125 protein-coding genes, 7 tRNA genes, 1 other RNA gene, 1 pseudogene, 2 riboswitches and 1 other annotated feature (2 of these 137 running past the window's edge) are annotated in these 113,684 nt (G+C 43.1%); of the genes and pseudogenes, 19 read left to right on the forward strand and 115 right to left on the reverse strand.

Annotated elements, in window-relative coordinates; genetic code table 11:
• The 4 genes from HMPREF0623_RS04145 to HMPREF0623_RS04160 all read right to left on the reverse strand — a co-directional run.
• A protein-coding gene (locus HMPREF0623_RS04145) for an ATP-grasp domain-containing protein (protein ID WP_002832220.1) crosses the window boundary here: on the reverse strand, positions 1-19 show its beginning. The gene continues 1,121 nt to the left of window position 1, outside the view; only the first 19 of its 1,140 coding nucleotides appear in the window; it begins with the start codon at positions 17-19; its stop codon lies beyond the left edge, outside the window.
• A 33-nt stretch (positions 20-52) separates the two neighbouring features.
• Positions 53-625 carry a xanthine phosphoribosyltransferase gene (locus HMPREF0623_RS04150; protein WP_002832221.1) on the reverse strand — a complete coding sequence of 191 codons (573 nt, stop codon included), beginning with the start codon at positions 623-625 and terminating at the stop codon, positions 53-55.
• 21 nt (positions 626-646) lie between these two features.
• Positions 647-1,288: a glycoside hydrolase family 73 protein gene (locus HMPREF0623_RS04155; protein WP_002832222.1), complete on the reverse strand. Its 642-nt coding sequence runs from the start codon at positions 1,286-1,288 to the stop codon at positions 647-649.
• A 100-nt stretch (positions 1,289-1,388) separates the two neighbouring features.
• Positions 1,389-1,997, reverse strand: coding sequence for an ECF transporter S component (locus HMPREF0623_RS04160; protein ID WP_004165497.1), 609 nt, complete (start codon positions 1,995-1,997; stop codon positions 1,389-1,391).
• A gap of 417 nt (positions 1,998-2,414) precedes the next feature.
• Between HMPREF0623_RS04160 and HMPREF0623_RS04165 the strand changes: the two genes are divergently transcribed.
• Positions 2,415-5,261, forward strand: coding sequence for a DEAD/DEAH box helicase (locus HMPREF0623_RS04165; RefSeq protein ID WP_004166079.1), 2,847 nt, complete (start codon positions 2,415-2,417; stop codon positions 5,259-5,261).
• Between the two features lie 46 nt (positions 5,262-5,307).
• Positions 5,308-6,426, forward strand: coding sequence for a DUF4767 domain-containing protein (locus HMPREF0623_RS04170; RefSeq protein WP_004166080.1), 1,119 nt, complete (start codon positions 5,308-5,310; stop codon positions 6,424-6,426).
• Positions 6,427-6,691: 265 nt separating this feature from the next.
• Here HMPREF0623_RS04170 and HMPREF0623_RS04180 read toward each other — a convergent pair whose 3' ends face one another.
• Entirely contained in the window at positions 6,692-6,889 is a 198-nt protein-coding gene (locus tag HMPREF0623_RS04180; protein ID WP_229785784.1) for an XRE family transcriptional regulator, read from the reverse strand.
• 203 nt (positions 6,890-7,092) lie between these two features.
• Here HMPREF0623_RS04180 and HMPREF0623_RS04185 point away from each other — a divergent pair, with 203 nt between their 5' ends.
• On the forward strand, positions 7,093-7,314 hold the full coding sequence (locus HMPREF0623_RS04185) for a helix-turn-helix domain-containing protein (protein ID WP_002832230.1): 222 nt from the start codon (positions 7,093-7,095) through the stop codon (positions 7,312-7,314).
• A gap of 561 nt (positions 7,315-7,875) precedes the next feature.
• Here the strand turns inward: HMPREF0623_RS04185 and HMPREF0623_RS04190 are convergent.
• The 43 genes from HMPREF0623_RS04190 to rpsL all read right to left on the reverse strand — a co-directional run bounded on the left by HMPREF0623_RS04190 (position 7,876) and on the right by rpsL (position 34,583).
• Positions 7,876-8,079 (reverse strand): hypothetical protein, encoded by a 204-nt coding sequence (locus tag HMPREF0623_RS04190; RefSeq protein WP_002832231.1) that lies wholly within the window; start codon positions 8,077-8,079, stop codon positions 7,876-7,878.
• A gap of 31 nt (positions 8,080-8,110) precedes the next feature.
• The gene (locus HMPREF0623_RS04195; RefSeq protein ID WP_004165500.1) at positions 8,111-9,412 is read right to left on the reverse strand and encodes a Y-family DNA polymerase; all 1,302 of its coding nucleotides are present in this window, start codon (positions 9,410-9,412) and stop codon (positions 8,111-8,113) included.
• 145 nt (positions 9,413-9,557) lie between these two features.
• Positions 9,558-10,934 (reverse strand): APC family permease, encoded by a 1,377-nt coding sequence (locus tag HMPREF0623_RS04200; RefSeq protein ID WP_004165501.1) that lies wholly within the window; start codon positions 10,932-10,934, stop codon positions 9,558-9,560.
• Between the two features lie 11 nt (positions 10,935-10,945).
• A complete protein-coding gene (gene ald, locus HMPREF0623_RS04205; protein WP_004166082.1) occupies positions 10,946-12,046 on the reverse strand; it encodes an alanine dehydrogenase in 1,101 nt (366 codons plus the stop codon).
• Positions 12,047-12,366: 320 nt separating this feature from the next.
• A complete protein-coding gene (locus HMPREF0623_RS04210; RefSeq protein WP_002832235.1) occupies positions 12,367-12,585 on the reverse strand; it encodes a PspC domain-containing protein in 219 nt (72 codons plus the stop codon).
• A 326-nt stretch (positions 12,586-12,911) separates the two neighbouring features.
• A complete protein-coding gene (gene rpsI / locus HMPREF0623_RS04215; protein ID WP_002832236.1) occupies positions 12,912-13,304 on the reverse strand; it encodes a 30S ribosomal protein S9 in 393 nt (130 codons plus the stop codon).
• Positions 13,305-13,318: 14 nt separating this feature from the next.
• Positions 13,319-13,762: a 50S ribosomal protein L13 gene (gene rplM / locus HMPREF0623_RS04220; protein WP_002832237.1), complete on the reverse strand. Its 444-nt coding sequence runs from the start codon at positions 13,760-13,762 to the stop codon at positions 13,319-13,321.
• Between the two features lie 125 nt (positions 13,763-13,887).
• Positions 13,888-14,634 (reverse strand): tRNA pseudouridine(38-40) synthase TruA, encoded by a 747-nt coding sequence (gene truA, locus HMPREF0623_RS04225; protein ID WP_002832238.1) that lies wholly within the window; start codon positions 14,632-14,634, stop codon positions 13,888-13,890.
• A 7-nt stretch (positions 14,635-14,641) separates the two neighbouring features.
• A complete protein-coding gene (locus HMPREF0623_RS04230) occupies positions 14,642-15,436 on the reverse strand; it encodes an energy-coupling factor transporter transmembrane component T family protein (protein ID WP_005918860.1) in 795 nt (264 codons plus the stop codon).
• On the reverse strand, positions 15,429-16,292 hold the full coding sequence (locus HMPREF0623_RS04235) for an energy-coupling factor ABC transporter ATP-binding protein (protein ID WP_004165505.1): 864 nt from the start codon (positions 16,290-16,292) through the stop codon (positions 15,429-15,431). The genes HMPREF0623_RS04230 and HMPREF0623_RS04235 overlap by 8 nt, the downstream gene beginning before the upstream one ends.
• Complete coding sequence (locus HMPREF0623_RS04240; protein ID WP_036671276.1) at positions 16,268-17,110, reverse strand: energy-coupling factor transporter ATPase; 843 nt, start codon at positions 17,108-17,110, stop codon at positions 16,268-16,270. Before HMPREF0623_RS04240 ends, HMPREF0623_RS04235 begins: the two co-directional genes overlap by 25 nt.
• A 179-nt stretch (positions 17,111-17,289) precedes the next feature.
• Positions 17,290-17,673: a 50S ribosomal protein L17 gene (gene rplQ, locus HMPREF0623_RS04245; RefSeq protein WP_002832244.1), complete on the reverse strand. Its 384-nt coding sequence runs from the start codon at positions 17,671-17,673 to the stop codon at positions 17,290-17,292.
• A gap of 21 nt (positions 17,674-17,694) precedes the next feature.
• A complete protein-coding gene (locus HMPREF0623_RS04250) occupies positions 17,695-18,639 on the reverse strand; it encodes a DNA-directed RNA polymerase subunit alpha (protein ID WP_002832245.1) in 945 nt (314 codons plus the stop codon).
• Between the two features lie 83 nt (positions 18,640-18,722).
• The gene (gene rpsK / locus HMPREF0623_RS04255) at positions 18,723-19,112 is read right to left on the reverse strand and encodes a 30S ribosomal protein S11 (protein ID WP_002832246.1); all 390 of its coding nucleotides are present in this window, start codon (positions 19,110-19,112) and stop codon (positions 18,723-18,725) included.
• 20 nt (positions 19,113-19,132) lie between these two features.
• The gene (rpsM, locus tag HMPREF0623_RS04260) at positions 19,133-19,498 is read right to left on the reverse strand and encodes a 30S ribosomal protein S13 (RefSeq protein WP_002832247.1); all 366 of its coding nucleotides are present in this window, start codon (positions 19,496-19,498) and stop codon (positions 19,133-19,135) included.
• Positions 19,499-19,523: 25 nt separating this feature from the next.
• The gene (rpmJ, locus tag HMPREF0623_RS04265) at positions 19,524-19,643 is read right to left on the reverse strand and encodes a 50S ribosomal protein L36 (RefSeq protein WP_002832248.1); all 120 of its coding nucleotides are present in this window, start codon (positions 19,641-19,643) and stop codon (positions 19,524-19,526) included.
• 27 nt (positions 19,644-19,670) lie between these two features.
• The gene (gene infA, locus HMPREF0623_RS04270) at positions 19,671-19,889 is read right to left on the reverse strand and encodes a translation initiation factor IF-1 (RefSeq protein ID WP_002832250.1); all 219 of its coding nucleotides are present in this window, start codon (positions 19,887-19,889) and stop codon (positions 19,671-19,673) included.
• 152 nt (positions 19,890-20,041) lie between these two features.
• Positions 20,042-20,701 (reverse strand): adenylate kinase, encoded by a 660-nt coding sequence (locus HMPREF0623_RS04275; protein WP_002832251.1) that lies wholly within the window; start codon positions 20,699-20,701, stop codon positions 20,042-20,044.
• A gap of 31 nt (positions 20,702-20,732) precedes the next feature.
• Positions 20,733-22,031 (reverse strand): preprotein translocase subunit SecY, encoded by a 1,299-nt coding sequence (gene secY, locus HMPREF0623_RS04280; protein ID WP_002832252.1) that lies wholly within the window; start codon positions 22,029-22,031, stop codon positions 20,733-20,735.
• A complete protein-coding gene (gene rplO, locus HMPREF0623_RS04285; protein ID WP_002832253.1) occupies positions 22,031-22,465 on the reverse strand; it encodes a 50S ribosomal protein L15 in 435 nt (144 codons plus the stop codon). Before rplO ends, secY begins: the two co-directional genes overlap by 1 nt.
• Before the next feature lie 26 nt (positions 22,466-22,491).
• Positions 22,492-22,674 (reverse strand): 50S ribosomal protein L30, encoded by a 183-nt coding sequence (rpmD, locus tag HMPREF0623_RS04290; protein ID WP_002832254.1) that lies wholly within the window; start codon positions 22,672-22,674, stop codon positions 22,492-22,494.
• Between the two features lie 13 nt (positions 22,675-22,687).
• Positions 22,688-23,191, reverse strand: a complete 504-nt coding sequence (gene rpsE, locus HMPREF0623_RS04295) for a 30S ribosomal protein S5 (RefSeq protein ID WP_002832255.1) — start codon at positions 23,189-23,191, stop codon at positions 22,688-22,690.
• A 21-nt stretch (positions 23,192-23,212) separates the two neighbouring features.
• Entirely contained in the window at positions 23,213-23,578 is a 366-nt protein-coding gene (rplR, locus tag HMPREF0623_RS04300) for a 50S ribosomal protein L18 (protein WP_004166087.1), read from the reverse strand.
• Positions 23,579-23,621: 43 nt separating this feature from the next.
• Positions 23,622-24,158, reverse strand: a complete 537-nt coding sequence (gene rplF / locus HMPREF0623_RS04305) for a 50S ribosomal protein L6 (RefSeq protein WP_002832257.1) — start codon at positions 24,156-24,158, stop codon at positions 23,622-23,624.
• 26 nt (positions 24,159-24,184) lie between these two features.
• On the reverse strand, positions 24,185-24,583 hold the full coding sequence (gene rpsH, locus HMPREF0623_RS04310) for a 30S ribosomal protein S8 (protein ID WP_002832258.1): 399 nt from the start codon (positions 24,581-24,583) through the stop codon (positions 24,185-24,187).
• Between the two features lie 33 nt (positions 24,584-24,616).
• The gene (locus tag HMPREF0623_RS09405; protein ID WP_002832260.1) at positions 24,617-24,802 is read right to left on the reverse strand and encodes a type Z 30S ribosomal protein S14; all 186 of its coding nucleotides are present in this window, start codon (positions 24,800-24,802) and stop codon (positions 24,617-24,619) included.
• An 18-nt stretch (positions 24,803-24,820) separates the two neighbouring features.
• Positions 24,821-25,363 carry a 50S ribosomal protein L5 gene (gene rplE / locus HMPREF0623_RS04315; RefSeq protein WP_002832261.1) on the reverse strand — a complete coding sequence of 181 codons (543 nt, stop codon included), beginning with the start codon at positions 25,361-25,363 and terminating at the stop codon, positions 24,821-24,823.
• 27 nt (positions 25,364-25,390) lie between these two features.
• A complete protein-coding gene (gene rplX / locus HMPREF0623_RS04320) occupies positions 25,391-25,702 on the reverse strand; it encodes a 50S ribosomal protein L24 (protein ID WP_002832262.1) in 312 nt (103 codons plus the stop codon).
• Positions 25,703-25,735: 33 nt separating this feature from the next.
• Complete coding sequence (gene rplN / locus HMPREF0623_RS04325) at positions 25,736-26,104, reverse strand: 50S ribosomal protein L14 (RefSeq protein ID WP_002832263.1); 369 nt, start codon at positions 26,102-26,104, stop codon at positions 25,736-25,738.
• A 46-nt stretch (positions 26,105-26,150) separates the two neighbouring features.
• Positions 26,151-26,417, reverse strand: a complete 267-nt coding sequence (gene rpsQ / locus HMPREF0623_RS04330; RefSeq protein ID WP_002832265.1) for a 30S ribosomal protein S17 — start codon at positions 26,415-26,417, stop codon at positions 26,151-26,153.
• 26 nt (positions 26,418-26,443) lie between these two features.
• Positions 26,444-26,638: a 50S ribosomal protein L29 gene (gene rpmC / locus HMPREF0623_RS04335; protein WP_002832266.1), complete on the reverse strand. Its 195-nt coding sequence runs from the start codon at positions 26,636-26,638 to the stop codon at positions 26,444-26,446.
• On the reverse strand, positions 26,628-27,062 hold the full coding sequence (gene rplP / locus HMPREF0623_RS04340) for a 50S ribosomal protein L16 (protein WP_002832268.1): 435 nt from the start codon (positions 27,060-27,062) through the stop codon (positions 26,628-26,630). Before rplP ends, rpmC begins: the two co-directional genes overlap by 11 nt.
• A gap of 2 nt (positions 27,063-27,064) precedes the next feature.
• Positions 27,065-27,736 (reverse strand): 30S ribosomal protein S3, encoded by a 672-nt coding sequence (rpsC, locus tag HMPREF0623_RS04345; protein ID WP_004165509.1) that lies wholly within the window; start codon positions 27,734-27,736, stop codon positions 27,065-27,067.
• A gap of 12 nt (positions 27,737-27,748) precedes the next feature.
• Positions 27,749-28,096 carry a 50S ribosomal protein L22 gene (gene rplV / locus HMPREF0623_RS04350; RefSeq protein ID WP_002832270.1) on the reverse strand — a complete coding sequence of 116 codons (348 nt, stop codon included), beginning with the start codon at positions 28,094-28,096 and terminating at the stop codon, positions 27,749-27,751.
• A 12-nt stretch (positions 28,097-28,108) separates the two neighbouring features.
• A complete protein-coding gene (gene rpsS, locus HMPREF0623_RS04355) occupies positions 28,109-28,390 on the reverse strand; it encodes a 30S ribosomal protein S19 (protein WP_002832271.1) in 282 nt (93 codons plus the stop codon).
• A 26-nt stretch (positions 28,391-28,416) separates the two neighbouring features.
• Complete coding sequence (gene rplB / locus HMPREF0623_RS04360; protein WP_002832272.1) at positions 28,417-29,265, reverse strand: 50S ribosomal protein L2; 849 nt, start codon at positions 29,263-29,265, stop codon at positions 28,417-28,419.
• A gap of 19 nt (positions 29,266-29,284) precedes the next feature.
• Positions 29,285-29,572: a 50S ribosomal protein L23 gene (rplW, locus tag HMPREF0623_RS04365; protein WP_002832273.1), complete on the reverse strand. Its 288-nt coding sequence runs from the start codon at positions 29,570-29,572 to the stop codon at positions 29,285-29,287.
• A complete protein-coding gene (gene rplD / locus HMPREF0623_RS04370) occupies positions 29,572-30,195 on the reverse strand; it encodes a 50S ribosomal protein L4 (protein WP_002832274.1) in 624 nt (207 codons plus the stop codon). The genes rplW and rplD overlap by 1 nt, the downstream gene beginning before the upstream one ends.
• A gap of 17 nt (positions 30,196-30,212) precedes the next feature.
• The gene (gene rplC, locus HMPREF0623_RS04375) at positions 30,213-30,851 is read right to left on the reverse strand and encodes a 50S ribosomal protein L3 (protein WP_002832275.1); all 639 of its coding nucleotides are present in this window, start codon (positions 30,849-30,851) and stop codon (positions 30,213-30,215) included.
• Positions 30,852-30,878: 27 nt separating this feature from the next.
• Positions 30,879-31,187, reverse strand: a complete 309-nt coding sequence (gene rpsJ, locus HMPREF0623_RS04380; RefSeq protein ID WP_002832277.1) for a 30S ribosomal protein S10 — start codon at positions 31,185-31,187, stop codon at positions 30,879-30,881.
• 284 nt (positions 31,188-31,471) lie between these two features.
• A complete protein-coding gene (gene fusA / locus HMPREF0623_RS04385) occupies positions 31,472-33,565 on the reverse strand; it encodes an elongation factor G (protein ID WP_002832278.1) in 2,094 nt (697 codons plus the stop codon).
• Between the two features lie 118 nt (positions 33,566-33,683).
• Positions 33,684-34,154, reverse strand: coding sequence for a 30S ribosomal protein S7 (gene rpsG, locus HMPREF0623_RS04390; RefSeq protein ID WP_002832280.1), 471 nt, complete (start codon positions 34,152-34,154; stop codon positions 33,684-33,686).
• A 15-nt stretch (positions 34,155-34,169) separates the two neighbouring features.
• Entirely contained in the window at positions 34,170-34,583 is a 414-nt protein-coding gene (gene rpsL / locus HMPREF0623_RS04395) for a 30S ribosomal protein S12 (protein WP_002832281.1), read from the reverse strand.
• Between the two features lie 280 nt (positions 34,584-34,863).
• Here rpsL and HMPREF0623_RS04400 point away from each other — a divergent pair, with 280 nt between their 5' ends.
• Together HMPREF0623_RS04400 and HMPREF0623_RS04405 are read left to right on the forward strand one after the other, a co-directional pair.
• Positions 34,864-35,415, forward strand: a complete 552-nt coding sequence (locus HMPREF0623_RS04400; RefSeq protein WP_004166091.1) for a prepilin peptidase — start codon at positions 34,864-34,866, stop codon at positions 35,413-35,415.
• A 186-nt stretch (positions 35,416-35,601) separates the two neighbouring features.
• Positions 35,602-36,556, forward strand: a pseudogene (locus HMPREF0623_RS04405) (nucleoside hydrolase).
• 69 nt (positions 36,557-36,625) lie between these two features.
• Here HMPREF0623_RS04405 and rpoC read toward each other — a convergent pair.
• From rpoC to HMPREF0623_RS04485, 16 genes are all read right to left on the reverse strand, one after another.
• Entirely contained in the window at positions 36,626-40,267 is a 3,642-nt protein-coding gene (rpoC, locus tag HMPREF0623_RS04410; protein ID WP_002832285.1) for a DNA-directed RNA polymerase subunit beta', read from the reverse strand.
• Positions 40,268-40,297: 30 nt separating this feature from the next.
• On the reverse strand, positions 40,298-43,897 hold the full coding sequence (gene rpoB, locus HMPREF0623_RS04415) for a DNA-directed RNA polymerase subunit beta (protein ID WP_002832286.1): 3,600 nt from the start codon (positions 43,895-43,897) through the stop codon (positions 40,298-40,300).
• A gap of 228 nt (positions 43,898-44,125) precedes the next feature.
• Positions 44,126-46,597 (reverse strand): ATP-dependent Clp protease ATP-binding subunit, encoded by a 2,472-nt coding sequence (locus HMPREF0623_RS04420; RefSeq protein WP_004166095.1) that lies wholly within the window; start codon positions 46,595-46,597, stop codon positions 44,126-44,128.
• A 26-nt stretch (positions 46,598-46,623) separates the two neighbouring features.
• Complete coding sequence (locus tag HMPREF0623_RS04425; RefSeq protein WP_002832288.1) at positions 46,624-47,088, reverse strand: CtsR family transcriptional regulator; 465 nt, start codon at positions 47,086-47,088, stop codon at positions 46,624-46,626.
• Between the two features lie 237 nt (positions 47,089-47,325).
• Complete coding sequence (gene spxB / locus HMPREF0623_RS04430; protein WP_002832289.1) at positions 47,326-49,131, reverse strand: pyruvate oxidase; 1,806 nt, start codon at positions 49,129-49,131, stop codon at positions 47,326-47,328.
• 334 nt (positions 49,132-49,465) lie between these two features.
• Positions 49,466-49,539: transfer RNA gene (locus HMPREF0623_RS04435), tRNA-Pro, on the reverse strand.
• A 69-nt stretch (positions 49,540-49,608) separates the two neighbouring features.
• A tRNA-Arg gene (locus tag HMPREF0623_RS04440) sits at positions 49,609-49,682 on the reverse strand.
• Positions 49,683-49,878: 196 nt separating this feature from the next.
• A tRNA-Arg gene (locus HMPREF0623_RS04445) sits at positions 49,879-49,952 on the reverse strand.
• 16 nt (positions 49,953-49,968) lie between these two features.
• Positions 49,969-50,040 (reverse strand) — tRNA-Gly (locus HMPREF0623_RS04450).
• A 4-nt stretch (positions 50,041-50,044) separates the two neighbouring features.
• Positions 50,045-50,117 (reverse strand) — tRNA-Thr (locus HMPREF0623_RS04455).
• Between the two features lie 10 nt (positions 50,118-50,127).
• Positions 50,128-50,209: transfer RNA gene (locus tag HMPREF0623_RS04460), tRNA-Leu, on the reverse strand.
• A 34-nt stretch (positions 50,210-50,243) separates the two neighbouring features.
• Positions 50,244-50,316 (reverse strand) — tRNA-Val (locus HMPREF0623_RS04465).
• A 239-nt stretch (positions 50,317-50,555) separates the two neighbouring features.
• On the reverse strand, positions 50,556-51,836 hold the full coding sequence (gene serS, locus HMPREF0623_RS04470) for a serine--tRNA ligase (protein WP_004166096.1): 1,281 nt from the start codon (positions 51,834-51,836) through the stop codon (positions 50,556-50,558).
• A gap of 282 nt (positions 51,837-52,118) precedes the next feature.
• Positions 52,119-52,751: a deoxynucleoside kinase gene (locus HMPREF0623_RS04475; RefSeq protein ID WP_002832291.1), complete on the reverse strand. Its 633-nt coding sequence runs from the start codon at positions 52,749-52,751 to the stop codon at positions 52,119-52,121.
• Between the two features lie 76 nt (positions 52,752-52,827).
• Positions 52,828-54,291, reverse strand: a complete 1,464-nt coding sequence (locus tag HMPREF0623_RS04480) for an amino acid permease (RefSeq protein ID WP_004166097.1) — start codon at positions 54,289-54,291, stop codon at positions 52,828-52,830.
• A gap of 110 nt (positions 54,292-54,401) precedes the next feature.
• Positions 54,402-54,579, reverse strand: a riboswitch (Lysine riboswitch).
• A gap of 29 nt (positions 54,580-54,608) precedes the next feature.
• Complete coding sequence (locus tag HMPREF0623_RS04485; RefSeq protein WP_004166098.1) at positions 54,609-55,115, reverse strand: GNAT family N-acetyltransferase; 507 nt, start codon at positions 55,113-55,115, stop codon at positions 54,609-54,611.
• A 101-nt stretch (positions 55,116-55,216) separates the two neighbouring features.
• Between HMPREF0623_RS04485 and HMPREF0623_RS04490 the strand changes: the two genes are divergently transcribed.
• Both HMPREF0623_RS04490 and HMPREF0623_RS04495 read left to right on the forward strand, forming a co-directional pair.
• Positions 55,217-56,011: a lp_1002 family arylesterase gene (locus HMPREF0623_RS04490; protein WP_002832296.1), complete on the forward strand. Its 795-nt coding sequence runs from the start codon at positions 55,217-55,219 to the stop codon at positions 56,009-56,011.
• A 166-nt stretch (positions 56,012-56,177) separates the two neighbouring features.
• Positions 56,178-57,428, forward strand: a complete 1,251-nt coding sequence (locus tag HMPREF0623_RS04495) for an LCP family protein (RefSeq protein ID WP_004166101.1) — start codon at positions 56,178-56,180, stop codon at positions 57,426-57,428.
• A 180-nt stretch (positions 57,429-57,608) separates the two neighbouring features.
• Here HMPREF0623_RS04495 and HMPREF0623_RS04500 read toward each other — a convergent pair whose 3' ends face one another.
• From HMPREF0623_RS04500 to HMPREF0623_RS04540, 9 genes are all read right to left on the reverse strand, one after another.
• The gene (locus HMPREF0623_RS04500; RefSeq protein ID WP_002832298.1) at positions 57,609-58,067 is read right to left on the reverse strand and encodes a threonine/serine exporter family protein; all 459 of its coding nucleotides are present in this window, start codon (positions 58,065-58,067) and stop codon (positions 57,609-57,611) included.
• Between the two features lie 18 nt (positions 58,068-58,085).
• Entirely contained in the window at positions 58,086-58,829 is a 744-nt protein-coding gene (locus tag HMPREF0623_RS04505; RefSeq protein ID WP_004166103.1) for a threonine/serine exporter family protein, read from the reverse strand.
• Between the two features lie 148 nt (positions 58,830-58,977).
• Entirely contained in the window at positions 58,978-59,178 is a 201-nt protein-coding gene (locus HMPREF0623_RS04510) for a cold-shock protein (protein WP_002832300.1), read from the reverse strand.
• 209 nt (positions 59,179-59,387) lie between these two features.
• Entirely contained in the window at positions 59,388-60,290 is a 903-nt protein-coding gene (locus HMPREF0623_RS04515) for a cation diffusion facilitator family transporter (protein ID WP_004166105.1), read from the reverse strand.
• A 228-nt stretch (positions 60,291-60,518) separates the two neighbouring features.
• The gene (locus HMPREF0623_RS04520; RefSeq protein ID WP_004166106.1) at positions 60,519-61,199 is read right to left on the reverse strand and encodes a phosphatase PAP2 family protein; all 681 of its coding nucleotides are present in this window, start codon (positions 61,197-61,199) and stop codon (positions 60,519-60,521) included.
• 12 nt (positions 61,200-61,211) lie between these two features.
• Positions 61,212-61,871, reverse strand: a complete 660-nt coding sequence (locus tag HMPREF0623_RS04525) for an HD domain-containing protein (RefSeq protein WP_002832303.1) — start codon at positions 61,869-61,871, stop codon at positions 61,212-61,214.
• Complete coding sequence (gene rny / locus HMPREF0623_RS04530; RefSeq protein WP_002832304.1) at positions 61,868-63,430, reverse strand: ribonuclease Y; 1,563 nt, start codon at positions 63,428-63,430, stop codon at positions 61,868-61,870. The genes HMPREF0623_RS04525 and rny overlap by 4 nt, the downstream gene beginning before the upstream one ends.
• A 147-nt stretch (positions 63,431-63,577) precedes the next feature.
• On the reverse strand, positions 63,578-63,991 hold the full coding sequence (locus HMPREF0623_RS04535) for a hypothetical protein (protein ID WP_004165533.1): 414 nt from the start codon (positions 63,989-63,991) through the stop codon (positions 63,578-63,580).
• Between the two features lie 53 nt (positions 63,992-64,044).
• Complete coding sequence (locus tag HMPREF0623_RS04540) at positions 64,045-64,923, reverse strand: RluA family pseudouridine synthase (RefSeq protein WP_004166108.1); 879 nt, start codon at positions 64,921-64,923, stop codon at positions 64,045-64,047.
• A 127-nt stretch (positions 64,924-65,050) separates the two neighbouring features.
• Positions 65,051-65,146, forward strand: a riboswitch (THF riboswitch).
• 66 nt (positions 65,147-65,212) lie between these two features.
• Here HMPREF0623_RS04540 and HMPREF0623_RS04545 point away from each other — a divergent pair.
• Positions 65,213-65,767, forward strand: a complete 555-nt coding sequence (locus HMPREF0623_RS04545) for a folate family ECF transporter S component (RefSeq protein ID WP_002832309.1) — start codon at positions 65,213-65,215, stop codon at positions 65,765-65,767.
• Between the two features lie 72 nt (positions 65,768-65,839).
• Positions 65,840-65,986 (forward strand): hypothetical protein, encoded by a 147-nt coding sequence (locus HMPREF0623_RS09640; protein WP_002832310.1) that lies wholly within the window; start codon positions 65,840-65,842, stop codon positions 65,984-65,986.
• 104 nt (positions 65,987-66,090) lie between these two features.
• On the opposite strand, the gene HMPREF0623_RS04550 is transcribed toward HMPREF0623_RS09640, so the two are convergent.
• Entirely contained in the window at positions 66,091-67,419 is a 1,329-nt protein-coding gene (locus HMPREF0623_RS04550) for a nucleobase:cation symporter-2 family protein (RefSeq protein ID WP_036671278.1), read from the reverse strand.
• Between the two features lie 199 nt (positions 67,420-67,618).
• Here HMPREF0623_RS04550 and HMPREF0623_RS04555 point away from each other — a divergent pair, with 199 nt between their 5' ends.
• A complete protein-coding gene (locus tag HMPREF0623_RS04555; RefSeq protein ID WP_004166110.1) occupies positions 67,619-69,025 on the forward strand; it encodes a C69 family dipeptidase in 1,407 nt (468 codons plus the stop codon).
• 162 nt (positions 69,026-69,187) lie between these two features.
• On the opposite strand, the gene HMPREF0623_RS04560 is transcribed toward HMPREF0623_RS04555, so the two are convergent.
• The 4 genes from HMPREF0623_RS04560 to HMPREF0623_RS04575 all read right to left on the reverse strand — a co-directional run bounded on the left by HMPREF0623_RS04560 (position 69,188) and on the right by HMPREF0623_RS04575 (position 74,635).
• Positions 69,188-70,426 (reverse strand): ABC transporter permease, encoded by a 1,239-nt coding sequence (locus HMPREF0623_RS04560; RefSeq protein ID WP_036671280.1) that lies wholly within the window; start codon positions 70,424-70,426, stop codon positions 69,188-69,190.
• A gap of 1 nt (position 70,427) precedes the next feature.
• Positions 70,428-71,318, reverse strand: coding sequence for an ABC transporter ATP-binding protein (locus tag HMPREF0623_RS04565; RefSeq protein ID WP_036671282.1), 891 nt, complete (start codon positions 71,316-71,318; stop codon positions 70,428-70,430).
• A 202-nt stretch (positions 71,319-71,520) separates the two neighbouring features.
• On the reverse strand, positions 71,521-71,865 hold the full coding sequence (locus tag HMPREF0623_RS04570; RefSeq protein WP_004166113.1) for a helix-turn-helix domain-containing protein: 345 nt from the start codon (positions 71,863-71,865) through the stop codon (positions 71,521-71,523).
• Between the two features lie 844 nt (positions 71,866-72,709).
• Entirely contained in the window at positions 72,710-74,635 is a 1,926-nt protein-coding gene (locus HMPREF0623_RS04575) for a BspA family leucine-rich repeat surface protein (RefSeq protein WP_004166114.1), read from the reverse strand.
• 644 nt (positions 74,636-75,279) lie between these two features.
• Between HMPREF0623_RS04575 and HMPREF0623_RS04580 the strand changes: the two genes are divergently transcribed.
• The 3 genes from HMPREF0623_RS04580 to HMPREF0623_RS04590 all read left to right on the forward strand — a co-directional run bounded on the left by HMPREF0623_RS04580 (position 75,280) and on the right by HMPREF0623_RS04590 (position 77,755).
• Positions 75,280-75,732, forward strand: a complete 453-nt coding sequence (locus tag HMPREF0623_RS04580; protein ID WP_002832318.1) for a hypothetical protein — start codon at positions 75,280-75,282, stop codon at positions 75,730-75,732.
• Positions 75,733-75,747: 15 nt separating this feature from the next.
• Positions 75,748-76,941, forward strand: a complete 1,194-nt coding sequence (locus HMPREF0623_RS04585) for a hypothetical protein (protein WP_004166115.1) — start codon at positions 75,748-75,750, stop codon at positions 76,939-76,941.
• Between the two features lie 166 nt (positions 76,942-77,107).
• Positions 77,108-77,755 carry a zinc ribbon domain-containing protein gene (locus tag HMPREF0623_RS04590; RefSeq protein ID WP_036671284.1) on the forward strand — a complete coding sequence of 216 codons (648 nt, stop codon included), beginning with the start codon at positions 77,108-77,110 and terminating at the stop codon, positions 77,753-77,755.
• Between the two features lie 295 nt (positions 77,756-78,050).
• Here HMPREF0623_RS04590 and HMPREF0623_RS04595 read toward each other — a convergent pair whose 3' ends face one another.
• From HMPREF0623_RS04595 to HMPREF0623_RS04675, 18 genes are all read right to left on the reverse strand, one after another.
• The gene (locus HMPREF0623_RS04595; protein WP_002832321.1) at positions 78,051-78,695 is read right to left on the reverse strand and encodes a redox-sensing transcriptional repressor Rex; all 645 of its coding nucleotides are present in this window, start codon (positions 78,693-78,695) and stop codon (positions 78,051-78,053) included.
• 14 nt (positions 78,696-78,709) lie between these two features.
• A complete protein-coding gene (locus HMPREF0623_RS04600; protein WP_004166117.1) occupies positions 78,710-79,687 on the reverse strand; it encodes a serine hydrolase domain-containing protein in 978 nt (325 codons plus the stop codon).
• Positions 79,688-79,702: 15 nt separating this feature from the next.
• On the reverse strand, positions 79,703-80,740 hold the full coding sequence (gene tsaD / locus HMPREF0623_RS04605) for a tRNA (adenosine(37)-N6)-threonylcarbamoyltransferase complex transferase subunit TsaD (protein WP_004166118.1): 1,038 nt from the start codon (positions 80,738-80,740) through the stop codon (positions 79,703-79,705).
• Complete coding sequence (rimI, locus tag HMPREF0623_RS04610; RefSeq protein WP_002832324.1) at positions 80,727-81,323, reverse strand: ribosomal protein S18-alanine N-acetyltransferase; 597 nt, start codon at positions 81,321-81,323, stop codon at positions 80,727-80,729. Before rimI ends, tsaD begins: the two co-directional genes overlap by 14 nt.
• On the reverse strand, positions 81,304-82,032 hold the full coding sequence (gene tsaB, locus HMPREF0623_RS04615) for a tRNA (adenosine(37)-N6)-threonylcarbamoyltransferase complex dimerization subunit type 1 TsaB (protein ID WP_004165545.1): 729 nt from the start codon (positions 82,030-82,032) through the stop codon (positions 81,304-81,306). Before tsaB ends, rimI begins: the two co-directional genes overlap by 20 nt.
• Positions 82,033-82,194: 162 nt before the next feature.
• A complete protein-coding gene (galE, locus tag HMPREF0623_RS04620) occupies positions 82,195-83,187 on the reverse strand; it encodes a UDP-glucose 4-epimerase GalE (protein WP_036671286.1) in 993 nt (330 codons plus the stop codon).
• 44 nt (positions 83,188-83,231) lie between these two features.
• Entirely contained in the window at positions 83,232-83,969 is a 738-nt protein-coding gene (locus HMPREF0623_RS04625; RefSeq protein WP_004166121.1) for an acyl-[acyl-carrier-protein] thioesterase, read from the reverse strand.
• A gap of 33 nt (positions 83,970-84,002) precedes the next feature.
• A complete protein-coding gene (gene rsmI, locus HMPREF0623_RS04630; protein WP_002832329.1) occupies positions 84,003-84,875 on the reverse strand; it encodes a 16S rRNA (cytidine(1402)-2'-O)-methyltransferase in 873 nt (290 codons plus the stop codon).
• A gap of 1 nt (position 84,876) precedes the next feature.
• Entirely contained in the window at positions 84,877-85,224 is a 348-nt protein-coding gene (locus HMPREF0623_RS04635; protein ID WP_002832330.1) for a DNA replication initiation control protein YabA, read from the reverse strand.
• Positions 85,225-85,228: 4 nt separating this feature from the next.
• Entirely contained in the window at positions 85,229-86,239 is a 1,011-nt protein-coding gene (gene holB, locus HMPREF0623_RS04640; protein ID WP_002832331.1) for a DNA polymerase III subunit delta', read from the reverse strand.
• A gap of 6 nt (positions 86,240-86,245) precedes the next feature.
• A complete protein-coding gene (locus tag HMPREF0623_RS04645; RefSeq protein WP_002832332.1) occupies positions 86,246-86,581 on the reverse strand; it encodes a cyclic-di-AMP receptor in 336 nt (111 codons plus the stop codon).
• A gap of 15 nt (positions 86,582-86,596) precedes the next feature.
• Positions 86,597-87,226 carry a dTMP kinase gene (tmk, locus tag HMPREF0623_RS04650; protein ID WP_004166122.1) on the reverse strand — a complete coding sequence of 210 codons (630 nt, stop codon included), beginning with the start codon at positions 87,224-87,226 and terminating at the stop codon, positions 86,597-86,599.
• Between the two features lie 424 nt (positions 87,227-87,650).
• Positions 87,651-88,250, reverse strand: coding sequence for a recombination mediator RecR (recR, locus tag HMPREF0623_RS04655; protein ID WP_002832336.1), 600 nt, complete (start codon positions 88,248-88,250; stop codon positions 87,651-87,653).
• Positions 88,251-88,273: 23 nt separating this feature from the next.
• Positions 88,274-88,588, reverse strand: a complete 315-nt coding sequence (locus tag HMPREF0623_RS04660) for a YbaB/EbfC family nucleoid-associated protein (protein ID WP_002832337.1) — start codon at positions 88,586-88,588, stop codon at positions 88,274-88,276.
• 15 nt (positions 88,589-88,603) lie between these two features.
• On the reverse strand, positions 88,604-90,340 hold the full coding sequence (gene dnaX, locus HMPREF0623_RS04665) for a DNA polymerase III subunit gamma/tau (protein WP_004166125.1): 1,737 nt from the start codon (positions 90,338-90,340) through the stop codon (positions 88,604-88,606).
• Positions 90,341-90,418: 78 nt separating this feature from the next.
• An RNA gene (ffs, locus tag HMPREF0623_RS09225) (signal recognition particle sRNA small type) lies at positions 90,419-90,505 on the reverse strand.
• 49 nt (positions 90,506-90,554) lie between these two features.
• Positions 90,555-91,040: a tRNA adenosine(34) deaminase TadA gene (gene tadA, locus HMPREF0623_RS04670; protein WP_002832339.1), complete on the reverse strand. Its 486-nt coding sequence runs from the start codon at positions 91,038-91,040 to the stop codon at positions 90,555-90,557.
• Positions 91,033-91,638, reverse strand: coding sequence for a class I SAM-dependent methyltransferase (locus tag HMPREF0623_RS04675; RefSeq protein WP_002832340.1), 606 nt, complete (start codon positions 91,636-91,638; stop codon positions 91,033-91,035). The genes tadA and HMPREF0623_RS04675 overlap by 8 nt, the downstream gene beginning before the upstream one ends.
• 221 nt (positions 91,639-91,859) lie before the next feature.
• Between HMPREF0623_RS04675 and nrdH the strand changes: the two genes are divergently transcribed.
• The 3 genes from nrdH (at position 91,860) to nrdF (ending at position 95,320) form a co-directional block, all read left to right on the forward strand.
• Positions 91,860-92,090, forward strand: coding sequence for a glutaredoxin-like protein NrdH (gene nrdH / locus HMPREF0623_RS04680; RefSeq protein WP_002832341.1), 231 nt, complete (start codon positions 91,860-91,862; stop codon positions 92,088-92,090).
• Positions 92,091-92,182: 92 nt separating this feature from the next.
• Entirely contained in the window at positions 92,183-94,348 is a 2,166-nt protein-coding gene (gene nrdE, locus HMPREF0623_RS04685; protein WP_002832343.1) for a class 1b ribonucleoside-diphosphate reductase subunit alpha, read from the forward strand.
• An 18-nt stretch (positions 94,349-94,366) separates the two neighbouring features.
• Positions 94,367-95,320: a class 1b ribonucleoside-diphosphate reductase subunit beta gene (gene nrdF, locus HMPREF0623_RS04690; RefSeq protein WP_002832344.1), complete on the forward strand. Its 954-nt coding sequence runs from the start codon at positions 94,367-94,369 to the stop codon at positions 95,318-95,320.
• Between the two features lie 351 nt (positions 95,321-95,671).
• Here nrdF and rplL read toward each other — a convergent pair whose 3' ends face one another.
• From rplL to HMPREF0623_RS04760, 15 genes are all read right to left on the reverse strand, one after another.
• Positions 95,672-96,037 (reverse strand): 50S ribosomal protein L7/L12, encoded by a 366-nt coding sequence (gene rplL / locus HMPREF0623_RS04695; protein WP_002832345.1) that lies wholly within the window; start codon positions 96,035-96,037, stop codon positions 95,672-95,674.
• A gap of 45 nt (positions 96,038-96,082) precedes the next feature.
• Entirely contained in the window at positions 96,083-96,589 is a 507-nt protein-coding gene (gene rplJ, locus HMPREF0623_RS04700; RefSeq protein ID WP_002832346.1) for a 50S ribosomal protein L10, read from the reverse strand.
• Between the two features lie 26 nt (positions 96,590-96,615).
• Positions 96,616-96,741, reverse strand: a sequence feature (ribosomal protein L10 leader region).
• A gap of 47 nt (positions 96,742-96,788) precedes the next feature.
• Entirely contained in the window at positions 96,789-97,478 is a 690-nt protein-coding gene (gene rplA, locus HMPREF0623_RS04705; protein WP_002832347.1) for a 50S ribosomal protein L1, read from the reverse strand.
• A 91-nt stretch (positions 97,479-97,569) separates the two neighbouring features.
• Entirely contained in the window at positions 97,570-97,995 is a 426-nt protein-coding gene (rplK, locus tag HMPREF0623_RS04710; RefSeq protein WP_002832348.1) for a 50S ribosomal protein L11, read from the reverse strand.
• Positions 97,996-98,123: 128 nt separating this feature from the next.
• The gene (gene nusG, locus HMPREF0623_RS04715; protein WP_024862957.1) at positions 98,124-98,672 is read right to left on the reverse strand and encodes a transcription termination/antitermination protein NusG; all 549 of its coding nucleotides are present in this window, start codon (positions 98,670-98,672) and stop codon (positions 98,124-98,126) included.
• A gap of 90 nt (positions 98,673-98,762) precedes the next feature.
• Entirely contained in the window at positions 98,763-98,933 is a 171-nt protein-coding gene (secE, locus tag HMPREF0623_RS04720) for a preprotein translocase subunit SecE (RefSeq protein WP_002832350.1), read from the reverse strand.
• Positions 98,934-98,945: 12 nt separating this feature from the next.
• Complete coding sequence (gene rpmG, locus HMPREF0623_RS09410; protein WP_002832352.1) at positions 98,946-99,095, reverse strand: 50S ribosomal protein L33; 150 nt, start codon at positions 99,093-99,095, stop codon at positions 98,946-98,948.
• Between the two features lie 53 nt (positions 99,096-99,148).
• Positions 99,149-99,730 carry an RNA polymerase sigma factor gene (locus HMPREF0623_RS04725; RefSeq protein WP_002832354.1) on the reverse strand — a complete coding sequence of 194 codons (582 nt, stop codon included), beginning with the start codon at positions 99,728-99,730 and terminating at the stop codon, positions 99,149-99,151.
• Between the two features lie 136 nt (positions 99,731-99,866).
• Positions 99,867-100,622, reverse strand: a complete 756-nt coding sequence (gene rlmB / locus HMPREF0623_RS04730; RefSeq protein ID WP_002832356.1) for a 23S rRNA (guanosine(2251)-2'-O)-methyltransferase RlmB — start codon at positions 100,620-100,622, stop codon at positions 99,867-99,869.
• Entirely contained in the window at positions 100,615-101,028 is a 414-nt protein-coding gene (locus HMPREF0623_RS04735; RefSeq protein ID WP_002832357.1) for a Mini-ribonuclease 3, read from the reverse strand. Before HMPREF0623_RS04735 ends, rlmB begins: the two co-directional genes overlap by 8 nt.
• Positions 101,021-102,439: a cysteine--tRNA ligase gene (cysS, locus tag HMPREF0623_RS04740; RefSeq protein WP_004166127.1), complete on the reverse strand. Its 1,419-nt coding sequence runs from the start codon at positions 102,437-102,439 to the stop codon at positions 101,021-101,023. The genes HMPREF0623_RS04735 and cysS overlap by 8 nt, the downstream gene beginning before the upstream one ends.
• Before the next feature lie 156 nt (positions 102,440-102,595).
• Positions 102,596-104,083: a glutamate--tRNA ligase gene (gltX, locus tag HMPREF0623_RS04745; protein ID WP_036671288.1), complete on the reverse strand. Its 1,488-nt coding sequence runs from the start codon at positions 104,081-104,083 to the stop codon at positions 102,596-102,598.
• Positions 104,084-104,207: 124 nt separating this feature from the next.
• Positions 104,208-105,356: a PIN/TRAM domain-containing protein gene (locus tag HMPREF0623_RS04750; protein ID WP_002832360.1), complete on the reverse strand. Its 1,149-nt coding sequence runs from the start codon at positions 105,354-105,356 to the stop codon at positions 104,208-104,210.
• Positions 105,357-105,471: 115 nt separating this feature from the next.
• Positions 105,472-106,842, reverse strand: coding sequence for a DNA repair protein RadA (gene radA / locus HMPREF0623_RS04755; protein WP_002832361.1), 1,371 nt, complete (start codon positions 106,840-106,842; stop codon positions 105,472-105,474).
• Between the two features lie 93 nt (positions 106,843-106,935).
• Positions 106,936-107,472: a dCTP deaminase/dUTPase family protein gene (locus tag HMPREF0623_RS04760; RefSeq protein ID WP_036671297.1), complete on the reverse strand. Its 537-nt coding sequence runs from the start codon at positions 107,470-107,472 to the stop codon at positions 106,936-106,938.
• A 128-nt stretch (positions 107,473-107,600) separates the two neighbouring features.
• Between HMPREF0623_RS04760 and HMPREF0623_RS04765 the strand changes: the two genes are divergently transcribed.
• From HMPREF0623_RS04765 to HMPREF0623_RS04775, 3 genes are read left to right on the forward strand one after another with little or no spacing between them, the layout of a single operon-like run.
• Positions 107,601-107,924, forward strand: a complete 324-nt coding sequence (locus tag HMPREF0623_RS04765; RefSeq protein WP_002832363.1) for a GNAT family N-acetyltransferase — start codon at positions 107,601-107,603, stop codon at positions 107,922-107,924.
• Positions 107,925-107,934: 10 nt separating this feature from the next.
• Positions 107,935-108,621, forward strand: a complete 687-nt coding sequence (gene rpiA / locus HMPREF0623_RS04770; RefSeq protein WP_002832365.1) for a ribose-5-phosphate isomerase RpiA — start codon at positions 107,935-107,937, stop codon at positions 108,619-108,621.
• Between the two features lie 48 nt (positions 108,622-108,669).
• Positions 108,670-110,016 carry a C1 family peptidase gene (locus HMPREF0623_RS04775; protein ID WP_002832366.1) on the forward strand — a complete coding sequence of 449 codons (1,347 nt, stop codon included), beginning with the start codon at positions 108,670-108,672 and terminating at the stop codon, positions 110,014-110,016.
• A gap of 393 nt (positions 110,017-110,409) precedes the next feature.
• On the opposite strand, the gene HMPREF0623_RS04780 is transcribed toward HMPREF0623_RS04775, so the two are convergent.
• The 4 genes in view from HMPREF0623_RS04780 to HMPREF0623_RS04795 are tightly spaced (at most 23 nt apart) and all read right to left on the reverse strand, a layout consistent with a single transcriptional unit that may run on beyond the window.
• Positions 110,410-111,081, reverse strand: coding sequence for a 2,3-bisphosphoglycerate-dependent phosphoglycerate mutase (locus tag HMPREF0623_RS04780; RefSeq protein ID WP_002832370.1), 672 nt, complete (start codon positions 111,079-111,081; stop codon positions 110,410-110,412).
• Positions 111,082-111,104: 23 nt separating this feature from the next.
• Positions 111,105-111,872: a carboxyltransferase subunit alpha gene (gene accA / locus HMPREF0623_RS04785; protein WP_004166136.1), complete on the reverse strand. Its 768-nt coding sequence runs from the start codon at positions 111,870-111,872 to the stop codon at positions 111,105-111,107.
• 1 nt (position 111,873) lies between these two features.
• On the reverse strand, positions 111,874-112,656 hold the full coding sequence (locus HMPREF0623_RS04790; protein ID WP_004166137.1) for an acetyl-CoA carboxylase carboxyltransferase subunit beta: 783 nt from the start codon (positions 112,654-112,656) through the stop codon (positions 111,874-111,876).
• Between the two features lie 2 nt (positions 112,657-112,658).
• On the reverse strand, positions 112,659-113,684 hold the 3' portion of the coding sequence (locus tag HMPREF0623_RS04795) for an acetyl-CoA carboxylase biotin carboxylase subunit (protein ID WP_004166138.1). The gene runs 270 nt beyond the window's last position; 1,026 of the gene's 1,296 nt are visible here — the last part of the coding sequence; the start codon falls outside the window, past its right edge; it ends in the stop codon at positions 112,659-112,661.

Raw genomic sequence — 113,684 nt, forward strand, 5'->3', positions numbered from 1 at the left:
TAATTACCTCATTTTCCACTTTTGATCATCCTGCCTGTTCCTCAATCTATAATTACTCAAATTCAACTTGACCATCGTCAGTTAACGCCTTAATTTTAGCTAAGGACTCTAGTTGCACGTTGCGATCCTTGATGATTTGACTTCCCTTTTGGAAGGTCTTTTCAATCACGATTCCGACGCCCACCACGTCGATTTTAGCAGCGTCCGCAATGTCAAATAAACCGGACACGGCTTGTCCATTAGCTAAGAAGTCGTCAATAATTAGTACCCGATCGTTAGAATCAATGAACCGTTTGGAAATCGAAATTTGATTGCTGGTTTGTTTGGTATATGAATAAACTGACGCCGTATATAAGTCATCTTTCAACGTTAAACTTTTGTGCTTCCGCGCAAAAATTACCGGAACATCCATTGCCAATCCGGTCATTACTGCGGGAGCAATCCCTGAAGATTCTACAGTTAAGATTTTAGTTACCTTTTGGTCCTTAAACAACCGCGCGAATTCTTTTCCAATTTCAAACATTAATTGTGGATCAACTTGATGATTTAAGAAGCCATCAACCTTTAAGACATTGTGTGGTAAAACAATTCCTTCTGATCTAATCTTGTCTTCAAGTAACTTCATCCCGTAACTCCCCCTGAATTATTATTTATCATATTGATTTAAATTATATTTTTGAATCAAGTTAATTAACTTGGCTGGATAATCCGGATCCGTGGCGTATTGAGCGTCGTAAAGCGCTTGGGCAGCTTGCTTATAATCACTTGCCGTAATTACCGCTTGATATTGCCGTGGGTTCCAATTGGTCCCGTTCACCAGTAGTAGCGAATGGTCACGCATTGACTCTTGCCACGAAGAATAGACTTTAAAACGGGCCGCCACCGTGACCCATTTGCCATTTACAAATTCCTGCGTTTTAAAATAACGACTGTTCTGATCAGAGTCACCTTTAATTCCGTAGTAATTATTAAACTTTTTGGACAGCGTACTTTGTCCCCAGTCTGATTCTAGAATTGCCTGAGCCATCGTAATGCTCGGCAAAATACCATATTGCCGCTGCATCTGCTGAGCATATGGCGCAATTGTTTTTATAAACTGTTGGTGACGCTGTGCGGTGGCACTGGTGGTGGTCAAGTTATCCGTAACCTGGGTAGCTTCCGTTCGGAGCTTCATTCCCAGTTCAACTACCAAGCATACCACTAAAAGCAGCCCAATAATTGACGAAACTTTTAACTGTCCCTGTTGATAAAAAAAGTTATTCTTTCGCCTACGTTTTTTCTTCGCCACTGGTGGTCAAGACCCTCCATTTTAGTGTACATACTTAGTTTAACCGAAGCACCTTAAAAATAATAGTCCGGTTCTCCGAGATTAAACAAAAAATAACTTTTTACTGCTTAAACCGTTGCTGCCCGACTTTAGAATACTTTAATAGCGGTACAGCTAATAACGGAGCAATAATTCCAGCAGCAATGGCTTCGGGAATTCCGTGTACACCGGCAACCGTTAATAAGTATGGCATTAACTCCTTTAAATTAAGGGCTGCGTAGACTTGTGAGCCGTTATGATAGAAAACGTAAATCAAACTCAGCACTAATACCGTGTTAACTAATGAGCCAAGCACGGAACTGATTATAAATGTGACCTGTTGAGGCAGTTTGGTTTTAATTAACCAGTTGACTAACCACCCGGTGATTACCCCAATTAAGATGCGGGGGACGATTGAAATCAACGGATTAACCATTACGACGTTGCCTAGTGCACTAGAAGTGACGGTAATGGCTCGTAACCAATCAACTAATCCCCAGATTCCACCAACGATACCTCCATCTACGGGTCCTAAAAGAATTGCCGCTACGATGACCGTGATGTGGATTGTCGTAATTTCTAGCATCCCCACTGGAATGTAACCGACTAAAGGAACGTAATTTTGAATAATAATGATTGCTGCAAATAAAGCTAAAATACTAATTTTACGTGCATGATTTTGCTTTTGCATAATTAAACTCCTCGTTGGAAAAAGATTGGATATATTATAGCACGAGCTGACGACCAATCCGGGGAAGTTCTTAACGATCAATTAAATTTAATAGCGTACTTCCTGTAGAATTTTTGTCCCTCTAATAGCGCAGGTGGTTTCTCGCAACTATTTACCCTTTAATAACTTTCTTCGTGGACGAGGATCGGGTAAATTAGTTACATCGTCCAGTTAATTACCGTCTACATAAATACATTCCCCATTTTAATTACTAATTTGGCTATTAACTAACTCAAAATTTGGCTTAAGTTACAAAACCTGCCCGTCAGTCGCAACCACTTTAAATAACGATTATTTAAATTAAATTTAACGGTACTTTTCCCAAAAGCGCGGTAAAATACGTGTAACATTGATAAACTACGTTTTTAAGGAGCACTTATGAATCTTGAACCTAACTTTAATAATTCAATTTTAGCCGCACTTAGTAATTATCAGCTGCCTGCTGAAAATGAGTACCTCCCCCAATTAATTACTAACCAAACTGCCGTCAACCTTAAGCTCCATTTAGAACAAGAGTTGCAAAATTGTACGGGGTTTACCTTAGCCGTTGCTTTCATTACAAACGGTGTCCTCACCGATTTAAAGGTCCAGTTTGCTGATTTAGCTATTCAAAATATTTCTGGTCGCATTTTAACTTCAACCTATTTATATTTTAACCATCCCCATGTGTTCGAGGAACTTTTGAAGATTCCTAATGTGGAAGTTCGCATTATTGATCAACAACAAAATTTTCACGCCAAAGCCTACCTTTTTGACAAACCGGAGGGCTACCAAACCTTTATCCTCGGGAGCGCTAATCTAACTGAAGCAGCGTTAATACAAAATTACGAGTGGAACATTAAACTAACTGCGTATCGACACGGACAACTAGCTCGCACAATTAATCACGAAGTAGACCAGCTTTGGCAAAATGCGCGTCCGCTTGATGAAATTTGGCTTAGCCAATATCGCAAAGCTTATCAGCAAGCCATCCCTCGGTTAACATCGACACCGTCATCGTCACCAACTACTTCGATTACCCCTAACGCCATGCAAAAGGATGCCCTCGCCTCACTAACCGAATTACGGCAATCCGGCGCCAAGCGTGGCCTTATCGTTTCCGCTACCGGAACTGGTAAAACTTACTTAGGCGCTTTTGACGTACGGAATTTTAATCCTCGTAAATTCTTGTTCGTCGTTCACCGCGAACAGATTTTACGCAAGGCATTACGTAGTTTTCGAAAAGTACTTGGCGGTCCGGCAAGTGATTATGGAATTCTTTCCGGAAATCAGCACGATACCAACTGTAAATATCTTTTTGCTACCATTCAAACCTTGTCACGCGAATCAATTTTACAATCCTTGCCCGCAGATATGTTTGACTACGTTTTGATCGACGAAGCACATAAAGCTGGCGCGCCCACCTACCAACAGGTGATCGACCATTTCCAGCCCGAGTTTCTTTTAGGGATGACCGCCACTCCGGAACGAACGGACGATTTTAACATTTACGAGCTTTTTGATTACCACATTGCCTATGAAATTCGCTTGCAAGCTGCCATTGAATCCGATATGCTCAGCCAATTTCATTACGTAGGAATTACCGATTACGAATACCAGGGTCAGTTAATTGACGAAAAAACTCCGTTACGCCATTTACTCGCTCAAGAACGAATGGACTACGTGGCTGAACAAATTGATTACTATGGTCACGATGGAGAAAGAGTCTATGGCTTAATTTTTTGTAGTCGTCAGGCTGAAGCCGTGGAGGTCGCTCAAATCATGACGGCAAAGGGGCATCCCACCCGCGCTTTGACCGGAAACACCTCGGTAAGCGAGCGTGAAAAAATCATTCGGCGATTTGAAAAGGGTGAATTAGAATATTTAGTTACCGTCGACATTTTTAATGAAGGGGTCGACATTCCGAAGGTTAACCAAGTGATTATGCTACGCAATACCGAATCCAGCATCATCTTCATTCAACAACTCGGGCGTGGCTTAAGAAAAGCTCCGGAAAAATCTTTCGTAACGATTATTGACTTTATTGGTAATTACAAAAACAACTACTTAATTCCAATTGCGTTGACTGGTGACCAATCCCTGAATAAAAATCGGCTTCGGCAGCAAATTGCCACCAATCAAACCATCGGGTTGTCTTCCATTAACTTTAGTCGAATTGCTAAGGAACGGATCTATCAGTCGATCAACCATAGTAATCTCACCCTGTTGGCAACCTTACGTGAGGCCTATCAAGCATTGAAAAATAAATTGGGCCGCGTGCCCCGATTAGCCGATTTTCAAAAATTCGGCTCGGTAGATGGTCAAGTTTTAGTCGATAAGTACGAAAACTATCAGCAGTTTTTGATTAAAATGCATGACGAACAGCCACTTACTAAGTCAGCAGACGCCTTTTTACGCCTAATTTCGCGGGAATTTTTAAACGGCATGCGCATTCATGAACTAGTTTTACTACAACAGTTGTTTAAGCAGCCCCGGTACGCTAAGCAAGCGTTGGTCAGCCGACTTCACGAACTGGGAACTTATACTGATCCAGCAACTTTGCAGTCGGTAAACAACCATCTCGATTTAAGTTATTTTCAGCCTCGTGATCAAGTTAAATACGGGAAAATAGCTTGGGTTACTCTGCAAGATGGTTACTATCAGCTTAACGATGAGCTCTGGACACAATATCAGCAAAATCCGTACTTTAAAAACTTGGTTGACGATGTCTTACAAGTTGGCATGTGGAATAGTAAACGATACGACCAACAAACGAAGTTCACCCGCAACCAACGTTACACCCGCCGACACGTCAACCGCTTATTGGGCTGGCCTAAAGACCAATCTTCCGCGATTTACGGCTACAAAGCTAATCAAGGAAGTTGTCCGCTTTTTGTCATTTACCAAAAGCGTCCCCAGTCTCCGGTTGCTGCTCGCCACCAAAACGTTTTCTACGATACCCAGACGTTAAGCTGGTTCACCAAAACGCCTCGTAAGTTAGATTCTAAAGAAGTGGTCCACCTTCTTAAGGGAAATCGGCAACAAACCATTGCTTTTCCCCTCTTTGTAAAGAAAAGTGAGGACGAAGGTGCGGATTTCTACTATCTCGGCCTAGTAGATTTTGATTTTCAGTCTTTAGAACAACAGACCCGGATAATCAATGGACACGAAAAGCCAATTGTTAAAGCTAACTTACAATTGCGGACGCCGGTAGACTATCAACTGTATCTAAACCTCATTAATTAAGGTACACTATAAACTGTAAACAATTATTCAGTTTGGAGGAGTAATTTTGCAGAATTTAAAACAAACTTTCGGCTGGTTAGCTAGTATTGGAATGGGAGCCTTATTACTAACCGCCTGCGGAAATTCTAATTCTTCATCATCGTCCGTGCACCAAAATACCGCAACGGACCTCACTAAATCGAGTCAAGCACGCTCAACCACCCACAAAGCAACCCCAAGCGCGCTGTGGGATCCACGGAAAGCTGAACAACTTAGCAGCTTTATGGAATCCTTCGGTCAAACGATGGATCAAAGTTATACTGCTTGTACTCCCGGGCATAACACCACTTACGCCGGATTGCATTACCCTGACGATCTCAAACAGCGACGCACTGCTTTTGACGATCAAAAGCTTTCTGCCGGATGGGCACCCACTGGGAAGGGACATTATCGCGTTAATGTCGTAGCAGTATATGAAGATCCCGGACAAGGTACCTTAGGCGGTCACGTTTACCTGTTTGCCATTAAAGATGGCAAACCCGTCGTGTACCACACTTCCCAAAATCAAGGAATGCCAGACAACCTTACCCACTTCACCACTACTGAGAATCAGACGCTTAGGCAAGGATTCGCTAAGATTGTTGCGGGCCAGCAAGTAGCGTTGCCAAATAAGTCCTCATCTTCTAAAAAAGCGGTAGCTCCTACGCACCATTACGTTAAGTTTGTTTTTCCACAATGGATGCAGGGAACTTGGTATTCTGCTGATGACGATGGCAAAATCGAAAAATTAGTCGTTACTGGTAACCTCCTTAATACGGACGGCGTGAAAACCCCGACCTACGACGGAGCTTCCCGTACCGCAGCCGACATGAAAGTATTGAATGGCGACGGAAAACCCGATCCTGCTAAAACCGATTGGGGTGCTGGAGGGTTAAACATCCCTTCTGAAAGTTTATTTGACGACCCTAGCAAAGTTTCGCAAGTAGTCAACGTCCGCGGCTGGTATCAAGGTGCTGGAGACGGCACGTACTTTTATACTAGTACCGAAAAAGATGGCGGACAGCCGTTCACCGTCCTTACTCAAGCTGGCGGGGCCGGCATGTGGCTGACTGCGCACTATTACCGTAGCGTGGACCTCGCTAAACAACACCAAGACGAGCATTACTCAACTGATCGCGATAATTAAGCCCCTACGCCTTCCTAACAAAAATAGACTAAAAAATGCTTTTCAAGAATTTTTAAGTTCTTGAAAAGCATTTTAGTTTTGTTGATTTTAAAAATAAGTTCAAAAGGTACGTTAAAAACCAGTTTACCCTGCTTACTTGGAATGGTAATTATGTCAAGTTTAGCCATAATTATTAATTTTCAGTTAGCACTCGTAAACTACCCGATATACCATTATTCTCTATACTAATTCACCATTAACAAATCAGGAGGTTGTCCTAGCTTTGTTAATGGTGTTTTTTACTGCTGATTTGTTTAATTTCTTCACGTGCTAATTCATTTAAATCCAAGTCTAAATAAACTGCCAATGCAAATAGCGCTTCAATTGACATTCGTCGCGGTACTGGAGTTAATTCATCTTCATAACGAGAAAGCATACTAGTTGATATGTCAATTCCATACTCATCATGAATACTACGAATCAACTCGATTTGTGACAGATTTCGTTGCTTTCGTGCATTTTTCAGTATAGTTCCAAAAATCAAAGGTAAATCCTCCTTACTACTAGATGTATTAATTCTAGTACATTTATACCGAATAGAGTACAAAGCATTGCTAAGGAGACCCTTTTAGGGTTATAATCCCACAAGAGGAATCTTTAAAAGGAACAAAAAATCGAACTAATTGGATGGTGATTTTTTTGTGTGATAACTACCGGGATTTTCGCGGCGTCTTAGCTTATCTAAAAGAAAATCAAATTAAACAGGAAACGGTCGCAAATTTTTTAGGCATTGGTCGGACCACCCTGAACCGTAAGTTAAACGGCGCAAGTGAATTTAAGCTCTCTGAAGTCAAATTGATTCATGAGCATTTTAACGTACCTTTAGAAATCTTTTTTAAAGATGTCTGAGTTAATCGATTAAATATCAGTTCACTATCAATTAGTTGCATTATCCTTATTGATAACTAACTATAAATTTAGCAATTATATTTTAAACATCATTGCAGTAGTCTTGTCCGAAGTTAGGTATTCCCCATATGCCGTGATTCATGTCAGCCAACGTGAAGATAAACTTCTACTACTGCTGCAATGTTTTCATCCGCAATGTAGTCGTGCAGACTCATTGCGGTTTTACTTTTGCCAAAATAAAGTTTAAATTTTTGATAACGTTGTTACACATTTAATTTATTACGCCTTACAAATATTCGTTTCAGAATCCCATTTATCTCCAGGCGAAAATGATATACCTTAAATAAAAGTTATCCCTTATATCATTATCATCTTTTTTGTAATTTTAGCTCAAAAACTAAAAAAATTGAGACGCACCTAATCTCAATTTGTCTTATTATAATGTTGCAACATAAAGTTGCGAATTCGCTTGTATTTTTTAATGCTTCTCCGCACTCAAAAAATATATCGAGTTATCTTTTCTTTCTAACCGCTGAACGTCCTCCTCGGGACGTTCTTTTTTTACGACCCCTTCCCTGGTTCTTCTCCGATCCCATAGTGTTTTTCATCCCATTGTAGTTTTGCCGTTCGCTGTTCAGCATCCCTTTTCAACGCATTTAAATGGTCAGATAAATAGTATCCCTGCCATTTAATGATGCCCCGGTCAACGTAATAATAATCAAAAAATTCTTGTACATCCGCTTCCGTAAATCGATCGTATCGCATTATAATTTTCTCCTAAAGAACCGTAATTAAACTATTCGTACGCGTTTCCGCCATTATGGCCTCCTACCAAGCCGGCACGGTTAATCGCCGTAGCCCCCGGAGTTTTACTTCGTGCGTATACTAGCGCTTTAAAACCATACTGCTGGCGAATTTTGTCCACGGCTTTTTCGATATCGTAATGCTTAATCTGCTGGGTAGCTGAGTGAAATAAATCTAGTTGCTGGCCAGTTGCGGGAGCTAATTTACTTGCATAAACGGCAATATTTCGCACCGCTTCTCCTTGCCAATTTTCTCGAAAAAGCTGAATCAGGACATGCGTAAGCGCAAAATTTTCGTTAGTAGGCGTAATTTTTTGGGCCACGTGAAAACCGCCCCGTCCATCCTCAACGCTGGCCGCGTAGGAAAAACCAATCCCTAATGAAATGCACCGGGTCTGCTTTTGGCGATGGCGTAACCGGGCTGCTACCTGTTCTCCAATTTCCTTGATTACCGTCTCAATTTCTAACTGTTGACAATAATCGCGGGGTAAAACCTGCGAATTCCCCACACTACTATCCTTAGGCTGGATCGGCTGTTGTAATTTACTACGGTCAATCCCCCACGCGGTTGCGTAAAGTTGCCAGCCAATAATTCCTAACGCTTCTTTTAGCTTAAAGGGATTGGCGTGAGCAAGGTCTGCCATTGTATTGATCCCTAACCGATTCAACCGCCGTTCAGTGCGTTTACCGATTCCCCAAACTTCCGTTAAGTTAGTAATTGGCCAAATTTTTTGAGCCACGCTTTCATAATGAATCTCGCCAATTAGCGCGGGACTTTTTTTCGCGTAAAGATCAAGCGCTAACTTTGCTTGCACCGGGTTATCCCCAATTCCAATCGTGGTGTAGAGCCCCAGTTGTTCACAAACGGTGCGTTGGATTTTTTGGGCAACTTCCCGCGGAGTTCGGCCAAATAATTGCCACGAACGGGTAACGTCTAAAATTGATTCATCAATTGAATATGGCAACAAATCTTCATCAGCGACAAACTGCCGAAAAATATTGTTAATTTGCAGATTCTTTTGAATATAGAGGTTCATCCGCGGCGGAACTACTAACAACTGCTTCGTATTAGGCAAATCCCGTTGGCGAGAGACGTTTGCGTGCAAATTAAACAGTTTTTTAGCCATCGGGGAAGTTGCCAACACTAATCCTCCGTTAGTATTAGCTTGTTCCGACATTACCACCATCACCGCCCTTAGTGGGTTAAGCCCCCGCTGAACCGCCTCCACGCTGGCGTAAAAGGATTTATTATCAATCAGAAAAAACACGCCCCGGGGTTCCTTTCGATAATCCATCTGCTAATTGCCACCTTTAAATTAACTTATTCATCACCATTATCGAACAAGTGTTCGTGTTGGTCAAGTAAAAAAGCTAGGAACTTAATTAGTTCCTAGCCCTCGCATCCGTATGCTTAAGCAAAGTTGCCACTTGTTTGACCGTTCAAGGATCGGTCCGTTCAATAATGTGATTTTTAGAATATAGTTCGTACAGTGCAAATCCTACCACGAGCCATCCTAAATAAAACTCCCATGCCGAAAAAGTAATATTAGCCAATAAAAGCGCACAAATTAACATCGCAGCGATTGGGATTACGTTCCCAAACGGGATTCTAAAGGGTCGTGGCAAATCCGGATACTGCCGACGTAATAAAATCACGATTAAGGAAATTAAGAAAAATACCGATAACGAGCCCACGTTAGCAATCAACGCTAGATTTCGTAAATCGAAAAAGCCGGCTAGCAACGCCGCAAAACATCCACTAATCCACAATGCTAAGTTAGGACTTTGCGTTTTGGGGTTTAGTTTTGCCCAGTTTTGGGGTAAGAATCCGCCCCGGCTCATCGCCTTCATGACGTTGGAGTTAGCGTAAATAAACGCGTAAACTACCGCCATAATCCCCAAAATAGCTCCTGCGGAAACCACTTGCGCCGCTAAATCATGCCCCTTGCTCAATAAAACATACGCCATTGCTTCCGAAACGTTTAGGTGTGGATAAGCCACCACTCCGGTCATTACCATGCTGACCACAATGTAAAGCGAGGTGGTTACCACTAACGAGATGATAATCGCGCGCGGGAGGTTATGACGCACATTTTTAGCGTCTTCAGCTGAAGTTGCTAGCGCGTCAAATCCAAGAAACGTGAAGAAAACGGTCGAAGCTCCCGTGACAATCCCCTTAATTCCATACGGATTAAAGGAACTCCAATTACCCGTCTTGACATTGGGGACGCTCACCACGATAAATAGCAAAATGATCGTCAACTTCACTAAAACCAGCGCGTTATTGATCCACTTACTTTCTCCCGTCCCCTTCGTTAAAACGAAGGTGATTAAAAGGATCATCAAAAAGGCTGGTAAATTCATCCAACCTCCCATGGACGGCGCCACTAACAGTTGGTGGGGCAAGTTAACTCCCACTTCATGCAAAAATGAATGAACATAGCCGGTCCAACCATTTGCAACTGTAGCTGCCGTAGTCACGTACACACCTAATAAGGTCCAACCTGCTAAAAAACCTACGAGTTGACCAATGCTAACCCAAGCATAAACGTAAGCGCTTCCCGAATTAGGGATCGTTGTTGCCAATTCGGAATAGCATAGCCCAATTAGTCCACTAGCCAACGCTGCAATTAAAAAGGAGAAAACCACCGCTGGCCCGGCGGTAATGGCTGCAACAATTCCGGTTAACACCAAAATTCCAGTCCCAATAATCGCGCCAATTCCCAAAATTGATAAATCAAACAAACTCAGCGTTCGTTCTGCTTCACTTTTAGCAGCACTTTTAAAGATAAGATCTAAATTAATTCTATTTTTCATAAGATCATCAACTAACTCATAAACGGTGTGTATTCGATATTTAGACTATCCGCAACCGCCTTAGAAGTTAATTGTCCATTGAAAGTGTTAATTCCAGTCAGAACGGTTTGATTAGCGGCCGCCGCTTCCACTCCCTGGTTAGCAATCATCACTGCGTAACGAACCGTTGCGCTAGTTAATGCATCCGTAGCGGTTTTAGGCACCGACCCCGGCACGTTAGCAACCGTATAATGGATCACCCCGTGAGATACGTAGATTGGATCGTCCAACGTGGTTGCTTTAACACTAGTTTCAAAAATTCCACCTTGATCAATTGGAATGTCTACCACCACTGATCCCGGCTCCATACTATCAATCATTGCGGTAGTAACTAACTTCGGCGCCAACGCTCCCGGAATCAACACCGCTCCGATTACCAAGTCAGCTTCCTTAACCGCCCTTGCAATGTTATGGGAGTTTGATGACAAGGTTTGGATATTACCGTTGAAAATATTATCAACTTCAGCTAAGCGTTGCGCATTAATATCCAAAATAGTTACTTGAGCACCAAGTCCTACCGCAATTTTGGCGGCATTAAACCCTACGGTTCCGGCACCGATGATTGCTACTTTCCGCCGAGCCACTCCGGTAACTCCCGATAACAGGACGCCCTTTCCAGAATGCGGTCGCTCTAAGAAGTGAGCTCCTACTTGGACTGACATTCTCCCAGCAATTTCACTCATTGGAAAAAGCAGTGGTAAATCGCCGGCTGGCCCAACCATGGTCTCGTAAGCAATGCTAGTAACTTTGCTTTTCAACAGTGCTTCAGTTAGTCGGCGATCCGCTGCCAGATGAAAATAAGTGTAAATGATCAATCCTGGACGGAAGTATTGGTATTCTGCCGGTAACGGTTCTTTAACCTTCATAACCATTTCGCAGTTCCAAACGTCTTCTACGAAGCCCAGCTTTGCACCCATATTTTCATAAGTCTCGTCAGAATAACCCGAACCAATGCCTGCACCTTTTTCAATAACTACTTCATGTCCGGCCTGAACTAAATTTGCCACCGTATTTGGAGAAGCTCCGATTCGTTGCTCTTGCGCCTTAATTTCTTTAGGTATACCAATTTTCATAAGATTCCATTCCCTTCTTTTGTGAACAACTTAACGACGATCATTAAACCGGTACATTTTACTTATTCAAACGTACCTTGCTTCACTAAGTTATCGTTTTAAATCCAGGGTAGAATATTCTATCAACATCGCTAAAAAGCATTGTATTTGCGGCATTTACCACTATTTAATTTCACATCTCCGCTCACCTCCAACCACCCTTTTTCGGTTCCAGAATAACACACTTAAGCGTAAATTGCAGTAAGAATCCAAATAAAAAGTCTGGTTGATTTTATCTTCTAAAAGCAACCAGACCAATTTCATTATTTTTCTTACTACAACTAATTAATTATTTTACGTTTTTTTGAGTAATCCACGGGACTTTCCATTAATAACCATAAAATCAAGTACACGATGATTCCCGGAAAAATCGGTGTGAAGCTTAAAAGTAGGTAAATTATTCGAACGTGACTGGCATTCCATCCGTAATGCTCCGATAGTCCTCCCAAAACTCCAGCCAATAACCGATTATTTGCCGAGCGGTGAATGTTAATTTTCATACTTTCCCCTCCTCGTAGTTTTTATCAATTCTACCATTTAAATGATTTACCCGGTATTTTAATGCTTCACGATCGGCTTTTTAAAAGTTATTAAAATTCCTCCAACGGTTAGCATCCCGGAATAAAACGTTCTTTATTAAATGATAATCACCTTTATATTCTTCAATAAAAATAATTTAACTTCAAAGAGGCCCGTTCTATTTTATCGTTAAGTTTCCATTCCAAAATAGATAACATGACAACTTAATTACTAGTCGCAGTTATGACTGCACAAAAAAACACCCTCCATTCCTGGAAGGTGTTGTAATCGTTGTGTATAGTAACGATTAACGTTTTGAGAATTGTGCAGCCTTACGAGCTTTCTTAAGACCGTACTTCTTACGTTCCTTCATACGAGGGTCACGTGTAAGTAAACCAGCCTTCTTCAAAGGTGCACGGAAATCAGGATCAACATCCAAAAGAGCACGAGCAATACCATGACGGATTGCGCCAGCTTGTCCGGAGAATCCACCACCATTAACGTTAGCAATAACGTCATAGTTGCCGTTTGTTTCAGTTACGCCGAATGGTTGGATAACTACTTGACGTAAGTTTGCAAATGGAATGTATTCTTCGATTGGACGATCGTTTACAGTGATTTTACCGGTTCCCGGTACAAGACGTACACGAGCAACGGAGTTTTTACGACGGCCAGTGCCGCGATATTGTGCTTCAGCCAAAATTCATTTCCTCCTTAAATTAAGTTCGTGATGTCAAGCTTTTCTGGGTTTTGAGCTTGATGTTTATGATCTGTACCAGCATAAACATGCAACTTCAAACCAAGCTTACGACCTAGTGAGTTGTGTGGAAGCATACCCTTAACTGATGTTTCAATCAAGCGTTCAGGAGTCTTTTCACGCATTTCACCTGCAGTCTTCATCTTCAAACCACCTGGATGCAATGTGTGGTGGTAGTAGATCTTGTCTGTCGCCTTGTGACCAGTCAACTTAACCTTGTTTGCATTAATAACGATAACGAAGTCACCAGTATCCACATTAGGAGTGTATGTTGGTTTGTTCTTACCACGTAAAATAGATGCAACAACTGTTGAAAGACGTCCCAAAGGAACATCGGTCGCATCAACGACATACCATTTACGTTCTACTTCACCTGGTTTAGCCATATATGTTGTACGCACTTGAATTTCCTCCAATTTCTGTTTTGTTTAACTCAACTATAATAAGTTTCCGGGGCTTATTTTGTGGAGGTAAACAATACCAACTTCCATTATATTGACAGTCCCGGTTAAAGTCAATCAAAAATCTAATAATCGACTTCTTTTAAATATAACCCACTTGCTGGGGCAGTTCCCCGGGCTTGATTGCGATCCTTGACCGCCAAAAGCCGCGGGATATCATCCACCGGCCGCCGTTTACTACCAATTTCAACTAAAACGGCCACCATGATTCGCACCATGTTATATAAAAAACCATTGCCATAAAATTCAAAAATAATTTCGTTTTGGGCTTCATCCTTCCAAGCCTTGGCCTCGTAAATGGTCCGCACGTGATTTTTGGCCGTGCTTCCGGAAGCCACAAAACTAGAAAAGTCGTGGGTGCCCTCTAAATCTTTAATTGCTTGTTGAATCAATTCAATGCTAATCGGAAATTTCCAATGTCCGGTGTAATTGCGTTTAAACGGGTCAACAAATTCCCCTAACGCCATCCGGTACTGATATCGTTTGCCATGGGTGGTAAAGCGTGCGTGAAAGTCTTCGTCCACGATCTCCACCTTTTTTACCTGCGTATCTAACGGTAAAATACTGTTCAACGCGTGCAACATGTTATTGGCCGTCATTTCAATTGGCAGATCAAAATGCACTACCTGACCGAAGGCGTGGACTCCGGCGTCCGTTCGACCAGAACCGAAAATTGGAATTTCAGGTTGGGGGTTCTTTGCAATTTTATTCACCGCGCGTTTTAAAACTCCCTCAACCGTTCGTTGGTTAGGCTGCGCTTGAAAGCCCGCAAAGTTAGTTCCATCGTAAGCCATTGTAATCTTATAACGCATGTCAACCTCATCTTCTAAGGGCGATAATCACTACTGCTGCAAGCAGCATCGTTACCGTCCCGATAATATCATTTTTTGTATAATTTAAAACCCGATACTTACTGCGCCCTTCTCCACCTTGGTAACCGCGCGATTCCATCGCCGTAGCGAGCTCCTCAGCGCGACTAAAGGCACTTTCAAACAGTGGAATGAGGATGGCTACGAGCTTCTTTAAACGCACCAAAATCGACCCAGAGCTAAAATCAGCCCCCCGGGACCGTTGTGCATTTAAAATCTTTTCCGTCTCGTCGATTAATGTTGGCACAAACCGCAAAGCAATCGACAGCATTAACGCCATTTCGTAAACTGGGAAGTGCACTTTCTTTAGCGGCATAAAAATGGCTTCAATCGCTCCCGAAATTTCCAAGGGAGAAGTTGTCAGTGTAAGTACGGTAGAAACTAGAATAATTAAAATAAACCTTATCGCAATGTACACGGCATTTAAAAGTCCGTTGCTGGTTATGGACAGAATTCCCCAATGCCAGTAGACGTGACCCCCGACACCAAAGAACACCTGGATAATCATCGTCAGTAAAATGACCCCAATTAACGGCTTTACCCCGTCCCAAAAGAAACGTGGACCAATTGCCGACGCTGCGATAATCACCATTGCTAAAACAAAGCTTGCTAGGTAAGCTGCCCAACTATTGGCAAGAAATACGGCGACAATGTATACCAAACTTAAAATTAGCTTAGCGCGCGGATCCATTCGATGGATAAAAGAATGACCGGGAATGTACCGCCCAAATAAAATCTTATTCACGTGCACGACCCCCGTTCTGCTTAAGCTGTTCAATTAGTTCGCCCATTTGCAGCGGAACTGGGTCGAAGTGGAATCCACGTTGCATTAACCGTTGGGCAAACTCCGTAACCTGGGGCAGCCCTAACTGGTGTTCTAATAACCACTCTGGAGCGCTGAAAACGGCTCGGGGACTCCCCACCTTAATAATTTGTCCGTCATCCATTACCACAACCTGATCGGCATAGTTGGCAACGTCATCCATCTGGTGGGTCACTAACAGGATTGTTAAGTGCTCTTGTTCATGTAATTCCGCAAAAAGCTCCATCATTTCGGTCCGTCCCTGCGGATCCAGACCTGCCGTGGGCTCGTCCAAAATTAAGATTGCCGGGTTGGTTGCTAAAATTCCGGCAATTGCCACCCGACGCATTTGCCCACCCGATAATTCAAAAGGTGATTTTTGCCAAGTGTTTTCGGGCATGTGTACCTTTGCAAGTGCCTGCTGAGCTCGTTGAGTCGCTTCCGCGTCACTTAAACCAAAATTTAGCGGACCGAATTTAACGTCGTCCAACACGGTTTCCGCAAATAACTGACTTTCAGGAAATTGAAAAACAATTCCCACGTGCTGCCTTAGAGCCACCAGTGCCTTATTTTTTGTGGTTGCATCAATTACTTGATTATCAACCTCGACCGTCCCCGTCGTGGGCTTCAATAGACCATTAACGTGCTGAATCAGCGTCGACTTTCCACTACCAGTGTGGCCAATGATTGCGGTATACGAGCCAGTAGGAATTGTTAAATCAACGTCCCTTAACGTCAGGTTTTCAAAAGGAGTATGGGCTTGGTAAACGTAGCTTACTGATTTGAACTTAATTGACATACCCATTCCTCCAATTCAGCTTCGTTCATTTTTAATGCTGGTGGCACGTTGAATCCATGGGCCACGAGTTCGTCATAGAGCTGACCGCTAAAGGGCTTTTCTAGCCCAGTCTGCTCTAAAAGCTGGTTGTCCGCAAAAACCGCTTGAGGGGTACCCGTGGTGACTACTTTACCGTCATTTAATACAATTACCTGATCGGCTAGCATTGCTTCGCTAACGTCATGGGTAATTGAAAGAACGGTTAAATCTTGTTGTTGGTGCACTTGGTTGATTAGTTGAATAATTTCCGTGCGTCCCTGTGGATCAAGCATGCTGGTGGCCTCGTCCAAAATCATAATTTCCGGTTTAGCCGCCAACACTCCGGCAATCGCCACCCGCTGTTTTTGCCCACCAGACAACTGGTCGGGTTGCCGGGACTTAAAGTCACTCATTCGCACCTGAGTAAGCACCTGCTCAACAATCTGGTGCATCTCCGCAGTAGGAATTCCTAAGTTTTCCAGTCCAAAGGCCACGTCATCTTCCACCGTGGCGCCAACAAACTGATTGTCTGGATTCTGAAAAATCATGCCAATCTTTTTTCTGACGTCCCATACCGTATCCTCACTAAGGGGAATTCCGGCTACCGTGACCGTGCCTTCCCGAAACGTCATCAATCCGTCAATTGTGCGTGCTAAGGTGCTTTTACCGCTCCCGTTATGTCCAACAATTGCCGTCCAGGTTCCCTTTTGAATAGCGACCGAGACATCATCCAGTGCTTTTTTATCACCATTATTAGCGTATTTATACGTAAGATGCTTTACTTCAATAATGTTTTCCACAGTCCTACTCTCCCGATACAATATGGAACTAATTTTATCATTGTATACAAAAAAAATCACTGAAGATAAAGGTAGCAAGTCCGTAAACTCGCCGTGGGCTAGACTCGGATTTCTCCAGCATCGTAACACCCTACCAATATCTTAGTGATAGATTTTGTTATTCTTATAATTGCTTAGAATTAGTCAACTAATTCTAAGACAACCATTGGGGCACCGTCTCCGCGGCGTGGCATCGTTTTGTAGATACGAGTATATCCACCATTACGATCAGCATAACGTGGAGCCAATTCAGCAAATAATTTTTGAAGTGCTGAAGAAACTTTAACATCTTCACCATCTTCTGTAACATCAGCAACGACGTTACGAACAAATGCTGCAGCTTGACGACGGGCATGTAAGTCGCCACGCTTACCCAATGTAATCATTTTTTCAGTTGTAGAACGTACTTCCTTAGCACGGGCTTCAGTTGTAACGATCTTTTCATTAACAATTAATTCTGTTGTAAGATCGCGAAGCAACGCTTTACGTTGGGAGCTTGTACGACCTAATTTACGATAACTCATCTATGGGAACCCTCCTTATGATTAGTCTTCTGAACGGAAACTCAAGCCCAAAGCATTCAGTTTTTCTTGGATTTCAACAAGTGATTTACGTCCAAGGTTACGAACTTTCATCATTTGAGCCTCAGTGCGATCAGTTAATTCTTGAACACTGTTAATACCTGCTCGTTTTAAGCAATTGTATGAGCGAACCGAAAGATCTAACTCTTCGATTGTCATTTCAAGCATTTTTTCCTTGTGAGTTTCTTCTTTTTCCACCATAATTTCAGTCTCTTTAGCCTGGTCATTAAGGTTTACAAAGATAGCAAGGTGTTCAGTTAAAATTTTAGCAGATAAACTTGTTGCCTCACTAGGAGTGATCGAACCATCAGTCCAAATATCGAGCGTAAGTTTATCGTAGTCATCTCGTTGACCAACACGAGTTTTTTCAACTTGATAATTAACACGTTCAATTGGGGTATAAATAGAATCGATTGGCAATACGCCAATTGGCATATCCGCCTTTCGAGCCTTGTTTTCGTCCGCAGAAGTATATCCACGGCCAGTATCAGCAGTTAAAACGGCATGGAATGTCGTTCCTTCTGCAACAGTACAAATTGGTGAATCTGGATTGAGAACCGTAACATCACCGTCTCCCATAATATCACCAGCAGTAACGTTGGCAGGTCCCACTACGTTGATATCTAACGTCTTTTCGTCATCAGATTCAATCTTTAAGGAAACCTTCTTTAGGTTCAAAATAATTTGTGTAACGTCTTCTACAACACCTTCAATAGTGGAGAATTCGTGTAACACGTTATCAATTTGAACACTGGTAATCGCTGCTCCTGGAAGCGACGATAATAGGATTCGACGAAGTGAATTACCAAGCGTTGTACCATATCCCCGTTCTAAGGGTTCAATAACAAATCGGCCATAATTGTCATTTTCGTCAATTTTATGAATTTTTGGCTTCTCAAATTCGATCATTCTAATTTTTACCCCTTTCAAAACGCAGTCTGCATTTCGACTTTGAATGCATTATAAAGTTTGCCCTCAAACAGAACCGAACTCTATACACGACGGCGCTTTGGAGGACGAGATCCGTTATGAGGAACTGGTGTAACATCACGAATTGCGCTTACTTCAAGCCCAGTTGCTTGGAGAGCACGAATTGCAGCTTCACGACCAGAACCAGGTCCTTTAACAGCAACTTCAACATTCTTCATACCATGTTCCATAGCAGCCTTTGCAGCAGCTTCTGAAGCCATTTGAGCAGCAAATGGAGTCGACTTACGACTACCCTTGAAACCAAGTGCACCAGCAGATGACCAAGCAACTGCGTTACCTTGAGGGTCTGTAATCATAACCAGAGTATTGTTGAATGTTGAATGGATATGAGCTACTCCAGATTCAATATTCTTTTTTACTCGACGCTTACGAGTATTTCTTTTCGTTGCCATAAATGTTTAGCCTCCTTTAATTATTTTTTTCTACCTGCGATAGAAACTTTCTTACCTTTACGTGTCCGAGCGTTATTCTTCGTGTGTTGTCCACGAACTGGCAAACCACGACGATGACGCATACCACGGTATGAACCGATTTCTTGGAGACGTTTGATATTGAGACTAACTGTACGACGAAGATCACCTTCAACAAGATACTTGTCTACTTCTGCACGAATCTTGTCTTCTTGATCTGCTGTTAAATCGCGAACGCGAACATCTTCAGAAACATCTGCGTCCTTTAAGATTTTTTGAGCGGTAGTGTTACCAATACCGTAAATATATGTCAAACCGATGACAATACGCTTGTCACGTGGTAAATCAACACCTGCAATACGGGCCATTAAATTTCACCTCCAAGTATAATAATTATTTTCCTTGACGCTGTTTGTGCTTAGGATTTGCTGAGCAAATTACCATAACGCGTCCTTTACGTTTAATGATCTTGCAATGTTCACACATTGGCTTAACTGATGGACGTACCTTCATGAATAAATCCTCCTAAACGAATAAAACTTATTTGAAACGATAGGTAATGCGACCCTTGGTAAGATCGTACGGCGACATCTCAACCGTAACCCGATCTCCAGGTAGAATCTTGATGTAATGCATCCGAATCTTACCCGAAACGTGGGCAAGAATTTCATGACCATTTTCAAGCTCTACTTTAAACATCGCATTAGGCATAGTTTCTTTGACTTTGCCCTCAATTTCAATGACATTATCTTTAGCCACTAAATTTGTGCCTCCTAATTAACTTTTCTAACAGTAAAAACCAACAAAAAGCTTCAAAATATGTATTCCGAAGCTAAACCTGAATCAGCTTACCATACGAAAAAACTATTTGCAAACAATGAACGTTATCTATAGTACCAACAAGCACGAAATTAGAGAGCCTCTAATACTTTTTTGACTTCAGAATAAACATCGTTGATATCCTGATCGCCATTAATATTGTAAAGGAGATGCTTTTCTTCATAGTAATCAATCAAAGGCGCGTTAAGTTTTGTGTTAACGGCAATTCGATTTTTTACCGTTTCTGGCTTGTCGTCCTCACGTTGATAGAATTCATGATGTCCGCAAACATCACAAGTTCCTTCAACCTTTGGTGGATTGTAGAGCTTATGATAAGTAGCTCCACAATTCTTACAAATAAATCTGCCAGATAGTCTTTCAACCAAGACTTCAGGTTCAACATGAATGTTGATCACTGCCGTCAATGGTTTATTTAAGCGAGATGTCATTTCGTCTAACGCCTTAGCTTGTTCGAGGTTTCGAGGGAAACCATCAAGCATAAAACCATCATTGACATCGTCCATTGCTAGACGATCTTCGACAATCCCGTTAGTTACACTATCGGGAACTAGTTCACCCTTATCGATGAACTTTTTAGCTTCAATCCCCATCTTGGTTTCATTTTTCATTGCTTCACGGAAAATGTCACCGGTGGAGATGTGCGGAATTTTAAAATCCTCAATAATCTTTTGAGCTTGGGTACCTTTACCAGCACCAGGCAAACCCATCAAAACGAGGTTTAATTTAGTCATTAGTAATTCTCCTTCATTGCTAAACGACGAATTAGTTACGAATAAACCCGATGTATTCTCGTTTCATCATTAGACCTTCAAGTTGGTCAAACAACTGAATTGCAACTCCGACCACGATTAGTAAGCTTGTTCCACCCAATCCAATCGATTCATCTAAACCAAAGATGTTAGATGCAAGTAACGGAATTAACGCAACTAAACCTAAGAAAAGTGCTCCGACTACGCTCAACCGAATCAAAAGACTCGAAACGTAGCTTTGCGTTTTCTTCCCAGGCCAAACACCTGGGATGTAACTGCCTTGCTTTTGTAAATTCTCCGCTAATTTTTCGGGATTAACCTGAACAAATGCGTAGAAGAACGTGAACAAGACGATTAACACGGTGTATAAGATTGCGCCATCCGTGGTTTGCATATTAAACACGTTGGTCAAGATATTGTACCAATCATCTTCTGAATGAGATGAAGCAAACGCCATTAAGATGGTCTGGGGAGTTGAAATAAACGAACTAGCAAAAATTACCGGAATAACTCCCGCAACGTTAACTTTTAATGGTAAGTAACTGCTGTCAGATGCGCCCGAAGCCCGGCGTGTATATTGGATTGGAATTTTACGGCTTGCTTGTTGTACCCAAGTTACGAAAATAACAATGGCTAAAACAGCAAGTAAAATTAATCCAACATACAAGAAGCTTTGGCCCCACTGACTTTTCGGCGTATTAACAAACTGTTCAGTATAAATTTGTTGAATTCCAGTTGGTGTCCGGGCAATGATCCCTGCGAAGATGATCATTGAAACCCCTTGACCAATACCCCGTTCTGTAATCATATCTCCTAACCAAGTTGTTAACATCGTTCCCGCTGTTAAAATCAACCCGATGGTTAAGAAGGTGTGTACATTTGGTGTTTCAACTAAATTCATTTGACTCAAGTAGTTAAAACCAGCAGTGATTCCGATTGATTGCGCAAAAGCAAGGACGATTGTTAACCACCGGGTTGCTTGATTAAGCTTCCGACGACCAACCTCACCTTGCTTACTCCATTCCACAAATTTTGGAACAATGTCCATTTGTAACAATTGAACAATAATTTGTGCCGTAATGTATGGAGAAACTCCCATTGCGAAAATGGAGTAGTTTGTCAATCCGCCACCACTAAAGGTATTAAGAATTCCAACTAATCCCGAAGAGGAAATGCTTTGCAAAGCATGCGCATTAACTCCCGGAACGGTGATGTATGATCCTAACCGAAATACAATCAAAATACCAAGTGTGAAGAATATCTTATGACGGATATCCTTCACTTTTAAAGCATTGATGACGGTCGAAAACATTAAATCACCTCGGTCTTACCACCAGCAGCTTCGATTGCCTTTACAGCACTCGCAGAGAATTTTTGAGCTTTAACAGTGAATTTCTTTGAAACTTCACCATTACCGAGAATTTTAACACCGCTAAGTTGTTTCTTGATGATACCAGCCTTAAGCAATGCTTCAGGTGTAATTTCAGCACCTTCGTCAAATACGTTAAGTGCATCAAGATTAACAATTGCATATTCTTTGCGGTTAATGTTTGTAAAACCACGTTTTGGAATCCGACGGTAAAGAGGCATTTGGCCACCTTCAAAACCTAAACGAACTTTTCCACGTGCCTTTTGTCCCTTTTGACCACGACCAGCTGTCTTACCGTTACCGCTTGAATCACCACGGCCGATCCGTTTGCGGCTAGTCCGTGAGCCTTCGCTAGGCTTTAATTCATTCAACTTCATGCAAGGAAACCTCCAATCTTACAATATTATTTTACTTCTTCGACTTCGATTAAGTGTGCAATGTGGAAAATTGCTCCACGAGTTGCCTCATTGTTAGGTAGGACAACCGAACTGTTAACCCGGCCAAGACCTAATTCCTTAACAATTTTTCTTTGTTTAGGGAGGCGATGTGCGGCACTTTTAATTAATGTAACTTTTAATTGTGACATCAGAATATCCTCCTTATTCAGCTAAATGATCGACTGAAACCCCACGTAGGGCAGCAACTTCTTCTGCATTACGCATGCTCTTAAGGCCTTCGAAAGTAGCACGGATAACGTTAACTGGAGTGTTTGAACCCAAACGCTTACTTGTAACATCATCAACACCGGCTAATTCCATAACGGCACGAACAGCACCACCAGCAGTAACTCCAGAACCTTCAGCAGCTGGCTTCATCAGAATCCGTCCACCACCGTAAACACCGATGGCTTCGTGAGGGAGAGTTGTTCCAACGATTGGAACTTCGATCAAACTCTTACGTGCAGTTTCAACTGCTTTACGAATTGCTTCTGGAACTTCTTGAGCTTTACCAGTACCAAAACCAACATGACCGTTCTTGTCACCAACAACGACTAAAGCAGCAAAACGAAGACGACGTCCACCTTTAACAACCTTTGTAACCCGGTTGATGGCAACTACGCGGTCTTCCAATTCCAATTTTTCTGGATCGATAAACTTAGACATGTACGTATTTCCCTCCTATCCTTAAAATTTAAGTCCGTTTTCGCGAGCAGCTTCAGCTAAAGCTTGCACACGACCATGGTAAAGGTATCCACCACGATCAAAAACGACATTTTCGATTTTCTTTTCAACAGCTCTCTTGGCAACCAAAGCACCAACTTGTGCAGCAGCTTCAGTCTTTGAGCCACCTGAAACTTCGCTATCTAATGTTGAGGCACTAACTAGCGTTACACCCGCTACGTCATCAATTACTTGAGCGTAGATGTTTTTGTTAGAACGATATACATTTAAGCGTGGGCACTCTGCAGTACCAGAGATTTTTGAACGAATACGTGCGTGACGACGTTGACGTTTCTTATTCTTATCTGGTTTTGAAATCAAAATTTTCACCTCATATTTTTAAATTATCAGCTAACTATATCAAGCTGCTAGATTACTTACCTGTCTTACCTTCCTTGCGGCGAACGTATTCACCAACGTAGCGAACCCCTTTACCTTTGTAAGGTTCTGGTGAACGTACGGCACGGATTTCAGCGGCAAAATCACCAACGCGTTGCTTGCTAATTCCACTGATATTAATGTGTGTGTTGTCAGGTACTTCTACCTTAAGGTCTTCAGGAGCTTCCATTTCAACTGGGTTTGAGTAACCTAGGTTCAAAACAAGCTTCTTACCTTTAAGTTGAGCACGGTAACCAACACCGACTAATTCGAGTTTCTTTTCGAAACCGTTGGTTACTCCTTCAACCATGTTGTTAAAGTTAGCGCGTGTAGTACCATGTAATGCGCGCATCTTGTTATCATCGCTTGGACGATCAAATGTAACAACATTTCCTTCAACGTTCATTTTAATATCCGCACTCATTGTGCGTGTTAATTCACCCTTAGGTCCTTTAACAGTAACGACGTTTCCGTCTTGTTTAATTTCAACACCAGCTGGAACTTCAACTGGTTTTCTACCGATACGGCTCATTGAACGGCACCTCCTTATCTAAAAAATTACCAGATGTAAGCTAATACTTCTCCACCGATTTTCTTAGCGCGTGCTTCTTTATCTGTGATTACACCTTCAGAAGTTGAGATGATTGCGATACCCAAACCATTCAACACCTTCGGAACTTCATCAGCTTTTACGTATGAACGTAATCCAGGTTTTGAAATACGCTTCAAACCAGAGATAACTCGTTCGTTGTTCTTTCCATATTTTAGGAATACACGAATGATGCCTTGTTTGTCATCGTCAATATATTCAACATCTTTGATAAAGCCTTCGTTCTTAAGAATTTCAGCAATATCCTTCTTAATTTTTGATGCAGGTACTTCTAAAGATTCGTGACGAACCATGTTCGCATTACGAATACGAGTAAGAAAGTCTGCAATCGGATCTGTCATAGACATTCAGTATTACCCTCCTTTAACTCTGATTTCTTTTTACCAACTAGCTTTCTTCATACCAGGAATTTGTCCTTCATGAGCTAATTCACGAAGGCAAATACGGCATAAATGGAATTTACGGTATACAGAGTGTGGACGGCCACAACGTTCGCAACGAGTATATGCTTGAGTTGAGAACTTAGCAGGACGTTCACTCTTTACAACTAATGATTTTTTAGCCAATTTGTTTGCTCCCTTCGCTTACTTTTCAAATGGCATTCCAAATTCTGCCAATAATTCACGTGATTCTTCGTCAGTGTTTGCTGTCGTAACGATTACGATATCCAAACCACGAACACGGTTAACATTATCAAAATCGATTTCTGGGAAAATCAATTGTTCGCGAACACCTAATGTGTAGTTACCGCGGCCATCAAAGGCAGTACGGCTAACACCGTGGAAATCACGAACTCGAGGTAATGAAACGTTGATCAACTTGTCTAAGAAGTCATACATTCTTTCACCACGAAGTGTAACTTTGGCACCAATTGACATACCTTCACGAAGACGGAATCCAGCAATTGACTTTTTAGCCTTTGTAACAAGTGGCTTTTGTCCTGAAATAAGTGCTAATTCAGCAACAGCTTCATCAAGGTTCTTTGAGTTAGCAACTGCATCACCAACACCCATATTCAAAACGATTTTTTCAATCTTTGGTACTTGCATAACTGATGTGTAGTCAAATTTCTTAACTAGATCAGGTGTAATTTCGTTAACGAACTTTTCTTTTAAACGATTTGCCATGAATTTATTTTCCTCCCTCCGTTTAGATTACTTGTCGATACTTTCGCCAGTTTTTTTAGAAACACGAACTTTTTTACCATCAACAACCTTGAAACCAACCCGAGTTGGTTCATTAGTTGATGGATCGATAAGCATTACGTTTGAAACATCGATTGGTGCTTCAATATCAAGAATTCCACCTTGAGGATTTGCATTGTTAGGCTTTTGATGTTTTTTAATCATGTTAATGCCTTCAACAACAACACGGTTCTTTTTAGCAAGTGTTTGTTTGATGGTACCTTCCTTGCCCTTGTCTTTTCCGCTGATTACGCGAACTTTGTCGCCAACTTTTACGAACATTTAATGGCGCACCTCCTTCGTTATGATGGTCGATTACAATACTTCAGGAGCCAAAGAAACAATCTTCATGTAGTCCTTATCACGTAATTCACGTGCAACTGGGCCAAAGATACGTGTTCCTTGTGGACTCTTATCATCTTTAATTAATACTGCAGCATTTTCGTCAAATTTGATGTATGAACCATCAGCACGATGTGCGCCTTGTTTTGTACGAACAACAACCGCTTTGACAACGTCACCTTTTTTGACAACGCCACCTGGTGTTGCTTGTTTAACCGTAGCAACCACAACGTCACCAATGTAACCAAATTTAACACGGGAACCACCCAATACCTTAATAACCAACAGTTCACGTGCTCCAGAATTGTCAGCAACTTTCAAACGACTCTCTTGTTGGATCACAGTTAGTGTCCTCCCTTCAATTTTGTATCAGAATACGAAACATGAGCTAGATAATAACTGCTTTTTCAACGATATCAAGCAAACGGAATCTCTTTGTTGCAGACAAAGGTCTTGTTTCCATGATTGTTACGATATCGCCCTTCTTTGCAGCGTTATTTTCGTCATGTGCCTTATATTTCTTTGAGTACTTTACACGTTTACCGTAAACTGGATGTGTCTTGTAAGTATCGATTTGGACTGTGATAGTCTTATCCATCTTGTCAGAAACTACGCGTCCTTGGTAAACCTTTCGTGCGTTACGTTCTTCACTCATTGACTAAGTCCTCCCTTCGTATTCTTTTACTTGTTTAATTCTTGTTGACGTAGAGCAGTTTTGATCCGCGCAATGTTCTTGCGAACAGCTTTAAGGCGAGCAGTGTTTTCAAGTTGGCCAGTTGCCAATTGGAAACGTAGGTTGAATAACTCGTCCTTGTACTCTTTTTCCTTGTTGATCATTTCGTCAGTGGTTAATTCATTAATTTCTTTAGCCTTCATCTGATTCGCCACCTACTTCCTCGCGTGCGATAATCTTTGTCTTAACAGGAAGTTTCATAGCTGCCAAGCGAAGAGCTTCGCGGGCAACTTCTTCAGGAACACCTGCAACTTCAAACATAACCTTTTCGCGTTTTACTGGTGCAACCCAGCCTTCTGGAGTACCTTTACCATTACCCATACGAACACCCACACCTTTAGATGTGTATGATTTATGAGGGAAAATCTTAATCCAAACTTTACCGCCACGCTTCATGTAACGCGTCATTGCGATACGAGCAGCTTCAATTTGGCGGTTAGTAATCCATGATGAAGTCAATGCTTGTAAGCCGAATTCACCAAAAGTAACTGTCTTACCGCCTTTAGCGGCTCCACGCATCCGTCCACGATGTTCGCGACGATGTTTTACTCTCTTAGGTACTAACATGCTTATTTCCCTCCTTGTTCTTTAGAGTTGTTATTAGCTTCCTTTGCTTCAGGTAAAATTTCACCACGGTAAACCCATGTCTTAACACCAAGTTGACCGTATGTAGTACGAGCTTCAACCCAAGCGTAATCCACATCAGCACGTAATGTGTGAAGAGGAACCTTACCTTCGGAATAGTGTTCTACACGTGACATGTCGGCTCCGTTTAGACGACCTGCAACTTGTGTCTTAATACCTTTAGCGCCGGCACGCATTGAGCGTTGCATAGCTTGTTTCATAGCACGACGGAATGCAACCCGTCCTTCTAGTTGAGCAGCAATGTTTTCACCAACAAGTTTTGCTTCAAGATCAGGTTTCTTGATTTCAACGATGTTGATGTGAACACGTTTGCCAGTTAATTCATTTAGTTGTTTACGCAACTTTTCAACTTCTGATCCACCTTTACCGATAACCATACCTGGTTTTGCAGTGTGAATTGAAATGTTAACACGATTTGCAGCACGTTCAATTTCAACAGTAGATACGGAAGCATCAGTGAGTTGCTTTGCGATAAATTCACGAATCTTGATGTCTTCGCCAAGGAACTTAGCAAAGTCTTTATCAGCATACCATTTTGCTTGCCAATCACGAATGACACCAACACGGAATCCATTAGGATTTACTTTTTGACCCACGCGTTATCCCTCCTATTTTTCTGATACTACAACTGTAATATGACTTGTCCGTTTGTTGATTGGTGATGCCGAGCCCTTAGCACGTGGACGGAAACGTTTCAACGTTGGTCCTTCGTTAACAAAGACTTTGCTAATTACCAAATCTTCACGATCCAAATCAAAGTTATTTTCAGCATTCGCCACTGCAGACTTCAATACCTTTTCTACGATAGGTGAAGCACTGCGCGGTGTAAATTTAAGAATTGCAAAAGCTTCAGCGACACTTTTACCTCTGATAAGATCGACTACGAGACGAACCTTACGAGCGGCAATCCGAACAGTCTTTGCAGTTGCCTGTGCAGATGTTACTTGTTCAGCCATGATTCATCCTCCTTACTTTCCAGATGTCTTTTTGTCGTCGCCACCGTGACCACGGAATGTGCGAGTTGGAACAAATTCGCCAAGCTTATGACCAACCATATCATCTTGGATATAAACTGGAACATGTTTTCTACCATCGTATACAGCGATTGTGTAACCGATGAAACTTGGAAAAATTGTTGAACGACGTGACCATGTCTTGATAACTGATTTCTTTTCTTGATCTTTTTGTGCATCGATCTTCTTCAAAAGATGTTCATCAGCGAATGGTCCCTTTTTTAAACTACGACCCATTAATTTGACCTCCTTCGAAAACTGTTCTAGATATTACCTAAGCGACCGCGTTTACGACCACGAACGATAAATTTGTTTGACTTGTTATGTTTGTTACGAGTCTTCTTACCAATTGTTTTCTTACCCCATGGAGAAAGTGGAGATGGACGTCCGATAGGTGCCTTACCTTCACCACCACCATGTGGATGATCGTTAGGGTTCATTACAGAACCACGAACGTGTGGACGTTGACCAGCGTAACGGTTACGACCAGCTTTACCAACGTTGATTAATTCGTGTTCTTCGTTACCTACAGCACCAATTGTGGCACGGTTTGTAGCAAGAATCATACGAACTTCTGAAGATGCAAGACGAACAAGTGCATACTTGCCTTCTTTACCAAGTAATTGAGCTGATGTACCAGCAGAACGAACAAGTTGTCCACCCTTACCTGGTTTTAATTCAATATTGTGGATAACTGTACCAACAGGAATGTTTGCAAGTGGTAGCGCGTTACCTACTTTAATGTCGGCTTCAGGTCCAGATTGAACTTGGTCGCCAACTTTTAAACCTTTAGGAGCAATGATGTATGATTTAACACCATCAGCGTAAACAAGCAATGCAATGTTAGCTGAACGGTTTGGATCATATTCGATTGCCTTAACTGTTGCTGGCACATCGTCTTTAATCCGCTTAAAGTCGATGATCCGGTATTGACGCTTGTTACCACCACCACGATGGCGAACCGTCATCCGACCGTAGTTGTTACGACCAGCTGAATGGCTTTGAGATTCCAACAATGACTTTTCTGGACGCTTCTTTGTAATTTCAGCGTAGTCCAATTGTGTCATGCCACGACGAGCATTCGTTGTTGGCTTAAATTTCTTAATCCCCACGTTGTTTCCCTCCTATTTTTTATTCTTCACCAAATAATTGGATTTCTTTTGAATCTTCTGAAAGTTGAACGATTGCCTTACGACGCTTCTTTGTGTAACCAGCGTAACGGCCTTGGCGCTTCAACTTACCTTTAACATTCATAATGTTAACCTTGATTACCTTAACATCAAAGATCTCTTCGATAGCTTTCTTAACTTGAGTCTTTGTAGCACGAGGATCTACGTCAAACGTGTAACGCTTGTCGTCAATCAACGCCATGGATGCTTCGGTAACAACTGGGCGTAAAATAATATCACGTGATTCCATTATGCTAGAGCCTCCTCTACTTGAGAAAGAGCCTTTTGTGTAATGACAAGTTTGTCGCTATTCATAATATCTAAAACGTTGATACCAGTTGGTTCAACAATTTTTACGTTAGATAAATTACGAGCAGCCAATACAGCACTTTCGTTATCTTCTTCAAGAACTAATAGAGCTTTCTTTTCAACATTAAGTTTGCTTAATGATTGAGCAAAGTCCTTTGTCTTTGGAGTTTCGAACTTAAATTCATCAACAACAACCAAGCTTTCATCCAATACCTTTTGTGAAAGTACTGACTTCAATGCTAAGCGACGCATTTTCTTTGGAATGCTGTATGCGTATGAACGAGGAGTTGGTCCGAAGACAATTCCTCCGCCACGCCATTGTGGTGAACGAATTGAACCTTGACGAGCACGTCCAGTACCCTTTTGACGCCATGGTTTCTTACCACCACCACGTACAGCACTACGATTCTTTACTGCGTGTGTTCCTTGGCGCATAGATGCACGTTGCATAACTACGGCTTCAAAGACCACATCGTTGTTGGGTTCAATACCGAAGATGTCGGCATTTAATTCAACGGTTCCGTTTTGAGTTCCGTCTTGTTTGAATAATGATACGTTAGCCATTTATTGGTCCTCCTCTCTTATTTAGATGTGTTTTTTACAGTACTCTTAACAACTACGTATGACTTCTTAGCGCCAGGTACGTTACCCTTAACCAAAAGTACGTTGTTTTCTGTATCTGCCTTAACGATTTCTAGATTTTGAATTGTAACTGTCTTGTTACCCATGCGACCTGGCAACTTCTTACCTGGGAACACGCGGTTAATAATTGCTCCCAATGAACCAGGACGACGGTGGTAACGAGAACCGTGCGCCATCGGACCACGACGTTGACCGTCTTTTTTGATAACACCTTGGAAACCATGTCCCTTAGTAGTACCAGTTACATCGACGAAGTCACCTGCTTCAAAGATGTCTGCTGCGATCTTGTCTCCGACTTTAACATCTTCCCCAAGCTCAACATCTCTGATTTCGTGAATGAAGCGCTTAGGATTTGTATTTGCTTTTGCTACATGGCCTTGTTCAGGTTTGTTACTCAATACTTGACGCTTGTCGTCAAAACCTAATTGAGCTGCTGCATAACCGTCGTTTTCAACAGTCTTAAGTTGCAATACAACGTTAGGAGTAGTATCGATTACTGTAACTGGGATTAATTCACCAGCTTCAGTGAAAACCTGTGTCATTCCGACCTTCTTACCTAAGATTCCTTTTGTGGTCATTAGTACACCTCCGTTTGTGCTTTAAAATTATAATTTGATTTCGATATCTACACCGCTTGGCAAGTCAAGCTTCATCAAAGAATCAACTGTCTTTGGTGTAGGGTTAACGATATCAATCAAACGCTTATGTGTGCGCATTTCAAACTGTTCACGAGCCTTCTTGAACTTGTGTGGAGAACTCAAAACAGTGTAAACTGTGCGTTCTGTTGGCAATGGGATTGGACCCGAAATTGTTGCACCAGTGCGTTTTGCTGTTTCAACAATCTTGTCAGCAGATTGATCTAAAATACGATGTTCGTAAGCCTTAAGGCGAATACGAATTTTTTGTTTTGCCATTGTGTTACCTCCCTCGTCTATTTTAAAAATAAGACTTGCTCCGTGAAAATTACCGCCACACCCTGTGGCAAAGCGGCCGGGTGTGTCGCAACCTTTCACATCAACGCTCTGCTTATACACCACCGTGGGGAGGGCAGTATGCCCCCCTCGTTTTTACACGGTACTTGATTATGATACATGAAAAACGCCCCCGTGGCAAGGGCATTTAGCGATTTTTTTGCAAAAAAAGAAGTTCCCTTCCCTAACGCTTTAAACGTTAAAAAAGAGAACTTCGATTTTAGAAATTATTCAGCTTTTCCGCCATTTTTCTTGATAATTTCTTCTTGGATTGACTTTGGAACTGGTTCGTAGTGATCAAAGGTCATTGTAAATGTACCACGACCTTGTGATGCAGAACGAAGCGTAGTTGCATAGCCAAACATTTCTGAAAGTGGAACAAATGCGTGGATTTCTTCAGCACCAGCAATTGCTTCCATACCTTCAACACGACCACGACGAGCAGTTACTTGACCCATGATATCACCCATGTATTCTTCTGGAACACGGATTTCTACCTTCATAACTGGTTCTAAGATAACTGGTGCAGCCGTCTTAGCAGCTTCCCGTAAAGCGATTGAAGCAGCAACCTTGAAGGCAGCTTCACTAGAATCGACTTCGTGGTAACTACCATCGTATAACTTAGCCTTCAAGTCAACTAATGGATAACCTGCAAGAACACCGTTATTCATAGCTTCCTTCAAACCTTGTTCAACTGATGGAATGTATTCACGAGGAACTACACCACCAACGATAGCGTCTTCGAATTCGAATCCTTTACCTTCTTCGTTAGGTGTGAATTCGATCCAAACATCACCATATTGACCTTTACCACCAGATTGACGAACAAACTTACCTTGAGCAGAAGTTTGTTTTGTAAATGCTTCACGGTAAGAAACTTGTGGAGCACCAATCTTAGCTTCAACGTTAAATTCACGCTTCATCCGGTCAACGATGATATCCAAGTGAAGTTCACCCATTCCAGCGATAACTGTTTCCCCAGTTTCTGGGTTAGTTTCAGCACGGAATGAAGGATCTTCTTCAGCAAGTTTTTGTAAAGCAACGTCCATCTTATCTTGGTCAGCCTTTGATTTTGGTTCAACGGCAACTTCGATAACTGGTTCTGGGAATTGCATTGATTCCAAGTGTAATGGATGATCTGGATCAGTTAAAGAATCACCAGTAGTAGTGTTCTTCAAACCGATTGCGGCAGCGATATCACCAGAGAATACTTCTGGGATTTCTTGACGTTGGTTAGAGTGCATTTGTAGCAAACGACCAACCCGTTCACGCTTGTTCTTTGTAGCATTTAATACGTATGAACCAGATTCCAAAGTACCTTGGTAAACACGGATAAATGTCAAACGACCAACAAATGGGTCAGTAGCAACCTTAAATGCCAAAGCAGCAAATGGCTTGTCGTCGCCGGCAATCAATTGAACTTCTTCACCAGTATCAGGATCTGTAGCACCGTATGGCTTAACATCCAATGGAGATGGTAAGTAATCCACAACAGCGTCTAACATCATTTGAACACCCTTGTTCTTGAATGCTGAACCAGCAAGTACTGGGAACAATTCAAGTGACAAAGTACCCTTACGGATAGCAGCTTTGATTTCATCAGTAGAAATTTCTTCACCGCCAAGGTATTTTTCCATGATGTTTTCGTCAACGTCAGCTAAAATTTCAAGCATTTCGCCACGACGTTTTTCAGCTTCTTCCCTGTATTGGTCAGGAATTTCAACGGTATCCCATTCGGTACCTAATTCGTCTTCATCATACAAGTCGGCCTTCATTTCAACTAAGTCAATAACCCCTTCAAAGTCATCTTCGGCACCGATTGGCATTTGAATTGGTAAAGCATTAGCTTGAAGACGGTCACGTAATGATTGTACGGAGAAGTCGAAGTTAGCACCGATCTTATCCATCTTGTTAGCAAAAACGATCCGGGGAACGTTGTAATCAGAAGCTTGACGCCAAACTGTTTCAGTTTGTGGTTCAACCCCTGCTTGTGCATCAAGAACGGCTACCGCACCATCAAGCACCCGGAGAGAACGTTCAACTTCGATAGTGAAGTCCACGTGTCCTGGGGTATCAATGATGTTAATCCGGTGGTCTTTCCATGCTGCAGTTGTAGCAGCGGATGTGATTGTGATCCCACGTTCTTGTTCTTGTTCCATCCAGTCCATTTGTGAAGCACCATCATGGGTTTCACCGATTTTGTGGATTTTACCTGTATAGTACAAGATTCGTTCGGTTGTGGTAGTCTTACCAGCATCAATGTGAGCCATGATACCGATGTTACGAGTCTTTTCTAAAGGAAACTCACGTTTGTTAGCCATTATTTAAAGTTTCTCCTTCCAATGAAATCAATTAATAGCCTGTTAGAAAAAATGACTACTATATGCATCCATATAATAGTCATCAATGGTTGCAACAAGTAATTGCAACGACTGAATTTTACCAACGATAATGTGCAAAGGCACGGTTAGCTTCAGCCATCTTATGTGTATCTTCACGTTTCTTAACAGATGCACCAGTGTTGTTAGCAGCATCCATGATTTCACGTGCAAGACGTTCTGACATTGTGTGTTCACCACGGAGACGAGCGTAGTTAACTAACCAACGTAAACCAAGGGTTGTACGACGGTCTGGACGTACTTCGATCGGAACTTGGTAGTTAGAACCACCAACACGACGAGCCTTAACTTCAAGGACAGGCATGATGTTGTTCATTGCTTCTTCGAATACTTCAGTTGGTTGAGAACCCGTTTCCTTTTCGATAATATCGAAAGCTTTGTATAGAATCTTTGAAGCTTTTCCACGCTTACCATCTAACATTAAACGGTTGATTAAGCGTGTAACAAGCTTTGAGTTATAAATTGGATCTGGTAATACTTCGCGTTTTGGTGCTGGACCTTTTCTTGGCATTTATACACGACCTCCTTACTTCTTAGGCTTCTTTGTACCGTATTTAGAACGGCTTTGTTTACGATCAGTAACCCCTGCTGTATCAAGTGCACCACGGATAACATGGTAACGAACACCAGGTAAATCCTTTACACGTCCACCACGGATCAAGACAACACTATGTTCTTGAAGGTTGTGACCAATACCAGGAATGTATGCTGTAACTTCGATCAAGTTAGATAAACGAACACGAGCATACTTACGCAAAGCTGAGTTAGGCTTCTTAGGTGTCATAGTACCGACACGTGTTGCAACTCCACGTTTTTGAGGAGCTGGATTATTAACTTGAGACTTCTTCATGCTGTTGTAGCCGTAGTTCAAAGCTGGAGCCTTTGACTTCGAGCTTTGAGAACGACGACCCTTACGAACCAATTGGTTAATTGTAGGCATCGATGTTTCTCCTTCCAAATAATTGAAAAATAATTTAAGTATTTTTAAGTACACATATCCAGGCGGTTCTTTTTTTGCTATAAAAAAAGATGGCCAGGACGGGTACCAGGGCTAACGTTTCCAGTCAGCATGTCTGCATTTGCGCAGAGAACCTGTCCACAAAAAGCACCTTAAATAGAATATCACGCAATTTTATTGAATGCAAGTTAATCAATTAAAAAAACGCTCCGTTAGTTTCGTAATTTTATATTTAGTTACGGTTACTGAGGAGGCAAATTCAATGTTACCATTCTATCATTTTTTAATTTTTTACTTTGGCTGTTCGTGGGGATCTTTTTTAATGGCTACTTATCAACGTCGCTTAACCGGAGGCTCCATTACTTTTCCCGCTTCCCATTGTGATTATTGTTTAACTCCCCTACCCTACTTTTGTTTATTCCCTATTTTTAGCTACTGCTTTAGCAAGGGGCGCTGTCTTTTTTGCGGAAACCAGATTCCCCTCAAAATGCTGGGACTCGAAGTCATTAGCGGGATCGGCTTTTGGTTAACCATACAACTAACTACTGGCGAACCCTTTACACTTCTAACTCTGCTGATTCTAAGTTTTCTTAGTGTAGAAGATTACGCCACTAGACAAATCCACTCCCAAATTTTGCTATTTCCCGCGCTATTTGAAACTTACCAATCCTTTAGCGGTGTGAAATTTGCAACACTCGTGGTATTAACCGTTTTACTATTAAATAACTTTGAAAACCAGCGTTTTTTTCAAAAAATGGGGCAAGGCGACCTTGAAGTAATGGTTTTTCTCGCCTCCTATTCGGGACGTCCATAACTTCAGGAATTATTTGCTTAGCCTGCTTAATTGCGTTAGTGCGCATAATGGTTACCAAACAACGAATGGTTGCCTTCGTCCCCTGCCTTTTTGCCGCCAATTGGTTAGTCCTTACCTATATTAACCATTCAGCTCCACAACTAATTATGCTAAGATAACCATAATCAAATTTAGGGGGTTACCATCATGCAAAAAATTTATTTCAATCACGACGGCAACGTTGATGATTTAGTTTCGTTGATTTTATTACTCGCTTTTCCAGATACGGAAATTGTCGGGGTTAGTGCCGTGGGCGCCGACTCTTACGTCGAACCCGCCGTTTCGGCATCGCGCAAAATTATCGATCTATTCGGTTCGCCTAGCCAACTCGAAGTGGCCCAATCCGACTCCCGGCCGGTCAACCAATTTCCTAAGGAATGGCGGCTAAGTGCATTTTCGTTCGATGATTTCCCGATTTTAAATGAACATCTCAATGAGGGTAATCCCCAAACTCGGTTAGCTAAACAGCCGGCGCACCTCGACATGGTTCAAAAACTTCAGCAATCATCTGTGCCGGTCACCCTCGTAATGACTGGTCCATTGACTGATTTAGCACGTGCTTTAGCAGTTGATCCCACCATCACCGCCAAAATTGATCGGCTATTCTGGATGGGGGGGTTCAATGAACGGGATCGGAAACGTAGCCGAACCTGCACACGACGGCTCTGCTGAATGGAACGCTTTTTGGGACCCCGAGGCAGTGCAAACTGTATTCGATAGCGATTTACCGATTACTATCGTCAGCCTAGACAGTACTAACCAAGTCCCCCTCACCACTGCGCTGCGTCAACGTTGGGCAAAACAACGGCAGTACCCCGCTCTCGACTTGGTTGGCCAGGGTTACTCATTAGTGCACTCTTTCGAAGCTAATTCAACTTACTACCTTTGGGACGTGCTCACCACCTTAATTAGCAAGTATCCTGAACTAGTTTCTAGCAAGCCACTGAATGTAAAGGTGGTTTCTAAGGGGATTTCGGCTGGAAAAACGTATCCGGATCCGACAGGTCGTCCCGTCACCTTTGTTACCCAAGTTAATGCAGCTGCCTTTTACGACCGCTTCGACCAGCTCGCCCAAAGTCTGCGCAGCAACTTCCAAAATTAAATTCCATTTCCTAACAAAAAAGGGTGTTCCAAGTCAAAATAACTTGGAACACCCTTTTAAAATTCACAATTAATTTTCAATTGTTTCGTTCATTTCTTTTTCAACGTCGCTTAACGTTTGTGGTTGTTCAGTATTGCCACCAACCACTTCTGGTTTAATTTGACGGTAGTCTGTCATTCCAGTACCGGCAGGAATAATCTTACCGATAATAACATTTTCCTTCAAACCAACCAACGGATCGTTCTTACCGCGAATAGCTGCGTCCGTCAATACTCGGGTAGTTTCTTGGAAGGAAGCCGCGGATAAGAAACTATTAGTTTCCAAAGCAGCCTTAGTAATACCAAGAATTACTGGACGAGATGTTGCCGGGATTCCACCAGCGATCAAGGTCTTGTAGTTATCCTTCTTGAAGTCGTCGATGTCCATCAACGTCCCTGGAAGAATATCTGTGTCACCTGGATCCATAACCCGTACTTTCCGAAGCATTTGACGAATCATGATTTCAACGTGCTTGTCACTGATTTCAATACCTTGCATACGGTAAACCTTTTGGATTTCACTGAGCAAGTAGTTTTCAGTAGAAAGTACGTCACGAACCTTGATAAGCTTCTTCGGATCGATAGAACCTTCGTTAAGTGGTGCACCACGGTGGATGTAGTCACCTTCAGCTACCTTCATGCGGGCAGTGATTGGTAAGCTATACGTCCGGGTATCTGTTTCACCCTTAACGGTAACTTCCTTAGTACCTTCGGCAGGATCTTCTTCAATGGATTCAACCACCCCAGTAACTTCGGAAATTTCAGCAGGTCCCTTAGGATTACGAGCTTCCACAATTTCTTGGATACGTGGAAGACCTTGGGTAATATCGGCGTTACCAGCAACCCCACCAGTATGGAAGTTACGCATGGTAAGCTGAGTACCTGGTTCACCGATTGATTGAGCAGCAACTGTACCAACTGCTTCACCAACTTCAACCCGGTCCCCAGTAGCCATGTTCCGGCCGTAACACTTTTCACAAACCCCGTGAGCCGTGTTACATGTAAATGCGGAACGGATAGTTACTTCTTGGATACCAGCATCAATAATTTCTTGTGCACTACGTTCGTCGATCATTTCGTTTTGACCCACGATCACCTTGCCAGTTTCTGGATTGATAACTGACTTCATGGTGTAACGACCAAGGATCCGGTCGTAAAGTGGTTCAATCATTTCGTTACCTTCTGCAATCGCAGTGATCAATAGACCGCGGTCAGTACCACAATCCTTTTCACGAACGATAACGTCTTGGGCAACGTCAACCAAACGACGAGTCAAGTAACCTGAGTTAGCGGTCTTCAAGGCCGTATCGGTCATTCCTTTACGAGCACCGTGAGTAGAAATAAACATTTCCAAAACACTAAGTCCTTCACGGAAGTTTGACAAGATTGGCAATTCCATGATCTTACCATTAGGCGCAGCCATCAAACCACGCATCCCGGCAAGCTGCGTAAAGTTAGAGATGTTACCACGAGCACCAGAATCCGACATCATGAAGATTGGATTTTGTGGATCGAAGGTATCCATCAACCGTTGTTGAATTTCATCCTTAGCATCGTTCCAAATTCCAATAACCCGTTCATAACGTTCGTCATCCGTAATCAAACCACGACGGAATTGTTTAGTAACCGTTGCGACCTTCTTATGCGCTGCAGCAATAATCGCAGGCTTGTCCGGCAAGTTGGTAATATCCGCAATCCCCACGGTTAATCCAGAAAGTGTGGAACGGTAGAAACCAAGATCCTTCATCCGGTCAAGGAGCAAGGAAGTTTCGGTAACTTTGTATTGCTTGTAAACTTCCGCAATTACATCACTCAAGAATCCAGACTTGAATGGTGAAAGTAGCGGACGTTGGTTCAATTGTTCATGAATATCTTCACCAGCTTCAAGGAAGTATTCATCCGGCGTACCGTTAACTAAGTTTTCGTTAGTTGGCGCGTTCAGATAAACAAAATCCTTTGGCAAAATGTCGTTGAACAACATCTTACCAGCCGTGGTGATCAAAATTTGTTGCCGTTGTTGATCGGTAAATGGCTTTTCAGGCATTGAACTTGCCCGCACCCCAATTCGGGTGTGAATTGATACGTAACCATTTTGCAAAGCAAGTTTAACTTCGTCGAGGTCGTTAAAGATCATTCCTTCCCCAACGCTTTCAGCACGTTCCATGGTTAACCAGTAGTTACCAATAACCATATCTTGAGAAGGCGTAACCACTGGCTTACCATCCTTAGGTGCCAAAATGTGGTGAGCAGCAAGCATTAAGAGCCGTGCTTCTGCTTGAGCTTCGTTAGATAGCGGAACGTGGATCGCCATTTGGTCCCCATCAAAGTCGGCGTTATAAGCTTCACAAGCTAATGGGTGAAGCCGCATTGCCTTACCACTAACAAGAACTGGTTCAAAGGCTTGAATACCAAGTCGATGCAAAGTAGGGGCCCGGTTCAATAGCACGGGATGTTCCTTAATAACATCTTCTAAAACGTCATAAACTTCTTCGTCTTTACGATCGATTTTCCGCTTAGCGTTCTTAATGTTAGAAGCTAAGTTCCGGCTAACCAATTCCTTCATAATGAATGGCTTGAATAATTCCATTGCCATTGGAACTGGGAGACCCATTTGGTTCATCTTTAATGATGGACCAACATCAATAACCGAACGTCCGGAGTAGTCAACCCGCTTACCAAGTAAGTTTTGACGGAAACGTCCTTGCTTACCTTTCAGCATGTGAGAGAGTGACTTCAACGGACGGTTACCAGGACCAGCAACCGGACGACCACGCCGACCATTATCGATCAACGCATCTACCGCTTCTTGGAGCATCCGCTTTTCGTTTTGCACGATAATTCCCGGTGCGTTCAAGTCTAATAAGCGTTTCAACCGGTTATTCCGGTTAATTACCCGCCGATACAAATCGTTCAAGTCGGAAGTAGCAAAACGGCCACCATCCAATTGAACCATTGGACGAAGATCTGGCGGAATAACTGGGATAGCATCCATTACCATCCAATCCGGATGGTTACCAGACTTGATGAAGGCTTCAATAATGTCCAAACGACGTACGGCACGCGTCCGTTTTTGGCCAGAAGCTTCCTTCAATTCTTCTTTTAGTAAGTTAGCTTCTTTTTCTAGATCCACGCTTTGTAGCAAGGCTTGGATAGCTTCCCCACCAATCTTAGCTACGAAACGATTTCCGTATTCGTCTAACTTAGCCCGGTATTCACGTTCAGTTAGCAATTGCTTCTTTTCAAGTGGAGTATCACCAGGATCAACAACTACGTAAGAAGCAAAGTAAATAATTTCTTCCAATGAACGAGGGCTCATGTCAAGTACTAAGCCCATCCGACTTGGAATACCTTTAAAGTACCAGATGTGAGTTACTGGAGCTGCAAGTTCAATATGTCCCATCCGTTCGCGACGAACTTTTGACTTAGTAACTTCAACACCACAACGATCACAAACAATTCCCTTATAACGAATCCGTTTGTACTTTCCACAAGCACATTCGTAATCCTTAGTCGGTCCAAAAATGCGTTCGTCGAATAACCCATCTTTTTCTGGTTTTAAAGTTCGATAGTTGATGGTTTCTGGTTTCTTAACTTCCCCATACGACCACATCCGGATCTTATCAGGCGAAGCTAAACCGATTTGCATACTTTCGAATTTATTAACATCGATCAACGGACTGACCTCCTCTTTCTTTTATAAAAATTAATTTTGGTTGTTTTCAGTTTCCACAGGAGTAGATTCCGTTGTTGACGAGTCAGCTTCGTTAGCATTAGCCGCCTTTTGCTTTTCGGCATACTTGCTTAGAGCATCAACGTTGACAACTTCATCATCATCTTCGTCCATATCACGAAGTTCAACCTCTTGCTTATCTTCTCCAAGAACCTTCATGTCTAGTCCTAAAGCTTGCAATTCCTTAACCAACACGCGGAATGATTCCGGTACGCCAGGACGAGGAATTGATTCACCCTTCACGATTGCTTCATAAGTCTTAACCCGTCCCACAATATCATCAGACTTGTAAGTTAAGATTTCTTGCAATGTGTAAGCTGCACCATAAGCTTCAAGGGCCCAAACTTCCATTTCACCAAAACGCTGTCCACCAAATTGTGCTTTACCACCAAGTGGTTGTTGCGTAACTAATGAGTAAGGTCCAATAGAACGAGCATGAATCTTATCGTCAACCATGTGGGCGAGCTTCATGTAGTGCATGACACCAACCGCAACCCGTTGTTCAAACGGTTCACCTGTTCGGCCATCGTACAATACAGACTTCGCATCGGAGTCCATACCAGCTTCGGCAACGGCTTCCCAAATGTCTTCGTCACGAGCACCATCAAAAACAGGTGTAGTCATGTGAATTCCTAGGTTCCGAGCTGCCATTCCCAAATGCAATTCCAAAACTTGTCCGATATTCATACGGGAAGGCACACCCATTGGACTAAGCATAATGTCGATTGGAGTACCATCTGGCATGTATGGCATATCTTCTTCTGGAATAACTACCGAAACGGTACCCTTGTTACCATGACGGCCGGCCATCTTATCCCCAACTTGAAGCTTACGTTTTTGAGCAATGTAAACTCGAACCATCATGTTAACGCCAGGAGAAAGTTCATCACCATTTTCCCGAGTGAAGATCTTCACGTCTTGGACGATACCGCCGCCACCATGTGGAACACGGAGTGATGTATCGCGAACTTCACGAGCCTTTTCACCAAAGATAGCGTGTAACAACCGTTCTTCAGCGGAAAGTTCTGTCACCCCTTTAGGAGTAACTTTACCAACTAAGATGTCGCCATCTTGGACTTCAGCACCAATCCGCACAATTCCGTCTTGGTCAAGGTTACGCAATGCATCTTCACCAACGTTTGGAATTTCACGGGTCATTTCTTCCGGTCCTAACTTCGTGTCACGCGCTTCTGATTCATATTCTTCAATATGAATAGAAGTATAAACGTCGTCACGAACCAAGCGTTCGTTAATCGCAATCGCATCTTCGAAGTTATAACCTTGCCACGTCATGAAGGCAATCAATGGGTTTTGACCGAGCGCTAATTCACCTAATTCCATTGATGGACCATCAGCCAATACATCGTCGGCGTCAACCTTGTCGTTAACCCGCACAATTGGACGTTGGTTGTAGTTCTTACCACCGTTAGAACGGCGGAACTTCATCAATTTGTAAGTGTCTAGTGCACCGTCATCACGACGAACCCGAATTTCACGAGCGTCAACGTATTCAACAACCCCAGGATGTTGACATAACAAAGCAACTCCTGAGTCGTGTGCAGCTTTATATTCAATACCAGTACCAATCAATGGTGCGTGAGGGTCAAGCAAAGGAACCGCCTGACGCTGCATGTTCGCACCCATCAAAGCACGGTTAGAGTCATCGTTTTCCAAGAAAGGAATACATGCCGTCGCAACCGCAACTACTTGCTTAGGTGAAACGTCCATGTAGTCGACGTTTTCAATGCTGGTTTCAATGTTGTCACTTTCATGACGAGCCATAACTACGTCATCAACGAAGGAACCATCGTCATTTAGCGGCGAGTTCGCTTGGGCGATAACGAATTGGTCTTCTTCGTCAGCAGTCAAGTAATCGATCCGGTCGGTTACCTTGTGATCTTTCCAAGAAACCCGGCGGTATGGTGTTTCAATAAAGCCGTAACGGTTAATCTTTCCGTAAGAAGCCAAGTTATTGATCAATCCGATATTAGGACCTTCGGGAGTTTCAATTGGGCACATCCGACCATAGTGAGTATAGTGAACGTCCCGGACTTCGTATCCAGCACGGTCACGGGTTAAACCACCTGGTCCAAGAGCTGAAAGACGACGCTTATGCGACAATTCGCCAAGTGGATTGGTTTGATCCATGAACTGTGACAATTGTGAAGAACCAAAGAATTCTTTAGTTGCTGCCACTACTGGACGAATATTGATTAATTGTTGTGGCGTAACGGTTTCGGCATCTTGGATTGACATCCGTTCGCGAACAACCCGTTCCATCCGAGCTAAACCAATTCGGAATTGGTTTTGTAACAATTCACCAACTGAACGAATCCGACGATTACCCAAGTGATCAATATCATCAGTGCTACCAATTCCTTGTTGCAATAGGAAGAAGTAGTTAATTGAAGCAATAATATCGGCAGGAGTAATGTGCTTGAGCTTCAAATCAATGTTCCCATTACCGATCATCTTTAATTCACGTTCAGGATCGTTAGGGTCTTGAATCTTAATTACTTGAATCGTCATTGGTTCTGGAACTACCGCTTCATCAGAAGGTTGGTAAGTAACCATCTTGAAATCTTGACGATCAAGGTAAGGTGCCAACTTCTTCATTACGTCTTTGTCAACAACGTCACCCTTTTGAGCCAATACTTCCCCTGTGTCTGGGTCAGCAAGGGTTTCAGCGAGGGTTTGACCTAGCAAGCGGGTCTTCAAGCTTAACTTCTTGTTAACCTTGTAACGACCAACTGGTGCCATATCGTAACGCTTTGGATCAAAGAAGCGCGCAGTCAATAAGCTCCGCGAACTGTCCGCAGTTTTAGGTTCACCAGGACGAAGGCGTTCATAAATGTCCTTTAAGGATTCCGCAACTCGCGAATCTTCCGGATTTTTATGCACATCTTTATCAAGGGTAAAGTCTAAACTGTCTGACCCACCAAAGATATCAATGATTTCTTCGTCAGAACCAAAACCAAGTGCCCGAACTAATTCCGTCATTGGGATCTTCCGAGTCCGGTCGATACGAACGTAAGAAACTTCCTTAGCATCAGTTTCATATTCTAACCAAGCACCCCGGTTAGGAATTACCGTTGCGCCCCAAATATTACGATTATTTTTGTCAACGTCTAAGTTGTAATAAACCCCTGGTGAACGAACCAATTGTGAAACAATAACCCGTTCAGCACCATTAATAATGAAAGTTCCTTGTTCCGTCATTAATGGGAAGTCACCAAAGAAGACGTCTTGAGACTTGATTTCACCCGTTTCATGGTTAGTCAACCGCAACGTAACGTGCAATGGCGCAGAGTAATTTGCTTCATGTTCACGAGCTTCATCAACGGTATACTTTGGTTCTAACAACTGATAGTCAACGAACTCAAGTGACAATTTACCGGCAAAATCTTCAATCGGCATAATGTCGTTGAACATTTCCCGAAGACCTTCGTCTAAGAACCATTGGTACGAATCCGTTTGAATCTCGATTAAGTTTGGTAAATCGAGTACTTCTTTAATTCGTGCATAGCTCCGGCGCGTACGATGTTTACCATACTTAACTAAATGTCCTGCCAAGTTATTCACCTCTCCAATTTCTAAGACAAGTTAAATGTTACAGTTTGATTACAAATTGATCCAGCACCTGTTTTTTAGCAAAAAAAAACCAAAAACAGTTCCTAATTCAAGAAACTATTTTTGCTTTTTTTCTAAAACACTGCGGACAATAGATCGCACTGTTTCATTTAACCCAGCTTTAACATACAGATTATATTCTATGCTCTTTTAAAAGCTTTGTCAAATCATTTATTTACTTGTACTGCTTACCAGTTTAGCATCCTTCACTTTAAAAGTGATTTTGTGGTTGCGGGCCCCGATCGTCACGTCGTCGCCTACCTTAACTTGCCCAGCAAGCAACATTTCACTAAGTTGATCTTCTACTTGTGTTTGAAGTGCTCGACGAATTGGGCGAGCACCGTATTCAGGATCAAACCCGGCTTCGGCTACCACGTCAATTGCGGCTGGAGTGAACTTCATGTTAATTCCTTGCGCACTCATCCGCCGAATAATATCCTTCGACATCAATTTTACAATTTGATGCAACTCTGGCTTGGTTAAGGAATGGAAGACAATCGTTTCGTCAATCCGGTTTAAGAATTCTGGTCGGAAACTTTGCTTCAAGACTTCCTTAACCTTTGCAGCCATTGCTTGGTAATCATCAGCCATGTTTTGGGCTCCAAAACCGACTGATTTTTCATCCCGCAACGCCGTCGCCCCTAAATTAGAAGTCATAATGATGATCGTATTTCTAAAGTCGACCCGGCGACCCTTCGAATCGGTCAAGAATCCATCATCGAAGACTTGGAGCAACAAATTAAACACGTCCGGATGGGCCTTTTCAACTTCATCAAATAAGACTACCGAGTATGGCTTGCGCCGAACTTGTTCGGTCAGTTGGCCACCTTCGTCATAGCCAACATATCCAGGAGCCGAACCTACTAACCGGCTGGTGCTAAAACGTTCCATGTATTCCGACATGTCAATCCGGATCATGTTATCTTCTGAACCAAACATTACGTTAGCAAGGGTCTTCGCCAGCTCCGTCTTCCCTACCCCAGTTGGGCCAAGGAACATAAATGAACCAATTGGTCGTTTAGGATTTTTCAATCCGGACCGGGCCCGTCGGATTGCCCGAGCTACTGAAGAAACGGCCTCGTCTTGCCCAATTACGTGTTCGTGCAAGATTTTTTCTAAGTTAACCAACCGTTCCGATTCAGATTGCTTCATTTGAGTAACCGGCACCCCGGTCCAATCGGAAACAATTTGAGCAACGTCTTCACCAGTTTCTTGTAACTTATATTCAACCGGCTGTTCCGCTTCTGCTTGCCGGGCAGCTGCTCGTTCGACCTTTTTCCGCAGTTTCATTTCCTTTTTCCGAATTTCGGCCGCGGTTTCAAAGTCTTGGCGGTCAATGGCGGCTTCCTTATCTGCCTTCAACCGGGCTAACTTATCTTCGTCAGTTTCTCGTTTACTCTGCTTTTCGGCAGCGTCGATTCGAATCTTAGCGGCTGCTTCGTCAATTAAATCAATCGCCTTATCAGGAAGGAACCGGTCGGAAATGTAACGAGCCGACAAGTTTACCGCCTGTTGAATTGCTTCATCAGTAATCCGAACTTTATGGTGTTCTTCATATTTTGGCCGAATTCCTTGTAAAATTTGGACTGCTTCCGCTTGGGTAGGTTCATCAACTTCTACCTTAGCAAACCGTCGTTCTAAAGCTGCATCCGCTTCAATATATTTTTGATATTCATTTAGGGTTGTCGCCCCGATGGTTTGTAGTTCGCCACGCGCTAACGCCGGTTTCAAGATGTTGGAAGCATCAATGGCACCTTCTGCACCACCAGCCCCGATTAAGGTGTGTAATTCGTCAATAAATAGGATGACTTTGCCATCTTGGCGAATTTCTTCGATAACCTTCTTCAAGCGGTCTTCAAATTCGCCCCGGTACTTGGTTCCCGCAACCAACGCACCCATTTCAAGCATCATCAAGCGTTTGTTTTTCATATCTTCAGGCACGTCATCGGCAATGATTCGTTGTGCGAGACCTTCCGCAATCGCCGTTTTACCAACTCCAGGTTCCCCAATCAATACCGGGTTGTTCTTGGTTCGCCGACTCAAAATTTGTATAACCCGTCGGAGTTCGTTTTCTCGCCCGATCATTGGGTCAATTTTGCCGGCTTCCGCCATGGCAGTTAAATCCCGGGCAACCGAATCCAAGGTTGGGGTACCCTTCGTTGTCGTCGCCCGTTGCTTAGCACGCCGACTTTGGGTTGCTGGGTTAACCCCCAGCTTACGTAACGTTACTTTACGGACGTCCGCAACGTCAGTATCCAACGCTAACAGAACTCGCGAAGATAAGATGGTCTCATCTTGAATCAGCGCTAATAGAATGTGTTCTGTACCAATCTTAGCAGCTTTTAATTGCCGCGCTTGGTCTCCCGCATTCGCTAAAATCTCTTTAGCCTTTGGCGAATACGGTAAGTAATCATTTTTGGTTAAGCGTAAGTTGCCGTAACCCGTAAACTGCTCAATTTCTTCAATTACATCAATTTCGGTGACATTAAATTGTTCTAACACACTGTGGGCAACGCCGTTGTTTTCAATCGTTAGTGCTAATAGTAAATGCTCCGTTCCCACCGCGGGATGTTTAAACCGTTTGGCTTGCTCTTGAGCAATAATTAACACGTTGCGTGCGCTAGGAGTAAATAAATTTTCCATTGTCCACCTGTCTTTCTCTAAACTCGTTACTCATACCGAAGGTGATTTAAAACTCCGATAATGATTTTTGCGCGAATCTGGTCTTCTAGTTTCCGATCGCCAATGTTTAAGGTACTCTTGGCAATTGTTGCAGCTAGTAGATTAGCTTCCCGCTTACTTAAAACCGCATCTTCATATAAACTGCTTAAAATAGAAATTGCGTCTCGTTCATTAATTGAATCGCCAATCACCCGGATCAACGAATCTAATACGTCAATATCATCTAGCAATTTAACTTTTTCAATCCGGATATAGCCACCGCCGCCGCGCTTACTTTCAACTAAATAACCGTTTTGGATGGTAAACCGGGTTTTAATTACGTAGTTAATTTGGGATGGTACTACGTCAAACTGATCCGCAATTTCAGAACGCCGAATCTCAACTTCCTCCGAATCAGCTAAAATTTCTTTCAAGTATCGCTCGATTATATCCGAAATATTCTGTCCTTGCATAACGACCACCTCTCCCTACTTTGACTAATATTGACTATTATTATACGAAACTGGTCGGCAATTGTAAAAGATATTGTTCAAAATTATCGGTATTAACCGGTTTCACGATATTTTTCCGTTCTTGGGCTAAGAGCACAAAAAGAAGTGGCGTTTAGAATTTAATTAAATTCCGCTTCCACTTCTTTTCTGAAGGTTTCTATCTTATTTTAAATGAGTTTAAAATGCAAGCTTAGTAAACTATTTTTCCACACCAAACTTAGCAAAGTAATCCGTTAGCGGCTTCAATTCGGCTCCATCGTAGTCGCTAAAGAAATCACTGACTGACTTTTCACCGTGGGTTGCTTGATAAGCAGCCGAGATCTTTTCGGTGAAGTTTGCCGCTTGATTGTCGAATTCCAATTCTTCAACAGGCAATCCCCGTTGGTCGGTAATTTTAGCGTCAATTACTACTGGTTCGCCAGCTTTTTGATATTCTAACGCCTTATCAAAGGCCGCTGGTAATTCATCTAAGGTTCTAATTGTAATTCCCTTTGCACCCATCGCTTCCGCAATTTTGGCATAGTCAGCGTCTTCAAGATCAATTCCAGAATGATTCATTTGAATATCATCTTGTTCTGACTTAATAAAGTTAAGGGTTTGGTTAGAAGTGATGATGTTAATAATTGGCAAGTGGTATTTCACTTCGGTCAACAAGTCGTGAATTACCATTGAAGCTGCCCCATCTCCTGAAATACTAAATACTTGCCGGTCTGGATATGCAAGTTTTGCTGCGATTGCAGCCGGAATTCCGTAGCCCATCGTGGCAAATAATGCAGAAATCGTCCACTGCTTATCGCCCTTCAAGTCAAGGAAGCGGAAGGAGTTGATGATGTTGTCACCAGTATCAATGCCAAAGACCGCATCTTTATCCGCAATTCGGTTAATTTCACGATAAATTTGTTCGTAAGATAGCGGACCGTCCGCCTTCTTCATTAACTTATTCAAGTATGCTTTCCAATCTTGCATGTCGGCAACCGTTGCTTGGTAGAATGGCCGATTTTCAACAGCTTCGGACCGTTCCAAAACTTTTTCCAAGAACTTGCCCGAATCAGCCCAGATTCCTAAGTCCAAGAAATGATGGCGCCCAAATTGAGATTCGTCGTTATCAATTTGAACAAACTTAAAATCATGAGTCCGGTAAACTAGGTTGGCAAACGGGAAGTCAGCGCCGAGCGCAATCACTAAGTCAGCAGTTGCAAAGGCTTCGTCAGCCGCCTTGGATGCTGCCCGGTTAGTGGTACCCAGGTTACCTTCCCAATCGTCGTCAACCTTACCCTTTGCTAGACCAGTAATCGTTACGGGGATTTGTAATTTTTCAGCAACTTTCTTCAAGAGATCTTGATGGTCCTTAATTCCAGAACCCACGTGGAAGACTGGCCGCTTAGCTTCGCGAACCATCTTCAAGAATTGATCTACTTCTTCGTCAGTTGGTGTTTGTTTAGGAGTTTGCTTTTCTAATAACGCAGTCGAAGCATAATTTACGTCCGGAATTTGAACGTAACCGAAATCATTAGGAATTACCACTACCGCTGGTCCGCGGTTTTTGTACGCTGCCCGAATAGCCTTATCAACCACGTATGGAAGACTTTCCGGGGTCATTACGCAACGGTCATAAACGGCCACGTCCTGGAACATTGGAACTTCAGGAAATTCCTGGAAGAAATCGTAATTCATGTTGCTATGAGGTACTTGCCCAACTAGTGCCAACACGGGAGTATGGTCTTCCTTAGCGTCATATAAACCATTCAACATGTTAACCGCACCGGGACCTGCTGAACCAAAGGCAACTCCAATCTTGCCCGTTAGCTTTGCTTCAGCAGCGGCAGCGAGGGCACCAACTTGTTCATGGCGGACTTGCACATATTGAATTCGATCCTTTTCTAGGTCTAAAGCGTTCATTGTTGAATTAAACGAACCACCTGGATATCCAAAAACACGTTTAATATCCCAAGCCTGAAGGACTCTTAACATTGCGACACTTGCTGGTACAGTCTTTTCACTCATCTAAACTTACCTCGATTTTATATTTGTAATGTTGTAATCGTTTACAAATAGTAATTTACAACTATACTTACTTTATGTCAACATTTTTGCCTGTGCTAACGAATACCGTGGATTTTAAGCACCGCGTTTCGGTTTTTTCCCTAAGTAAATTCATCACATAAATAATCACTTACTATAACTAATTCTGTAACGGGTGCCGGAAAATTCCGCTCAGGTTCAAAAATAAAAAAGCATCTTTCAAGAACTTAAATTTCTTGAAAAACGCTTTTTATTTCGGTGGCTTGGGTAGTGACCAATATGGTCAAATACTCACTTTATTCGCTTAATCGATAAATCGGGAAAACAGGATTTGAACCTGCGACCCCCACGTCCCGAACGTGGTGCTCTACCAAGCTGAGCTATTTCCCGAGCAACTTCGTATTTAGAAGCTTAAAATGAAAAAGCACTACTCAGCCATGCTGACCAATGCTTAATCAATGCACCCAGTAGGACTCGAACCTACAACCTTCTGATTCGTAGTCAGACACTCTATCCAGTTGCGCTATGGGTGCAAATAATCAATCGTTAAGAATACTCGCAAGAGCCTTCCAACACTTAAAAAGTATATCACAAAATTTAATTTTCGCAATCGCTGTTTTTCACAATGGCGCACTTTGCCAATTAGACAATTTCAAAATAACCCGAATCTCTCGTCACGTTGGTTCAGGGCACAAAAAAACGCCAATCCACCGATTGACGTTTCCAGGATGCACCCAGCAGGAGTCGAACCTGCAACCTTCTGATTCGTAGTCAGACACTCTATCCAGTTGCGCTATGGGTGCATAATTATTAAGTTAAAGCGGAAGACGGGATTCGAACCCGCGACCCCCACCATGGCAAGGTGATGTTCTACCACTGAACTACTTCCGCAAAATGCCGACTAGAGGATTCGAACCTCCGACCCTCTGTTTACAAGACAGATGCTCTGCCAACTGAGCTAAGTCGGCTTAATCCCTATGCGGGCGAAGGGATTCGAACCCCCACACCTTTCGATACAAGAACCTAAATCTTGCGCGTCTGCCAATTCCGCCACGCCCGCATGTAACATTTAAAACCACTGAGAATAATCTCAATGGAGGATACAGGGCTCGAACCTGTGACCTCCTGCTTGTAAGGCAGATGCTCTCCCAACTGAGCTAATCCTCCATAAACCTCGTGAACACATTTATATATAATACGGATTAAACCATTAGTTGTCAATCACTTTTTTAAACTTTTTTTCGAAACACTAAATTAAAACGTTTGCTACGGATGATCGCCCACTACATTGGCACGTAAAATGGTCAAAAAAATAAGGATTAACCTTCTGCAATAAAAGATTAATCCTTATTTATAAGCATCTTGGATAAAACACCAAGCCCTGCCGTTATTTTTAACCTAAATTATTAATTTTTACCAATTACCTTGGTTCCTTGCATATATGGTATCAAAACGTCTGGAACGGTAACCGTACCATCTTCATTTTGGTAGTTTTCCAAAATTGCGGCTACCGTCCGGCCAACAGCAAGTCCCGAACCATTTAACGTGTGGACATACTGTAACTTACCATTTTCATCGCGATACCGGATCTGAGCACGACGCGCTTGAAAATCAGTGGTGTTCGAACAACTTGAAATTTCGCGGTATTTATTTTGCGCTGGAATCCATACTTCTAAGTCGTGAGTCATTGCAGCCGTAAAGCTCATGTCCCCGGTCGTCAACGTAATTACGTGGTATGGCAATCCTAGCTTTTGTAAGAGGGTTTCCGCGTGGCGCGTAAGGTTTTCTAATTCTTGCCAAGAATCTTCTGGTTTTGTGATCTTAACCATTTCTACCTTATTAAACTGGTGCATCCGGATTAAACCACGGGTGTCCCGTCCAGCGCTCCCTGCTTCCGAACGAAAGGCTGGTGAAAGTGCAGTCACGTTAATTGGCAACTGGTCTTCATCCAAAATTTCATCCCGGTAGAAGTTAACTAATGGCACTTCCGCCGTCGGAATTAAGGTTAGTTGTTCATCTTTAATTTCATAACCAGCGTGCGTTTCCTTAAACTTAGGAAATTGGCCAGTTCCAAACATCGACGCATCGTTAACCATGTAAGGCGTGATTTCTTCGGTAAATCCGGCCGCCACGTTTTGATCTAAGAAGAAATTGTAAACTGCACGTTCGAGACGCGCACCATCGCCAACGTAGTAAACAAACCGACTACCAGCAACCTTAGCAGCCCGTTCAAAGTCTAAAATTCCCAAAGCTTCGCCAATTTCCCAATGGGCTTTGGGCTTGAAATCAAACTTCCGAGGGGTACCAAATTTACGTAATTCAACGCTGCCTTCTTCAGTTAAGCTTACCGGTACGTCAGGATGTGGTAAGTTAGGCAAGTGGGCCGCTTGGTCTTCTACTTCCGCAGCAACCTTTTCTAATTGCTCATCGAGTTCTTTAATTTCTTGGCTAACTTTCCGCATTTTTTGAATTGGTTCGTTAGCATCTTCGTGGTTACGTTTCATCTGGGAAATTTGGTCCGAAACGTCATTACGAACTTTCTTTAAGCTTTCGCTCTTTACAATCAACTCCCGGCGTTGGTTATCCTTTGCCAATAACTGGTCAATCGTTTCTGGCTGAACCCCACGGGTAGCTAACTTTTCTTTAACTTCATCAGTATGGTTACGAATCATCTTTAAATCTAACATGCAAATTCCTCCTTACTAAAATCAAAATAAAAAGAGCCTCCCTCCCAATTGGGACGAAGAGGCTCTTTTCGCGGTACCACCCAAGTTCACCATCACTGGCGCACTTTCATGATGGTAACGGAATCACCGAATGGCATTACCCATTTGTTTAATCAGCGCCGGAGTTTCGGTTAGTCCTTTCCACCATCCGGACCTCTCTAAAAACCTACTTAAAACGCCTTGTTAACAACTGAACTATTTATTTGTTAACCGTATTATACAAAAAAGATGCAACTTCTGCAATTAAATTTGCGAAATCTTTTCTTCAACTAATTGGATAACTTGTTGACGTGCGCTAGGTTCTTCCACAAAGTCATACTTATCGCCATCAATTCTAATCTTAGGGCTTTGATCGTAGTTTTCAAACCACGATACGTAACGCCGATTTAATTCCTTATAGTAATCGTATAAGGACGGGTCGTTTTCAATCTGTTCGTATGAACGACCGCGCTTTTTAATCCGTTTTAACATGGTATCAAACGAAATATCAATATGAATCAAAAGGTCCGGGTTTTTCTTGTATGAAAGCCGTGGTAATTCTTGCATCATGTTGCTCAACAACGAATCGTAAATCTTGACTTCGGTTTCAGTTGCCCGTCCTAAATCAGCGTTTAGATGGAAGAGTAACGAATCCTCATAAATTGAACGATCCATCACGCTTCTAAAACCGTCATTAGCTTGCTTGATGCTATCTAGCCGTTTATTTAGAAAATAAATCTGTAATAAAAATGCGTAACGTTTTGGATCCTTATAGAAAAGCGGCAAAATTTTGTTGTCATCTACCGATTCATAATAAGCATCGCTACCCCAATGCTGGGTTAATAATTCCGTCAGTGACGTCTTGCCGGCGCCGATTGGACCTGATAAAGCAATCATTTAAGATACCCCTTTTTCATTTAATAGCACCACATATTGTACCACCAAACGAAAGCAAAACAACATCTTGAAAAAATCACTTTTTCGTGATATTCGGCCGACTTAAGTCGATCTCCTCTAACGGAATTAATTTGGTCTTATACTTAATTTTGTAATATGCAAAAAGCACTATAAACAGCGGAACCGACATGTAGGTAATCCCAATCGCCTGCCAGTTAAGGTTGATTAAGGAATTAATGTCCTGTCCTAAGATAACCACAATACTTAACACAAAGGCAAACAACGGTCCAAACGGGAACCACTTTGCCCGATACTTCAATTCGCTTAGATCATGGTTTTGCTTGACGAATGCGCGTCGGAACCGCCAATGGGATACGGCAATCCCCATCCAGGCGATGAAGCCGGTCAATCCGCTAGCCGCAACTAACCAAGCATAAATCTTGGTTCCCATAATACTGGTAATAAAGGTTAATAAGCCCACCACGGTGGTTCCAATTAAGGCTACATAAGGAATGCCTCGCTTGGTCGTCCGACCGAAAATTTTAGCTGCATAACCTTGCTTTGCCAACGAGAACAACATCCGTGAAGATGCGTACATCCCCGAGTTAGCCGAAGAAAGCACCGATGTAAGGATAATGGCGTTCATTACCCCCGCTGCACCTGCTAAACCAGCCCGTCGAAATACAAGGGTAAACGGACTAATTGAAACATCGCTTGCCGAAGTTCCTAGCAAATCTGGACTAGTATACGGTAAGAGACAGGCAATTACGAAAATCGCCAAAATGTAGAATAATAAAATCCGCCAGAAAACTTGGTTAATTGCCTTAGGAACGCTGCTTTCCGGAGTTTCTGATTCCCCAGCCGTAATCCCGATTAACTCGGTTCCTTGGAAAGAGAATCCGGCAACGACGAAGACGCTTAAGATTGCTGGAATTCCCCCAACAAACGGTGCCTTCCGGTATACAAAGTTTTCTAAGTAAGTTGCGTGGCCACCCATAATCCCGAAAATGGTAAGGGTTCCGATTGCCAAGAAAACAAAGACGGTAACCACCTTAATTAAGGCTAACCAGTACTCGGTTTCCCCGAACGCTTTAACGGTCAACGCATTAATCAGGACTACTAGTGCTAACGCAATCAAACTCCAAATCCATCCCGGTACGTTAGGTAACCAGAATTTCATAATCAGCGCAATCGTACTAATATCCACGGCGACCGTGATCGCCCAGTTGAACCAGTAGTTCCACCCCATTGCAAACCCAAAGGCGGGATCGACGTACTTAGAAGCGTACGTAGCAAACGATCCCGAAACTGGCATGTAGGTGGCCATTTCGCCTAAACTAGTCATCAAGAAGTACACCATAATTCCCATCCCGACGTATGCTAGTAGGGCACCACCCGGGCCGGCTTGAGAAATTGCTAAACCACTAGCAACGAACAGACCGGTCCCGATACTGCCGCCTAGTGAAATCATTGAGATGTGTCGAGTCTTCAGCGCCCGCTGGACGTGATTGCCGCTCGCCTGCTTTTGTAACTGTGCCATAATAGAGAACCTCCTAAAAATTAAAAGAGGCGCTGTGATTATCCCAGAACAAAATAAAAAGCCTTTTTGCGCGCACTTACACAAAAAGACCGTTTAAAATCGTTAGTCAAATCGTAGATAGCGCTCCGCAACCGTAATTGCGACAGTCCTTGGCTTATTCAACCAAGTCCCAAATCGTGCAGAATTAAGTCTGCAGTCATTTCGGCCTCGTTACCTTTCTCCCTGGGTCCCAGATGCTTAATCATCTTACCAGGGTTACTCATCATTGAGGCGACCTCTTCTTTCGATGTGATTCAAATTATAGCAAACTTGATTAATTATGCAAGCTTAAGGTTCAATTCGTATAAATATTCTTTCCGGGCGCGGCCGTCATACCCGGATACATTTTCAAACACTCCCGGTTGGCGAATAAACCCATTCTTTTCTAAAACCCGCTGAGAGGCCTGGTTATCCGTTAAAACGTTGGCCTGAACTTTTACGGTACTCATCATTACCGATTGCCGATTCCTTAAACTCTTCAACGCAAAATGGACTGCCCGCGACATAATTCCTTGGTTCCAATACTCTTCAGCCAGTAAATATCCTAATTCAAAAACGGCTTCTTCCGCCTGCTGAAAAATAAAGATTCCCCCGCTCAACCGGTTTTCCTCGTTAACAATCGCTAGAAAATTCGGGCTGCCTACCATCCCTTTAAAAGCTAGCCACTGCTCTAATTCCGTTTTTAAAACTTGCATTCCCGCTAGTCGCGCGAGTTTTTCGTTATTCATCAGTACTTGATAATCTGCAAAGTCACTCGTTGCAAAGTATCGTAGTTTAAATTTCATTTATTTCTCCCAAATTATTTTTCGTATGACTCAAAAAGATTTAAGATAGTCTATAGATAATCTATGTGAATATATTTTACTACTTAAAAGGAGTCGATCTTATGCAAATAATTAAAACACCACTTAACCAGGTAAATCCTCAATCTCAAGCAGAGTTAATTTCCTACGTTGATCCCAGCCTTACCGACGCGCTTAACCCTGCGCTAATTTTTGTACCGGGAGGCTCTTATACTCACATTGATTTTAAGCAATCCGAAAAAGTTGCGCTACGCTTTTTGTCACTTGGTTTTCAAGTTTCCATCTTACGGTACTCTTTTGTCGACGAAGTTCAACCGCTCTTCCCGGCTCCCCTGTTGGAAACTGCGCAAGCAATCGCCACTACTAAACAAAACGCCGCACAATGGCACGTTGATCGCCAAAAAGTCATGTTGATGGGCTTTTCCGTCGGTGGACACGTAGTCGCTAATTACAACAATTTATGGTCTTCAGACTGGTTACAAGCCCAAACCCACTTATCTGCAGAAGATTTAAAGCCCGCCGCTACTATTTTAGGTTACCCAGTAATTACCCCATTTGATGGCTTCCCTGACCAACCTACTTTGGCGCAGTGGACTAACAATCCCGATGAGATTGCTGCTGACCAACACGTAACCGCCGACAATGCTCCAACTTTCATTTGGGCCACCACTGACGACCAGTTAGTTTCTTCAAAAAATGCCGTGGACTACTTCTTAGCGCTCCAAGCTCATCAAGTGCCCACCGAATTACACCTTTACCACCACGGTCCTCACGGAATGGCGTTAGCTGACGAAACTACGGCTTATGACGAGCGTCACCAAGATTCTCGCATCGCCGATTGGATTGCTAATGCATTGGCATTTTTACGCGAGCTATAACAGAGCTTATTTTCCATTAATAAAGAAAATAGACCTTTATTCCTTAAAAGCATAAAAAACTACTTTTTATACACTAAATATTAAACTTTAGTTAATTCAATCAAACCACCAAATAAATTTGGTATTATATTAGTAATTGATTTTTAACATTGTGGAGGAAACTTGTATGAGTGAAGACTCACGTAATTCCAATTTAAGCCGATTTAGCGGCAACCAGTTTAATTCGGTGCCGGAGGAAAATGATCCTAACGCCGAGGAGCAAAATAACCCAACCAATGGCAGCCGGCAAAAACGGCAACGTAATCCCCGTCCGCCTAAGAAGTGGCATCCTTGGCGCTGGGTTGTTTGTGCCGTTATCGCCCTCCTGTTGATTGTTTTCGGGGTCAAAAAATGGTATACCGCTAAAAATGCGGTCGATTCAATTTTTGATAGTGCTCGCATTCAAAAAGCCCGAGACGTTTCCAGCGAACTAAAACACGGCAAGCCGATTTCCATCCTATTACTGGGTACCGATACTGGGGCGCTAGGCCGGAATTATCGTGGTCGTACCGACACAATGATCGTCGCTACGTTAAATCCCAAAAAGAAGAAGATGACTTTGACTAGCATTCCCCGGGATACCGTAATGTCGATTCCGGGATATTCCAGTTATTCACCATCCAAAATTAATTCTGCCTACGATTTTGGCGGAGCCGGAACGGCCATTCGAGCGGTTCAAAAATTGTTAAACGTTCCAATTGACTACTACGGGTTAATCAACATGGGTGGACTAGAAAAGATTGTCGACGGTGTAGGCGGGATTGACGTCACCCCTAAGCTAACCTTTAAGTATGGCAACGCCGACGTTAAGAAGGGGGTTAAAATCCACCTCGATGGTAAAGCTGCCCTTGATTACTCCCGGATGCGTTACGACGATCCTAAGGGGGATTACGGAAGGCAAACTCGGCAACGCCAAGTTTTGATGGCCATCTTAAGAAAGAGCGATTCGATCACCGCGTTGCTCAACCAAAACTTCTTAAATTCTCTGCAAAAACAAACTAAAACTGATTTAACCTTTAATGAGTTGCTAGCCCTTTCAAGTAACTATCGGGTTGCTACCCACCATTTGAAATCAACCCATTTACAAGGTGAAGGAATCACCATTACTGGCGGTTCTTATGAATACGTTCCGCAAAAAGAACGGCAGCGCGTTACTAACTTCATTCGCAATGCGCTTGATTTACCACACAAAACTACCGGTACGACTGGAATCAGTAGCATGTATACCGGCGAAGTTGAGGAAAATGATGCAACATCTGGTGCTGATGATAATAGCAGTACTTCTTCAAACTACAATGATCCTAACAACCAAGCAACTCCTACCCCCACTACGCCTAGTACAGGGACAGGAGCAACTACGGGATATCAAGGCTATTAAGCAATAAATACCCAATTAAAACGACTTCGTTTGACTTGAACATCTGCAAAGCAGAATTTAAAATTCGACATTGATTCTGTTTAAACTGCGAAGCTTCCAAAATTAAAACGCCCCACAAGAGTATCACAACCCTTGCGAGGCGTTTTTCAATTTCATTTATTCTTTGTTTATTGGTAGCCCTTATTTATTTTCCCGGACCTTTTTGAAACGCACTACTAATTTACGTTGCAAGCGGTCAATGAACTCAGCCATCAAAAAGCCGATCCCGATTGACCCCGCAATTACCCCCACTTCCAACATAAAATGAGTGGCAAGCCGCGTATTGGACAACGCAAAGTTACGAATCATTTGGTAAGCCTGTCCGCCGGGGACCAGGGGCACAATCCCGGGAATACTGAAAACAATCATTGGCATTTTCAACCGCCGGGCCGCAAATAAACTTAGTAAGGCAATCACCGTCGTGGCCGTTAAGGAGCTTAATGCGAGCCCTAAGTGAAATTGCAACATTTCCCAGTAGATTCCCCAAGAGATTCCACCAATTATTCCAGCAGTTAACAACGCCCGGTGCGGGATGTTAATAATAATCCCAAACCCAACCGTGGCAATCCCCGCCATCACAAATTCCAATAATAACTGCATCAATCTTCCTCCATCACATCATATGAACCGAAATACGAACGCAATCCCAAAGCCAATCGCGCATGCGGATAACAGGGCCTCCACACCGCGTGCTGGCCCACTAACTAAATGGCCGTTTAAAATATCTCGGACCGCGTTAGTCAGTGGCACTCCGGGAACCAGGGGCATGACTGAGCCGATGATAATATCATCTAACGATTGCCCCCAGCCCATTCGAACGATTAAGACCGCTAAAATACCGATTACGATCGAGGCAAAAAACTCGCTTATGTACTTAACGTTCAAAAGACGGTTACTCAGGTAAAAGACGGTGTACCCGAGGGCTCCCACCAACATGGTGACCCCCAAATCTACCAAATTCCCCGAAAAGGCTACCATGAGGGGACCACTTACCAGTGCAGCACCCAACACCTGCAGCCAAAACGGGAAAAACGGTGTTGCTTCATCCAACGTGCTTAACTTTTCATAAAACTCATCTAGGGTGATTTGTTTTGCCGCGTATTCTCGTGAAAAGGAATTAACCGCAGAAACCTTCTCTAGATCAAAGGCTCGCCTCGTAATTTGTTCCACCTGGGAAGTTAACGAGTTCGGAACCGAAACAATCAAGCCGGTAATTGTACCGAATAATTGTAAATCATCAATTCCTGAATTAATCGCAATCCGTTTCATGGTATCCTCGGCTCGCGACATTTCGGAGCCATTTTCAATCATTATTCGTCCAGCAAGCAGACAAGTCTTAATTACTTTTTTTAAATCACGCATCCACCGCACCTCCGCTTTAACTTCTTCATTATACCGAATAAGCCAGCGATTCGTTAATGATTTTATTTTTATAACGTAATTTTCTTCGCCAAATTACACAAAAAAAGCAGCGTGCCGAAGCACCCTGCTTTTTCAGTAATTTTTTAAATTAGTTTTTTTCAACGTTTACGGCTTGAGGTCCGCGGTCGCTTTCTTCAACATCGAAGCTAACTGATTGGCCTTCTTCAAGAGTCTTGAAGCCGTCGCTTTGGATAGCTGAGAAGTGAACGAATACGTCACTACCATCTTCGCGAGTAATAAAACCAAAACCTTTGTCTGCGTTAAACCATTTAACTGTACCTTGTTCCATTATGAACATCCTCCTGTAAAACCATGATGCATGGCTGTTTTAAAATTTGTAGCTTGAGCCGGTAGTAATGGGGATAGTTCACAATAAAACAATCTGACCAAAAGCACCTAACCAAAAGCACATTTATAGTATAGCATGCCCTTCTCAAAAAAAACAGCAATATCCTTAATTTCTTTCAAAAAAATTAAAACGCTATCAATTATCACTCGCTAAACGTCGTCTTTATTAGTCGTAAAAATCTGATATTCCTTGCCCCGATCAACTTCAGCTTGCAAAGTTGCGTGTTCGATATTGTACTTATCCTTTAGCAATTTTCTAATCTTTTGGTAAATTGGTTCAACTTCGCTGAGTTCTTGATCCTCTAAAGCAATGTGTGCGGTTAGCATAATCCGGTGTTCGTCAATCATCCAAGTGTGTACGTGATGAATATTAACCACTCCTGGAACGCTTAGCACCGTTGCTTTGACCGCGCGATAGTCCAACCGTGGTCCCGCCTCCATTAAAATATTAGTCGCTTCGATGATAATTGGAATCGTCTTGTAAGCAATGTAGACGGAAACCACAATGGTCATCAACGGGTCCGCCCAAACCACGTGGAATATTTTTATAATTAACGCACCTAAAATAACTCCCCCAGAGGCAAATGCATCACTTAAAATGTGCAAATAGGTCGCCTTTAGGTTTAAGTTATTGTGCGAACCGCTATGTAGCAACCACGCTGAAAAACCATTGGCTAACAAACCAACTACCGCTACAACTAACATTAATCCGCCGTTAACCGGGTGCGGATGAGCGAATCGCCGAATTGCTTCCCAAATTAACAGGGCTGACATTACTAACAAAAAAATTGCGTTAAAGTACGACGATAAAATTTCTGCCCGCCGGTAGCCATAAGTCTTAGACTGATTAGAATTTCGCTGACTAATCCGACTAGCCACGTAGGCCATTACGATTGAGGCACTGTCGCCCAAGTTGTGAATCGCGTCGGACAAGAGCGCTAAACTGCCGGAGAGCAATCCGCCCCCGAATTCAACCGCCGTGATTACTAAATTTAAAACCGTCGCTTCCAAAAATCTCAAACCGTGTTGAGCTTTGTCATCTTTAAATTCCATAAAAACTCACCCCCACTGCAACTATCCTTATTATCCTTCATTTAGAAAGCACCTTCAATACTTCTCGAAGTAACAATTAATTTCGTTCTAAAATTAAAAAGCTTCCCAAGAATCTAAAAATTCTTGAGAAGCTCTTTGTAATATAAGTACGATTAACGCTTACCATGTGGAGAACTCCCTTTAATCCACCCAAATAAGCTTTAACTATACTCTTAGGGATCCAAATTACTACCGCTGGTGGTGCCGACCCACGCTAGGTTCTATGTAGTTAGCAATCGTATCGTACAAGCTGTGATATAACATGATGGCCACCCATAGCCAAACGGTTCCTAAGCCAACCGCCACTAAGGTATCGGTAAAGTAATGGGCCCCCATAAAAATCCGGGACCAAATTACCAAAATCTGCCAAATTACCAACCCGGCGGTGCAAGCTTTTTTCAACGATGATTCTGCCATTGGCCGTACGAAGAATAGGTAAAGAAACGCTAAAACTAAGAACGCTTCAAAAGTGTGGCCGCTCGGCATACTATATCCCGTTTCAGGGATAATTTGAGCAATCGTGGGCCGCGGACGTTTGACAAATTCCTTTAAAAGGTAAGCCACAACTGCTCCGCCAAACATCGTGCAAATCACCCAAATTGCATCAACCCGTTGCCCTTGCCGCAACCACAAGTACGCTGCGATCAATACTGCGTAAATCAATCCCAGTTTAGTGTCGGCAATCATCGTGATTAGTCGCATCACGGGTTCTAAAAACATCATAAATTCACTTTGTACGGCGCTGCTAAACAGTTGGTCCACAAAAAGCATAAACATGCTTTGCATCTTGACCCCTGCTACCAAAACGATTACCACTAACGCCGCTAGTATCACAAATCGTTTTGGCACATTAGGCATATCTCGTAACATCCCTAACTCCTCCTAGTTTTCTTGATTCCATTCGGCAATAAATTCCGTTAAAAACGACTCCATCCGCTGGGTGCGTTTTTCAGCAATTTGTTGGGCTAATGGAGTATTCATTTCGTCCTTTAGCTTAAGTAGTTTTTCATAGAAATGGTTAATTACCGACTGATTTTGCCGATACTCGGCATGTGTCATTACCTCACGCGGCGCAATCTCAGGATCATACATTATGTGCCCATGCGCGCCCCCATAATAAAAAGTGCGCGCAATTCCAATGGCCCCAATTGCATCCAACCGGTCGGCATCCTGCACAATCTGCCCTTCTAAAGAAAGCTTATACTTATGTTCTAAATTATCCGAAAATGACATGTGCGTAATGATATCGAAAATATGCGCAATGTCATAGTCACTAACCGCCAATTCCCGCAAAAAACGGGTCACTTCGTCTTCAGCAGTTTTGGTTTGTTCAACAATCTTTTCGTCAATCACGTCGTGCAACGTGGCAGCCGCAAAGACCACAAAACGGTTGATTTTCTCATCACGATCATCCATCAACTTTTGGGCCATCTTTACCACCCGTTGGATATGGGCGTAATCATGTCCGGTCAAGTCGTTTTGCAATTTCTTCATCACAAAATGGTTGATTTGGTTTAATTGTTCGACATTATCTTGACTCATGCTTGCTTTTTCTCCGCGTATTCTACAATTTCCAGTTTTCTAACCACCGTAACCTTGACCTGTCCTGGATAAGTAACCTCATCTTCAATGCGGTCCTTAACGTGAGTAGCCACGTTCTTAATACTGCGATCGTTAGTTTCCTTAGGCAAAACGATTACCCGTAGCTCGCGACCCGCTTGAATTGCGTAACTTTCCTGTACTTCCGGCTGGTCATTAGCAATTCCTTCCAAGCTTTTAATCCGTTGCAAATAATCTGCCGCTGATTCGCTTCGGGCTCCTTGACGAGCACCAGAAATCGCGTCCGCTGCTTCAACAAGGTCAGCAATTACGTACTTAGATTCAACGTCTCCATGGTGCGAAGCAATCGTGTTAATCACCACTGGGTTTTCTCGGAATTTCGTGGTTAGCTCTACTCCCAGTTCAACGTGCGTAGCTTCAATATCCCGGTCAATAGATTTCCCAATATCATGTAAAAGCCCCGCACGCCGGGCCAATGCAGCATTTTCGCCCAATTCAGTAGCAAAAATTCCTGCTAGTTTAGCCGTTTCGATAGAATGTTCCAAAATATTTTGTCCGTAACTGGTTCGATAATGCATCCGCCCAATAATTTTAATCAAGTCTGGTGCCACGTGCTTCAGCTTCAATTCTCGAACCGCATTTTCACCGTAATGTCGAATGCGTTCGTCAATCGTCCGGTTAGCTTGGTTCACCAGCCGTTCAATCGTGTCGGGAAGCACTCGTTTTTCACCCTTAATAGATTTAATTACTTCCATAGCCGTAGCACGCCGCACCGGGTCATATCCGTTGATGATTACTTCTTTCGTTTGGTCATCAATGATCACGTCTACCCCGGTCAAGGCTTCAATCGCTCGGACATTTTGTCCGGAGTTACCAATAATTTTTCCCAAGTATTCTTGGTTATCGGCAACCAAGCCGCGGTGATTTTCATACTGCACGCTGACCACGTTACTATGTTCCATTGCCAACGCAATCAAATCTTCTGCTTCCCGTTCCTTTGAACTTTCTAATTCGGTTGCCGCATTGTTAACAAACTCTTCTTGGGATTGTTCCGCATCTTCCTTAGTGGCTTGCAAAACCGCGTCACGTGCCTGCGCTTCAGGTAAATCGGCCACGTTTTGCAACGTTTGCCATCGTTCAGCAATCAACTGGTCCGCCTGCTTCAAAGTTTCCTTAACCGTATTTTTCCGGCCCTGCAACTCGTGGCGCTTCTGTGATAACAGGTTTGCTCGGTTGGCAAGTGCATTGCGCTTTTGCTCCAACAACTTCATTCGTTGCTCAATCCAAGCACCCTTGCGTTGGTTATCACGTTGATCATCGTCGAGTTCTTGACTAATGGTCATCCGGTACTGTTCCGTTTCTTGGTGACTTTTTTGTTGATATTCTTGAACTGCTTGGCGGGTCGCTTCTTGTTGCTGGGCAGTCAGCTTTTTAGCTGCTTGCCGCGCTTCTCGTAAAACTTCCTGGTGCTTTTGCGCCCGACGCCAAAATCCGCCGCCTAGTGCCAGCACCAGCAAAATTACGATTAAAATCGTTACCATCGCGTTGCCCCCTTCTTCTTCATAATCGGATTTTATTATAGCATAATTCCACTAGGCCATTTTCCGGCCATTCCAACGTTTTACCAGATGTTTAAACATCGCCTAGGGGCCTCTTAAATGATTCTCAGCTAAACTTGCGGGCTTGTCTTACAATTCCACCATTCGCCACATGCCTTCGCCGGCTTTTTCCAAGTCGTTTACAAAACTCAAAACCATCTTTGCCCGGTTCGGATTCTTTTCGTACAAACGGTTCAATCCCTGTCCAGTCGTCAACGGCGTGCCTAGGTTAAACTGTCCGTCCGTTTGCGTTCCTTCCGAAAAGGCCACTACCCAATCGCCAGTTTCAATCGCGGTGTATAGGAAAAATAAGGCGTAATCTTCACTCAAGTATGCGGGAACCGCCCAAACCTGGTCACCGACTTCCTGAGTCAAGTTACCCATGAAATTATATTCGGACGCGTTGCTACTGTTCACCTCGTGATTTAACTGCATTAGCATGGCGTCAAACGCTGGGTCTCCTAACGTTACGTTTATGTTTTCAAAATTGCCTTCTGTTGTCATAACTACCTCTTCAATCAATTATTTTCTACTCGTTTAAAGTTGTTCGAAACTACCTACATCCCGATTGCTTGTAAATCTGCGGGCAAGGGAGCCGTAAACTCTAATTTCTGATTCGTGAACGGATCAAAAAAGCGGATGGATTGCGCGTGCAAAGCCTGTCGCTCAATTCCCCGGTCCATGGGACCACCATATAGTTGGTCGCCCACTAACGGATGCCCCGCGTTCGCAAAGTGTACGCGGATTTGATGAGTACGTCCAGTTTTTAAATGAACCTGTACCAACGTTTGATTTGCAAAACGTTGGACCACTTTAAAGCTGGTCGTAGCGCTTTGCCCGCCTTCTTGAACCTCCCGGTGGATTCCATCGGCAGCTAGTCCTAGCGGCTGGTTAAAGGTCCCTTTTTCAGCACTAACCACCCCGTCAACTAGCGCAAGGTACGTTTTTTTAATCTTTCGGTGACGTACTTGCTCGCTTAGAAGGCTGTTAGCCACTTGATGACGAGCTACGAGGGTGATCCCGCTCGTAAACCGGTCCAACCGGGTGATTAAATGGGGTACCAAGTTAACTGCTCCGTTAGCTTGCCAGTGCCCCTTAATCCGATTAACTAAGGTATCCGTACGGTTACTTGGCCCGGGAACCGCAGTTAGACCCGCAGGTTTATTAACCACTAACCAATTATCATCTTCATAAATAACGTCGAGCGGTTGATCACTAACTGGTACCGCTGGGTCAGAATCCTCATCCGGCAGTTCAACCCAAAAGGGTTCAAAGGGCATAACCTTGTCTTTTAACGCCACCGTCCGCTCGTTTTCGTCAACTAACCGCCCGTCTTGGCGAATTTTTTGCATTAACCGTTGACTGGCTCCTAACCGTTGTAATACTTTTTGTGCACTAATAATTTCTTCTAAATTATTTTCAATTCGATATCGCATATTTTCTCCATTCGTTTGTGCTTTCTTCCTTCACTCATTTCCATTATAGCTAATTTCCGATTCGCTTACCGAAAACTTTTTTCCTTGAATTTCAAGTAAAAGGGACTACAATAAATTTAGCTCTATCAATGGAGTAGGAATCGGTGCGTTAAGTGTCGTCGAGACGGAGAGTTGTTCGACGAACGAATGCCTAGCAGCGATATCGGTTCCGCATCTCGCCGTTGAAGAGGGAATTTTTCATGCTATTTCCTTTTCGTTTTGCGGCCAATAAAGAAATGGAGGGATTTGCATGAAGGATTTTTTTAGTATTAAGGGAGTTTTTTCCGTGCGAAACCTAACCATGATGGCTTTATTGGCGGCTTTAGATGTAGTGTTGGCTCGTTACACGACCATCCATCTAACGCCCCAGTTTACCTTGGTTAGTTTCGAGTATATTCCATCGGCCATCGTTGCCGGGCTATTTGGCCCCTGGGCTGGAATTGTGTTTGGGTTGGTCAGTGACACGGTCGGTTACTTTTCTAACCCGGTTGGTCCGTACCTTCCCGTATGGGCCATTAGCGCCATGGTGGGCAACGTCATTCAATCAGTTTTCCTATATCAAGGTAAGTTTGACTGGTGGCGAATTTTGATTGCCCGCCTTCTCGTTATGCTGGTGGTTACCATGGGCTTAAACTTCATCTGGCAGTCGATTTACTTTGGCGCGGCGGCGGCTGCGTACTACAATTCGGCACGGATCATTAGCAACATCATTCAGTTGCCAATCCAAGTGGTGTTAATTCGCGTATTTGGTCAGCTGGCTCTACGAATTGTGACCCGGATGAACGCTAGCCGGCAATCCGTCTAATAATTTATTTGCTTTTCTCCATTATTCATCATAAAATAGTAATTGATTATTTTTTTGCTGAGGAGGAAGACCATGAAGTCACCATATAATTCATTCGCCCGTGCACGTAAAGTTTCTGGCAAACGCGAACGTCGTCGCCGTCAAGCACGGATCGTAGCGATTCAAAAATTTGCTAAAGGCAAGACTGATACAATCGCTGAAACACCAAAAGTTAAATAAGAACTCAAAAGAGGTTGGAATTTTTCCAACCTCTTTTTTTGTATTATTTTTTGCCTTCATTAAATTAAAAACGACAACCGTCGTTTTTTGTTAACGTGCGTAGGCTATTCGGCTAAAGATTCGCGCGTTTCGTCTAGTCCCTTAGAACCATTTAATAGAAGATTCATGATGATCGCCGTCACGCACCCAACCACCATTCCGTTATCTAAAATGGTTTGCACGGTTGCCGGTAAAATGTGGAACAAGGTTGGCTGGGTAGTTACCCCTAAACCAACGCCAATTGAAACCGCAATTACTAATAGGTTATTTACCGTCATGTCAACCGCCGCCAGCATCTTAATTCCTTGGGCTCCAACCATGCCAAACATTACTAGCATCGCCCCGCCAAGGACTGACGTAGGAATTAACGTTGCAATTGCGCTAAACTTCGGAATCAATCCTAAAATTAACAACATCCCCGCCGAGAAATAGATTGGGCGCAGCTTTTTAATTCCGGATAATTGCACAATTCCCACGTTTTGGGAAAAGGTTGAATACGGGAAGGTGTTAAAAATTCCGCCTAAGATTGCTGCAATCCCTTCCGAGCGGTACCCGCGTTTTAAATCGTCCGCCGTTAGTTTCCGTTCCGTGATATCCGCCAAAGCAAAGTAAACTCCGGTAGATTCAATCATACAAGTTACCGCGGCTAACAACATCGTTAAGATGGAGGACCATTCAAACTTCGGAGTCGCAAAGTAAAACGGTAGCGGAATTTTTAACCAGCTTGCTTGACTGATCGGCGTTGGATCAATTAATCCCATTAAGACCGCGATTACCGATCCGGCTACAATGCCAATCAAAACTGAAATCCGTTTAACGAATCCGTGAGTGAACACTTGAATTAAAATAATAATTAGTGCAGTTACAAAACCTAAAATCAAGTTGCTAGCACTTCCAAACTGCGGATCCGCAACGTTGCCGCCCCCAATATTCTGGAAAGCAACCGGGATTAACGTAAAGCCAATTAAGGTAATTAGTGATCCGGTCACCACTACCGGAAAGAATTTACGTAGTCGCGCGAAAAGTCCGCTAATTAAGAAAACAAAAATTCCGGCGGCAATGACGCCCCCGTACATGTATCCCCAACCAAAGGTGTTTCCGATGTGTTCCATCGGGGCCAAATATTCCACAGCCGAGCCGAGCACCACTGGTAAGGCAATCCCAGTCAGCGGCGTACGCTTAATCTGTAAGAAAGTTGCTATCCCGCACATAAAAATGTCCACGGAAATTAAATAGGTCATTTGTTGGGCGTTAAATTTTAAAGCTGCCCCAATCAAAAGCGGGATTAAAATATCCCCCGCGTACATTGCTAGCAAGTGCTGAAACGCCAGCAGAATTGTCTTTGGCGTCGACAACCGTTCTTCTTGTAAAACTTGCGACTCAAATTCCTTCATCTCATCCTCCACTATATCAGTAATCATTTTCAGTTTATAACGAACATTTTAGCATAATAATCGGCTTTTAAAAAGACGAATAACGAACTTTATTTCACATAAAGGGTATTTCAAATAAATATTGTTCGCCTATTATTCCTGTGAGTTTTGTGTAAAAGTTATATAATGAACATATAAAATAATAAAGGAGTGTTTATTAATGAACAAACGCATTCACGGTTCTTGTACCACTATTTTAGTTGGTAAAAAGGCCTCCATCGATGGTTCAACGATCATTTCACGGAACGACGACGGCCATGAAGCCCTCGATCCCCAACGTTTTGTCGTTGTTAACCCCGATGAACAACCCCAAAATTATCGTGCCGTAATCAGCGGCGTGGAAGTTAAGCTTCCCGACAATCCATTACGTTACACTTCCATGCCAAACTCCATTTTAACGAACGGAATTTGGCCGGCAGCCGGAATCAACAGCGAAAACGTTGCAATGTCCGCTACCGAGACCATCACCACTAATTCCCGGATTCTTGGAATTGATCCTTACGTAGAAAACGGGATTGGCGAAGAAGACATCGTTACGTTAGTTTTACCATACATTCACAGCGCCCGGGAAGGTGTTTTGCGGATGGGTGAACTATTAGAAGAATACGGAACCTACGAACCAAACGGAATTGCCTTTTCTGATAAGGAAGAAGTTTGGTGGCTTGAAACCATCGGCGGACACCACTGGGCAGCGGTACGGATTCCTGACGATGCTTACGTAGTTGCTCCTAACCGGATGAACATCGACCACTTTGACTTTAATTCTGACGACACTTTGTGCTCAGCAGACTTAAAAGAGTTGATCGAAAAATATCACCTTAATCCCGACTACGATGGGTACAACTTCCGCCACATTTTCGGTAGTGCATCGATTAAAGACACGGTTTACAACAATCCGCGGACTTGGTACGGACAAAAATACTTCAATCCGGAAATCGAACACGACCCGATGGATCAAGACTTACCGTTCATTTGCCACGCCGACAAGAAGATTTCAATTGAAGACGTTAAGTTTGTTTTGAGTTCGCATTTTGAAAATACGGAATACGACCCTTACGGTAACGGCACCGAAGACCAAAAGAAACTCTTCCGGCCAATCGGCATTAACCGGAACCACAACGTGCACATCTTGCAAATTCGTAACGACGTGCCTGCTGAAATTGCCGGTATCCACTGGCTAGCATACGGGGCCAACACGTTTAACACGGTGGTTCCATTCTATGCAAACGTCAACGATACCCCGGACGTTTATAAAAATGCCACCGGCACGTTCGACCTTAACAACATGTACTGGTTAAGCTGCACAACCGCTCTCCTCGGTGATACCGATTACGATCTGTACGCTGACTTACGGAACACCTTTGAACTTGAAGCAATGGGTGCTTACCGGCATATCCAAAATGAAGCCGACCAAAACTTCGCTACGCAAAGCGATCCCGTGAAGTATTTGGAAGCAGCTAACGAAAAATTAGCTCACGAATCCTTCACCCGTCAAACTAAGCTACTCGGCGAAATGGTTACTTTAGGTTCGGCTCACATGAAGTTAAGATACAATTTAAACGACTAATTTTAGTTAACGACTCAAAGAATTAAAAAAACGCTTCTTAAGATTAATTTCTTAAGGAGCGTTTTAATTTGGTTAACTCTACATTGATAGTAAGCATTGCAAAATCTAAGGCTGGTTGCCTACTCGCCAATTTCCAAGTTTTATCCTGGCCCTTTTTTGCGGTTAATGACGTTTACGTTGCATTTGTAAACTGTGCCGCAACGCTTTAAAAATTCCCTTGTTGTTATAAACAAGCACGTTGCGCTCGTAAGCGTTCGCGCTCAGCCAACAAAAAACTAGCAAGAAAATCACGTTAATAATCCCGGCCACCCCGGTTGCACTCAGACTCGCTTGGTCAACGCCATAACGCACCGGCATTACCATCGGACTGGTAAACGGCAGGTAACTTAGCACAGTCGTCACCATCCCTTGACTATCCGGAGCCTGAATTGCCGCGAAGAAGCCCACCATCGCGATTAAAGTGGCTGGTACCGCTGCTTGCGCAATTTGTTCCTGGTTGGTAACCAGTGAACCGCAAAGGGCCGCTAAAATTGCGTACGTAAAGACTCCCAAGATGAAAAAGCCAATTGAAATACTGAGGAACGGCAGATCGATTTCGTGCCACGGAATTTGATTAATTAAATCGTGCAGTTTGCCAGATTGGCCGCTGGTTAACCAAACCACCACCCCAACTACCAGGTAAACCAGTAGGTGGATTAAAGTCAAAATCCCCACACCAAGCAATTTGCCGTAAAATTGGGTTTTCGCCTTCACCGCGGTTAAAATTGATTCTTCAATTCGAGAACCCTTTTCTGTACCAATTTCTTGGGCAATTACGTTTCCATAACTAATTAAGAAAATGTACATTGGTAACGCAATTAATTGGGCAACAATCATTCTGAGTTGCCGGTTGCCGGAATTGATCGTGGTTAACCGTCCCTTCTTAAGGCTAACCGTTTTCGTAGTTAGCTCCGGAGTCCGTAACAATTGGGCTAGCTGCTGTTGGCTTAAACCGAGTGCTTTGGCCGTATTAGCCGTATTTAAAACCGCTAAATCTTGTTGAATGTCGGTCTCTTCAACGTCGGCCCCCTCTTTATTGACCGTTAGTTTTGAATGTTGCATACGCGCATCGATGGTTAGGATCCCATCAACCTTAGTGCTTTTCAGCGCTCGTTCAGCATCCTTTTTAGAGGAGTATCCCCGATAGCGCAAATCTGCGTGTTGTGTAGCAGAAAGTTCCTGCACAATTTCTGACGGCGCCACCACCGCCACGGTAGCTTTAGAGTCTTTATGTCCGCTATAAATACCGATGCCCACCATGACCCCCGCGATAATCAGCGGCAATAAGACCAGCGACCACCAAGAAAAACTAGTCACGTTCTTTTTTAAAACTTGTTTTGCGATAATCATTAATTTATTCATCTTAGTCACCAGCCTTAATTTTGAAAATTTCGTCTAAAGTAGGCGGTTGTTGGCTAAATTCTTTTAGGTAGCCATCCTTAGTTACCAATTCAAAAATTCGGTGGCCCACCGCGGGCGTTTCTAATTCCAGAATAAACTGGTCTGCCCTTTGACTTACCCGTTGTACTCCCGGAATGGCCGCTAGCTCTGGTTGGGTGAATCGGTTTGTCTGCAAGTACACCCGCGTATCGCCAAACTGCTGGCGAATTTCATTGACCTTCCCATTTAAAACTACTTTGCCGTCCTTTAGCATCACCAGCTGATCCGACAAATCTTCAATGTTTGTCATATCGTGACTAGAAAAAATAATCGCGGTACCATTCTGTCGTAAGAACCGAATACCTGCTTTTAATAACCCCGCGTTCACCGGATCCAACCCTGAAAAAGGTTCATCTAGAATCGCCAGCTTAGGCATGAATATCAATGCCGCAATCAGCTGGACCTTTTGCTGATTTCCTTTGGATAAGTTCTTAATTTTTTCTTTGCGTTTCCCCTTAACTTGGAAACGATCCATCCATTCATCTAGCTGAGCTAAAATATCGCGCTTCTTCATCCCGTGTAACTGGCCAAAAAACAGTACTTGCTGTTCAATAGTCATCTTGGGGTATAACCCCCGTTCTTCAGGAAGGTAGCCAATCCAGTCGCGTTTCAACTGGTTAATTGGTTTTCCATCCCACCTAATTTGCCCTTCATCAGGCGTTAAAAAATCTAAAATCATCCGAAAAGTAGTCGTCTTTCCCGCACCGTTTTGACCAATCAAACCTAAAATTTCACCTGGACGAACCACAAAAGACTCTTCACTGACGGCACAATATGTACCAAAGTATTTACTAACCTGGTCAATTTCTAACATTAATGACTCCCCTCTTTCTAATACATCCCCATCATTGAATATGGGTATTATAGCAAAGCACATAAACTATGTATGCGTTTTATCGATAAAAGTATTAAAAAGACCGTAAAACCTTGTGCAGGTTTTGCGGTCTAATCAATAAATAATTTTTATTTTAATTACTAAGGCACGAGTAACTTCTCCGACGCTACATTGCTAACCGTTATTTTTTTCGTTGTAGTAATTCAATAATATCAATGAAGTTCTTAGACAACTCTTCCGCTTCCAATTCATTCATCTCTTCTAAAATCCGCATTAGTTTAGTTAAATATAATCCTCGATGCTGTTGCCGATTTTCATTGACCTGTAATAGTTCAATTGTGCTCAACCCTAATGCTTCAGCAATTGCTTCGATATTCTTCCAGCTAATGTTTTGGTTATCAGTTCTTTCAATTCGCGAAATGAAGTTAACTGATAAATCACTTTTCTCAGCTAACTCTTCTTGGGTCAACCCGCTCTCCTTACGAACTTGTTTAATTAATTTTCCAATATTTATATTTGCACTCATATTGCACCTCGCGTCTTGTTATAAGTCGACAATAAAGGTTTTTGGTTCTGTTGATAACAAAATATAGTCAACTATATAATATACATATATTATTACAACCAAAAAAGGTTCGCGATTTTACCGTCCCCAAACCCCGAACCTTACCAAAAAATTAACCTTTTACCATTCGATTCCGAACAATCTTTGTCTACCAAAGTTAATGTATCGTTTATTATACTTTTAACCATTTTACCGCTGTTAAAAAATAATTTCTAGTAGCGATTGTACTATGAAAAAAATAAACCGTTTTACCCGGCCTCGTTTGTTAGTAGTTACTCCTCAAGTATACGTCAGCGTTGCTAAATAGAGTCTTTCGCTCCTTTCTAGAATTTACGAAATACGCTAAAGACCGTTACTAATTTTAGATTAAGTGGTTTCTAGTCCACCATTAATTTCCTAAAACAGTAATAATTGCATATCGGTGACTTATCACACCCTTTCCTTATTCTTTAAACCTGGTTACTTTATTTTTTAGCACTAAAAGTTTTATTTTTGATACTTAAAATGCTTTTTTGACGGCATTTTCCGACCTTTACTTATTCTCCATAAACTACTGTATCGTTTATTATACGTGCATATGTTAATGCTCTTCAGCACACTTTGTGGTGATTCAACAAAGCTAATTACTTTGTTAACCCCGCGGTGAGCTACCTGTCTTTAAAGATTGACTAATCATGGCAAAGCTAGGATAACTCGCTAACCTCTTGCCTACGGATTTATTTGTAAAATCGATGTAAAAAAAGGACGAATTCAGAAATCCTGAATTCGTCCTTTAATACGTTCGTAATTATAGAAACTCGATTATCTAGTTTTTGCGTTGCTTCTTAACTAAGCCAACTACTGCCAATAGACTTAACATTGCTAAGCCAATTACGCTAAGTAACGTTGTAGATTGTTTCTTTTCATTCGTTTGTGGCAAAGTCTTAGCAGTTGCTTGGTTAGATTGTTTAGAACGGGTTTGGCCGTTTGCACGATCTTGTGGCGCAAACATCGCATTTGATTGTGCGCCAGCATAATCAGAGGCATTACCGTTGTTAATACTACCATTTGGATCAACAATTACCCCACCATTTTGTTGGTTGTTAGCGTCGGTTGCTTGCGCATTATTTGCAGCAGTGTCGTCTCCATTAGCGTGCTTTCCATTATTTACATCATTTGCATTTGATGCATTGCTGCCAGCATTGTTCTTACCATCATTTTGTGCAGGTTGGTTACTGTCAGCGTTGTTTTTGCCGTTGTTTTGGTCTGGCTTATTACCGTCAGCATCGTCTTTGCCACCATTTTGGTCTGGCTTATTGTTGTTGGTATCGTTCTTGCCACCATTTTGGTCTGGCTTATTGTTGTTGGTATCGTTCTTGCCATCATTCTGACCTGAATTATTGCTATGAGAGTCGTCTTTATCGTTGTTTGGTTGATTATCGTCGTTTGTAACTAACGTATACGTCTCTGCTTTGTCACTACCGTTTTTATTGAGGAAGTCTTCAATTTCATCAGAAGTATAGGTTTTACCCGTACTTTCAATTTTCCATTTTTTATCATCCCCAGCTCTCAACACAAAGTACACATTCGAGGTAACTGGTCCAACCGTAACACTCTTTAGATAATTTGAATCAGTAAAATCTAAATTACTATCAATATAAAGCCCACCTAAGTTTAAATGCTCAATACCGGAACCAGTAAACATGGACCTATAATCATGCCCTTCACTAATCGCCGAATTTTTCCAACTACTTAAGTCTAAATCACTTAAACTAGTTGTCATACTAAACATACTGTTAAAGGAGTGTACTTTAGATACATCCCATCCCTTAACATTTAAATTACTCAATGATCTGCATTGGGCAAACATAATTCCCATATTTTCAACTTGACTTGTATCCCATTTTGACAAATCTAAATTATTTAGACTACTATCTCCTTGAAAAACAGATGCTAACCTTGTTAGATGACTTGTATCCCATTTTTCAATTCCCTCAATCGTCTTTAATTGTGGGTTATCAGCAAATGAAATTGTTTCCGAGCTTCCAAAGCTTAATTTGTCTGCATTAATGATTTTAGTTAAATTTTCATATTCACTAAAAAAGTAGTCTCCAAAAGTTTCAAAATTCCATGTGACTTCCCCATCAAATTGAATGACCTTTACATCATTTTTATTCCAATTTTTATCATATCTTCCATGCTCTAAATCCCCACTATTTAGATGTAAAGTTCCTTGGTTATCAAGGGTCCACTTTACCGTACCTACTGTACCGGAGTCTTTTTTATTATCTTGCGTAACTTTTGTGGATTCCTTAGTTCCATCATTATTCTTTACATCTTTTTGGCTATCTTCAGGATTGTGAGCTGTAAATTCATTTATATCTTTCTTATCATCTGCAACTGCATTTTTTGCAATTTGACTATCTTTAGCCTTATTAACCACTGATGTTGAAGCCACGCTACTTGAGGCTGTCGCACTAGTTGGGGCTGCTGAACTATTTACTTTTCTGGAAGCCGCACTAACCGAATTTGCAGCACTACTGTTGGCTTTAACAGTCGCACTAGTTACGGCCGCCGTGCTTTCTTGAACTTGTTCAGTTTGGGGTGTTTGTGCGGGAGCGTTAGCTGTTGCGACTTCGTCGGCTTTCGCACTTACCACGCTACCAGCCGTTGCCATTCCTCCGGCGACAATTGCCGCTACAAGCCATTTTTTACCACTCTTATACATTTTAAAACGCTTTTTAGTTTCCATAATCCTACTCCTTAATATGTATTAATTAATCCTCTCACTCATACCTTTAAAGTGTAACTCTTACGCAATGCTATTTCAACATTATATTCATATAAAAAAAGTATATAAAATGGCACAAAAAAGTAACGGCACCATCCTTAAAATCCAAGTATCCTTCCCCTAAAAGGTCAATGCACCATCCATTTTGACTGGATTTATCAGTTATACCATAAATTTAAATCTAGTCTACCATTTGGAAAACCCCAAAAATAATACATATTTTTTTATTTCATCTATATGAATATAAAAACATTAGTGATAACATTTTATAGTGTCTACGGTACTAATACCTAAAATTTTTATAGGGAGGGAATATCAGATTAGTAACGTAAATAATTATGTCTTTCATTGAATTGTTTGCGTACTAAGAAATTAATCACTAGTCATTGACGCCTTTTGAGAAATCAATCACCTTATCCAAATCCATTTTTTAGTATTTATTTTTTTCGGTTACTAGGAAATGAATTTTTTTATGTGTTTATTAAAGCCCTTATAGCTACTTAGGATTAATTGCTTAAAAGGTGCGATCTGGACTAGTAGTTAAAGTATCGAGGACGGTTGCCAAAATACTTATATTAATCAAAATACTATGGAGGAGTTAAGGAATGAATTTTATTAAACAACATAAGTGGATCGCCATCATCGTTGTAATCTTAATCGCCATTGCCGGCGGTTATCGTTATGCCAATCGCGGTCAATACGCCGTGCAAAACAAAGTCATGACGGTTGGAATGCGTGCTGATGATGACGTAACCTACGATAAATCCGCAAAAGCGGTTTTCAAACCTGACCATGAAGTAAAGTTTTCAGGTAACCAAGACAGCATGGATGGTTTTGGCAAAGTTAAGTGGTCTGCTAAGGGAAGCAAGGTTTTCTTGAAGAGCTGGGGAGTACGCTTAGCTACCATTGATACAGCTCATAAAGTAACTTTTAAAGGGCATCCTGCATATCGGGCGAATATTGATTTGAAGAAAGTCCTTGCGGGAGCTGGATACGATGACGCTAGTGAATTAGTCGATGACGATTATAGTGTGACGCTCTACTTTGTCTTGAAATAATTAAAGGAGATTACAATGGATAAATTTAAAACATTTATTACCCAAAATAAAAAATTAGTGTACGGCGTGATTGCAATCATTATCATTGCTGCAGGTGCAAAAATAGGATACGACTACCACAGCAACAACATCATTTCCCGGATTGAAGTAAAATTCTATGGTTATAACGGACATGGTGATGCAGCAATAAGTAACGCCGAATCCGTAAATAAGTACATGACCCGGCGCGTATTGCAAAAGGATCACATAAAAAAAGACGTAATTAATAAAATAGTGTCTCATCCTGACACATTTGATTACAGTATGCTTTCTTCAGAAGATCAATATAAAATTCAATCATCAATAGAGGACCTTTCTTCGACTAGATTAGAATTCAAAGGGAAATCAACCGAACTTAAAAATGGCGATAAGGTTACCGTAACGTTTAAAAACAGCAATTCGGAACTTCCTTTCCGTGACGGCAAAAAAACGTTCACAGTTAAGGGATTGAAAAAAAGTACCAAAGTTTCTTCCAATAAGATTTTTAACCAACTTAAAATCAAAGCCCTCGGAATTAATGGCAAGGGACAAATTGCACTTTCAAGTAAAAATTCTGACTTAATCAATAGCAACATTAAGGTTAAAAACAATGGTCACCTTAGCAACGGAGATGTTATTTCACTCACGCTCCCAAAAGCAGCCTTTAAAGATAGTAGTGGTAAGCACCAATACACTGGTTCAAGAACGTTCAAGTATAAGATTTCCGGACTAATTGATAGTAAATCAATTACTAACGTTGACGACATTACGGATGCCACCGACACTGTCATGTCTGATTATACAGATGACAAACAATTCGCTGATGAAAAATACACATCCAAGTTTGTTAACTTGTACGTAACTCCGTATAACGAAAATGAAGAAGAATACTACGATGACGACGACAACGAAGTTTCAAGCAAAGTAGAAGTCGCAGATGCATCCGAAAATAGTACTTCATCTAGCAACAAATTATCAATTGTTGCAATTTATAGCGTCAATTCTTCGGACGCAGATGACGATGACGAACCTGAAAATGTTGCCGTTGAAGTAAACAACCTATCGTTAAACGATGGTAAATTAAACATCAAAGATAAAAAGATTACTTCTGATGACAACGTTTCTACCCTTAGTGATTCCATTAAGACCTACGAACGTAACTTGGAAGTTTCTGGTTTGAAACTAAAATAAGTTAATACTAATTAAGAAGACTAGGAAAGTTAGATAAATTTCCTAGTTTTTTTATTAATGAAGCAGGGTGGGCTTGTTTCTCCTGCTAATACTTTGTAAAAGAGGTTTACAAAGCCTTAATTGTGAATATATAATGGTTATATCTGTTAATTTAGGAGGAATAATAATGGTACAATCTGCAGTTGTTGAAAACGATAGCGATGCGTTTTCCGTTAGTTTATTAGCGTTTTGGGTAAAGGGAAGTATTACACTAGATGACGCCTTCTTACGGGTAAATATGCCAAATACAGTTTTCTTTGGTTTGGTTCCTGCCGGTAAGCAAAAAGATTCATCTCCCCTTTCAGGAATTACTAACGTATACACATCGAAATCATATAAGCTGAGCTCAATCTTTTTAGGATTATTAATTGCAATTATTGGAGTAGCGCTAATGGGCTCGTCATTCTTTTCGGCACTAATCGCAATTATCGTTGGGGTGCTTTTAATTGGTAGTGGAATCAGAACCACGTTTAACTATGAACGTTCCGGAATTAGTAAAACAATTGACTTACCTTTCTTCGAAGCACATCATAGTGAAGAATTAGAAGAAAAACTCACCCAAAAATTAGCTACATATCAAGCGGATCGCAACGTGAGAGCACAAACGGACCGCACAATTCAACAAGGAGCTCAAAACACACAACAAATTGTTAACGCCGTAAGCGGAGATGCAAATAATGCCGCATCATCAGCGAGCGCATTTTGTGGTAGTTGTGGCGCACCGCTTGCTCAAGGTGCTAAGTTCTGTAACAAGTGTGGCGCTCAAGCTAACTAATCGAGTTATAAATTTGATTAATTACAAATAAAAAGAGACCAGAATTTTTCACAAATTCTGGCCTCTTTTTTGAGTCAACGAGTACGAAACTCAACCAAATTAAAGTTCACTAGCAAGATGCCAGCTTTTTCCAAAAATCCATCCCTTTCTTAGCAAATCTAAGATTTTTCCACTATCTTAGTATTTTATATACTTATGCACCTATCTTTTAAATTAAAGACCACGTATCCATAACCCATTCTTAAGCTAATAAAAAAACTTACCGCAATATATAAACAGTAAGCCTTCAATACATTTATTCTAATTCTTCAATTTCCCGCCGGTTAATTCCGTAAATTAGCGATTGTAGTTCCACAGAAAGGTCCACGTCTTGCACAATCACTTTTTCTGGCACGGTCAGTGGAACCGTAGTAAAGTTCAAAATTCCTTGAATCCCAACTTCTAGCAGCTGGTCAGTAAGTTCTTGAGCTTTTTCTGCAGGAACCGCTAAAATTGCCACGGTAATTTGTTGTTCTTTAATTTGTTCCTTTAGGTTTTTAATGTCATAAACTGGAATTTGGTTTTGCACCGTGTTCACCAATTTAGGATCAACGTCAAAAGCCGCGGTAATCCGTGCATTTCCAACCCGGTGGAACTTGAAGTTTAGTAACGCCCGTCCGAGGTTCCCTACCCCTACTAAAGCAACGTTTGCGTTAATATCTTGTCTTAACGCGTCATCAAAGAGTTCCAAAAGCTTTTGAACATCGTAGCCGTACCCACGCCGGCCCATTTGTCCAAAGTAAGAAAAATCCCGTCGAATGGTTGCTGCATCAATTTGTAAATATTCAGCCAACATTGCGGAGGAAACTTTTTCTACTTTTTGGTCTGATAAACGCCGCAAATAGCGGTAATACAAAGGTAACCGACGGGTAGTCGGAATTGAAAGTTTAAAATTAGCCATTTTTTCCACATCCTCTATTGAACAACTTTTAATATTTCGTCACGCATTGCCACGTGGACCTTTTCATCCTCGATATAATCGTGTAGCAACACGAGACCATGTTTATTTTGGTTATTAAAGGCAATTAACCCGGTTGGGCTGCTGCCGTAAAAGACATCGCGGTTTTCCTTGAAACGGCACCAGCCGAGCGATTGGCCGTCGACATCCACCTTCTTGATTCCATCAAACAACTGCGGATCAAGAATTTCTTTGCCTTGGTAACTTCCCCGATTAATCATCATTTCGGTGAAAACCGTTAGATCATTTAACGTTGAGAATAGGCCTGCATGCCCGCTTTCTCCATTTAACAACAATCCTAACTGATCTTCAACCTGACCTTGAATTTGTCCCCGTTTAGGATCGTTTCTCGTTGGCACAAAACGCATCTTAGGGCGGTTAAGGTTAAACCCACTGTTAGTCATTGCCAACGGATACAAAATCTTGTCCTGTACCGCCCGGTCAATGGAACCGTCCACCGTCCGAATGATAATTCCCAGAAGGGCAAAATTTAACGGAGAAACTTGCACGTGGTCGCCAGGCTCAAAATCCGTGTCAACCATGTAAAGCGCATTGATAAATTCAATCCCGGTCAACCGGTACATTCCCGGAATTTCCACCGGAATCCCACTAGTGTGCGTTAACAAATGCAATACTAGCACATTCGGGTTGGAAAACCCTGGCAGGTACTTTTTAATCGGATCTTTTAACCGGATTTCTTGAATCGCTAAAAGCTGAAAAATCCGGGTCGTGGTCGCAATTACTTCAGTCATTGAACCGACGTCGTAAATCATCGAAGGATCAAGGCACACATTGCCTTCCTTACCGCCCTGCACGCCTTCGTAACGGCTTTCAATTTCGTTTGGTAAAATGAAGCTGTACGAAGCTCCATTAATATAGTGTTGTTGAATTCCCTTTTCAATCACCTGATGAATCTGGTGCATTTGCTCAGTCATCTTTGCCACCTCTTTTTATTTAGTCGCGCCCGGTTCCCAATCAAACTCTAGGCTCGGATCGGCATTAAGCGTCAAATCGGCGAATACTCCGTGACGCATCAGCATTTCGCCGGCTGCCCCAATCATTGCGCCATTATCTCCACAAAGTTTTAAGGGCGCCTTCACGAAATCTAAATCATTAAATTGGGCGCTGAGTTGTTGGTCTAAGGCATCCCGTAATCCCCTGTTCGCAGCAACGCCGCCCGCTAAAATCAACTGTTTGATTTCTAACGCTTTGCAAGCGCGGACCGTCTTGGCCACAATTACGTCAACCACGCTTTGCTGAAAACTAGCCGCTAAGTCCGCTTTATCCAATTCTTCGTGAACTTGGTCCGCGTGGTGTACCGTGTTGATAAACGCACTCTTTAACCCGCTAAAACTAAAGTCAAAGTTGTCATCGTGCTCCATGGCCCGTGGAAAATGGAACGTATCTTGTCCTTGGTGCGCCAATTCATCAATTGCTTTGCCGGCAGGATACTTTAATCCCATTACCCTACCTACTTTATCATAAGCTTCTCCGGCCGCGTCGTCACGTGTTTCGCCAATAATCTTAAATTCATTTTCCGCTGCCATATATACTAGTTCGGTATGTCCTCCGGAAACTAGCAACGCTAAAGCAGGGAATTTAATTGGTTTGACGAACCGAGCTGCGTAGATATGTCCCATCATATGGTTAACCGGAATCAATGGCAAATGATTTGCAGACGCAAAGGCCTTCGCCGCAGAAACCCCTACTAAGAGGGCACCCACTAGTCCAGGTCCGTAAGTAACCGCCACCGCACTTAAGTCCGTTGGCTGGACTTGTGCTTGTTTCATTGCTTGGTCAATGCACAGGGTGATTTGCTCAATGTGGTGTCTGCTAGCCACTTCTGGAACCACCCCGCCAAACCGTTGGTGACTATCAATTTGGGTGGCAATGATGTTTGATAAAATAGTGTCACCATTTTTAATAACCGCTACGCTAGTTTCATCGCAGCTGGATTCGATTGCTAATATTAAACTATCTTGTTCCACGATATCCTCCCCGCCATTTCGATAAATCTAGTTGCATATCGATGGCGTCCTCATGGTCACCAAAGTAATAGCCCTTTTTCAAACCGACGTTTTCAAATCCAATCTTCAAATATAACGCCTGGGCATTAATATTACTCTTCCGCACCTCTAAGGTAACCTTCTTATACTCAATAAACTGGGCCTTCCGCACAATTGCTTCAATTAAAAACGAACCAATCCCTTGATTTTGGTATTCGGGAAGAATGGCCACGTTGGTAATGTGGGCATTCTTCGCCCGGTCGTTAAATGAAGCCCCAATAAAGCCCATCAACTGGTCATTATGGCGAATCACCAAGTATAACCGGTCGACCTTTCTTCTTAGCTCGTTTGCAAATGCCGTCCGGTCCCAGGGAGTCTGTCCATCATACACGGCCCGTTCCACCATTAAAATCTCGGGGATGTCCGTATTAGTTGCCTGAGCCACAAAGTAGCTTTGTCCTTCAATCACCACGTTATGATGTGCAATTTCGAAGGCTTCTTCCCTTAGCCGGCGCGTTCGATTAAATAAGGTTCCTTGTGCCCAATTAATTAATTTGTCGAACATATGATTCTTTACTCTCATCGTTTGGATGTTTTTCCTTCCAATTTCTTTCCGCTTCAGTTACTCGTAAATATGCTGGCACAAAAGTATAGTAATTTTCTAACGCTTGTTTTTGCAAGCCTAGCAAACCTAGCGCATAGGCGTTCGGCAAGTTATTTAACGTGGTCGAATGCTCAGCAATTACTCGCAAAGTGTCTTCTACCATCGGTTGAAATTTTTCAAAATGGTTATTAATAAAGTAAACCGATCGTCCCAGTTCATTGATTTTTGCCAGCAAAGATTCAAAACTCAGGTGCTGGTCGGCAACCACCGGCGTAACTTCCATGCCATGCTTTTCGTAAATCCCCGCAAAAACATTTTGGTTGCGTGCATCAAAGAACGGAACTACCAATCCGTCGTTAGGTGCGTTTGGCACTAACATTGCTAAACTAGAAATGCCGACCAATTCAATTTCCAGCGTCATTGCTAACGTTTTTGCCGTGGTGACCGCAATGCGCAACCCGGTGTATGAACCGGGGCCTTTGGCTACCACGATGCGGTCTAAATCTGCTAACGAAACTTCTGCCGTTTTTAGCGTCTGTGAAATAATTGGCATCAGCTGTTTACTGTGATTTCTTTTAATGTTAGTGGTTTGGATCGCCAGTAATTGATCATTTTCAAGTACTGCTACACTAAGTGCAACGTTAGACGTATCCAATGCTAAAATTTTCATTTAGTTCGCTCCTCTTTTAGTCCCTTCTCACATTATCCTACAGAAACCGGCTTCCGACAACTATAGGAACGCATAGAGGCTGAGAAAAAATTTTTCTCAGCCTCTATTGTAAAATGTTTTATCAATTGTTTTCTATAATCATCATAAAAACGTATTTAAAATTTAACGATCTTCATAACCGCGGGGATGTTGTTGCTTCCAATTCCATGCTGTTTGGATAATTTCCTTAACATCATCGTATTGTGGTTGCCATTGCAAAACGTCCCGTGCTTTTTGGCTAGCCGCGATTAGTGAATCAGGATCTCCGGGACGGCGTTCGGCAATTTCAGCTGGAATTGGTTCGCCAGTAACTTCTCGCGCAGCTTCAACCATTTGCTTAACCGAAAAACCGGTTGAAGAACCGAGGTTGAATACGTCACTATCGTTGCCAGCTTTGAGGTAGTTAATCGCTAAAATGTGAGCATCAACCAAGTCTAAAACGTGCACGTAGTCTCGAACGTTGGTTCCGTCAGGCGTATTGTAGTCGTCGCCAAAAATCTTCAATTGGTCTCGTTGACCGGCCGACACTTGTAAAATAATGGGGGTCAAGTGGGTTTCGGGACCATGATCTTCACCAATTGAACCATCCGGGTAAGCCCCCGCAACGTTGAAGTACCGTAGCGCCACGAATTTAATTCCGTAAGCTTGGTCAGCCCAACGAATGATTTTTTCCATCATTAACTTGCTTTCCCCGTAAGGATTGATCGGTGCTTGGCGATCGTTTTCCTCAATTGGTGATTTTTCAGGAACCCCATACGTCGCCGCTGTGGAAGAGAAAATAATTCGTTTAACGTCGTGATCGCGCATTTCTTCAAGCAACGCCACCATTCCGGCGGTGTTATTGTCAAAATACTTCAACGGTTTTTCCATGGATTCGGGCACGATTGAAAAGGCCGCAAAATGAACCACGGTATCAATATTTTCCCGGTCAAAAACTCCCTTTAGAAACACATGGTTGCGGATGTCGCCTTCGTAAAAGCGAGCTTTTTCGTCAACCGCCTTTCGGTGGCCAGTCGATAAATTGTCCACCACGACTACTTCTTGGCCTTGTTCAATTAGTCGTTTTACCATGTGAGAGCCGATGTAACCGGCGCCCCCTACTACAAGTATACTCATTAACTTCTCCTCCATTCCAAACTATAAACAAGTTAATTGTACCCTTAACGCCGTGCCCATTCAACATTGGCTTCACAGCATAAGGTGTCGCCTACCGAAATTTGATGACTGCTTCGCAAACTGTCCCGGTCAAACTCAACGACGCTATGCACCATTTGGTGAGGTTGAATTTCGACATGATAGCGAATGTTAACCATTTTAGGGAAGTAGTTATCTAAAATATCGTCATTCACGGTATTAAAAATCCATTCAAAATAACGTGCGTTGTTAACGTGGTGGTTCATATCAATATCGAAGTAACGAACGGCGTAGTCCTGCTGGTTCGTTTCCCCGGTAATTTCTTGTAACTTAGGCAATCGGACAATTCGTTTTATGTAATCCGATTCGTACGGATCAATGATTTCTGGCAACAATTTGCGCATCCGTCGCGTAGTGCGGTCCATCAAAACAAACATCGCGGTAGTTTCCACAATCTTTTCCCCATCCAGGGTCTTAATCCAAAAATCCCGTTGGCAGAAGTAGTCGTTGTGGTTCACCGCTTGGGTCCCCATCACGATCCGTTCGCCCACGTTAGGCAATCTCCGTAGCTGCATTACGTACTGGGTGATGACCCAGCCTAGCCCGGTCTGATCCACCACCTCGGGGCCGACGCCTAAGGCTTGGCTTTGGTTATCCGATACTAACAGCATTACGTTTACCATCATGGAAACCGTCATCGTTCCCGTTTGGTCGCCTTCATAGTAGGTTACCAAGTGTTCTTCTTCGTGTATCTTTCCAGCCATTTTTCTCTCCTAAATACTGCTTTGCATTATAAGTTAAAGTTGATGATAAATGTCATAAACCTCTTGTTTGGCGAGTCCGCGTAATTTAGCGACCTGCTTAATTGCAATGGTCGGTTTGACTTTTTCTTCATCAATAATCTTTTGCACATGTTCATTAATGGTTAACGATTCCCAGTCTTGGTTTTCCACAGCCTGGGGATGGGGATTTCCCGCCACCATTACCACGAATTCACCGCGGATTTCCGTGGACGCAATCCACTCCTGAACTTCTGCTACGCTGCCCCGAATAAATTCTTCGTAACGCTTGGTTAATTCTCGTGCTAAAACCATTTGCCGTTCCGTTCCCATTACGGTGGCAATGTTCTTCACCGTCTTTGCCAACCGGTGCGGAGCTTCATAGAAGATCAACGTGTCGGGATGGTTCTTTAACTTTTCTAGTTCCGCCTGTTGTTCTTTGGGTTTCCGAGCCAAAAACCCGTAAAAAGTGAACGGCTGGGGCGCTAATCCCGAAGCAATCAAGGCCGTGGTTCCAGCATTGGCTCCCGGTAGCGGAATCACTTTTAAGCCCGCTTGAACGGCCGCCTGCACCAGTTCCTTTCCAGGGTCGCTAATCGAGGGCATCCCCGCGTCCGAAACCTGGGCAATCGTGCGTCCATCCGCTAACATTTCTAAAATCGCTGGAATTCGCTCTTGGGTGTTGTGCTCGTGAAAACTCATTTGCTTGGTGTCAACTGCAAAATGGTTGAGCAATTTTTGGGTATTACGGGTATCTTCCGCAAGGATCAGGTCCGCTTCCTTTAAGATCTGGACCGCCCGAAACGTCATATCATCTAAATTTCCGATGGGGGTGGGCACTAAATATAAAGACCCCGCCGATGACGGGGTAAAACTCTTTTGGGTTAACATATTAACGATCTCCATAAATAACGGTTAAGCAAAAAGCACATTCTTCATCGTCTTGCCGGTGCTTGCCAAAGAATTCGTTGCAAATATGGTAGCCGCTAGCATAAAGCTTTTCCAAATTTTGCAATGATTTTGATAAACCGTGCTTCGTATTCTTGGTTCCTTCATTTTCGTGTTCCGCGGCAGTGGCCTGTTTAAGCCGCTCCCTTAAGTGTTGGTTTTCAATCTTAAGTTCGGCATTTTCCTCCATGATTTCTACCATGGCACTTTGGGTTTCGTGTAGTTTATTTAACAAATCCTCAGCGTTGTGCGTAACTTCTGTTATTTGATCAAATAAATCTTTCTTTTCCACACTATCACCCTCTCATTTTAAAAATATCACATAATTCAATTGTCACTTTTTCCACAATTCCCTGAAAATTCAAATTTTGCTTTAGCTTTCCGCGTAACGGCAATAGTAAATCGCTAACCTTAAGCAACTGGCTGACCGTTGTTTGCTCCGCGACCTGGCGTAACGCTGCTTGATCAGTAAGGTACGTAAGGTCGACTTGACCAAACTTAAGTGCCAACAAATCCATCGCGTACAACATCATCATGTCTAAAACAATTACTTGGTGTTCCCGGTCCTTAGCTAGTCCAATAATCCGAGTTTGGACGTCCACAAATGCACTCATATCGCCCTTGGTAACGGCACCAAACCATTTTTCAAGAGCCTTATGCGCGTCTTCTATCCAATTATTTTCTAACAAACTCTGCATTTCTTCACGGTCGCTAGTCAACCGTACTAATAGATGGGCGGTGCTCTCCGTTACCTCACCGTCCGCAGTTAGTTCAGCAACTAGCTGACTTTTCTGAAGCGGTTTCAGCTCGATAATTTCCGTTCGCGACATGATGGTTGGCAAAATTAAATTTTTGCTTTCCGTGAGTAAGAAGGCGGTCACGTTCCCCGCCGGCTCCTCAATAAATTTCAGCAAACTATTTGCCGCACTGGTAGTCATTAAGTGCGCCTGGTCGATAATGAAAACCTTCCGATTTCCTTCGACCCCGCTTTTGGAAAATTCGGCCTTTAAAAATCGAACCTGATCGACCTTGATCGACTGGCCGTCGGGTTCGATTTCTACTACGTCGGGATGCTGCCCAGTACTAATTCGATGACATTCTTCACATTTTCCACAGGGCATCCCGTCTTGTAAGTTTTGACAAAATAGCCGCTCGGCAACCCACCGGGCCACCTCTTTTTTGCCAGTTCCGCTTGCGCCGGTTAGCAAGTAGGCGTGTGCGAGGTGGCGGTTGTCAATCATTTGTTGAAAACGTTCGATGACCGCGGGTTGTTTAGTTACGGCCGGATTCTTTACTGCTGCTGTCAAGGCCGTTTAGAACCGTTCGAATTGGTCAACCGGCAAGACAAATACCGTAGCTCCACCGACTTGGACCTTAATTGGGTACCCGGTTGCCCCTTCCATATTCACGTCCATATTTACCGATGGGGTCATGAACTCTTCCCGGGAGTGACTAGCCTTTTTAATGGTATCTAGAACCATTGGAACCCGTTCTTCTTCCACCCCGATTAAAAAGGTGGTGTTCCCAGATTGTAAAAATCCTCCGGTAGTCGATAATTTAGTTGCCCGGATGTTTTGGTCAATAAATTGATCGCTAAGATGGTTAGCGTCCTTATCTTGAACAATTGCAATAACTAATTTGGTTGCCATAATGTGTTTCCCCCACTATTTTAAAATTTGGTCTAAAACATTGATAACTGCTTTTTTTACGTCGCCAATTGATTGACTAGCATCAATCACCACGATTCGTTCCGGATACCGTTTGGCTAATGCTAAATAGGCGTCACGAACTCGTTCGTGAAAATCAAGCTGCTCTAAATCAAGTCGATCAACATCGTCGGTGCGGTGAGTCATGATCCGTTTTAAGCCCACTTCAGCGCTCACGTCTAAATAAATAGTTTTTTCCGGTAAACACCCCTCCGTAGCAAACAAGTTCATTTGGTAGACTGCTTCCGGGCCAATTTCACGTCCGGCTCCTTGGTACGCAATCGAGCTATCCACGTAACGGTCACAGAAAACTACCTGACCGCGTGCTAACGCCGGTAAAATTGTTTCCGTCAAATGTTGCCGACGGGCTGCCGCATATAACAAAGCTTCCGTTCGAGCATCCATTTCCGTGTTATTTTTATCCAAAATAATTGCGCGAATTGCCTCTGAAATCGGATTGCCTCCGGGTTCGCGGGTCACCGTCAAACGATCTGCAAGTCGAGTGCGGTAATGCTCCACCATCGCCTCCAAAATCGTTGTTTTGCCAGCCCCGTCAGGCCCTTCAAATGAAATAAAATGCCCATTCACCAGTTATTCCCTACCTTATGATTTTTTATATTGATTATTTTTATTCTACTTTAGATTTTCTAGACTGTCTATTAACTACTCTAAAAACTCGTCCCGGTTTAGCCTTTGATATGCCGGTCAGCGTCGATATTTTAAATTTTTTAAAATAGTTGGCGCAATGCATTTCTCCGGCCAGTTATTTAATCCCGCAGTCTTTATATTTGCCACCAAATGGTTAAGTTTTGCACAGCCTACTGGGAGGAGTGCAGTTGTTCGTAAACTAAAAAGTTTTCCACAGCTCCCACTTCATTCTAACAACCCTGGTCGAAAGAACCAACGGTAAATCAAAAAGAGCCCCATGACCAATTTCGTAGTCATGAAGCTCTTTGATACGACCGGAACTTTAGAAGCTCTCCATTTAAATTAGCTTACCGTGCTCGGATCATTACATCTCTGTCCGACCTTCGACCGCTTTATACAAAGTCATCTGGTCAGCATACTCAATGTCACTCCCCACGGAAAGTCCGTGCGCCAGTCTGGTTACCTTAATACCCGAAGGCTTAATCAATCGAGAGATATACATTGCGGTCGCTTCCCCCTCGGGAGTGGCGTTAGTCGCAATGATTACTTCCTTGATTGCTTCGTTTTTCTGGAGCCGGGTCAGCAAGCTCGCGATGTTAATATCTTCGGGCCCCTTCCCGTCCATTGGCGACAACACGCCGTGTAGCACGTGGTAAAGTCCATGATATTCCTTCATTTGTTCCATTGACATTACGTCCTTGGAATCTTCAACGACTAGGACCGTTTTTTGGTCCCGGCTTGCATCTTGGCAAATATCACAAGGGTCGTCTTCCGTGATGTTGCCACAAATGCTACAAAAACGTAAGTCACGTTGTGCAGAAATTAACGCCTTGGCGAAGTCCGTCACATCATCTTTTTGCATATCAAGCGTAAAGAAGGCCAACCGGGTCGCGGTTTTATAGCCAATCCCTGGTAACTTCATAAAACTATCAATTAACTTAGCAATTGGTTCTGGATATTGCATCCGGACACTCACCTACGATTCTTTTATAGTCCGGGAATTCCCTTAGTGTATTTCCCCATGGTCTTGTTGGTTTCACTGTCGATTTTGCTCATTGCGTCGTTAACCGCGGCAACTACTAAATCTTGCAACATGTCGGGGTCGTCTTCGTCAATGGCTTCTGGATTAATAACGATGTCCTTCATCTTATGGTTTCCGGTAAAGGTTACCTTCACCATGTCATCGGGCGCAACGCCGATAAATTCGGTTTCGTTTAGTCGTTCTTGTTCTTCCGTTACTTGTTTTTGCATCTTTTGTACTTGACGCATCATATTTTGCATGTTTCCCATTCCACCACGCATAGTCATTACCATCCTTTAATCATTTTTTACATTAACGTTTTCGGAACCGAATAGTTCCACAGCCTTTTCCACTACGGCGCTATCTTCAGGCGCCACCGTCGTTGGTTGGGACGGTTCTTCCTCTTTAGATGCACTTTCGGTTTCCTTACTTAAATGGTGCGTTTTAATAAATTCTGCCCGCACCGTTGGCCACTCTTCAACTGTAACATAGACAACTTGATAATCTGAACCAGTTAGCTTAGCCAAATTTTGTTGTAATTCGTCACGCAAGCTTTCATTATCCACAGCCTTTTCAAACAAAAAGTCATAATCGAAAGCCACCACGACGCCCTCTTCGCTGGCAGCCACTGGTTTAGAAACGTGCATCAAGGCTCGTTTCGTGACCGATAGCATATCCATCAAGTCGCGCCAAAGGTTTTGCATTTCCACCAAGCTATCTTTAGTAGCGTTCTCCAAAATCGGGTAAATTTTAGTCAGGTTGGCCGGCGTCTTCACGTTGCGACTTCCCGAAGCCCGTTTTTTCGGCGCTGCGGATGCTGGTTTAGCAGGCGCGGGAGCTGCAGAAGTTGTCCGCTCTTTGAGGCGCTTAACCTCCCCCTGCAAACGGTCAACTTCATTTTTAAGCTGTTGTACCTCTTCGTTATCTGCTGTCGCACTCGCTGGAGTTGCGGACCGCTGAGAGAGCTTAATCGTCAACACTTCTAGGTAAACGTCAGGGTGCGTCGTAAACCGCATTTGTTGTTGAATCTGGTTTAACGTGTCGATCATTTCGTACAACTCGTTGCCGCTAACCATGTCCGCTTCTTTGACAAAGTCTTCGCTAAGGTCGCTCAAACTCTGTTCCTTAACTAGCTGGGGATCTTCTTGGTATAAAAGCAGGTTGCGTTCTACCGCAATCAGATCTTCAATCAGCCGCTGACCGTCCTTACCTTCGTCCAAAATTTGGTGCAACGTTTCTAACGCTGCGGGAGTATCCTTTTCGAAAATCTGGGTTAGGTATTGATCCAGTAACTGCTGGTTAACGCTCCCGGTTACCAGCAACGCGTTGTCCATCGTTACCGTTTCATTTCCAAACGAGATAACCTGGTCAAGAATACTGAGTGCATCCCGCATTCCGCCTTCCGCAGCCTTGGCGATGATTGATAACGCCTTAGGATCGTATTCAATCCCCTTTTGTTCCAAAATATAAACCATCCGGTCGTAACTTTGGGTCGGGGTAATACGCTTAAAATCAAACCGTTGGGTCCGTGAAATAATTGTTAGCGGAATTTTTTGAGGTTCGGTCGTCGCTAAAATGAAGATTACGTTAGTCGGCGGCTCTTCCAAAGTTTTGAGGAGTGCGTTAAACGCCCCCGTCGACAGCATGTGCACTTCGTCGATAATGTAAACCTTATAATCTGCCTCCGTGGGTGCGTACTTTGCCTTATCACGAATATCGCGAATTTCTTCAACCCCGTTGTTCGAGGCCGCGTCAATTTCAATCACGTCATTTAAATTACCGTCCGTGATTGCCCGACAAGTCGCACATTCATTACACGGTTCGCCATCTTTTAAATAATGACAGTTAACCGCCTTAGCAAAAATCTTAGCTGCCGAGGTCTTCCCCGTCCCCCGGGGACCCGTAAACAGATACGCATGACTAGTCTGCTTAGTTATTAACGCATTTTTCAAAGTTCTGGTAACCACTTCTTGACCAACCATGTCGGCAAACTTCTGCGGCCGCCAAACGCGGTACAATGCTTGATAACTCATTAAATTTCCTTCCCCGATTTCTGTTTTTAAAGAAAGAACCCTTAGCCCCGATGGACTAAGAGTTCCGTTGATTTGCTCAATAACTTAAGGCACAAGCCAGAGCATACTTAGTGCTGCTTCCTTCCGGACCTGACACAATTCGTAAGTCCAACCTTGCCTCAAGGCCTTACGGCAATAACTATGATACTCGAATTTTAATAAAATTTCCACTATTTTACCGATTTTTTTTTCGACGTTCGCGAATTGCCTTGAAGAAACTTTTCATTAACCCGGCCGCTTGGTCTGCAGCCACCCCTTCGCGGACTTCCACCTGGTGATTTAAACGCTGGTCTTCTAAGACCGTATACAAACTTCGGACTGCGCCCGCCTTCGAATCCCGTGCGCCAAAGTACACTTCCGGGATTTGAGAATTGATGATTGTCCCGCTACACATCAAGCACGGTTCAATCGTGACAAATAATTGGCAATCCCACAGACGCCAGCTTCGTAAATACGCGCAAGCTTCCGTGATGGCCAACACCTCGGCATGCGTGGTCGCGTCCTGGGAGTGCTCCCGAAGGTTATGTCCCCGGCCAATAATTTTGCCATCATGCACCACTACGGCTCCGATCGGCACTTCATCAATCATTTTGGCAAACTGGGCTTCCTTTAAGGCTTCTCCCATATAAAATTGAACTTCTGCTTCACTTAATTTACTCATGCTCACTTCTTAAAATGTAATATCCTTTATTTTTCTTTAGTACCGTTACGTTGCCAAAAGTTTCCGCCATTAATTTCTTTGCGGATGGCGCCCCCTGCTTCTTTTGTAAAACGATGATCAGCTGGCCGCCCTTCGTTAAGTGCTCCTTAGCACCGGTAATAATGGCGTTCACCACCGTTTTTCCGGCCCGAACCGGCGGGTTAGAAACAACCGTTGTAAAATCAGTTTTAGCTACCGCTTCGTAAGCATCCGAATGGTAAACTCGTGTACGTGCGGCCACGCCATTGGCTTCTGCATTCCGCTCAGCAAGTGCTAACGCCCGTTCGTTAACGTCGGTCATCTCCACTCGTGCTTCAGGGAATTGCTTAGCTAGCGCAATTCCCATTGGACCATATCCGCAGCCCACGTCTAAAATTGAACTTTGGGGAACATCCAGTGGCAAAGCTTCTAATAATGTCCGGGTACCAAAGTCAACGGTGTTCTTTGAAAAAACTCCGTTGTCCGACACAAAATTTAATTCGTGCCCCAAAAGTGTGTAACGCCAATGCTTTTCATCGTGTTCCACGTTAGGATTCTCCGTGAAATAATAATCTGTCATTGAAAAGTCCTCCAATCTCTATTAGTATGATAACGTATTGTAAATTTGGATACCAATTTAATTAAAATAATTTTTATTGCTCGGTGAATGCCGGCGTAGCACAACATCTGGTAGTTTTGACCCGTTAAAGACACCAGATGATGTGCTTTTTTGTTGAAATCGGTCCGAAATGTTGTATACTTAAATGCAGACAGAAAGAATAAATAAGAGGGGGAGTCACCATGAAAAAAGTCGTTGTTTACACTAAAAACAATTGCATGCAATGCAAAATGACCAAGCGTTTTCTAAGTGAAAACGGAGTTGAATTTGAAGAACGCAACATCAACTTGCATCCAGAATACATTGACGAATTAAAAGGCCGCGGTTTCCAAGCCGTTCCCGTAGTTCAATTTTCTGAAGATGATGCAATTGCTGGTTTTCGTCCAGACTTGTTAAAAAAATTAGCGATTTAATTTAAATTGTTAGTTTGTTGATTTAGTGTCCACGTTCCTTTGTTACAGATGGAGCGTTTTTTTATTTCGAAATTTAAGGAGTACACCCAAATATGAGCTTAAAAGATCTAACCGACGTTACCTATTACGACTTAAACAATGAAATCAACATCCCCGTTGACAACCAAATTCCGCTACATAAGGATCAAGAAGCCCTTGCAGCCTTTCTAAAGGAAAACGTGCAAGCTAACACCAAGCAATTTGCAAGCCTGCGTGAACGCTTTGACTACCTCCTTGAGGAAGACTACATTGAAGCCGAACTTATGGAAAAATATTCCTTTGACTTCATTGAAAAGCTTTACGATTATTTGCGTGCACAAAATTTCCATTTCCGCTCTTTCATGGCGGCTTATAAATTCTATGCCCAATACGCTTTAAAGACTAACGATAACGAATATTACTTAGAAAACTTCGTTGACCGCGTTGCCATGAACGCCCTTTACTTTGGTGATGGCGACGAAGAGTTAGCAATGCAAATTGCTGACGAAATTATTCACCAACGTTATCAACCAGCTACCCCTAGCTTTTTAAATGCTGGTAGAAAACATCGTGGTGAACTAGTCTCTTGCTTTTTAATTCAGGCCAATGACGACATGAACTCGATTGGCCGGACGATTAACTCTGCCCTGCAACTTTCCAAATTAGGCGGCGGGGTCGGAATTAACCTCACTAACCTGCGGGAAGCTGGCGCGCCAATTAAAGGAATCGAAGGCGCTGCAAGTGGCGTAGTTCCCGTAATGAAATTGCTTGAAGACAGTTTTTCTTACGCTAACCAACTTGGTCAACGGCAAGGAGCCGGAGTAGTTTACCTAAACGTTTTCCATCCGGACATCGTTTCCTTCCTTTCAGCTAAGAAGGAAAACGCCGACGAAAAGATTCGGGTTAAGACCCTTTCATTGGGTGTCGTAGTTCCCGATAAATTCTACGAATTGATTAAGCATGACGAAGACATGTACTTATTCAGCCCTTACAGCGTTGAAAAAGTTTACGGTAAACCTTACGCTTACGTAGATATTACGAAGGAATACGACAACTTAGTTAACAACCCGGAAATCAAGAAATACAAAGTTAAAGCGCGGAATATCGAAAATGAAATTTCGAAGCTCCAACAAGAATCTGGCTACCCTTACGTGGTGAACGTGGATACTGCCAACCGGGAAAACCCAATTTACGGTAAGATCGTAATGAGTAACCTCTGTTCAGAGATTATGCAGGTTCAAACTCCTTCCGTAATTGACAACAAACAAAACTACACGGAGTTAGGAACCGACATTAGTTGTAACTTAGGTTCTACAAACATTGTTAACATGATGGCAACTCCGCACTTTGGTAAATCGGTAGAAACCATGGTTCGGGCGTTGACCTTCGTAACCGACCACTCCGATATTGATGTGGTGCCGTCCATCCAACACGGAAACGCCCTTGCCCACACGATTGGGCTTGGCGCAATGGGCTTACACGGTTACTTAGCAAAGAACCACCTCTACTATGGCGAACCTGATTCCGTTGAATTCACCAGTGTTTACTTCATGTTGCTTAACTACTGGACGCTCCGGGCTTCCAACAAGATTGCTAAAGAACGCGGACAAGTTTTCCACAACTTTGAAAAGAGCAAGTACGCGGATGGTTCATACTTCGACAAATACCTAGCTCAAGACTTTGGACCTAAGTCAGCGCGGGTAAAGGAACTCTTCCAAGGAATCGACATTCCGACTACCGCAGACTGGGCAGACCTAAAGCAAGCCGTTATGCAAGACGGCCTTTACCATCAAAACCGAATGGCGGTTGCCCCAACCGGTTCAATTTCTTACATTAACGACGCAACGGCTAGTTTACAGCCGATCGTTAACCGGGTCGAAGAACGCCAAGAAAAGAAAATTGGAAAAATTTACTATCCAGCCCCATATTTGTCCAATGATACGTTAAAATATTATCAGTCGGCCTATGATATTGACATGCGCAAAGTTGTTGATATTTACGCCGCTGCGCAACAACACGTGGATCAAGGAATGAGCATGACCTTCTTCATGCGCTCAACCATTCCAGACGGGATTTACGACTGGAAGAATGGTCGAACAAACAAAATGACGACTCGCGATTTAAATATCCTGCGCAATTACGCACACCACGAAGGGATCAAGTCAATTTACTACATTCGGACCTTCACGGATAATGATGGCGAAGTCGGCGTTAACCAATGTGAAAGCTGCTCAATTTAACGATGGAGGATTTGTATAATGGCAAATTATGAAGCAATCAACTGGAACGCAATTTCGGATCAGATTGATAAAGCAACTTGGGAAAAGCTAACCGAACAATTTTGGTTAGACACCCGAATTCCAATTTCTAACGATCTTAGTGATTGGCGTGAACTTGATGAGGACCATCAATGGGTGGTTGGACACGTTTTTGGGGGCTTGACTCTCCTCGATACCTTACAATCACAAGACGGGATGGCAGCCTTACGTAAGGACGTTCGGACACCGCACGAAACTGCCGTTTTGAATAACATTCAATTCATGGAATCTGTCCATGCTAAAAGTTATTCATCAATCTTTGAAACGTTGAATACTCCTACAGAAATTGATGAAATTTTTGAATGGAGTGACTCTGAAGAGTTCCTCCAAAACAAAACTAAGTTTATTTATGACTTATATCATGATGATGGTCACCCATTGAAAAAAAAGATTTCCAGCGTGTTCCTCGAAACGTTCTTGTTCTACTCTGGCTTCTTCACCCCACTCTATTACCTGGGGCATAACAAGCTAAACAACGTTGCTGAAATCATTAAATTAATCCTTCGTGATGAATCTGTGCACGGAACTTACATTGGTTACAAGTTCCAATTAGGAATGAAAGACCTTGGCGAAAACGAACAACAAGAACTTAAGGATTGGATGTATAACTTCTTATACGACCTTTACGCTAACGAAGAAAAATACGTTCATAAAGTTTACGATCAAGTTGGTTGGACGGAAGAAGTGTTAACCTTCACCCGTTACAATGCTAACAAGGCATTGATGAACTTGGGTCAAGATCCGCTCTTCCCTGATACGGAAGCTGACGTTAACCCAATCGTCATGAACGGAATTTCTACCGGAACGTCTAATCACGACTTCTTCTCTCAAGTTGGAAATGGCTACCGTCTAGGTAACGTAGAACCAATGAGCGACGAAGACTATGAAATCTAGTTAACTAATTTACTGAAATTTGAATAATCCCTAAAAATTAACAGCGCTCAGGATGAAGATCCTGGGCGCTGTTTTTGTTCTATAAAATCCATTGTCTTTCTCTCTACCTTAACCTCCCTTTTAACATCGCTAACAAGGCCTTACCACAGTACGTTTGGAAGTTTACTTATATAATGCTCCAATTGCTCTTACGTCCTTTAAAGTACATATGTGGGAACACGAATTTCCATGTACCCACAAAAGTACCACATTAATATCCACCATATCCCGTTTATCCCGATTATGAAAACACAAAAAAACCACCTATATTCCGGAATAACCGGGATAAGGTGGTTTTTGTAGAAATTAAGCTTACTTAACTTCTACTGTAGCACCAGCTTCTTCAAGCTTAGCCTTCATGTCGTTTGCTTCGTCTTCGGAAAGGTCTTCCTTGATAACTGTAGGAGCGTTATCAACCATGTCCTTAGCGTCCTTCAAGCCAGCACCTGTGATTTCACGAACTGCCTTGATAACCTTGATCTTAGCTGATCCAGCGCCAGTAAGTTCAACGTTGAATGATGTCTTAGCTTCTGCAGCACCGCCAGCAGCACCTGCAGCAGCAACTGGAGCAGCAGCTGAAACACCGAATTCGTCTTCGATTGCTTTAACAAGATCGTTTAAGTCAGAAATTGAAGCACCTTTTAAGTCTTCAATAAATTGGTCTTTATCTAATGCCATTTTTGTTTCCTCCAATATTAATTGTAATTAAATGTAATGTAATGATTATGCAGCGTCTTCTTCAGACTTCTTATCAGCAACAGCCTTAAGAGCGTATGCAACGTCACGTACTGGTGACATAAATTCATTAGCAAGCATTGCAAGCAAGTCTTCACGACTAGGCATTGTAGCGAAGGTATTGATTGTATCAATATCAGCCACTTTACCTTCGATAACCCCACCCTTGATGGAAAGGTTGTCGTTGCTGTCAGCAAATTGCTTCAAAATTTTAGCAGGGGCAACGGCATCTTCAGCAGAAAATGCAACGGCTGAAGGACCAACGAAAATATCATCCATACCTTCAAAACCTGCTTGTTCAGCAGCGCGAGTCAAAATCTTGTTTTTGATCACGCGGAACTTGATTCCAGAATCACGAAGTTGTTTACGTAAGTCAGTTACTTCAGCAACTGTTAAACCACGTGAATCAACAACGATTGCGGAAACAGCGTTCTTCATTTCTTCTGCAACTTCATCAACGATTGCAGCTTTCTTTGCGATAGCTTCTTTACTCAATGTGTTTCACCTCCTGGAGATTTGTTTGAACTATAAAAAAATCCGTGACTCAAAGACTCTGAGACACGAATTAATTCATACGTTCCTCGGCAGGCAATATATTAAGGCCAAAGCAAGGCCACCTGAGTCTTAGGTAAATTATTCAGTTATAATTCACTCTTGATAATATATCACAGACCGAAGAACTAATCAAGAGAATTTAGAATTGAGTAAAGTCAACCTTAACTCCTGGTCCAAACGTTGATGCAACTGAAACGTTTTGGATGTAAGCACCCTTAACAGATGCTGGACGTAAACGAACAATTGTATCGTTGATTGTTTGTAAGTTACCAAGTAATTGGTCAGCTTCGAATGAAACCTTACCAATTGGCATATGAACGTTACCGTCGCGGTCGGTACGGTATGTAACCTTACCAGACTTAGAATCAGCAACTGCTTTTTCAACGTCCATTGTAACTGTACCAGTCTTAGGGTTAGGCATTAAGTTCTTAGGTCCTAAGATCCGTCCTAAACGACCTACTTGGCCCATCATGTCTGGAGTTGCAATGGCAACGTCAAAGTCTAACCAACCGTCTTGGATGCGTTGAACTAAGTCATCGTCACCAACGACGTCTGCACCAGCTGCCTTAGCTGCGTCAGCCTTAGCACCCTTAGCAAATACAACTACGGTTTGTTCTTTACCAGTACCGTTTGGTAAAACAACGGCACCACGTAATTGTTGGTCAGCTTGCTTTGTGTCAACGTTCAACTTGTAAACTACTTCAACAGTAGCGTCGAACTTTGCAAAATCAATTTTCTTAACTAATTCAAGAGCTTCTTTTGGTGCGTATGCTTTAAGCGAATCTACTTGCTTTGCAGCTTCTTGAAACTTTTTACCTTTTTTAGCCATCTGTGTGTTTTCCTCCTAGCAAATGTGGTTATAGCGGATTTTCCTCCCACTTTGATACATCTACTTTAGTAGAGTATCCGACAGTTTCGTATTAGCCTTCGACTTCGAAGCCCATGCTACGAGCTGTACCTTCGATCATGCGCATAGCAGCTTCAACGTCTGCAGCGTTTAGATCTTGCATTTTTGTTTCAGCGATTTCCTTAACTTGTGCAGAAGTAACCTTAGCTACTTTCTTTGTGTTAGGTTCGCCGGAACCATGTTCTACACCAGCAGCCTTCTTTAATAGAACTGAAGCAGGTGGTGTCTTTGTAATGAAGTCGAATGAACGGTCTTCATAAACGGTAATCACAACTGGAATTAACATACCAGCTTGGTCAGCTGTACGTGCGTTAAAGTCCTTTGTGAATCCCATGATGTTAATACCTGCTTGTCCAAGAGCTGGTCCAACTGGTGGAGCTGGAGTTGCTTTTCCTGCAGGAATTTGCAATTTAACAATATTTGCTACTTTCTTTGCCACGAGACGTACCTCCTTAAAATAAGTCCGTGTGTGGTCACGATGAAGATTTATATTTCTTCTCCCACATTAAGTATGCAAGGCATACTACGATATATTACCATAGACCAAAAAAATTATCAAACTAGAAATTAATCAATTTTGTCGATTTGGTCGATATCTAATTCGGTGCTGGTTTCCCGACCAAACATGTCAATGTTAACCTTCAGTTTCATGTTGTTGTGGTCGATTTCGGTAATTTTACCAGTCAAACCTTCAAATGCTCCGTCAACGATGGTAACTAGTTCGCCGACTTCTACGTTAATATCCGCGTGACGAGCAGTCATTCCCAAACGGCGAAGCACCCGATCAACTTCTTCAGGTAACAGCGGCGTTGGCTTACTTCCGGAACCATGAGAACCGATGAACCCGGTTACGCCCGGTGTATTCCGTACCACGTACCAGGAATCATCAGTCATCACCATTTCCACCAATACGTAGCCCGGAAATTCGTTTTTCTTAACCGTTTTTTCCTTACCGTTCTTGGTTTCAATCTCTTCTTCTTCCGGTACGACTACCCGAAAAATGTAGTCTTCCATTCCCATGGACTTTGCCCGAGAATCTAAGTTATTTTTAACTTTATTTTCGTAACCAGAGTAAGTATGTAAAACGTACCATTTCTTTTCTTCAGATTCCAAAATTAGCGCTCCTTTTCCAAAATAAAAAAACTCCGTAGACACGAAGTTTTTACCAACAATCAAATTATAACAAAATTATCTCCATAAAGCCATTTAGATAAACAACTTTAAGAATAATTGAATCAACCAGTCTACCAGTGCCAAGAAGGCCACAAAGAACAATGACGTGGAAACTACCGTTGCCGAATCATGTCTTAACTGCCGAAAATTAGGCCAGTCAACTTCCTTCATTTCTTGTCCAATGCTTTTTAAAAACCGAAACATATGTCCCGCCTCCTATCTGGTTTCACTGTGAAGGGTGTGCTTATTGCAACGTTTGCAATATTTTTTAACTTCTAAACGTTCCGTACGTTGTGGATTCGCAACAATTGTGTAATTTCGCGATCCGCAAACCGTACATGCTAAAGCAATCTTTTTCTGGGACATAAAACCCCTCCTTATCGTCACTCAACTTTAGCATGCTCTTTTCTGAATGTCAATTAGCGGTGTTCGTATAATTGGCGACTTAACTTTTGTTTACACCTAAGTAACGCGTTTTGAATTTTAGCAACGTCGTATCCCAGCCGTTCTGCAATCTGATCCGGCCGTAGCCCTTGAAAAAGCAATACCGAAACTTCCTTTTCAAATGGTGACAACAACGTTTCGTACTCCGCATACGTTTCTTTAACCATCAACTGGTTCTGCGGAGTAATCCGGGAAACCTGTTGTCCTAAGACCTCGGCTTCTTCTTTCAACTCTTCTAACGACTGCGCGGCAAAGCCCGCCTTTCGTTTATACGCCATTTCAAAACGTAAAATACTAAAAATGCGGTTGCGGAAATTATTTTTGAAAAAAGCTCCCAACGTAATTTTTAAATCCGCATCGTAATTAACCACCGAGTTAAAAAAGACGATCCGGCCTTCTTGCATCCAATCATCCCAATCGAAACTTCGGATGGTGTACTTTTGACGCATCTTTTTGATAATTGGGTGATACTTGTTAAACAATCGTTCAAAATTGTGCGTGTCATCTGCCTTGACCTCCGCAATAATTTTGGCTTCATCTAAATCAACTTGTTGCACTATAACCTCTCCTTTTTTGTAATCGCTCACTTTTACGGAAAGTTATGCTACCAAGCCTTTTCTGAACTACCAACCGGTTTTTTTGGGTTAAAAAAACGAATAACCGACTTTTCAGTCAATTATTCGTTAATTAGTTTTATAACGGATGACGGGAGCTGTACCCCTGATAAATCAGTAAACCAGCAGCAACACTCGCGTTTAAACTTTGAATGTCACCCACCATGGGGATGGTTAACATCTCGTCAACATTTTCTTTGGTAAGTCGCGCCATTCCCTTACCTTCGTTACCGATGATTAAGCCAACTGGGCCGGTAGCGTCCCAACGCCGGTAGTCGGTTCCTGCCATATCAGTGCCAAAGATCCATAAACCACGATCCTTTAATTCTTTCAAAGTGTTCACTAAGTTATTAACTTGCACTACGGGCACCCGTTCGATGGCCCCGGCCGAGGTTTTGGCAACCGTGCTGGTCAAACCTACCGCCCGCCGTTTCGGGATAATTACCCCATGAACTCCGGCAGCATCTGCCGTCCGTAAAATCGAACCAAGGTTATGCGGATCTTCAATTCCATCTAAAATCACCACAAACGGCGCTTCGTTACGAGACTCCGCTAATTCAAAAACTTGCTCTAAGGAAGCATATTCAAAGGATGCTACCGCCAAAACTACTCCTTGATGATTTTGCCCGTTAGCTAGCGTATCCAATTTAGATTTAGAAACCCGTTGAATCACCAGCCCCTGCTTCTTAGCCTTTGCAATAATTTGGCCGATACTTTCCGATTTTAAGCCTTCTTGAATGAAAACCTTATTGATCGAATGGCCGCTTTTTAAGCTAGCCATCGCCGGATGCCGGCCGATTACGAAGTCCGGTTGTTGTTTGTTTTCGTTATTCAATACGTAATTTTCCTTCCTCTACTTTATCAATACACCACTGTGCAAATTCGTCTAGGCGTTCAGTTTGGTTGGTTAAGGATAAATAACCAACGATTGCTTCAAATCCAGTCGAAATCCGATACGTTAAAACGGAAGTGTTTTTAGCCGAAGTGTGGCTTTTAGCGTTACGACCCTTCTTAAAGGCTTCCCATTCCGCTTCCGTGAGAAAATCATCTTCTTGCATTGCGTCAATTAACGCCGCTTGGGCCTTTGCTGACACGTAGCGGGTTGCCACGTGGTGTAAGCGGTTCGGTTTGGTCATGCCCTCTTCAATCAAATGTCTTCTAATGTAAACTTCATATTCCGCATCCCCTAAATAAGCAAGGGCGATTCCGTTAATTGCTTGATAATTAATCTCTTTACTCATCTTTTTTTCTCCAACGCGTTCCTTGAGGGGTATCTTCTAGAATAATCCCCATTTCTTTTAATTGATCCCGCAAACGGTCGCTAGTTTCAAAATCGCGCGCAGCCCGGGCTGCGTCACGCTGCTTAACGAGCGCTTCAATTTTTTCGTCAGCTGGGGCTTCCGTTGCGGTTGCTAATTCAATACCAAAAATTGCTGCCATTTCCGCAAATTGTTTTGCTAAGCGGGCAATTTGTTCATGATTTACCGTTGCTTGTTCGCTATAAACGTTAATTAAGCGGGCAAATTCGTAAACTACCGTAATCCCATTTTGGGCGTTAAAATCGTCGTCCATGGCCGCCACAAAGTCAGCTTGCAACGCTGCGGCTTGTTGATCAACTGCTGGATCAGCAGCTCCATTAGCAGTTTGGAGGCGATAATTTAAATTAACGTAGGCGTTTTGCAACTTTTCCAAGTTGTTTTTCGCGTCTTGCAGGCTGGTTTCAGTATATTGAATTGGCTTGCGATATTGGGTGGTCGACATTAAGAACCGCAAAACTTGCGGGTTAACTTGCTTAATTAAGTCGTGCACCGTGACAAAGTTGCCGAGGGACTTACTCATCTTTTCATTATCGTCGCCCACGGTCACAAACCCGTTATGCATCCAGTACCGGGCAAATTGCACGCCGGTCCGGGCTTCACTTTGAGCAATTTCATTTTCGTGGTGCGGAAATTGTAAATCTTCGCCGCCCCCGTGGATATCAAAGGTGTCGCCTAAATACTTCGTTGACATGACCGAGCACTCAATATGCCAGCCGGGACGGCCCTTCCCCCACGGAGCTTTCCAAGCAATTTCGCCAGGTTTAGCAGCCTTCCACAACGCAAAGTCAATCGGATCTTCTTTTTGCATCGTTTCTTCGTCGTTAATGTGTTGGCTGGCACCCTGTTCTAGTTCATCGATATTTTGGTGGGAAAGTGCGCCGTAGTTTTTAAAGCGCCGGGCCCGGTAATACACGTTGCCCTCTACAACGTAGGCGTAGTCTTTTTCAATGAGGTCCGCCACAAAGGCAATGATGTCCGTAATGTTTTCAGTTGCCCGTGGATTTACGGTCGCTGGTTCCACGTTCAGGGCCTGAACGTCTTCCTTAAATGCCGCAATGTAGCGTTCCGCTAGTTCCGGAACCGTGATGTTTTCGGCTTGAGCCGCCTTAATCATTTTATCGTCGACGTCGGTAAAGTTAGACACAAATCGAACCTGGTAACCGCGGTATTCTAGGTAACGGCGAATGGTATCAAACGCAATTACGCTGCGGGCATTTCCAATGTGAATGTAGTTGTACACGGTTGGTCCACATACGTACATGGAGACCTGCTGATCAACTAAAGGTTTAAAAACTTCCTTTGAACGAGTCATCGTGTTATATAGTTTAATCATTTTTTCACTCCCTCAGGGGATTTTTATCTCTCCTAATGATAATTGAAAACAAAAGCTAACGCAAAGAAGAAAAGAGGCCCAAAAAGCATTCTCCCTCAGGAAATTACTTTTCCAGCCCCTTTTTAATCATTCATTAAATGAACTAATTATTTTTATTTAGCTTAATTCTTCAATCATTGCTCGCAAATGCTTCATCGATAATTCGTGGCCCAACAATTCCAAGCTTTCTGGCAATTCTGGTCCGTGCATCTCGTGAGTAATTGCAATCCGAATCGGCATCCACAATTTACGACCCTTAACGCCGGTTTCCTTTTGAACCGCCTTAATAGCCGCCAAGATGTTTACCGTGTCAAAGACTTCTAAGTCAGCAAACTTCTTTTCCAAAGCCTTAAGCATTGGTAAAGCATCGTCCTTAGCCATTTCTGCCTTAGCTTCTTCGTCAATGTCTTCCGGACCGTTAAAGAATAGTTCAGCAAAATCAACAATTTGCGCGGTGTAACTCATTTGCCGCTTGAACAAGTTAATTAATTTACGAGCCCATTCAATCTTCATTGGAGCAGGATCAGTTTCAATCTTGCCCGCCTTGATCAATTGGTGCAATGCGGAATGCATAATGCGATCCTCGTCAGCAGCCTTCACGTATTGGTTGTTAATCCATTCTAACTTCTTCGCGTCAAACGCCGCTGGAGACTTGCTTAACCGTTTTTCATCGTACATCTTGATGAATTCGCGTTGGGTAAAGATTTCGCTTTCGCCCACTGGAGACCAACCGAGTAATACGATGAAGTTTAGCATTGCTTCTGGTAGGTAACCTAAGCTCCGGTATTGTTCAATAAATTGAAGGATTGTTTCATCCCGCTTACTGAGCTTCTTACCAGTCTCACTATTGATGATCAAGCTCATGTGACCGAATTTTGGTGCTTCCCAGCCCAAAGCTTCGTAAATCATCAATTGTTTTGGTGTGTTGGCAACGTGATCGTCCCCACGGAAAACGTGGCTGATCTTCATCATGTGGTCGTCAACTACTACCGCGAAGTTATAGGTCGGCATGCCATCCCGTTTTTGGATAACAAAGTCGCCCCCGATGGTTTCAGAATCAAAGGCAACGTGGCCTTTAACAATATCGTCCCATTCGTACTTCTTGTGTTCGGGTACCTTAAACCGAATTACGGGTTGAATTCCCGCAGCCTTTGCGTCAGCAATCTTTTGGGCTTTTTCTTCAGGTGATAATCCAGCGTATTCGTCAACGTAATGCGGCATTTCACCGTTTGCCCGCTGTTCTTCGCGTTGAGCGGCTAACTCTTCTTCAGTCATGTATGACTCGTAAGCTTTGCCTTCCGCTACCAACTGGTCGATCAGGGGTTGGTAAATCTCTTTTCGTTCAGATTGCCGGTAAGGACCGTAATCGCCGGGTTTGTCGGGACCTTCATCCCAATCCATGCCTAACCACTTCAAGTTATCGATTTGGCTTTGTTCACCATCGGCGATATTCCGACTTTGGTCGGTATCTTCAATTCTTAAGATAAACTTTCCCTTGTAGTGACGAGCAAATAAATAATTAAATAAAGCTGTCCGGGCGTTTCCGATATGCAAATGTCCCGTTGGACTTGGCGCATACCGCACGCGTATTTCTTGCTTTGCCAAAATTAACACCTCTCCCAAAATTATGTCACAATGTCTCTATTCTACATTTATCTACTACAGAAATAAAGTGAGCCACGGAAAAACTTTTCTTCCGGACCCCTGAATCTTTAAGCTGAACAATTCTTTACTTAGATTCTGGCTTTTTGCCTTCCTTTTCGTCCGGCTTATCGTGGGTGATTTCCTTCGTGGAATGCATCGGCTTAGCGAAAATCATCCGTCCCGCATCAGTTTGAATTGCACTCGTAACGATAACTTCGATCGTCTTTCCAATGTAGAACTTCCCGTCTTCGACCACGACCATCGTTCCATCATCTAGGTAAGCAACCCCTTGTTGCCGTTCCGTACCATTCTTAACCACGTGAACGCTCATTGATTCACCCGGAATTACCCGTGGCTTCAAGGCGTTAGCCAATTCATTAATGTTGAGTACCTGAACGTTTTGGAATTGACTCACCTTGTTTAAGTTGTAGTCATTAGTAACAATTACCGCGTCCTTGTCCTTGGCCAGCTGAATCAGCTTACTGTCGACTTCTTCAATCTCTTCGTAATCGCCTTCGTACATCTCAATGGGCATGATTTTTTCGCTCTGTAACTTGTTTAAGAAATCCAGCCCGCGCCGGCCGCGCACCCGTTTAATACTGTCTGCAGAATCGGCAATGTACTGTAATTCATACAATACGAAGTTAGGAACCAGCAGGGTACCTTCTAGCAATCCCGTCTTCACCAAATCGTAAATCCGGCCATCAATCAAAATGTTGGTGTCCAAAATTTTGTAGTGGTGGTAATTTTCACCAGCCCGGCGGTCAAGCACTTGGTTATTTCCATCGCGCTTCCGGGTCTGGAACAACTTCTTCCACTCGTTAAACCGGGTCGTTCCTAATCGGTAACCCAAATAACCCAGCATTAGCATTAAAATCAGCGGAATTACCGTATTCACAAAGAAAACGTGGGACCGATAGAATAAGGTCGAAATTAAAATTGCAATTACTAGCCCCAATACCGTTCCAATGCTTCCGGTAATTAAATATAGCGGCGACGTATCAATTAACGCCTTTTCGATTCGTTTCATCATTTTCAAGACGTAACTCGTCAAGAAAATGGAAAGAATCCAAAAAATAACCGCCCCAATTAAAAAGTTAGTCACTCGGTTATTCAATAAAACAATCGTGTTGATCTTGAAGATCAACCAGATCAACGGTAGGTACGCCATTCCTAGCGCCCCACCGGCCAAAGCGAAGACCGCTTGGACGATCCGTTTCTTGATGTCTTTCATTCTCTTTCCCCCTCGTGTTAAATAAATTTAAGTCGAAAAGTTACCTTTCCAACTACACTCGTACGTCAAACAATCAATTATCTTTTTAATGCCCTTGCTCTAGTTACCGGCACCGTTAATTAAATGCCCGCCGAATCGCGTCGGCAATCGTAGCCACCCCTACAACTTCAATTCCTTCGGGGGGCTGCCACCCCTTCAAATTATTCTTCGGAATCAAAATCCGCTTAAAACCAAGCTTTTGTGCCTCAGCGACCCGTTGTTCAATTCGGTTAACCCGCCGAATTTCACCAGTTAAGCCGATTTCACCAACAAAACTATCGGTCGGCCGGGTTCCCTGATTTTTAAAACTTGAAACAATACTAATCGCCAACGCTAAGTCAATTGCGGGTTCGTCAAGCTTGACGCCGCCCGCCGCCTTTAAATAGGCGTCTTGGTTTTGCAAAGTAAGCTTTGCCCGTTTTTCGAGCACCGCCATGATCAGCGAAACTCGGTTGCGGTCTAACCCGCTCGCCGTCCGCTGCGCATTGCCAAAGATGGTGGGCGTGATCAAGGCTTGTATTTCAACTAAAATCGGCCGTGTTCCTTCCATTGAAACTACAATTGCCGATCCCGAAGCATCTTTCAAACGCTCTTCTAAGAAAATTTCTGACGGGTTAGCCACTTCGCGTAACCCTTCTTCACGCATCTCAAAGATTCCTAATTCGTTCGTGGAACCAAAGCGGTTCTTCACCGCCCGCAGGATCCGGTAAGTGTGGTGCAGATCGCCTTCAAAGTAAAGTACCGTATCCACCATATGTTCCAAAATCTTCGGCCCCGCAATTGCGCCGCCCTTGGTCACGTGACCAACGATGAAGATGGTAATGTTATTGGTTTTCGCGATTTGCATTAATTCTGCGGTAATTTCTCGAATTTGAGAAACGCTCCCCACTGCCGATTCGATATCGGGTTCCTGCATGGTCTGAACCGAATCAATGATCACGTATTCGGGGTGTAACTCCTCAATCACCGCCCGAACGCTAGACATATCCGTCTCTGGATACAAATAGAAGCGCTCACTATTAACTTTCAAGCGTTCGGCACGCATCTTAATCTGGGAAGCACTTTCTTCACCCGAAACGTAAAGTACTTTGCGTTGCGTCTCTGCCAACTGTCCTGATAGCTGTAACAACAGGGTTGATTTTCCGATTCCAGGATCCCCACCAATTAAGACTAGGGAGCCGTCAACCACCCCGCCACCAAGCACGCGGTTAAGTTCTTCCATCCCGGTCTTTACCCGGGGCTCCTCGTGCATCGCGACATCCGAAATCAACTGTGGTTGCGTATGTTTGCCATCAAAGCTCACCCGACTTTTTCGTTCGGCCTTTGGGTCGCTCATCCGTTCTTCAACTAAAGTGTTCCACTTACCACAATTGGGACAGCGTCCTAAAAATTTAGGGGAGGCGTATCCGCAATTATTGCATACAAACTGGGTCTTAACTTTTGCCATTCTCCCGTCCTCTCAATCCGTGTGATCACCTTATAGAATAGCATGGATCACCTAGATTTATTAGTGATTTGTTTGACCTTTATTGATTTTTAATTATCGTTTGGTTGAACCAAAGCCACCCGTCCGCGTTTGAAGGTCACCCGTTTCACCATCCGCAGTCAGATAGTTCATGAAAATTCCTTGACCAATCCGTTCACCCTTTTTAATGGTGATGTCCGTAATTCCGTAGTTAATTAATTGGAAGAAAATTTCCCCTTCATTGCCGGAATTATTGTAGTAATCAGCGTCAACAATTCCCACCCCGTTAGGTAAAATTAATCCTCGTTTTAGCGGGTTGCTGGAACGGTTGGCTAACATTAAATATTCATCATCTGCCATGTAGGCCTTAATTCCCGTGGGCACTAAGTAAGGTTTTAAAGCCGCTTGGGCCAATTGTTGCTGCGCGGGGGAAACTTCTTCTTGGTGGCGAACTGCCCACAACACTTTAATGAAGTCCATCTTCCAAATACTTGGCAACGTAAAATCACGGGCTGCTTCAAAATCATACCCCGCGGCTGCCTTAGTCTGCCGTTGTGGCAAATGCAATCCTTGTCCTTCGTAACTGCTTACAATCTCAAATCCTCGTTTCATATCGTTCCTCCCAATGATGTTTATTTCATTATCCGTTGTATCCAAAAATTTGTAAACGTAAATCTCGGTAATCAATTGACTTTATCCGCTTTCTTTACGACAATTAGTAGGGTAAGGAGGCTTGGAAAATGAAGCGTAACCTTGATGAAAATCGCCTATTTTGGACAAACGACGCTAACGACCAGGTCGGACAAATTTTATATTCCCCAATGCCGGATCATGCAACCTTGATCTGTGAAGAAGTTCTGGTGAATCCCCAGTTTCGCGGCCGCGGAATCGGTGGCAAAATCATGGCTGATTTTGTGGAATTTGCTAAGGAACGGGAGCAAAAAATTTATCCGCTTTGCCCGTTTGCTCTCAAGTACTTTCAAAACCATCCCGAACTTGCCGGCATGAATATGCACGAGCAAATCACTGCTGAAAAAGTTAAAAATCTGATCAACCGAAAGTGAGTAGATAATTATGGATCAAAATGAACTAAAAAAACTGGTAGGTAACGAAGCCGTTAAATTTATTGAAGACGGCATGACCGTTGGCTTAGGAACCGGCTCGACGGTTAAATTTATGGTTGACGCCTTAGGTAAGCGCGTTAAGGAAGAAAATTTAAACATCGTGGGGGTTCCGACTTCCGATCGCACTGCTAAACAAGCTCGCGATTTAGGAATTACCGTTAAGTCAGTTGACGAAGTTGACCACATCGACTTGACCATTGACGGTGCCGACGAAATCAGTAGCGATTTCCAAGGTATTAAGGGTGGTGGGGCAGCCCACCTCTTTGAAAAAATTGTGGCAACCAATTCTAGCAAGAACATGTGGATTGTTGATGAATCTAAAATGGTCGACAAGTTGGGCGCTTTCCCACTCCCGCTTGAAGTAATTCCTTATGGTAGCAAGCAAGTCTTCAAGAAATTAGAAGCCAAGGGATTCAACCCTGAGTTTCGCATGGATGAAAACGGTAATCACGTTTTAACCGACTCTAAAAATTACGTAATCGACTTGCATTTACACGAAATTGACGATCCGCATGCTTTGGCAGATTACCTAATCAAACAGGTTGGAATTGTCGAACAAGGCCTCTTCTTAGACACGGTTAACACGGTAATCGTCGGCCGGCAAGATGGACCCGAAGTCCTTCAAGCACGTCCTTAATTATTATTAATAAACAAAGTTTTTTAAAAAGAATTGGAGCTGATTTATTTGAGTAAAGAAATTTCTAACGAATTGATTAACCAATTTAATCAAGAATATCACGACCGCAAAGAAGCCAAGGTACTGGAACGGACGGTTACAAAGAATGGAATCTTGAACGCCAGTCGTAACTTAGCTGCCGATATCCAAAGTACCCCGGTTTTCTCCATTGATTTGGACACCGGTGACGTGGCTAACCAAAAACAAAGCGGGCGCTGCTGGATGTTTGCCGCTTTAAACACCATGCGTCATGACATGAAAAATCAGTTTAAGGTACCAGGAAACTTCGAACTTTCCCAAAATTACACCTTCTTCTGGGATAAGTTTGAAAAATCAAACTGGTTCTACGAAAACATCATTAAAACCGCAGATCTTGAACCAGACGACCGCAAAGTGGCCTTCCTACTTAACGAACCCCAAGGTGACGGTGGCCAGTGGGATATGTTGTGCGCCCTAATTGAAAAATACGGCGTGGTACCACAATCTGTTTACCCAGAAACGTACAATAGTTCTAAATCCCGTGAATTCGACACCCTATTAAACGAAAAACTTCGGAAAGATGCAATCACCCTCCGTAAGATGGTCCGGGACCAAGCTAGTGAAGATGAAATCCAAAGCCGGAAGGAAAAAATGCTTAGCGAAGTTTACCGGATGGCTGCTTACAGCTTTGGTGAACCGCCAGTTAAATTTGATTGGGAATTCCGGGATAGCGACCAAGTTTACCATCGGGAAGCTGGAATTACTCCTAAAGAATTTTATGACAAATACGTGGGTTGGAACCTTGATGACTACGTTTCAATCATTAATGCACCAACCGCGGATAAGCCATTTAACAAGACGTACACAATTGAAATGTTAGGCAACGTGGTCAATGGTCGGCCTGTTAAACACTTGAACCTTACCATGAAGGACTTCAAGCAAGCAGCGATTAACCAATTAAAAGCTGGTAAATCAGTTTGGTTTGGTTGCGACGTTAACCAACATTCGGAAGCTCGTGAAAAGGGGCTGCTCGACCTTGACGCCTTTGCGGAAGATGAACTATTTGATATTGACCTTTCCATGACCAAGGCTGAACGCCTAGATTACAAGGAAAGTTTGATGACCCACGCAATGGTATTAACCGGGGTCGACCTCGTCGATGGTCAACCAACAAAGTGGAAAGTCGAAAATAGTTGGGGAAAGAAAGTCGGCGAAAAGGGCTACTTGGTAATGTCAGACGCGTGGATGGACGAATACTGCTACCAAGTTGTTGTTGAAAAACAATACTTAACGGAAGCCCAACGTAAGGCCCAAGCAGAAGACCCAACGGTGTTGAAGCCATGGGATCCCATGGGATCGTTGGCGTACAAGGATTAGAGAGCAAAGCCCCTGGGTAGCTTATGAGAACTAACGGAATTTAGAGGTTAATTGCGGGTTAGGCGATTACCCCTAAATTGGGTTAGCCGGAAAATCTTGGTGGCTGGAGCTCATTTCGATTACATTGTAGTGAAACGCCGCTCTACCACCATCTAAAAAAGGGCTGTGACAAAAGTCTTTAAACAAAAAACGGTCCATGAGGAGAAACTTCCTCATGAACCGTTTTTATTTTGGTGTTTTGACTTCAATAGCGCCAAAACGGGTGCCAAAAGTCAATTAGTTCCGCTTAACCAAAAATTGACCATCATGCCAAATTCAGGCATCATGAACAATTTTCAGTTAATGCTCGCAAACTACCCGACTTTTGTCCCACTCTCTTTTTAGCATTAAAATTTACATTTTAGTTTTTTGCACAATGTTTAAACGGTGATCCATTTCATAAACGATCGGCTCGCCATTTTCCACTTCAACCCCGTCAATCCCCTGGTCCGAAATCTGTTCAAGATACTTGATTAGGGCTCGTAAAGAACTGCCGTGGGCAACCACCAACTGATTTTCTCCTTGAATCAGCCGTGGCGCAATCTGGTCAACCCAGTAAGGTAGTAACCGGTCGTACGCCATATGCAAACTTTCTCCTAACGGTTCGTGAAGAATCCCGTACATCCGATAGCGACGGTCGTGGTCGGCCTGGTTTAGTAAAGGAGGAACCGCATCAAAACTTCGCCGCCACAAGGCTACCTGATGTTTACCATAAATTTGGCGGGTCGCATCCTTATTTTGTCCTCGCAACGCACCGTAATGCCGCTCGTTTAACCGCCACGTTTTGGTAATTGGTAACCAACTTTGACCAAGTTCGTCAACCACAATATTGGCCGTGACGATTGCCCGTTGCAACATCGAGGTGTGCACCGCGGTAAAATTAATTCCCGCCTTTGCCAACAATTTCCCCGCTTCATGGGCCTGTTGGATGCCGCTTTCCGTCAACGGGACGTCAGACCATCCCGTATAAACGTTATCCCGGTTAGCCGTACTTTCACCATGTCGAATCAAAACTAATTTAGCCATTACTTTCTCCCCTATTTCAGCAATTAATCGGCAAACCAATCCCGTAAAACTTGCTGAAATTTTTGCTCACGTTGCATCACTAATTCATTTTCATCCATTTTCCGGCTCGTTGCAAGCCATTGCCGCAAAGCTTTTCTTAAATTTTCAGTTAATTGGGGGCCTTCCTTGAAAACTTGGTCCGCAATTCCAATTTGTTGTAATTGGCTAGCAGTCATTGGCACGCGAGCCAATGCACGGTCATCACGTAATATTGCCGCCATGGCCTCCGGTGCCGCGACGGAAAACAGACCATTTTCTAACATCCATAATTGGTTAGCGTTGGCAAAGGCTAGCGCTCCTCCGCTGTGGCCTTCGCCAACGATGACCGCTAAGTTAGGAACCCGGAGCGCACCCATGGTTTCCATCAGGTTGGCAATCATTAAGCTTTGACCTTCATTTTCGGAGTCAACGCTAGCATCGGCGCCCGGCATGTTTAGGAAACTGACCACGGGGCGGTCAAACCGTTGGGCTAACTCCACGTTCCGTAACGCCTTGCGATAACCGCCCGCCCGGACTGCGCCACCATTTTTCGCTAACCGCTCGGTAAGGTCCTGCCCCCGATCCACGCTTAAAAAAGTCACCGGTTGTTCTTCAAAAAGGCCGATTCCCGCCCATACCGCCGGGTCATCGCTATTCTCCCGGTCACCATGCATTTCCATAATTTCCGTAAATAGCCGTTGAATAATTTGCCGGCCCGTAATCCGTTGCGCGGAACGAACCTTATTTAACCGCGCGCTTAATTCCTTATCCATGTTAACCACCGTACCCATGTAATCTTAGTAACCGTTGCAAATAACCGCGCAACTCTTCTCGTTGCACTACGGAATCTAATTGCCCATGCTGCAATAAGTATTCGGCCGTTTGAAAGCCAGCGGGTAAGTCTTCTCCAGTGGCTTGCTGAATTACCCGTTTTCCTGAAAAGCCAATCTGCGCATGATCTTCCGCAATTACGTAATCACTTTTGAAGGCAAAACTAGCTGACACCCCGCCCATCGTCGGGTCGGTTAACACGTTAATGCTTAAGCCACCAGCTTCTCGCAACCGGCGTTGTTCAGCTAGAATCGTATTCATTTGAAGCAGCGCATAAATTCCTTCTTGCATCCGCGCGCCACCCGAAGCCGTAAACAAGATCAACGGGTAACCTTGGTGCCGCGCCCAACGCATAATTTGCCGCAACGCCGTCCCAGTTACCGTGCTCAAGGTTCCCATCATAAACTGGTTATCCATAATTCCCGCAGCTACCGGGCTTCCCGCGATGGTTCCCCAGCCAATGGTGACTGCTTCGCCGTGTCCGCTTTGTTGCCTACTCTTGGCTAACTTTTGGTCGTAATTGGGGAAATTTAATTGATTTTGCGTTTCCACCGGCACGGTAAGCTGATTAAACTTACCTTCGTCAAAAGTAATCGCAATTCGTTCTTCCACCGTTAAACGTTGTGGACAACGACAAAAAGGGCAACGCCGAAACGTTCCCCATTGTAATTCATGTACGTGTTTGCCACATTTTGGGCATTTTGACCAACGATTTTGCTTTTGCATCACTAACACCCATCCAAAAGATTTTGATAAGTTCGAATGTCATAAGTTCCTTGGATAAACGCGGGACTTGCGACTAATTGCTCTACCGCGGCCAAGTTCGTTGGCACTCCGGCAATTTTAGTTTGTTTTAAAGCTTGTCGTAATTTTTGTACCGCTTGTGCTCGTGTAGAAGCCGTAACAATAATTTTTCCTACCAACGCATCGTAGTACGGTGCAATTTGGTTGCCCGCAGCATATCCAGTTTCGATTCGAGTAGCGGGCCACTCTAATTCAACAAGTTGCCCTGGAGCGGTGGCATTAATCCGCGCCTCAATTGCGTGAACTTGGGCATCCCCCACCTTTACCAGCTCTGGTTGGCCAGCCGCTACTACAATTTGGGTCTGTACAATGTCAATTCCAGTTGTTTCTTCGGTCACCCCGTGTTCAACTTGTAAACGGGTGTTCATTTCCAGAAAATAAAATTCTTCCCCCACTTGCAAAAATTCCACGGTGCCCAAACTTTCATAGCCGCTTTGATCTAACAAACGGTGAACCGCTTGATACAGCCGCTCGCGTTGTTCAATCGTCAAGTTAGCCGGACTTTCTTCCACTACTTTTTGGCGGTGCAACTGAATACTACAATTCCGGTCGCCTAAAATAATGATTTGTTCGTTAAGCCCCAGCACCTGAACTTCAATATGGCGAGCATTTTGGAGGTCCCGTTCCAGATACAACGGGGAACTTCCAAAGGACGCACCAGATTCTTGGCGAACTACCGCAATGATTTGGGCTAATTCCTGTTCGTCGTGAGCAACCCGGATCCCTTTGCCTCCGCCCCCAAAACTAGCCTTTAATAAAACGGGAAAGCCTAGCTTTTCAGCTGCGGGTTTAATTTGTCGATCGTCAGTAATTAGTCCGCTACCAGGGATAGTGAGCACCCCTCGTTTTTGAGCTAGTTCGCGAGAACGTTCTTTATCCGCATAGCGTTGAATTTGGTCGGGACTGGGCCCAATCCAAGTCAACCCACACTCAGCAACCATGGTCGCAAA

Origin of the sequence: Pediococcus acidilactici DSM 20284 (assembly GCF_000146325.1) — a bacterium.
Taxonomy (GTDB): Bacteria; Bacillota; Bacilli; order Lactobacillales; family Lactobacillaceae; genus Pediococcus; species Pediococcus acidilactici.

Excerpts from the sequence above, each read along its gene's own strand:
- HMPREF0623_RS04600 (WP_004166117.1), bottom strand. The coding sequence starts at position 79,687 with ATGACTGAGCAAATGCACCAGATTCATCAGGTGATTGAAAAGGGAATT.
- HMPREF0623_RS04780 (WP_002832370.1), bottom strand. The coding sequence starts at position 111,081 with ATGGCTAAATTAGTTTTGATTCGACATGGTGAAAGTACGGCTAACCGG.
- rplA (WP_002832347.1), bottom strand. The coding sequence starts at position 97,478 with ATGGCTAAAAAAGGTAAAAAGTTTCAAGAAGCTGCAAAGCAAGTAGAT.
- rpsG (WP_002832280.1), bottom strand. The coding sequence starts at position 34,154 with ATGCCAAGAAAAGGTCCAGCACCAAAACGCGAAGTATTACCAGATCCA.
- HMPREF0623_RS04195 (WP_004165500.1), bottom strand. The coding sequence starts at position 9,412 with ATGGATTATCGAAAGGAACCCCGGGGCGTGTTTTTTCTGATTGATAAT.
- HMPREF0623_RS04660 (WP_002832337.1), bottom strand. The coding sequence starts at position 88,588 with ATGCGTGGTGGAATGGGAAACATGCAAAATATGATGCGTCAAGTACAA.
- rpsH (WP_002832258.1), bottom strand. The coding sequence starts at position 24,583 with ATGTCTATGACAGATCCGATTGCAGACTTTCTTACTCGTATTCGTAAT.
- HMPREF0623_RS04545 (WP_002832309.1), top strand. The coding sequence starts at position 65,213 with ATGAAGGATTTTTTTAGTATTAAGGGAGTTTTTTCCGTGCGAAACCTA.
- HMPREF0623_RS04480 (WP_004166097.1), bottom strand. The coding sequence starts at position 54,291 with ATGGCACAGTTACAAAAGCAGGCGAGCGGCAATCACGTCCAGCGGGCG.
- HMPREF0623_RS04675 (WP_002832340.1), bottom strand. The coding sequence starts at position 91,638 with ATGACAGATTATTATTTCACGGAGAATCCTAACGTGGAACACGATGAA.
- recR (WP_002832336.1), bottom strand. The coding sequence starts at position 88,250 with ATGCAATATCCAGAACCAATTGCTAAGTTAATTGATAGTTTTATGAAG.
- secY (WP_002832252.1), bottom strand. The coding sequence starts at position 22,031 with ATGTTTTCGACCGTCATCAATGCTTTAAAAGTGAAGGATATCCGTCAT.
- rimI (WP_002832324.1), bottom strand. The coding sequence starts at position 81,323 with ATGTTCGACAAATTAATTAATTGGGCACAAGGAACCTTATTTAATCGA.
- rpmJ (WP_002832248.1), bottom strand. The coding sequence starts at position 19,643 with ATGAAGGTACGTCCATCAGTTAAGCCAATGTGTGAACATTGCAAGATC.
- HMPREF0623_RS04485 (WP_004166098.1), bottom strand. The coding sequence starts at position 55,115 with ATGAAATTTAAACTACGATACTTTGCAACGAGTGACTTTGCAGATTAT.
- HMPREF0623_RS04235 (WP_004165505.1), bottom strand. The coding sequence starts at position 16,292 with ATGTCAATTAAGTTCAAATCAGTAAGCTACGTTTACCAAGCCCATACT.
- HMPREF0623_RS04565 (WP_036671282.1), bottom strand. The coding sequence starts at position 71,318 with ATGTTAGAAATTGACCAGGTTAGTAAATACTTTGGTACATATTGTGCC.
- rplC (WP_002832275.1), bottom strand. The coding sequence starts at position 30,851 with ATGACCACAAAAGGAATCTTAGGTAAGAAGGTCGGAATGACACAGGTT.
- HMPREF0623_RS04520 (WP_004166106.1), bottom strand. The coding sequence starts at position 61,199 with ATGTTACGAGATATGCCTAATGTGCCAAAACGATTTGTGATACTAGCG.
- ald (WP_004166082.1), bottom strand. The coding sequence starts at position 12,046 with ATGAAAATTGGTATACCTAAAGAAATTAAGGCGCAAGAGCAACGAATC.
- HMPREF0623_RS04150 (WP_002832221.1), bottom strand. The coding sequence starts at position 625 with ATGAAGTTACTTGAAGACAAGATTAGATCAGAAGGAATTGTTTTACCA.
- rplQ (WP_002832244.1), bottom strand. The coding sequence starts at position 17,673 with ATGAGTTATCGTAAATTAGGTCGTACAAGCTCCCAACGTAAAGCGTTG.
- rplF (WP_002832257.1), bottom strand. The coding sequence starts at position 24,158 with ATGAGCCGTATCGGTAGAAAACCAGTTGAAGTTCCAGCTGGTGTTGAA.
- rpsL (WP_002832281.1), bottom strand. The coding sequence starts at position 34,583 with ATGCCTACAATTAACCAATTGGTTCGTAAGGGTCGTCGTTCTCAAAGC.
- HMPREF0623_RS04495 (WP_004166101.1), top strand. The coding sequence starts at position 56,178 with ATGAGTGAAGACTCACGTAATTCCAATTTAAGCCGATTTAGCGGCAAC.
- rpmC (WP_002832266.1), bottom strand. The coding sequence starts at position 26,638 with ATGAAGGCTAAAGAAATTAATGAATTAACCACTGACGAAATGATCAAC.
- tadA (WP_002832339.1), bottom strand. The coding sequence starts at position 91,040 with ATGAGTAAATTAAGTGAAGCAGAAGTTCAATTTTATATGGGAGAAGCC.
- HMPREF0623_RS04645 (WP_002832332.1), bottom strand. The coding sequence starts at position 86,581 with ATGGCAACCAAATTAGTTATTGCAATTGTTCAAGATAAGGACGCTAAC.
- rpsK (WP_002832246.1), bottom strand. The coding sequence starts at position 19,112 with ATGGCAACGAAAAGAAATACTCGTAAGCGTCGAGTAAAAAAGAATATT.
- HMPREF0623_RS04400 (WP_004166091.1), top strand. The coding sequence starts at position 34,864 with ATGTTACCATTCTATCATTTTTTAATTTTTTACTTTGGCTGTTCGTGG.
- rpsQ (WP_002832265.1), bottom strand. The coding sequence starts at position 26,417 with ATGAGTGAAGAACGTAACGCACGAAAGGTTTACCAAGGACGCGTAGTT.
- galE (WP_036671286.1), bottom strand. The coding sequence starts at position 83,187 with ATGAGTATACTTGTAGTAGGGGGCGCCGGTTACATCGGCTCTCACATG.
- HMPREF0623_RS04185 (WP_002832230.1), top strand. The coding sequence starts at position 7,093 with ATGGTGATTTTTTTGTGTGATAACTACCGGGATTTTCGCGGCGTCTTA.
- rpiA (WP_002832365.1), top strand. The coding sequence starts at position 107,935 with ATGGATCAAAATGAACTAAAAAAACTGGTAGGTAACGAAGCCGTTAAA.
- HMPREF0623_RS04590 (WP_036671284.1), top strand. The coding sequence starts at position 77,108 with ATGGTACAATCTGCAGTTGTTGAAAACGATAGCGATGCGTTTTCCGTT.
- serS (WP_004166096.1), bottom strand. The coding sequence starts at position 51,836 with ATGTTAGATTTAAAGATGATTCGTAACCATACTGATGAAGTTAAAGAA.
- rplE (WP_002832261.1), bottom strand. The coding sequence starts at position 25,363 with ATGGCAAATCGTTTAAAAGAAAAGTTCGTTAACGAAATTACACCTGAT.
- HMPREF0623_RS04160 (WP_004165497.1), bottom strand. The coding sequence starts at position 1,997 with ATGCAAAAGCAAAATCATGCACGTAAAATTAGTATTTTAGCTTTATTT.
- radA (WP_002832361.1), bottom strand. The coding sequence starts at position 106,842 with ATGGCAAAAGTTAAGACCCAGTTTGTATGCAATAATTGCGGATACGCC.
- rpmD (WP_002832254.1), bottom strand. The coding sequence starts at position 22,674 with ATGTCACAATTAAAAGTTACATTAATTAAAAGTGCCGCACATCGCCTC.
- nrdH (WP_002832341.1), top strand. The coding sequence starts at position 91,860 with ATGAAAAAAGTCGTTGTTTACACTAAAAACAATTGCATGCAATGCAAA.
- rpsM (WP_002832247.1), bottom strand. The coding sequence starts at position 19,498 with ATGGCCCGTATTGCAGGTGTTGATTTACCACGTGACAAGCGTATTGTC.
- rplP (WP_002832268.1), bottom strand. The coding sequence starts at position 27,062 with ATGTTAGTACCTAAGAGAGTAAAACATCGTCGCGAACATCGTGGACGG.
- HMPREF0623_RS04580 (WP_002832318.1), top strand. The coding sequence starts at position 75,280 with ATGAATTTTATTAAACAACATAAGTGGATCGCCATCATCGTTGTAATC.
- HMPREF0623_RS04765 (WP_002832363.1), top strand. The coding sequence starts at position 107,601 with ATGAAGCGTAACCTTGATGAAAATCGCCTATTTTGGACAAACGACGCT.
- dnaX (WP_004166125.1), bottom strand. The coding sequence starts at position 90,340 with ATGAGTTATCAAGCATTGTACCGCGTTTGGCGGCCGCAGAAGTTTGCC.
- HMPREF0623_RS04750 (WP_002832360.1), bottom strand. The coding sequence starts at position 105,356 with ATGAAAGACATCAAGAAACGGATCGTCCAAGCGGTCTTCGCTTTGGCC.
- HMPREF0623_RS04550 (WP_036671278.1), bottom strand. The coding sequence starts at position 67,419 with ATGAAGGAATTTGAGTCGCAAGTTTTACAAGAAGAACGGTTGTCGACG.
- HMPREF0623_RS04585 (WP_004166115.1), top strand. The coding sequence starts at position 75,748 with ATGGATAAATTTAAAACATTTATTACCCAAAATAAAAAATTAGTGTAC.
- tsaB (WP_004165545.1), bottom strand. The coding sequence starts at position 82,032 with ATGAAAATTTTAGCATTGGATACGTCTAACGTTGCACTTAGTGTAGCA.
- HMPREF0623_RS04190 (WP_002832231.1), bottom strand. The coding sequence starts at position 8,079 with ATGCGATACGATCGATTTACGGAAGCGGATGTACAAGAATTTTTTGAT.
- spxB (WP_002832289.1), bottom strand. The coding sequence starts at position 49,131 with ATGAGTGAAAAGACTGTACCAGCAAGTGTCGCAATGTTAAGAGTCCTT.
- HMPREF0623_RS04210 (WP_002832235.1), bottom strand. The coding sequence starts at position 12,585 with ATGAAAATTAACATTCACCGCTCGGCAAATAATCGGTTATTGGCTGGA.
- HMPREF0623_RS04200 (WP_004165501.1), bottom strand. The coding sequence starts at position 10,934 with ATGAAAAATAGAATTAATTTAGATCTTATCTTTAAAAGTGCTGCTAAA.
- HMPREF0623_RS04735 (WP_002832357.1), bottom strand. The coding sequence starts at position 101,028 with ATGAGTAAAGAGATTAATTATCAAGCAATTAACGGAATCGCCCTTGCT.
- HMPREF0623_RS04500 (WP_002832298.1), bottom strand. The coding sequence starts at position 58,067 with ATGCAGTTATTATTGGAATTTGTGATGGCGGGGATTGCCACGGTTGGG.
- cysS (WP_004166127.1), bottom strand. The coding sequence starts at position 102,439 with ATGATTAAACTATATAACACGATGACTCGTTCAAAGGAAGTTTTTAAA.
- HMPREF0623_RS04570 (WP_004166113.1), bottom strand. The coding sequence starts at position 71,865 with ATGAGTGCAAATATAAATATTGGAAAATTAATTAAACAAGTTCGTAAG.
- nrdE (WP_002832343.1), top strand. The coding sequence starts at position 92,183 with ATGAGCTTAAAAGATCTAACCGACGTTACCTATTACGACTTAAACAAT.
- HMPREF0623_RS04510 (WP_002832300.1), bottom strand. The coding sequence starts at position 59,178 with ATGGAACAAGGTACAGTTAAATGGTTTAACGCAGACAAAGGTTTTGGT.
- rplL (WP_002832345.1), bottom strand. The coding sequence starts at position 96,037 with ATGGCATTAGATAAAGACCAATTTATTGAAGACTTAAAAGGTGCTTCA.
- HMPREF0623_RS04475 (WP_002832291.1), bottom strand. The coding sequence starts at position 52,751 with ATGATTGCTTTATCAGGTCCAATCGGCGCCGGCAAGACGTCACTGACG.
- rpmG (WP_002832352.1), bottom strand. The coding sequence starts at position 99,095 with ATGTCCCAGAAAAAGATTGCTTTAGCATGTACGGTTTGCGGATCGCGA.
- HMPREF0623_RS04250 (WP_002832245.1), bottom strand. The coding sequence starts at position 18,639 with ATGATCGAATTTGAGAAGCCAAAAATTCATAAAATTGACGAAAATGAC.
- HMPREF0623_RS04275 (WP_002832251.1), bottom strand. The coding sequence starts at position 20,701 with ATGACTAAATTAAACCTCGTTTTGATGGGTTTGCCTGGTGCTGGTAAA.
- HMPREF0623_RS04540 (WP_004166108.1), bottom strand. The coding sequence starts at position 64,923 with ATGCGATATCGAATTGAAAATAATTTAGAAGAAATTATTAGTGCACAA.
- rplO (WP_002832253.1), bottom strand. The coding sequence starts at position 22,465 with ATGAAGTTGAATGAATTAAAGCCTAGCGAAGGCTCACGGACTAGCCGC.
- truA (WP_002832238.1), bottom strand. The coding sequence starts at position 14,634 with ATGCGTTATAAGATTACAATGGCTTACGATGGAACTAACTTTGCGGGC.
- HMPREF0623_RS04760 (WP_036671297.1), bottom strand. The coding sequence starts at position 107,472 with ATGAAACGAGGATTTGAGATTGTAAGCAGTTACGAAGGACAAGGATTG.
- HMPREF0623_RS04165 (WP_004166079.1), top strand. The coding sequence starts at position 2,415 with ATGAATCTTGAACCTAACTTTAATAATTCAATTTTAGCCGCACTTAGT.
- HMPREF0623_RS04490 (WP_002832296.1), top strand. The coding sequence starts at position 55,217 with ATGCAAATAATTAAAACACCACTTAACCAGGTAAATCCTCAATCTCAA.
- rpsS (WP_002832271.1), bottom strand. The coding sequence starts at position 28,390 with ATGGGTCGTAGTTTAAAAAAGGGACCATTCGCTGATGAACATCTTTTG.
- rpsE (WP_002832255.1), bottom strand. The coding sequence starts at position 23,191 with ATGTCTAAGTTTATCGATCCAGAAAAATTGGAATTGGAAGACCGCGTA.
- accA (WP_004166136.1), bottom strand. The coding sequence starts at position 111,872 with ATGGATAAGGAATTAAGCGCGCGGTTAAATAAGGTTCGTTCCGCGCAA.
- HMPREF0623_RS04535 (WP_004165533.1), bottom strand. The coding sequence starts at position 63,991 with ATGACAACAGAAGGCAATTTTGAAAACATAAACGTAACGTTAGGAGAC.
- rplV (WP_002832270.1), bottom strand. The coding sequence starts at position 28,096 with ATGGCTGAACAAGTAACATCTGCACAGGCAACTGCAAAGACTGTTCGG.
- rplW (WP_002832273.1), bottom strand. The coding sequence starts at position 29,572 with ATGGAATCACGTGATATTATTTTACGCCCAGTTGTTACCGAAGCATCC.
- HMPREF0623_RS04515 (WP_004166105.1), bottom strand. The coding sequence starts at position 60,290 with ATGGAATTTAAAGATGACAAAGCTCAACACGGTTTGAGATTTTTGGAA.
- HMPREF0623_RS04525 (WP_002832303.1), bottom strand. The coding sequence starts at position 61,871 with ATGAGTCAAGATAATGTCGAACAATTAAACCAAATCAACCATTTTGTG.
- rplX (WP_002832262.1), bottom strand. The coding sequence starts at position 25,702 with ATGTTCGTAAAAGTTGGCGACAAAGTTCGCGTAATCAGCGGAAAAGAC.
- HMPREF0623_RS09640 (WP_002832310.1), top strand. The coding sequence starts at position 65,840 with ATGAAGTCACCATATAATTCATTCGCCCGTGCACGTAAAGTTTCTGGC.
- secE (WP_002832350.1), bottom strand. The coding sequence starts at position 98,933 with ATGTTTCGGTTTTTAAAAAGCATTGGACAAGAAATGAAGGAAGTTGAC.
- rny (WP_002832304.1), bottom strand. The coding sequence starts at position 63,430 with ATGGTAACGATTTTAATCGTAATTTTGCTGGTGCTGGCACTAGGCGGC.
- rpsJ (WP_002832277.1), bottom strand. The coding sequence starts at position 31,187 with ATGGCAAAACAAAAAATTCGTATTCGCCTTAAGGCTTACGAACATCGT.
- fusA (WP_002832278.1), bottom strand. The coding sequence starts at position 33,565 with ATGGCTAACAAACGTGAGTTTCCTTTAGAAAAGACTCGTAACATCGGT.
- HMPREF0623_RS04790 (WP_004166137.1), bottom strand. The coding sequence starts at position 112,656 with ATGCAAAAGCAAAATCGTTGGTCAAAATGCCCAAAATGTGGCAAACAC.
- nrdF (WP_002832344.1), top strand. The coding sequence starts at position 94,367 with ATGGCAAATTATGAAGCAATCAACTGGAACGCAATTTCGGATCAGATT.
- HMPREF0623_RS04425 (WP_002832288.1), bottom strand. The coding sequence starts at position 47,088 with ATGCAAGGACAGAATATTTCGGATATAATCGAGCGATACTTGAAAGAA.
- HMPREF0623_RS04555 (WP_004166110.1), top strand. The coding sequence starts at position 67,619 with ATGAACAAACGCATTCACGGTTCTTGTACCACTATTTTAGTTGGTAAA.
- HMPREF0623_RS04505 (WP_004166103.1), bottom strand. The coding sequence starts at position 58,829 with ATGCGTGATTTAAAAAAAGTAATTAAGACTTGTCTGCTTGCTGGACGA.
- HMPREF0623_RS04420 (WP_004166095.1), bottom strand. The coding sequence starts at position 46,597 with ATGGAAAATTTATTTACTCCTAGCGCACGCAACGTGTTAATTATTGCT.
- HMPREF0623_RS04625 (WP_004166121.1), bottom strand. The coding sequence starts at position 83,969 with ATGGCTGGAAAGATACACGAAGAAGAACACTTGGTAACCTACTATGAA.
- rplD (WP_002832274.1), bottom strand. The coding sequence starts at position 30,195 with ATGGCTAACGTATCATTATTCAAACAAGACGGAACTCAAAACGGAACC.
- rsmI (WP_002832329.1), bottom strand. The coding sequence starts at position 84,875 with ATGTTAACCCAAAAGAGTTTTACCCCGTCATCGGCGGGGTCTTTATAT.
- HMPREF0623_RS04595 (WP_002832321.1), bottom strand. The coding sequence starts at position 78,695 with ATGGCTAATTTTAAACTTTCAATTCCGACTACCCGTCGGTTACCTTTG.
- HMPREF0623_RS04575 (WP_004166114.1), bottom strand. The coding sequence starts at position 74,635 with ATGGAAACTAAAAAGCGTTTTAAAATGTATAAGAGTGGTAAAAAATGG.
- HMPREF0623_RS04560 (WP_036671280.1), bottom strand. The coding sequence starts at position 70,426 with ATGAATAAATTAATGATTATCGCAAAACAAGTTTTAAAAAAGAACGTG.